At 70.1% G+C, this 111,039-nt stretch carries 121 protein-coding genes and 5 pseudogenes (2 of these 126 cut by a window edge); 75 read left to right on the top strand and 51 right to left on the bottom strand.

All coding sequences use genetic code 11. The annotated features are described in order from the left end of the window. The 3 genes in view from FU260_RS07975 to FU260_RS07985 are tightly spaced (at most 18 nt apart) and all read right to left on the bottom strand, a layout consistent with a single transcriptional unit that may run on beyond the window. Positions 1–156, bottom strand: the 5' end (the start) of a protein-coding gene (locus tag FU260_RS07975) for a transglutaminase TgpA family protein (protein WP_147916577.1). The gene continues 1,998 nt to the left of window position 1, outside the view; the window shows 156 of its 2,154 coding nt (coding positions 1–156); its start codon is at positions 154–156; its stop codon lies off the left edge, out of view. Continuing rightward, positions 153–1,265, bottom strand: coding sequence for a DUF58 domain-containing protein (locus FU260_RS07980; RefSeq protein WP_147916578.1), 1,113 nt, complete (start codon positions 1,263–1,265; stop codon positions 153–155). Before FU260_RS07980 ends, FU260_RS07975 begins: the two co-directional genes overlap by 4 nt. 18 nt (positions 1,266–1,283) lie before the next feature. After that, on the bottom strand, positions 1,284–2,207 hold the full coding sequence (locus tag FU260_RS07985; protein WP_235912242.1) for an AAA family ATPase: 924 nt from the start codon (positions 2,205–2,207) through the stop codon (positions 1,284–1,286). Positions 2,208–2,640: 433 nt separating this feature from the next. Between FU260_RS07985 and mraZ the strand changes: the two genes are divergently transcribed. The 28 genes from mraZ (at position 2,641) to FU260_RS08125 (ending at position 29,979) form a co-directional block, all read left to right on the top strand. Beyond that, entirely contained in the window at positions 2,641–3,069 is a 429-nt protein-coding gene (gene mraZ / locus FU260_RS07990) for a division/cell wall cluster transcriptional repressor MraZ (RefSeq protein ID WP_147916580.1), read from the top strand. A 206-nt stretch (positions 3,070–3,275) separates the two neighbouring features. Further along, on the top strand, positions 3,276–4,244 hold the full coding sequence (gene rsmH, locus FU260_RS07995) for a 16S rRNA (cytosine(1402)-N(4))-methyltransferase RsmH (protein WP_147919380.1): 969 nt from the start codon (positions 3,276–3,278) through the stop codon (positions 4,242–4,244). Further along, positions 4,241–4,636 carry a cell division protein FtsL gene (gene ftsL / locus FU260_RS08000; protein WP_147916581.1) on the top strand — a complete coding sequence of 132 codons (396 nt, stop codon included), beginning with the start codon at positions 4,241–4,243 and terminating at the stop codon, positions 4,634–4,636. Before rsmH ends, ftsL begins: the two co-directional genes overlap by 4 nt. A 17-nt stretch (positions 4,637–4,653) precedes the next feature. Next, the gene (locus tag FU260_RS08005) at positions 4,654–6,423 is read left to right on the top strand and encodes a peptidoglycan D,D-transpeptidase FtsI family protein (RefSeq protein WP_147916582.1); all 1,770 of its coding nucleotides are present in this window, start codon (positions 4,654–4,656) and stop codon (positions 6,421–6,423) included. 28 nt (positions 6,424–6,451) lie between these two features. Further along, the gene (locus FU260_RS08010) at positions 6,452–7,984 is read left to right on the top strand and encodes a UDP-N-acetylmuramoyl-L-alanyl-D-glutamate--2,6-diaminopimelate ligase (RefSeq protein WP_147916583.1); all 1,533 of its coding nucleotides are present in this window, start codon (positions 6,452–6,454) and stop codon (positions 7,982–7,984) included. Then, entirely contained in the window at positions 7,981–9,390 is a 1,410-nt protein-coding gene (locus FU260_RS08015; protein WP_147916584.1) for a UDP-N-acetylmuramoyl-tripeptide--D-alanyl-D-alanine ligase, read from the top strand. Before FU260_RS08010 ends, FU260_RS08015 begins: the two co-directional genes overlap by 4 nt. Then, on the top strand, positions 9,387–10,481 hold the full coding sequence (mraY, locus tag FU260_RS08020) for a phospho-N-acetylmuramoyl-pentapeptide-transferase (RefSeq protein WP_147916585.1): 1,095 nt from the start codon (positions 9,387–9,389) through the stop codon (positions 10,479–10,481). The genes FU260_RS08015 and mraY overlap by 4 nt, the downstream gene beginning before the upstream one ends. A gap of 91 nt (positions 10,482–10,572) precedes the next feature. After that, the gene (gene murD, locus FU260_RS08025) at positions 10,573–12,027 is read left to right on the top strand and encodes a UDP-N-acetylmuramoyl-L-alanine--D-glutamate ligase (RefSeq protein ID WP_147916586.1); all 1,455 of its coding nucleotides are present in this window, start codon (positions 10,573–10,575) and stop codon (positions 12,025–12,027) included. Beyond that, on the top strand, positions 12,024–13,337 hold the full coding sequence (locus tag FU260_RS08030; protein ID WP_147916587.1) for an FtsW/RodA/SpoVE family cell cycle protein: 1,314 nt from the start codon (positions 12,024–12,026) through the stop codon (positions 13,335–13,337). The genes murD and FU260_RS08030 overlap by 4 nt, the downstream gene beginning before the upstream one ends. Continuing rightward, positions 13,330–14,451 (top strand): undecaprenyldiphospho-muramoylpentapeptide beta-N-acetylglucosaminyltransferase, encoded by a 1,122-nt coding sequence (gene murG, locus FU260_RS08035; protein ID WP_235912243.1) that lies wholly within the window; start codon positions 13,330–13,332, stop codon positions 14,449–14,451. Before FU260_RS08030 ends, murG begins: the two co-directional genes overlap by 8 nt. Then, a complete protein-coding gene (gene murC / locus FU260_RS08040) occupies positions 14,448–15,833 on the top strand; it encodes a UDP-N-acetylmuramate--L-alanine ligase (RefSeq protein WP_147916588.1) in 1,386 nt (461 codons plus the stop codon). The genes murG and murC overlap by 4 nt, the downstream gene beginning before the upstream one ends. Continuing rightward, positions 15,830–16,960 (top strand): cell division protein FtsQ/DivIB, encoded by a 1,131-nt coding sequence (locus FU260_RS08045; RefSeq protein WP_147916589.1) that lies wholly within the window; start codon positions 15,830–15,832, stop codon positions 16,958–16,960. Before murC ends, FU260_RS08045 begins: the two co-directional genes overlap by 4 nt. A gap of 185 nt (positions 16,961–17,145) precedes the next feature. After that, a complete protein-coding gene (gene ftsZ / locus FU260_RS08050; protein ID WP_147916590.1) occupies positions 17,146–18,405 on the top strand; it encodes a cell division protein FtsZ in 1,260 nt (419 codons plus the stop codon). Then, complete coding sequence (locus FU260_RS08055) at positions 18,406–19,116, top strand: purine nucleoside phosphorylase YfiH/LACC1 family protein (RefSeq protein WP_147916591.1); 711 nt, start codon at positions 18,406–18,408, stop codon at positions 19,114–19,116. Positions 19,117–19,255: 139 nt separating this feature from the next. Beyond that, entirely contained in the window at positions 19,256–19,738 is a 483-nt protein-coding gene (locus tag FU260_RS08060; RefSeq protein ID WP_147916592.1) for a cell division protein SepF, read from the top strand. A gap of 2 nt (positions 19,739–19,740) precedes the next feature. Beyond that, the gene (locus FU260_RS08065; RefSeq protein WP_147916593.1) at positions 19,741–20,034 is read left to right on the top strand and encodes a YggT family protein; all 294 of its coding nucleotides are present in this window, start codon (positions 19,741–19,743) and stop codon (positions 20,032–20,034) included. 106 nt (positions 20,035–20,140) lie between these two features. Then, positions 20,141–20,914: a DivIVA domain-containing protein gene (locus FU260_RS08070; protein ID WP_147916594.1), complete on the top strand. Its 774-nt coding sequence runs from the start codon at positions 20,141–20,143 to the stop codon at positions 20,912–20,914. Between the two features lie 79 nt (positions 20,915–20,993). Further along, positions 20,994–21,665, top strand: coding sequence for a signal peptidase II (gene lspA / locus FU260_RS08075; RefSeq protein WP_147916595.1), 672 nt, complete (start codon positions 20,994–20,996; stop codon positions 21,663–21,665). Beyond that, a complete protein-coding gene (locus tag FU260_RS08080; protein WP_147916596.1) occupies positions 21,658–22,593 on the top strand; it encodes an RluA family pseudouridine synthase in 936 nt (311 codons plus the stop codon). Before lspA ends, FU260_RS08080 begins: the two co-directional genes overlap by 8 nt. Next, the gene (locus FU260_RS08085; protein WP_235912244.1) at positions 22,593–23,054 is read left to right on the top strand and encodes a GNAT family N-acetyltransferase; all 462 of its coding nucleotides are present in this window, start codon (positions 22,593–22,595) and stop codon (positions 23,052–23,054) included. The genes FU260_RS08080 and FU260_RS08085 overlap by 1 nt, the downstream gene beginning before the upstream one ends. A 145-nt stretch (positions 23,055–23,199) precedes the next feature. Beyond that, positions 23,200–24,228: a quinone oxidoreductase family protein gene (locus FU260_RS08090; protein WP_147916597.1), complete on the top strand. Its 1,029-nt coding sequence runs from the start codon at positions 23,200–23,202 to the stop codon at positions 24,226–24,228. Continuing rightward, a complete protein-coding gene (locus FU260_RS08095; protein WP_147916598.1) occupies positions 24,225–24,665 on the top strand; it encodes a PaaI family thioesterase in 441 nt (146 codons plus the stop codon). Before FU260_RS08090 ends, FU260_RS08095 begins: the two co-directional genes overlap by 4 nt. A 2-nt stretch (positions 24,666–24,667) precedes the next feature. Next, entirely contained in the window at positions 24,668–26,149 is a 1,482-nt protein-coding gene (locus tag FU260_RS08100) for a class I adenylate-forming enzyme family protein (protein ID WP_168211697.1), read from the top strand. 32 nt (positions 26,150–26,181) lie between these two features. Further along, the gene (locus tag FU260_RS08105; protein WP_168211698.1) at positions 26,182–26,940 is read left to right on the top strand and encodes an ABC transporter permease; all 759 of its coding nucleotides are present in this window, start codon (positions 26,182–26,184) and stop codon (positions 26,938–26,940) included. Continuing rightward, positions 26,937–27,689: an ABC transporter permease gene (locus tag FU260_RS08110; RefSeq protein WP_147916601.1), complete on the top strand. Its 753-nt coding sequence runs from the start codon at positions 26,937–26,939 to the stop codon at positions 27,687–27,689. Before FU260_RS08105 ends, FU260_RS08110 begins: the two co-directional genes overlap by 4 nt. Beyond that, positions 27,686–28,489, top strand: a complete 804-nt coding sequence (locus tag FU260_RS08115; protein ID WP_147916602.1) for an ABC transporter ATP-binding protein — start codon at positions 27,686–27,688, stop codon at positions 28,487–28,489. The genes FU260_RS08110 and FU260_RS08115 overlap by 4 nt, the downstream gene beginning before the upstream one ends. A gap of 28 nt (positions 28,490–28,517) precedes the next feature. Beyond that, positions 28,518–29,480, top strand: a complete 963-nt coding sequence (locus FU260_RS08120) for an ABC transporter substrate-binding protein (RefSeq protein WP_168211699.1) — start codon at positions 28,518–28,520, stop codon at positions 29,478–29,480. 31 nt (positions 29,481–29,511) lie between these two features. Next, on the top strand, positions 29,512–29,979 hold the full coding sequence (locus tag FU260_RS08125) for a YqaA family protein (protein WP_168211700.1): 468 nt from the start codon (positions 29,512–29,514) through the stop codon (positions 29,977–29,979). A 134-nt stretch (positions 29,980–30,113) separates the two neighbouring features. On the opposite strand, the gene FU260_RS08130 is transcribed toward FU260_RS08125, so the two are convergent. After that, entirely contained in the window at positions 30,114–31,379 is a 1,266-nt protein-coding gene (locus FU260_RS08130) for an aminotransferase class I/II-fold pyridoxal phosphate-dependent enzyme (RefSeq protein ID WP_147916605.1), read from the bottom strand. Positions 31,380–31,459: 80 nt separating this feature from the next. On the opposite strand from FU260_RS08130, the gene dnaE reads away from it, so the two are divergent. Together dnaE and FU260_RS08140 are read left to right on the top strand one after the other, a co-directional pair. After that, a complete protein-coding gene (gene dnaE / locus FU260_RS08135; protein WP_147916606.1) occupies positions 31,460–35,005 on the top strand; it encodes a DNA polymerase III subunit alpha in 3,546 nt (1,181 codons plus the stop codon). 19 nt (positions 35,006–35,024) lie between these two features. After that, positions 35,025–35,387 carry a VOC family protein gene (locus FU260_RS08140; protein ID WP_147916607.1) on the top strand — a complete coding sequence of 121 codons (363 nt, stop codon included), beginning with the start codon at positions 35,025–35,027 and terminating at the stop codon, positions 35,385–35,387. Between the two features lie 45 nt (positions 35,388–35,432). Here the strand turns inward: FU260_RS08140 and FU260_RS08145 are convergent, their stop codons facing one another. After that, complete coding sequence (locus FU260_RS08145) at positions 35,433–35,672, bottom strand: RNA-binding S4 domain-containing protein (RefSeq protein WP_147916608.1); 240 nt, start codon at positions 35,670–35,672, stop codon at positions 35,433–35,435. A 55-nt stretch (positions 35,673–35,727) separates the two neighbouring features. Here FU260_RS08145 and hisD point away from each other — a divergent pair. Both hisD and FU260_RS08155 read left to right on the top strand, forming a co-directional pair. Then, positions 35,728–37,044 (top strand): annotated as a pseudogene (hisD, locus tag FU260_RS08150) (histidinol dehydrogenase). Positions 37,045–37,158: 114 nt separating this feature from the next. After that, entirely contained in the window at positions 37,159–37,419 is a 261-nt protein-coding gene (locus FU260_RS08155; protein ID WP_147916609.1) for a PspC domain-containing protein, read from the top strand. 76 nt (positions 37,420–37,495) lie between these two features. Here FU260_RS08155 and FU260_RS08160 read toward each other — a convergent pair whose 3' ends face one another. Next, positions 37,496–37,861, bottom strand: a complete 366-nt coding sequence (locus FU260_RS08160; RefSeq protein ID WP_147916610.1) for a DUF952 domain-containing protein — start codon at positions 37,859–37,861, stop codon at positions 37,496–37,498. 50 nt (positions 37,862–37,911) lie between these two features. On the opposite strand from FU260_RS08160, the gene FU260_RS08165 reads away from it, so the two are divergent. The 10 genes from FU260_RS08165 (at position 37,912) to FU260_RS08210 (ending at position 45,057) form a co-directional block, all read left to right on the top strand. Next, positions 37,912–39,036, top strand: a complete 1,125-nt coding sequence (locus tag FU260_RS08165) for a histidinol-phosphate transaminase (protein ID WP_147916611.1) — start codon at positions 37,912–37,914, stop codon at positions 39,034–39,036. Then, positions 39,033–39,659 (top strand): imidazoleglycerol-phosphate dehydratase HisB, encoded by a 627-nt coding sequence (gene hisB, locus FU260_RS08170; protein ID WP_147916612.1) that lies wholly within the window; start codon positions 39,033–39,035, stop codon positions 39,657–39,659. Before FU260_RS08165 ends, hisB begins: the two co-directional genes overlap by 4 nt. Beyond that, complete coding sequence (locus tag FU260_RS08175; RefSeq protein ID WP_147916613.1) at positions 39,656–40,378, top strand: hypothetical protein; 723 nt, start codon at positions 39,656–39,658, stop codon at positions 40,376–40,378. Before hisB ends, FU260_RS08175 begins: the two co-directional genes overlap by 4 nt. Beyond that, positions 40,375–40,989 carry an imidazole glycerol phosphate synthase subunit HisH gene (hisH, locus tag FU260_RS08180; RefSeq protein WP_147916614.1) on the top strand — a complete coding sequence of 205 codons (615 nt, stop codon included), beginning with the start codon at positions 40,375–40,377 and terminating at the stop codon, positions 40,987–40,989. The genes FU260_RS08175 and hisH overlap by 4 nt, the downstream gene beginning before the upstream one ends. Positions 40,990–41,023: 34 nt before the next feature. Next, positions 41,024–41,752, top strand: coding sequence for a bifunctional 1-(5-phosphoribosyl)-5-((5-phosphoribosylamino)methylideneamino)imidazole-4-carboxamide isomerase/phosphoribosylanthranilate isomerase PriA (priA, locus tag FU260_RS08185; RefSeq protein ID WP_147916615.1), 729 nt, complete (start codon positions 41,024–41,026; stop codon positions 41,750–41,752). Further along, positions 41,749–42,525, top strand: coding sequence for an SseB family protein (locus FU260_RS08190; RefSeq protein ID WP_147916616.1), 777 nt, complete (start codon positions 41,749–41,751; stop codon positions 42,523–42,525). Before priA ends, FU260_RS08190 begins: the two co-directional genes overlap by 4 nt. 319 nt (positions 42,526–42,844) lie before the next feature. Further along, positions 42,845–43,324, top strand: coding sequence for a translation initiation factor IF-3 (gene infC / locus FU260_RS08195; protein WP_235912245.1), 480 nt, complete (start codon positions 42,845–42,847; stop codon positions 43,322–43,324). A 63-nt stretch (positions 43,325–43,387) separates the two neighbouring features. Further along, positions 43,388–43,582: a 50S ribosomal protein L35 gene (rpmI, locus tag FU260_RS08200; protein ID WP_147916618.1), complete on the top strand. Its 195-nt coding sequence runs from the start codon at positions 43,388–43,390 to the stop codon at positions 43,580–43,582. A gap of 29 nt (positions 43,583–43,611) precedes the next feature. Next, a complete protein-coding gene (rplT, locus tag FU260_RS08205; RefSeq protein ID WP_147916619.1) occupies positions 43,612–44,001 on the top strand; it encodes a 50S ribosomal protein L20 in 390 nt (129 codons plus the stop codon). A gap of 264 nt (positions 44,002–44,265) precedes the next feature. Beyond that, the gene (locus FU260_RS08210; protein WP_147916620.1) at positions 44,266–45,057 is read left to right on the top strand and encodes a TrmH family RNA methyltransferase; all 792 of its coding nucleotides are present in this window, start codon (positions 44,266–44,268) and stop codon (positions 45,055–45,057) included. Positions 45,058–45,075: 18 nt separating this feature from the next. On the opposite strand, the gene FU260_RS08215 is transcribed toward FU260_RS08210, so the two are convergent. Further along, complete coding sequence (locus FU260_RS08215; RefSeq protein ID WP_147916621.1) at positions 45,076–45,396, bottom strand: hypothetical protein; 321 nt, start codon at positions 45,394–45,396, stop codon at positions 45,076–45,078. Between the two features lie 54 nt (positions 45,397–45,450). Between FU260_RS08215 and FU260_RS08220 the strand changes: the two genes are divergently transcribed. Beyond that, entirely contained in the window at positions 45,451–46,077 is a 627-nt protein-coding gene (locus tag FU260_RS08220; RefSeq protein WP_147916622.1) for a TetR family transcriptional regulator, read from the top strand. 8 nt (positions 46,078–46,085) lie between these two features. On the opposite strand, the gene FU260_RS08225 is transcribed toward FU260_RS08220, so the two are convergent. From FU260_RS08225 to FU260_RS08240, 4 genes are all read right to left on the bottom strand, one after another. Then, positions 46,086–46,469 (bottom strand): DUF6176 family protein, encoded by a 384-nt coding sequence (locus FU260_RS08225; protein WP_235912246.1) that lies wholly within the window; start codon positions 46,467–46,469, stop codon positions 46,086–46,088. Between the two features lie 101 nt (positions 46,470–46,570). Next, positions 46,571–47,389 (bottom strand): hypothetical protein, encoded by an 819-nt coding sequence (locus tag FU260_RS08230; protein WP_147916623.1) that lies wholly within the window; start codon positions 47,387–47,389, stop codon positions 46,571–46,573. Between the two features lie 18 nt (positions 47,390–47,407). Beyond that, the gene (locus FU260_RS08235; RefSeq protein WP_235912247.1) at positions 47,408–47,860 is read right to left on the bottom strand and encodes an anthrone oxygenase family protein; all 453 of its coding nucleotides are present in this window, start codon (positions 47,858–47,860) and stop codon (positions 47,408–47,410) included. Beyond that, entirely contained in the window at positions 47,857–48,339 is a 483-nt protein-coding gene (locus FU260_RS08240; protein WP_168211701.1) for a nitroreductase/quinone reductase family protein, read from the bottom strand. Before FU260_RS08240 ends, FU260_RS08235 begins: the two co-directional genes overlap by 4 nt. Positions 48,340–48,359: 20 nt before the next feature. On the opposite strand from FU260_RS08240, the gene FU260_RS08245 reads away from it, so the two are divergent. Both FU260_RS08245 and thpR read left to right on the top strand, forming a co-directional pair. Beyond that, positions 48,360–48,926 (top strand): TetR/AcrR family transcriptional regulator, encoded by a 567-nt coding sequence (locus FU260_RS08245; RefSeq protein WP_147916625.1) that lies wholly within the window; start codon positions 48,360–48,362, stop codon positions 48,924–48,926. Between the two features lie 10 nt (positions 48,927–48,936). Then, on the top strand, positions 48,937–49,485 hold the full coding sequence (gene thpR / locus FU260_RS08250; RefSeq protein WP_147916626.1) for an RNA 2',3'-cyclic phosphodiesterase: 549 nt from the start codon (positions 48,937–48,939) through the stop codon (positions 49,483–49,485). 3 nt (positions 49,486–49,488) lie between these two features. On the opposite strand, the gene FU260_RS08255 is transcribed toward thpR, so the two are convergent. Beyond that, complete coding sequence (locus tag FU260_RS08255; protein WP_147916627.1) at positions 49,489–50,076, bottom strand: hypothetical protein; 588 nt, start codon at positions 50,074–50,076, stop codon at positions 49,489–49,491. Positions 50,077–50,129: 53 nt separating this feature from the next. On the opposite strand from FU260_RS08255, the gene FU260_RS08260 reads away from it, so the two are divergent. From FU260_RS08260 to FU260_RS08275, 4 genes are read left to right on the top strand one after another with little or no spacing between them, the layout of a single operon-like run. After that, on the top strand, positions 50,130–51,191 hold the full coding sequence (locus FU260_RS08260; protein WP_147916628.1) for an ATP-dependent DNA ligase: 1,062 nt from the start codon (positions 50,130–50,132) through the stop codon (positions 51,189–51,191). Next, entirely contained in the window at positions 51,188–51,415 is a 228-nt protein-coding gene (locus FU260_RS08265; RefSeq protein ID WP_147916629.1) for a hypothetical protein, read from the top strand. Before FU260_RS08260 ends, FU260_RS08265 begins: the two co-directional genes overlap by 4 nt. Positions 51,416–51,457: 42 nt before the next feature. Then, entirely contained in the window at positions 51,458–51,724 is a 267-nt protein-coding gene (locus tag FU260_RS08270) for a type II toxin-antitoxin system VapB family antitoxin (RefSeq protein ID WP_147916630.1), read from the top strand. Further along, positions 51,721–52,113, top strand: coding sequence for a type II toxin-antitoxin system VapC family toxin (locus FU260_RS08275; protein ID WP_147916631.1), 393 nt, complete (start codon positions 51,721–51,723; stop codon positions 52,111–52,113). The genes FU260_RS08270 and FU260_RS08275 overlap by 4 nt, the downstream gene beginning before the upstream one ends. Positions 52,114–52,125: 12 nt before the next feature. Here the strand turns inward: FU260_RS08275 and ligD are convergent, their stop codons facing one another. The 3 genes from ligD to FU260_RS08290 all read right to left on the bottom strand — a co-directional run bounded on the left by ligD (position 52,126) and on the right by FU260_RS08290 (position 55,151). After that, entirely contained in the window at positions 52,126–53,172 is a 1,047-nt protein-coding gene (gene ligD, locus FU260_RS08280) for a non-homologous end-joining DNA ligase (RefSeq protein WP_147916632.1), read from the bottom strand. Between the two features lie 107 nt (positions 53,173–53,279). After that, positions 53,280–54,371, bottom strand: a complete 1,092-nt coding sequence (locus FU260_RS08285; protein ID WP_147916633.1) for an aminotransferase-like domain-containing protein — start codon at positions 54,369–54,371, stop codon at positions 53,280–53,282. 96 nt (positions 54,372–54,467) lie between these two features. Further along, positions 54,468–55,151, bottom strand: coding sequence for a DedA family protein (locus tag FU260_RS08290; protein WP_147916634.1), 684 nt, complete (start codon positions 55,149–55,151; stop codon positions 54,468–54,470). Positions 55,152–55,428: 277 nt separating this feature from the next. Here FU260_RS08290 and pheS point away from each other — a divergent pair, with 277 nt between their 5' ends. Both pheS and pheT read left to right on the top strand, forming a co-directional pair. Continuing rightward, complete coding sequence (pheS, locus tag FU260_RS08295) at positions 55,429–56,505, top strand: phenylalanine--tRNA ligase subunit alpha (RefSeq protein ID WP_147916635.1); 1,077 nt, start codon at positions 55,429–55,431, stop codon at positions 56,503–56,505. Continuing rightward, a complete protein-coding gene (pheT, locus tag FU260_RS08300) occupies positions 56,505–59,078 on the top strand; it encodes a phenylalanine--tRNA ligase subunit beta (RefSeq protein WP_147916636.1) in 2,574 nt (857 codons plus the stop codon). Before pheS ends, pheT begins: the two co-directional genes overlap by 1 nt. A 109-nt stretch (positions 59,079–59,187) precedes the next feature. Here the strand turns inward: pheT and FU260_RS08305 are convergent, their stop codons facing one another. The 4 genes from FU260_RS08305 to FU260_RS08315 form a co-directional block, all read right to left on the bottom strand. Continuing rightward, entirely contained in the window at positions 59,188–60,786 is a 1,599-nt protein-coding gene (locus tag FU260_RS08305; protein WP_147916637.1) for a PH domain-containing protein, read from the bottom strand. Further along, on the bottom strand, positions 60,783–61,331 hold the full coding sequence (locus FU260_RS08310; protein ID WP_147916638.1) for a PH domain-containing protein: 549 nt from the start codon (positions 61,329–61,331) through the stop codon (positions 60,783–60,785). The genes FU260_RS08305 and FU260_RS08310 overlap by 4 nt, the downstream gene beginning before the upstream one ends. Positions 61,332–61,560: 229 nt before the next feature. After that, positions 61,561–61,704, bottom strand: coding sequence for a hypothetical protein (locus FU260_RS23540; RefSeq protein ID WP_168211702.1), 144 nt, complete (start codon positions 61,702–61,704; stop codon positions 61,561–61,563). Next, positions 61,704–62,690: a quinone oxidoreductase family protein gene (locus FU260_RS08315; protein WP_147916639.1), complete on the bottom strand. Its 987-nt coding sequence runs from the start codon at positions 62,688–62,690 to the stop codon at positions 61,704–61,706. The genes FU260_RS23540 and FU260_RS08315 overlap by 1 nt, the downstream gene beginning before the upstream one ends. Before the next feature lie 105 nt (positions 62,691–62,795). Here FU260_RS08315 and FU260_RS08320 point away from each other — a divergent pair, with 105 nt between their 5' ends. The 4 genes from FU260_RS08320 to FU260_RS08335 all read left to right on the top strand — a co-directional run bounded on the left by FU260_RS08320 (position 62,796) and on the right by FU260_RS08335 (position 65,159). Beyond that, entirely contained in the window at positions 62,796–63,185 is a 390-nt protein-coding gene (locus FU260_RS08320; protein WP_147916640.1) for a YccF domain-containing protein, read from the top strand. A 77-nt stretch (positions 63,186–63,262) separates the two neighbouring features. Continuing rightward, positions 63,263–63,919 carry a YceI family protein gene (locus tag FU260_RS08325; protein ID WP_147916641.1) on the top strand — a complete coding sequence of 219 codons (657 nt, stop codon included), beginning with the start codon at positions 63,263–63,265 and terminating at the stop codon, positions 63,917–63,919. Continuing rightward, positions 63,916–64,437 carry a sigma-70 family RNA polymerase sigma factor gene (locus FU260_RS08330; protein WP_147916642.1) on the top strand — a complete coding sequence of 174 codons (522 nt, stop codon included), beginning with the start codon at positions 63,916–63,918 and terminating at the stop codon, positions 64,435–64,437. Before FU260_RS08325 ends, FU260_RS08330 begins: the two co-directional genes overlap by 4 nt. Continuing rightward, positions 64,434–65,159 carry an anti-sigma factor family protein gene (locus FU260_RS08335; protein WP_147916643.1) on the top strand — a complete coding sequence of 242 codons (726 nt, stop codon included), beginning with the start codon at positions 64,434–64,436 and terminating at the stop codon, positions 65,157–65,159. The genes FU260_RS08330 and FU260_RS08335 overlap by 4 nt, the downstream gene beginning before the upstream one ends. 24 nt (positions 65,160–65,183) lie before the next feature. On the opposite strand, the gene FU260_RS08340 is transcribed toward FU260_RS08335, so the two are convergent. Beyond that, positions 65,184–66,224: a LacI family DNA-binding transcriptional regulator gene (locus tag FU260_RS08340; RefSeq protein WP_210418223.1), complete on the bottom strand. Its 1,041-nt coding sequence runs from the start codon at positions 66,222–66,224 to the stop codon at positions 65,184–65,186. 394 nt (positions 66,225–66,618) lie between these two features. Here FU260_RS08340 and FU260_RS08345 point away from each other — a divergent pair, with 394 nt between their 5' ends. The 5 genes from FU260_RS08345 (at position 66,619) to FU260_RS08365 (ending at position 73,583) form a co-directional block, all read left to right on the top strand. Continuing rightward, positions 66,619–69,282, top strand: a complete 2,664-nt coding sequence (locus FU260_RS08345; protein ID WP_210418224.1) for an alpha/beta hydrolase — start codon at positions 66,619–66,621, stop codon at positions 69,280–69,282. Between the two features lie 82 nt (positions 69,283–69,364). Then, positions 69,365–70,474 (top strand): COG1470 family protein, encoded by a 1,110-nt coding sequence (locus FU260_RS08350; RefSeq protein ID WP_147916645.1) that lies wholly within the window; start codon positions 69,365–69,367, stop codon positions 70,472–70,474. Further along, positions 70,471–71,367 (top strand): carbohydrate ABC transporter permease, encoded by an 897-nt coding sequence (locus FU260_RS08355; protein WP_210418225.1) that lies wholly within the window; start codon positions 70,471–70,473, stop codon positions 71,365–71,367. Before FU260_RS08350 ends, FU260_RS08355 begins: the two co-directional genes overlap by 4 nt. After that, positions 71,364–72,227, top strand: a complete 864-nt coding sequence (locus FU260_RS08360) for a carbohydrate ABC transporter permease (RefSeq protein WP_147916646.1) — start codon at positions 71,364–71,366, stop codon at positions 72,225–72,227. Before FU260_RS08355 ends, FU260_RS08360 begins: the two co-directional genes overlap by 4 nt. Positions 72,228–72,257: 30 nt before the next feature. Beyond that, positions 72,258–73,583, top strand: a complete 1,326-nt coding sequence (locus FU260_RS08365) for an ABC transporter substrate-binding protein (protein WP_147916647.1) — start codon at positions 72,258–72,260, stop codon at positions 73,581–73,583. 93 nt (positions 73,584–73,676) lie between these two features. Here FU260_RS08365 and ybaK read toward each other — a convergent pair whose 3' ends face one another. From ybaK to FU260_RS08380, 3 genes are all read right to left on the bottom strand, one after another. Next, a complete protein-coding gene (ybaK, locus tag FU260_RS08370; protein WP_147919387.1) occupies positions 73,677–74,198 on the bottom strand; it encodes a Cys-tRNA(Pro) deacylase in 522 nt (173 codons plus the stop codon). Next, positions 74,198–75,295 (bottom strand): DUF2510 domain-containing protein, encoded by a 1,098-nt coding sequence (locus tag FU260_RS08375; protein WP_168211703.1) that lies wholly within the window; start codon positions 75,293–75,295, stop codon positions 74,198–74,200. Before FU260_RS08375 ends, ybaK begins: the two co-directional genes overlap by 1 nt. 236 nt (positions 75,296–75,531) lie before the next feature. Further along, complete coding sequence (locus tag FU260_RS08380) at positions 75,532–78,084, bottom strand: DEAD/DEAH box helicase (protein ID WP_147916649.1); 2,553 nt, start codon at positions 78,082–78,084, stop codon at positions 75,532–75,534. Between the two features lie 110 nt (positions 78,085–78,194). Between FU260_RS08380 and FU260_RS08385 the strand changes: the two genes are divergently transcribed. Then, positions 78,195–78,968, top strand: a complete 774-nt coding sequence (locus FU260_RS08385) for a glutamine amidotransferase (RefSeq protein WP_235912248.1) — start codon at positions 78,195–78,197, stop codon at positions 78,966–78,968. A 16-nt stretch (positions 78,969–78,984) separates the two neighbouring features. Here the strand turns inward: FU260_RS08385 and FU260_RS08390 are convergent, their stop codons facing one another. From FU260_RS08390 to FU260_RS08405, 4 genes are all read right to left on the bottom strand, one after another. After that, positions 78,985–79,446, bottom strand: a complete 462-nt coding sequence (locus FU260_RS08390; protein ID WP_147916650.1) for a GNAT family N-acetyltransferase — start codon at positions 79,444–79,446, stop codon at positions 78,985–78,987. Position 79,447: 1 nt separating this feature from the next. Further along, the gene (locus tag FU260_RS08395) at positions 79,448–80,266 is read right to left on the bottom strand and encodes a serine hydrolase domain-containing protein (RefSeq protein WP_147916651.1); all 819 of its coding nucleotides are present in this window, start codon (positions 80,264–80,266) and stop codon (positions 79,448–79,450) included. 84 nt (positions 80,267–80,350) lie between these two features. Continuing rightward, a complete protein-coding gene (locus FU260_RS08400) occupies positions 80,351–81,646 on the bottom strand; it encodes a glutamyl-tRNA reductase (RefSeq protein WP_268957782.1) in 1,296 nt (431 codons plus the stop codon). A gap of 102 nt (positions 81,647–81,748) precedes the next feature. Further along, a complete protein-coding gene (locus FU260_RS08405; RefSeq protein ID WP_147916653.1) occupies positions 81,749–82,648 on the bottom strand; it encodes a helix-turn-helix domain-containing protein in 900 nt (299 codons plus the stop codon). An 81-nt stretch (positions 82,649–82,729) separates the two neighbouring features. Between FU260_RS08405 and FU260_RS08410 the strand changes: the two genes are divergently transcribed. Together FU260_RS08410 and FU260_RS08415 are read left to right on the top strand one after the other, a co-directional pair. Continuing rightward, positions 82,730–83,152: a DUF6157 family protein gene (locus tag FU260_RS08410; RefSeq protein ID WP_147916654.1), complete on the top strand. Its 423-nt coding sequence runs from the start codon at positions 82,730–82,732 to the stop codon at positions 83,150–83,152. Next, positions 83,152–83,559, top strand: coding sequence for a DUF1761 domain-containing protein (locus tag FU260_RS08415; RefSeq protein WP_147916655.1), 408 nt, complete (start codon positions 83,152–83,154; stop codon positions 83,557–83,559). The genes FU260_RS08410 and FU260_RS08415 overlap by 1 nt, the downstream gene beginning before the upstream one ends. A gap of 73 nt (positions 83,560–83,632) precedes the next feature. Here FU260_RS08415 and FU260_RS08420 read toward each other — a convergent pair whose 3' ends face one another. Genes FU260_RS08420 through FU260_RS24365 form a run of 3 tightly spaced genes read right to left on the bottom strand, consistent with a single transcriptional unit; the run spans position 83,633 to position 84,864 of the window. Continuing rightward, positions 83,633–84,343, bottom strand: a complete 711-nt coding sequence (locus tag FU260_RS08420) for an alpha/beta fold hydrolase (RefSeq protein WP_168211704.1) — start codon at positions 84,341–84,343, stop codon at positions 83,633–83,635. A 21-nt stretch (positions 84,344–84,364) separates the two neighbouring features. Then, positions 84,365–84,733 carry a DUF5615 family PIN-like protein gene (locus FU260_RS08425; RefSeq protein ID WP_147916657.1) on the bottom strand — a complete coding sequence of 123 codons (369 nt, stop codon included), beginning with the start codon at positions 84,731–84,733 and terminating at the stop codon, positions 84,365–84,367. A gap of 2 nt (positions 84,734–84,735) precedes the next feature. Next, entirely contained in the window at positions 84,736–84,864 is a 129-nt protein-coding gene (locus FU260_RS24365; RefSeq protein ID WP_268957783.1) for a hypothetical protein, read from the bottom strand. Positions 84,865–84,950: 86 nt separating this feature from the next. Here FU260_RS24365 and hemE point away from each other — a divergent pair, with 86 nt between their 5' ends. The 3 genes from hemE (at position 84,951) to FU260_RS08445 (ending at position 87,972) form a co-directional block, all read left to right on the top strand. Continuing rightward, positions 84,951–86,021, top strand: coding sequence for a uroporphyrinogen decarboxylase (gene hemE, locus FU260_RS08430; protein WP_147916658.1), 1,071 nt, complete (start codon positions 84,951–84,953; stop codon positions 86,019–86,021). 10 nt (positions 86,022–86,031) lie between these two features. Continuing rightward, on the top strand, positions 86,032–87,375 hold the full coding sequence (locus tag FU260_RS08435; RefSeq protein ID WP_168211705.1) for a protoporphyrinogen/coproporphyrinogen oxidase: 1,344 nt from the start codon (positions 86,032–86,034) through the stop codon (positions 87,373–87,375). Positions 87,376–87,594: 219 nt separating this feature from the next. Beyond that, a complete protein-coding gene (locus FU260_RS08445) occupies positions 87,595–87,972 on the top strand; it encodes a PIN domain-containing protein (protein WP_147916660.1) in 378 nt (125 codons plus the stop codon). On the opposite strand, the gene FU260_RS08450 is transcribed toward FU260_RS08445, so the two are convergent. Then, on the bottom strand, positions 87,917–88,768 hold the full coding sequence (locus FU260_RS08450) for a hypothetical protein (RefSeq protein ID WP_147916661.1): 852 nt from the start codon (positions 88,766–88,768) through the stop codon (positions 87,917–87,919). The genes FU260_RS08445 and FU260_RS08450 overlap by 56 nt on opposite strands. 108 nt (positions 88,769–88,876) lie before the next feature. Here FU260_RS08450 and hemQ point away from each other — a divergent pair, with 108 nt between their 5' ends. From hemQ to FU260_RS08485, 7 genes are all read left to right on the top strand, one after another. Continuing rightward, positions 88,877–89,587, top strand: a complete 711-nt coding sequence (hemQ, locus tag FU260_RS08455; RefSeq protein WP_235912250.1) for a hydrogen peroxide-dependent heme synthase — start codon at positions 88,877–88,879, stop codon at positions 89,585–89,587. 68 nt (positions 89,588–89,655) lie between these two features. Continuing rightward, positions 89,656–90,819, top strand: a complete 1,164-nt coding sequence (locus FU260_RS08460; protein WP_187368379.1) for a ferrochelatase — start codon at positions 89,656–89,658, stop codon at positions 90,817–90,819. Beyond that, complete coding sequence (hemC, locus tag FU260_RS08465; RefSeq protein ID WP_147916664.1) at positions 90,816–91,808, top strand: hydroxymethylbilane synthase; 993 nt, start codon at positions 90,816–90,818, stop codon at positions 91,806–91,808. The genes FU260_RS08460 and hemC overlap by 4 nt, the downstream gene beginning before the upstream one ends. Continuing rightward, the gene (locus FU260_RS08470; protein ID WP_147916665.1) at positions 91,805–92,545 is read left to right on the top strand and encodes a uroporphyrinogen-III synthase; all 741 of its coding nucleotides are present in this window, start codon (positions 91,805–91,807) and stop codon (positions 92,543–92,545) included. The genes hemC and FU260_RS08470 overlap by 4 nt, the downstream gene beginning before the upstream one ends. Positions 92,546–92,548: 3 nt before the next feature. Beyond that, positions 92,549–93,526 carry a porphobilinogen synthase gene (hemB, locus tag FU260_RS08475; RefSeq protein ID WP_147916666.1) on the top strand — a complete coding sequence of 326 codons (978 nt, stop codon included), beginning with the start codon at positions 92,549–92,551 and terminating at the stop codon, positions 93,524–93,526. Beyond that, on the top strand, positions 93,527–94,837 hold the full coding sequence (gene hemL / locus FU260_RS08480) for a glutamate-1-semialdehyde 2,1-aminomutase (RefSeq protein ID WP_147916667.1): 1,311 nt from the start codon (positions 93,527–93,529) through the stop codon (positions 94,835–94,837). A gap of 12 nt (positions 94,838–94,849) precedes the next feature. Then, positions 94,850–95,683 (top strand): aldo/keto reductase, encoded by an 834-nt coding sequence (locus FU260_RS08485; protein WP_147916668.1) that lies wholly within the window; start codon positions 94,850–94,852, stop codon positions 95,681–95,683. A gap of 223 nt (positions 95,684–95,906) precedes the next feature. Here the strand turns inward: FU260_RS08485 and FU260_RS08490 are convergent, their stop codons facing one another. The 5 genes and pseudogenes from FU260_RS08490 to FU260_RS24585 all read right to left on the bottom strand — a co-directional run. Continuing rightward, positions 95,907–96,248, bottom strand: coding sequence for an ArsR/SmtB family transcription factor (locus FU260_RS08490; RefSeq protein ID WP_147916669.1), 342 nt, complete (start codon positions 96,246–96,248; stop codon positions 95,907–95,909). Next, a complete protein-coding gene (locus tag FU260_RS24100; protein ID WP_235912251.1) occupies positions 96,245–97,264 on the bottom strand; it encodes an SRPBCC domain-containing protein in 1,020 nt (339 codons plus the stop codon). The genes FU260_RS08490 and FU260_RS24100 overlap by 4 nt, the downstream gene beginning before the upstream one ends. A 108-nt stretch (positions 97,265–97,372) precedes the next feature. After that, positions 97,373–97,675, bottom strand: coding sequence for a hypothetical protein (locus FU260_RS23800; RefSeq protein ID WP_210418361.1), 303 nt, complete (start codon positions 97,673–97,675; stop codon positions 97,373–97,375). Positions 97,676–97,684: 9 nt separating this feature from the next. After that, positions 97,685–97,807: pseudogene (locus FU260_RS24580) on the bottom strand (hypothetical protein); the annotation flags it as partial. A gap of 548 nt (positions 97,808–98,355) precedes the next feature. Continuing rightward, positions 98,356–99,228, bottom strand: a pseudogene (locus tag FU260_RS24585) (DUF222 domain-containing protein); the annotation flags it as partial. A 112-nt stretch (positions 99,229–99,340) separates the two neighbouring features. On the opposite strand from FU260_RS24585, the gene FU260_RS08510 reads away from it, so the two are divergent. After that, the gene (locus tag FU260_RS08510) at positions 99,341–99,784 is read left to right on the top strand and encodes a hypothetical protein (RefSeq protein ID WP_147916672.1); all 444 of its coding nucleotides are present in this window, start codon (positions 99,341–99,343) and stop codon (positions 99,782–99,784) included. A gap of 37 nt (positions 99,785–99,821) precedes the next feature. On the opposite strand, the gene FU260_RS08515 is transcribed toward FU260_RS08510, so the two are convergent. From FU260_RS08515 to FU260_RS24590, 5 genes and pseudogenes are all read right to left on the bottom strand, one after another. Beyond that, positions 99,822–101,408: an ATP-dependent DNA ligase gene (locus FU260_RS08515; protein WP_147919390.1), complete on the bottom strand. Its 1,587-nt coding sequence runs from the start codon at positions 101,406–101,408 to the stop codon at positions 99,822–99,824. Between the two features lie 21 nt (positions 101,409–101,429). Continuing rightward, a complete protein-coding gene (locus tag FU260_RS08520; protein ID WP_210418226.1) occupies positions 101,430–101,942 on the bottom strand; it encodes an NUDIX hydrolase in 513 nt (170 codons plus the stop codon). Between the two features lie 9 nt (positions 101,943–101,951). Continuing rightward, positions 101,952–102,125 (bottom strand): annotated as a pseudogene (locus FU260_RS08525) (ABC transporter ATP-binding protein); the annotation flags it as partial. 196 nt (positions 102,126–102,321) lie between these two features. Beyond that, a complete protein-coding gene (locus FU260_RS24105) occupies positions 102,322–102,495 on the bottom strand; it encodes a hypothetical protein (protein ID WP_235912507.1) in 174 nt (57 codons plus the stop codon). Between the two features lie 20 nt (positions 102,496–102,515). After that, positions 102,516–102,956 (bottom strand): annotated as a pseudogene (locus FU260_RS24590) (transporter substrate-binding protein); the annotation flags it as partial. 79 nt (positions 102,957–103,035) lie between these two features. On the opposite strand from FU260_RS24590, the gene FU260_RS08535 reads away from it, so the two are divergent. Beyond that, positions 103,036–103,416, top strand: coding sequence for a MarR family winged helix-turn-helix transcriptional regulator (locus FU260_RS08535; RefSeq protein ID WP_168211707.1), 381 nt, complete (start codon positions 103,036–103,038; stop codon positions 103,414–103,416). Here FU260_RS08535 and FU260_RS08540 read toward each other — a convergent pair. The 10 genes in view from FU260_RS08540 to urtC are tightly spaced (at most 44 nt apart) and all read right to left on the bottom strand, a layout consistent with a single transcriptional unit that may run on beyond the window. After that, positions 103,360–104,364 carry a HoxN/HupN/NixA family nickel/cobalt transporter gene (locus tag FU260_RS08540; RefSeq protein ID WP_147916675.1) on the bottom strand — a complete coding sequence of 335 codons (1,005 nt, stop codon included), beginning with the start codon at positions 104,362–104,364 and terminating at the stop codon, positions 103,360–103,362. The genes FU260_RS08535 and FU260_RS08540 overlap by 57 nt on opposite strands. A 44-nt stretch (positions 104,365–104,408) precedes the next feature. After that, positions 104,409–105,221, bottom strand: a complete 813-nt coding sequence (locus FU260_RS08545; protein WP_147916676.1) for an urease accessory protein UreD — start codon at positions 105,219–105,221, stop codon at positions 104,409–104,411. Beyond that, entirely contained in the window at positions 105,199–105,930 is a 732-nt protein-coding gene (gene ureG, locus FU260_RS08550; RefSeq protein WP_210418227.1) for an urease accessory protein UreG, read from the bottom strand. The genes FU260_RS08545 and ureG overlap by 23 nt, the downstream gene beginning before the upstream one ends. Then, the gene (locus FU260_RS08555; protein ID WP_235912508.1) at positions 105,923–106,645 is read right to left on the bottom strand and encodes an urease accessory protein UreF; all 723 of its coding nucleotides are present in this window, start codon (positions 106,643–106,645) and stop codon (positions 105,923–105,925) included. Before FU260_RS08555 ends, ureG begins: the two co-directional genes overlap by 8 nt. Beyond that, positions 106,645–108,348: an urease subunit alpha gene (locus tag FU260_RS08560; protein WP_147916677.1), complete on the bottom strand. Its 1,704-nt coding sequence runs from the start codon at positions 108,346–108,348 to the stop codon at positions 106,645–106,647. The genes FU260_RS08555 and FU260_RS08560 overlap by 1 nt, the downstream gene beginning before the upstream one ends. After that, complete coding sequence (ureB, locus tag FU260_RS08565; protein WP_147916678.1) at positions 108,348–108,677, bottom strand: urease subunit beta; 330 nt, start codon at positions 108,675–108,677, stop codon at positions 108,348–108,350. Before ureB ends, FU260_RS08560 begins: the two co-directional genes overlap by 1 nt. Before the next feature lie 8 nt (positions 108,678–108,685). Continuing rightward, positions 108,686–108,988 carry an urease subunit gamma gene (locus tag FU260_RS08570; protein ID WP_147916679.1) on the bottom strand — a complete coding sequence of 101 codons (303 nt, stop codon included), beginning with the start codon at positions 108,986–108,988 and terminating at the stop codon, positions 108,686–108,688. Between the two features lie 28 nt (positions 108,989–109,016). Continuing rightward, complete coding sequence (locus tag FU260_RS08575) at positions 109,017–109,712, bottom strand: ATP-binding cassette domain-containing protein (protein WP_147916680.1); 696 nt, start codon at positions 109,710–109,712, stop codon at positions 109,017–109,019. After that, the gene (urtD, locus tag FU260_RS08580; RefSeq protein ID WP_328593036.1) at positions 109,712–110,533 is read right to left on the bottom strand and encodes an urea ABC transporter ATP-binding protein UrtD; all 822 of its coding nucleotides are present in this window, start codon (positions 110,531–110,533) and stop codon (positions 109,712–109,714) included. Before urtD ends, FU260_RS08575 begins: the two co-directional genes overlap by 1 nt. After that, positions 110,530–111,039, bottom strand: the 3' end of a protein-coding gene (gene urtC / locus FU260_RS08585; protein WP_147916681.1) for an urea ABC transporter permease subunit UrtC. It continues 606 nt past the right edge of the window; 510 of the gene's 1,116 nt are visible here — the last part of the coding sequence; its start codon lies off the right edge, out of view; it ends in the stop codon at positions 110,530–110,532. The genes urtD and urtC overlap by 4 nt, the downstream gene beginning before the upstream one ends.

Here is a 111,039-nt window from a genome sequence, read left to right on the forward strand (position 1 = left end):
CCAGCGGCGTAGCAGGGAGAGCACGGTGAAGATCACCACTACCGTGGTGGCCACCGGAGCGAGCCAGAGCGAGGGGGCGACCAACCGGTCCAGGGCGAACGTGCTCGCCAGTGCGGTGATCGCGGTGGCGAGGCTGAGCAGGACGGCGCGGATCACTGGTGGCTCCAGGCTTCGAGCGTGCGGCTCCACATCGCTGAGATCTCTTCGCCGGAGTCGCAGCCATGCACCAGCCAACCCGCCGCGGCGAGCTCCGGGCCGGCCTCGCGGTCGGCATCCACCAGCAAGGCCAAGCACTGCCGGGCGGTGGTGAGGGCGCCGAGCTCGCGGAGCAGACCAGGTGACGGTTCTCGGAGCACCGCCACCAGTGCGCCGTGCCCGGTCGCCTCGGGAAGGGGCGGCCACCCGGTGCCGACCCGGGCGAAGGCGTCCAGGGTGGTCGGGACCTCGGTGACCGGTACCGCCTCCCGGGCAGGCGCCAACGCCAGCTGGATCTCCTGTCCGTCGGCCAGCAGTGCCACGGCCAGCGAGGCGCAGGCGCTCACTGTCCACTCGGTCGCTGCCGCGGGGGAGGATTCCGTGGGCCCGAGGTCGAGCAGTAGCCCGAGGCTGGTATCGGCCATCGGGTCGTCCTGGCGGACCAGCAACTCACCGTGTCGTGCCGAGGAACGCCAGTGGATCCGGCGCAGGTCGTCCCCACGCCGATAGTCACGCAGGGTCAGGTCGTCCATGCTGCGTTCCGGCTGACCTGACTCGCTCGGTCGCGGGTGGCGTTGCGGCCAGAGCTGGACCAGATCAGCGACGTCGGTGGTGGCCGGCCAGACCAGCACCTCCGTGCTGCTTCCGGCCACGTGCCGCCAACGCATCAGCTGGAGCGGGTCGGTGCGCAGCACGACAGCGGGCCCCAGCTGGAGCAGGCCGCGGCGCAGTGGACGCACCCGATAGCCGCTGCTGTTCCCACTGCCCCGTTCCACCTCACCGCGCAGCCGTTCGCGCAGGGTGGTCCACGCCGGAAGGCGCGCCGGGACGGACCGGAGCTGCACGTCTGCCCACTGCCCGGTCACCGGGCGGCGGGGCTGGACGCTGCGGCGCAGGTCTACCCGGGGCCAGCCGACGCGGTGCAGCGCCACCCAGAGCAGAGCAACGACCGGTGCGGCGAGGGTGAGGGCAGCCAACGAGCCGAGCGTCGCCGAGTGCATCGAGGTCGCGAGGAACGCGAGGACCGCTCCGGCGAGCAGCAGGCCGAGACCACGAGCCGTGGGACGCATCGCTTGGCACCTACCTGCTCAGGAATCCACCGGAACCCGAGCGAGGATGTCGGCCACGACGTCTTCGGCCACCGTGCCCTCCACCCGAGCCGTGCGCGCCAGTGTGAGCCGGTGGGCCAGCACCGCCACACCGAGCGATTGCACGTCGTCGGGGAGCACGTAGTCACGGGCTTGCAGGTAGGCGAGCGCTTTGGCGAGCGCTACCAGGTGCAGGCCTGCGCGCGGGGATGCGCCGAGCTGGACACTCTCGTGCTCGCGGGTGGCGCGCAGGACGGTCATCAGATAGCGCAGTACCGAGTCCGAGACGTGCACCGCACGCACAGCTGCCCCAGCGGCCTTGACGTCTTCCGGGCTCATCACCGCCTCGATTCCGCTGAGCGGATCCCCGAATCCGCCGGTGGCGAGGATGGCGAACTCCTCGGCGTCGGGTGGGTAACCGAGACTCACCCGCGCCATGAACCGGTCCTGCTGGGCCTCCGGCAACCGGTACGTGCCGTCCATCTCCACGGGGTTCTGCGTGGCGATCACCATGAACGGTTCCGGCAGCCGGTGGGTGGTGCCGTCCACGGTGACCTGCCGCTCGGCCATGCACTCCAACAAGGCCGACTGTGTCTTCGGGGACGCGCGGTTGATCTCGTCCCCGATCACCACAGTGGCGAACAGCGGGCCGGGATGAAACTCGAAGGTGCCGGTCTCCTGCCGGTAGATGGTGACCCCGGTCAGGTCGCTGGGCAGCAGGTCCGGGGTGAACTGGATCCGGCCGAGCGTGCCGGACACCGATCTGGCCAGGGCCTTGGCCACTGTGGTCTTCCCGACGCCGGGGACGTCGTGCAGCAGCAGGTGGCCGTGGGCCAGGAAGGTGGCCAGGATCGTGCGGACGGTCTCTGGTCGACCGGGGAGCACCTGAGTGAGGTTCCCCTCGAGCCGTCGGATCGCCGCCACCGGATCCACATCTTTGCTCGCTGTCGGGGCTTGTCCGGTCGCGGCTGTCTCGCCGTCCCCGGGCCCCGGACCCGCCGCGCCCGCCGCATCGTCCCCGGGCCCCGGACCCGTCGCGCCCGTCGCGCCCGTCGCGCCGGCCCCGGCCACCGGCACTGGGGCCGACCGTACGGGCGGCACCGACGGGAGGGGGTGCTCGGGTGGAGTGGGCGGGGCGGGTTGGGCGGGCATGAAGACGAGCCTAATCGTGGTGGGGGATCCGGCACGGCGAAAGGGGCGAGGCAACGCTGCTGAATAAGTCCTCCACTTCCCACCACCCGCTCTGACCTGCAGGTTCTCGCGGTCAGAGGACGGAAACATGCCCTGTTGGCGTTGCATGTGGGGGAATGTGGAGTAAAGTGGGGTCATCCGGAGCGCGTAGGAAGGGGGTGGAACCTTGTTCCTCGGTACGTATGAACCTCGATTGGACGACAAGGGCCGCCTGATCCTGCCCGCAAAATTCCGCGACCAGATGGCCGGCGGAATCGTCATCACCCCAGGTCAGGACCGCTGTCTGTACGGGTATCCGATGGCCACCTTCGAGGAAATCGTGGCCGAGATACAGACGGCGTCGACCACGTCCAAGCGGAACCGAGACTTCATCCGCGTGTTCCTCTCCGGTGCCAACGACGAGATCCCGGACAAGCAGGGCCGGGTCACCCTCACCTCGAAACTGCGCCGATACGCAGGCCTGGAGCGCGAGCTCGCCGTCGTCGGTGCCGGCGGCAGGGTCGAGATCTGGGACCTCGAGGCCTGGAACACCTACCTCGCCGCCAACGAACAGTCTTTCGCCGATATCAGCGAGGAGGTGGTCCCCGGCTTCTGAGCCTCCGCCCGACCTGGTCTCTCACCGCAGTCTCTGACGCACTTCCCCGGCGCCAGAGCAGGCGGGGAGAGTCCAGGCCGGGTGGCGGAACCAGATCCCAGCCGGGCTGCTCCACTTCGCTCCACCACAGCGCTCCTCCACTTCGCTCCACCGCAACGCTCCACCCAGCACCACCAGCGACCCGATCCAGGAAGGCCATGACCCAGATGACCACCCCCGCCAGGCACCTCCCCGTGCTGGCGCAGCGGTGCCTGGATCTTCTCGCCCCGGCGATCGGATCGGCGGGCGCGGTGCTCATCGACGCAACCCTCGGCCTCGGCGGACACGCAGAGGCCGCGCTGCGTAGGTTTCCCGAGCTGCACCTGGTGGGTATCGACCGCGACCCGCACGCGCTGGAGCTGAGCAGTCAGCGGCTGGCACCGTTCGGTGACCGGTTCACCCCCGTGCACGCCCGTTACGACGCGATCGGTGAGGTCGCCCGATCCCACGGCTCCGGCGCTCGCGTGCAGGGCATCCTGTTCGACCTGGGCGTCTCCTCGCTGCAGCTGGACGAGGCCGACCGGGGGTTCTCCTACGCTCAGGACGCTCCGTTGGACATGCGGATGGACCCGACCACCGGAGCCACCGCCGCTGAGCTGCTCGCCGAGACGGACGAGCGCGAGCTGCGCCGCATCCTGCACACCTACGGTGAGGAGCGGTTCGCCGGCCGGATCGCCGGCGCGATCGTGCGGCGTCGCGCACAGCACCCGATCACTCGCTCCGGTGAGCTGGTCGAACTGGTCCGGGAGAGCATCCCGCACGCGGCCCGCCGCACCGGCGGCAACCCGGCCAAGCGCACCTTCCAGGCGCTACGGATCGCGGTGAACGCCGAGCTCGAGGCACTCCAGAACGCTCTCCCGGCAGCGATCGGCGCCCTCGCCGTGGGCGGGCGGATCGTGGTGGAGTCCTACCAGTCGCTGGAGGACCGGTTGGTCAAGCGCGCGCTGGTGGAAGGGGCCACCTCCTCGGCGCCGCCCGGGCTCGTGCTTCCGCTGCCCGGTCATGAACCGTACCTGGAGCTGCTCACCCGCGGCGCCGAAGAAGCCGACGAGGCCGAGCGCGAGGCGAACCCCCGGTCGGCATCGGTACGCCTCCGGGCGGCGATGCGAGTCCGAGAAGGCGGGGTGAGGTCATGAGCGCAGTACCCGGGCGGTCAGCCGCACCCGCAGCAGTAAGGAGCTGGCGGCCACGCCTGCGCATCGTCCGTGCCCCGGCGGCGGGTCGCAGCCGGGTCGGATTCATCCTGCTCTGCGTCACCATCCTGGTCGGTTCACTGCTCGGGGTGCTGATGCTGAACACCGCGATGGCCACCACGGCGTATGAGATCCACGATCAGCAGGTCCACCTGGCCCGGCTCTCCGAGACCGAGCAGTCGCTGGCCCAGCAGGTGGAGCGACTGTCCTCTCCGGTGCTGCTGCAGCAGCAGGCCGAGGAGCTGGGGATGGAACCGGCCGACGGTATGCGATACATCACGTTGGCCGACAACGCGATCCTCGGTCGCGACGCACCGCTGGTCGGTGAGGACTAGAACAGGCAGGAGGGCAGATGTCGAACGCATTCACTCGGGTGGGGCAGCCGGAGAAGCGGCAGTCCGTGCTCCTGGCCGCCCTGCTGGTGGTCGTGCTGGCGTTTGCCGCGCGGCTGGTCTACGTCCAGCTGGTGGCCGGCCCGGCCCTCGCCGCGGCCGCCCAGGCCGAGCGCAGCCGTACCTACGTCGAGCACGGGCCCCGGGGGGACATCGTCGATGCGAACGGGAACGTGCTCGCCACCTCGGCGCAGACCTACCGGATCGCCGTGGACCAGCGGTTCGTGTCCGAGTACAAGGTGCGGGACGACGACGGTGAGGTGGTCGGCTACGGCGCTGCCGCGGCAGCCGAGCAGCTCGGACCGATCCTCGACCGGGACGTGAACGCACTCGGTGGGCAGCTGGTCGGTGACGACGGCTACGTCATCCTCGCCCGGAACGTGGCACCCGAGGTCTGGCGAGAGATCGCCGCACTGAACATTCCCGGCATCTCTGCCGAGGAGACCTTCGATCGGGTCTACCCGAACGGGAACACCGCCGGCCAGATCCTCGGCTGGGTGAACGCCGAGGGGGACGGCGCCGCCGGCCTGGAGTCCTCGCTGAACAACCGGCTGCTCGGTACCGATGGTGAGTTCAGTGTGGAGATCGGTGCGCAGGGTCAGGTCATCCCCACCGGTCAGCGCACCGGCAACGCCGCCATGCCCGGCTGCACGGTGCAGCTGACGATCGACACCGACCTGCAGTACTTCTCCCAGAACGTGGTGGACGAGGCCGTCGAGACCTATGGCGCAGAGTGGGGCGCCGCCGTCGTGCTGGACCGGGACGGCAACATCCTCGCCCTAGCCGACTCCGACGCCGTCGACCCGAACGACCCGGACACCTCCGGCTACACCGGTGCGCACTCGATCCAGGACGTGTACGACCCAGGATCGACCGGCAAGGTGCTCACCGTGCTGACCGCACTGGAAGAGGGCGAGATCACCCCGACCACCCCCATCGAGGACCCCTACCAGCTGACGACCGACAACGGTCAGGTCTTCCACGACCACACCGAGCACCCGGACCAGACGCTCACCACGACCGGGGTGCTGGCGCACTCCGCGAACACCGGCACGGTGAACATCGGCTCGATGGTCAGCGACCAGACCCGGTACGAGTACATGCAGAGGCTCGGCTGGGGCGAGCAGAGCGGGATCGCGATGCCGGGGGAGACGCGCGGTCTTCTGGAACCACCGGAGGAGTGGGACGGCCGGCAGCGATACACCACGATGTTCGGTCAGGGACTGAGCGTGAACCTGCTGCAGAACACGGGCGTGTTCGCGTCCATCGCCAACGGCGGTGTGCACCACTCGCCGCAGCTGGTGGCCGGCTATGACTGCAACGGCGAGCAGGTCGAGGCCGAGCGCAGCGAACCGGTCCGGGTGGCCTCCCAGGAGTCCTCGGACCAGATGATCCGGATGCTGGAGAGCGTGGTCGCCTCGGACGAGGGCACCGGTAGCCATGCCGCGATCGACGGCTACCGGGTAGCCGGCAAGACCGGGACCGCGCAGATGCCCGGACCGTCCGGCCAGCTGACCGAGGTCGCTGCCTCGTTCGTGGGGATCACCCCGGCGGACGATCCGGCGATCACCGTCGGCGTGGTGATGTACAACCCGAACAGCGGAATCTACGGCGGGACCATCGCGGCGCCGGTGTTCCAGGAGATCTCCTCGTTCGCCCTGCAGTCCCTCGGTGTGCCACCCAGTGGTGAGCCGGCCGACCCGTATCCGCTCACTCCCGATGAGTCCTGAGCCCGCTGGGGCGGTAGATTTCGACATCATGAACACCACGGGTAGTCCGGCGGTACGGACGACGGCGGAGCTTGCCTCTGCGTTCAACCTCACCACCTCCGGTGGTGCGGCTCAGATCACCGGTGTAGCCCTGGACAACCGTCGGGTGCACCCGGGTGACCTGTTCGCCGCCCTGCCCGGTGCACATCAGCATGGCGCTACCTTTGCGACCTCTGCTGTCGCGGCCGGTGCGAGGGCGGTGCTCACCGACCCCGCTGGGCGTGAGCTGCTCGGCGACGCGGCTGTCCCGGTGCTGGTCGCTGACGAGGTGCGCGCGGTGCTCGGCCGGGTGAGCGCGTGGATCTACGGCGAACCAGCCGCGCAGCTGCGCACCTTCGGCGTGACCGGAACCAACGGGAAGACCACCACCAGCTACCTGCTGGAGGAGATCATCCGCCGCGCCGGGCGCACCACCGGACTGATCGGCACCGTGGAGCTCAAGGTCGGCGAGGAGCGGGTACCGGCTCGGCTGACCACTCCGGAGGCACCGGCGATCCAGGCGCTGCTGGCCAGGATGCGGGAGTCGTCGGTCACCGACCTGGTGATGGAGGTCTCCTCGCACGCGCTGGCCCAGCATCGCGTGGACGGCATCGTCTACGACTTGGTCGGTTTCACGAACCTGACCGCTGACCACCTGGACTTCCACGGCGGGATCGAGAACTACTTCGCCGCCAAGGCCGAGCTGTTCACCCCCGAGCGCGCCCGGCGTGGTGTGGTGCTCGTCGACGACGAGTGGGGGGTCCGGATGGCGGAGCAGGCGAGTATCCCGGTGGTCACCGTCTCCACCCGCCCAGATGGACCGGATGCTGACTGGCAGGCGTCGATCACCGTCGGGCGTGCGGACCACACCTCGTTCTCCCTCACCCACCGTGACGGGCACAGCCTGTCCACGGCGATCTGGATGCCCGGCCGGTTCAACGTGGCCAACGCGGCACTGGCCCTGGCGATGGCGTTGGAGTCGGGGCTGACCGCGCACACGCTGCACACGGTGCTCGGTGACGGCCTGCGGGCGCATGTCCCGGGGCGGATGGAGCAGGTGGCGGCCACGCCGCGGTGCATCGTGGACTTCGCCCACAACGCCGAGGCCATGGAGCTGGTGCTGCGTGCGTTGCACCCCACGACGAAGGGCCGCCTGCTGGTGGTCTTCGGCGCCACCGGCGAGCGGGACAAGGCCAAGCGCGCGCAGATGGGCCGGGTGGCAGTGGCCGGGGCGGACGTCGTCGTGGTCACCGACGACGACCCGCACGACGAGGACCCGGGAACTATCCGCCGTCAGGTGATGGCCGGCGCGCTCGGCGCGGTACCGGAGGCGCAGCGCGCGGGTCGGACGGTGGACGTGTTCGAGGCGGCGCCCCGTGCCGAGGCGATCCGCCGCACGGTGCTGACCGCCGGCCCCGCGGACACGGTGCTGATCGCCGGGCGCGGGCACGAGACCCTGCAGGAGATCGCCGGGGTGGACCACCACCTGGACGACCGGGAGGAGGTTCGCGCCGCTCTCGCTGAGCGCGACGCCGACCGATGATCGCTCTGCGCCTTTCCGAGATTGCCGCGGCTGTCGGAGCCGCCCTGCCGGAGACCCCTGGGGACCAGCCGGTGGCCGGCCCGGTGGTGGTCGACTCCCGGCGCGCTGAGTCGGGCTCGTTGTTCGCCGCGATCGATGGTGAACACGTCGATGGGCACGACTACCTGGACGCAGCCGCTGCGAACGGCGCAGTGGCGGCCCTGGTGAGCCGGCCGGTACCGGATGCCCCGATCCCCACCCTGCTCGTCGACGATGTGCCGGGCGCCCTGGGCGACCTCGCCCGAGAGGTCCTGGCGCGGCTGCGCGAGCGCACGCACCTGCAGGTGGTAGCGGTCACCGGCTCCGTGGGTAAGACCACCACCAAGGACGTGCTGGCCCAGATCCTGGGTGCCTCGGCGAAGGTGATTGCCCCGGTCGGTTCGTTCAACAACGAGATCGGACTGCCACTGACGGTGCTGCGGGCCGATGAGCGTACCCGGGTGCTGGTGCTGGAGATGGGCGCCGATGCTCCGGGCAACCTCACCTACCTCACCTCGATCGCGCCACCGGACGTGGCAGTGGTGCTGATGGTCGGCCGGGCCCACCTGGGCGGTTTCGGCAGCGTGGACAACGTCGCCACGGCCAAAGCCGAGCTGGTGCAGGGTCTACGCGCCGACGGCATCGCCGTGCTGAACGCCGACGACCCCCGGGTGGCCGCGATGGCAGCCGTGGCGGCGGGTCGCGCAGTGATCGACTACGGCACCGCGGCTACTGCGCAGGTGCAGGCGACGCAGGTGCACACCGACGCTGCCGGCCGGCTGGCCTTCACCCTGGTCACGCCGGAGGGGTCGGCACCGGTGAGCACGGCGCTGGTCGGGGAGCACCACGTGAGCAACGTGCTCGCTGCGGCTACTGCGGCGCTGGCCCTGGGCAGGTCCGCCGAAGAGGTGGTCCACGCGCTGGCCGGCGCCCGAGCGCTGAGCCCCCACCGCATGCAGGTCACCGAGATCGGTGGCGTCACGGTGGTCGACGATTCCTACAACGCCAACCCGGACTCGATGCGCGCAGCACTGCACACGTTGCCGCGGATCGCGAACGGTCGACGCACGGTGGCCGTGCTCGGTGAGATGCTCGAGCTCGGCGCCACCAGTGCGGCTGAGCACGCCGAGGTGGGAGCCGAGAGCGTGCGCAGCGGAGTGCAGGTGCTGGTGACGATCGGAGCCGGTGCCGCTCCGATTGCTGAGGGTGCGCGCGCGGCGGGCGCCGTTTCGGTGCACAGCACCGCTAGCCTCGAAGAAGCCGAGCAGCTGCTCGCGACGCTGATCACGGAGGGGGACGTCGTGCTGGTGAAGTCCTCCCACGGGGCGGGCCTGATGCGCCTGGCCGAACGCCTCGCCGCGGGTGAGCTGCAGGAGGCGGGCCAGTGATCGCGATCCTCGTCTCCGGGGCTGTGGCGTTGATCGTCTCCCTGCTCGGCACCCCGTTGTTCATCCGGTTCCTCGTGCACCGCAACTATGGCCAGTTCATCCGTCAGGACGGCCCGACGGCGCACTTCACCAAACGCGGTACCCCCACCATGGGTGGGGTGGTCATTATCGTGTCCACGCTGGTGGCGTACGCGTTCGCCTCCGCAGTCACCGGCAACATGCCTAGCGCCTCCGGGCTGCTGGTGCTGTTCCTGATGGTCGGCCTGGGGGTGGTCGGGTTCCTGGACGACTTCACCAAGATCACCCGGCAGCGCTCCCTCGGGCTGAGCCCGCTGTGGAAGATCGTCGGCCAGGGCGTGGTCGGCGTGGTGTTCTCGGTACTGGTGCTGCAGTTTCCGAACGAACGGTTCCGCACGCCGGCGAGCACGCACATCTCCTTCACCCGCGACCTGTGGCTGGACCTGGCTTTCGCCGGGGCCGGCCTGGGCCTGGTGCTGTTCGTGATCTGGGCGAACTTCCTCATCACCGCCTGGTCGAACGCCGTCAACCTCACCGACGGTCTGGACGGTCTGGCCACCGGGGCGAGCATCTTCGTGTTCGGCGCCTACACCCTGGTGACCTTCTGGCAGATGAACCAGAGTTGCCAGGTGCTCTCCGTGGTGGCCTCCGAAAGCGGTGCGAGCTGTTACGAGGTGCGAGACCCGCGGGACCTGGCCATCGTGGCCGCGGCGATCGTCGGCGCCTGCTTCGGCTTCCTCTGGTGGAACGCCTCGCCGGCGAAGATCTTCATGGGTGACACCGGTTCGCTCGCCCTCGGTGGTGCGCTCGCCGGACTGACCATTCTCACCCGGACCGAGATCCTCGGGGCGATCATCGGTGGCCTGTTCGTGGTGATCATCCTCTCCGACGTGATCCAGATCGGGTTCTTCAAGGCCACCGGCAGACGGGTCTTCAAGATGGCTCCACTGCACCACCACTTCGAGCTGCTCGGCTGGGGTGAGGTGACGATCGTGATCCGGTTCTGGATCATCGCCGCGCTGTTCGCGAGCCTGGGGCTGGGTCTGTTCTACGCCGAGTGGGTCACTGGATGAGTGTGCCGAGCCCTCACGGAGGTAGGTCGAGGAACGAGATCTGCCGGAGCGAGGCACCGCATACCCCGGCCACGAACGGCACGGGTGGAGCATGACTATCGACGAGTTCCGCGACCGCCGGGTACTCGTTGCCGGGCTGGGCGCCTCGGGGCGCTCCGCAGTCGCCGTGCTCACCGAGATCGGTGCCCGCGTCATAGCTGCCGACGCCGACCCGCAGGTGGCCGACCGGGTCGAGCTTCCTACGCAGGTGCCGCTGGTCGCCGAGGCGGATCCGGACCGGCTTGCCGAGAGGGCGTTGGCCGCGGAACCGGACCTGATCGTGGCCTCGCCGGGCTGGAACCCGCGCACCCCGATGCTGGCCCGCGCCGCAGTGGAGGTGATCAGCGAGGTCGAGCTGGCGTGGCGGATCGCGCCGCCCGGTATCCGCTGGCTCACCCTGACCGGCACCAACGGCAAGACCACCACGGTCGGGATGCTCGCCTCGATGCTGACCGCACACGGCTGGAACGCCCCGGCAGTGGGAAACGTGGGCACCCCGATCGCCGAGACCGTGCTCGCCGCTCGCAGTGGTCCGGCGCCGCTCGATGCGCTCGCCGTGGAGCTCTCCAGCTTCCAGCTGCACTTCACCCACGCTCTCGCCCCAGTGGCCTCCGCCTGCCTGAACATCGACGCCGACCACCTGGACTGGCACGGCTCGATGGACGCCTATGTGGCGGACAAGGCGCGGGTCTATGCCCGCACCGGGCTGGCCTGCGTCTACAACAGCGCCGATTCGCGCACCCGGCAGATGGTCGAGCAGGCGGAGGTGGCTGAGGGCGCCCGGGCGATCGGTTTCACTCTCGGCACTCCGGCCCTCGGCGAGGTGGGCCTGGTCGAGAATGTGCTCGCGGACCGCGCATTCGTGCCCAATCGAGCCAGCCACGCCGCAGAGGTGGGCACCCTTGCCGATCTGGCTCACCTGCACCAGGGGTCCGAGCACGACGTCCCGGGCCACCTGGTGGCGAACGCCCTCGCGGCGGCTGCGCTCGCCCGGGCCGCCGGAGTGGAGCCGGCGGACGTGTCCGCTGGGCTACGCGGTTACACCGGCGGCCCGCACCGGATGCAGCCGGTCGCCGAGATCGACGGTGTGCGCTACATCGACGACTCCAAGGCGACCAATGCGCACGCCGCCGCCGCCGCCTTGGCGGCGATGCCCGAGGGCGGGACGGTGTGGATCGCCGGGGGGCTGGCCAAGGGGGCCAGGTTCGACGAACTGGTGGCGCGCTTTGCGGCCAAACTGCGCTCCGCCGTCGTGATCGGTCTCGATCCGGAGCCTATCGAGAGTGCACTTGCCCGACACGCGCCCGACATCCCGCGCCACGTGGTGCCCGCTGGCGACACTGAGGTCATGAGCACTGCCGTGACCCGTGCCGCCGCCCTCGCCCAGCCTGGCGATGTGGTGCTGCTCGCGCCGGCCTGTGCGTCGATGGACCAGTTCACCTCCTATGCGGCCCGCGGAGATGCGTTCGCCGCTGCTGTGGCACAGGTGGCCGGGGAGCGCAGATGAGCACGCTGACCACGGCGACCCGGAGTCGCCGGCCCGCACCGGCCCGCACCCGCAGCCGCCGCAGCGGCCCGACCCGGAAGAAGCGCCAGGCACCGTGGGCGCAGAGCGCCGCCTGGCAGTCTCCGGTGACCAGCTACTACCTGATCGGCGGGGTGACCATCCTGCTCCTGGTCCTCGGCCTGGTGATGGTGCTCTCCTCGTCTTCGATCTACGCGCTGAACGCGACCGAGGGTGCGAACCCGTTCGCCGACTTCGTCGGGCAGGCCAGCTACGCGCTGATCGCGATCCCGGTCGCCTTCGCGATGTCTCGGCTGCCGGTGCGTGCCTACCGGGCACTCGCCTGGGCGGCGATGATCGGCACGCTCGCACTGCAGGCGTTGGTGTTCACCCCGCTGGTGCTCGGCGAGGGCGGGAACGCGAACTGGGTGGCGCTCGGCCCGATCGTGCTGCAACCGTCGGAGTTCGCTAAGTTCGGCCTGGCGCTCTGGCTCGGTGCCGTGCTCGCCACCAAGGGCAAGCTGCTGGCGCACTGGTCGCACGTGATCTTCCCGGCCCTGGTGGTCTCCGCCGTCTTCCTCAGTACCGTGCTGTACTCCCACGACCTGGGCACCGCGCTGGTGTTCATCGCGCTGATCGCCGGCTCCCTGTGGGTCGCCGGTGTACCGGTCTCGAAGTTCGTGGTGGCCGGATGCGCAGTGGTCGCCCTGGTGGCCTACCTGGCGGTCTCCTCGGAGAACCGGACCCAGCGCATCCTGCACTTCCTCGGTATGGGTGGCGAGGCTGATCCCAACGGCACCGGCTACCAGAGCGACCACGCACTGTGGGGGCTCGGCTCCGGCGGGCTGTCCGGTGTCGGGCTGGGCGCCTCGAAGGAGAAGTGGCTCTGGCTGCCTGCTGGGGACAACGACTTCATCTTCGCGATCATCGGTGAGGAGCTCGGTCTGCTCGGCTGCCTGCTGGTGCTCGCCCTGTTCGTCGTCCTGGCGGTAGGGCTGTGTCGGGTGATCGCTCGGCACCCGGACCCGTTCGTGAAGATCACCACCGCAGCCGTCGCCTCCTGGATCGTCGGTCAGGCAGTGATCAACATCGGGGTGGCGATCGGGCTGCTCCCCGTGATCGGCCTGCCGCTGCCGCTGGTCTCCAAGGGTGGCTCCTCCCTGGTGACGACGATCGCCGCGCTGGCGATGGTGCTCGCCTTCGCGCGGGACGAGCCCGGCGCCCGGGAGGCGCTCGCCGCCCGGAAGGGGTCGATGCGCCGGTCCCTGGCCGTGATCTCCGGACGGTTGGGCTCGAGGAACGAGCGTGGCTGAGGTCTTCGTGCTCGCCGGCGGCGGCTCGGCCGGGCATGTCAACCCCATGCTCGCCACTGCCGCCGAACTACGCCGGCGCCGTCCGGACGCGGAGCTGGTGCTGCTCGGCACCGCTGAGGGGCTGGAGGCTGAGCTGGTGCCGGCGGCCGGATTCGAGCTCACCGAGATCGAGAAGGTGCCGCTGCCGCGCCGCCCCTCGATGGACGCGCTGCGCTTCCCCCGCCGGTGGCGGTCGGCCACGGCTACCGCCCGGGCGGCGATCGAGGGTGCCGCGGCCGTCGTGGGTTTTGGTGGGTACGTCGCCACCCCGGCGTACCTGGCCGGCCGGTCGGCGGGCGTACCGATCGTGGTGCACGAGCAGAATGCCCGGCCGGGGCTGGCGAACCGTCTCGGCGCCCGCTGGGCCGCCGCTGTGGGAATCACGTTCGACGGCACTCCGCTGCCGAAGGCGCGTCTGGTCGGCCTGCCGCTGCGGCCGGCGATCGCGGACCTGGTCCGGGACCGGGCCACCGATGCAGTCGCACGCTCGGTCGCCGGTGCGCAGTTCTGCGGTCTGGACCCTGAGCGCACCACTGTGCTGGTGACCGGCGGGTCGTTGGGCGCCGCCCGGCTGAATGCCACCATCCCGCTGGTGGCCACTGCGCTCGTCGAGGCCGGCGCCCAGGTGCTGCACCTGACCGGGAAGGGGAAGTCGGCCGGAGTCCTCGAGCTGCTCGGCGCTGCACCTGCGCAGGTGAGCGCGCACTATCACGTGCGCGAGTACCTCACCGAGATGGAGCAGGCGCTGGCCTGTGCCGATCTGGTGATCAGCAGAGCCGGGGCCGGGATGGTCAGCGAGCTCGCCGCCCTGGGCATCCCCGCGGTCTATGTCCCGCTGCCGATCGGGAACGGGGAGCAGCGCCTGAACGCCCGCCCGGTGGTCAGCGCCGGTGGCGGGCTGCTGGTCGAGGACAGTGAGCTGAGCAGCACCTGGCTGCGCGAGCACCTGCTGCCGCTGGCCATCGATGCGGGTCTGCGCGCCCGGATGGGCGCCGAAGCCGCCGGGGCCGGGATCACCGACGGCGCCGCTCGATTGGCCGATCTCGTGCTCGAGGCGGGCGGAGGCCCCCGATGAGGGCGCACTTCATCGCGATCGGCGGCGCCGGAATGTCCGTGATCGCCGAGCTGATGCTGGCCCAGGGCACCGAGGTGAGCGGTTCGGACCAGGCTGACTCCCCGGTGCTGCAGCGGCTCGCGGCGCTCGGTGCCACCGTGCACGTCGGCCACGACGCCGAGCACGTGCACGGCGCGGACGTCGTGGTGGTCTCCACGGCGATCCGCCCGGACAACCCGGAAGTGCTCGCGGCCCGCGAGCTGGGGATCGAGGTGATCCATCGTTCCGAGGCGCTCGCCCGCGCGGCGCGGGAACAGGATTTCGTCGCCGTGGCAGGAGCGCACGGGAAGACCACGACCTCGGCGATGCTCGCACTCGCCCTGGCCGATCTGGGCGCGGACCCGAGCTACGCGATCGGCGCACAGCTGCGCGGCCGGGGCAGCGGTGGCCACCTCGGCGAGGGCGGAACGTTCGTGGCCGAGGCGGACGAGTCGGACGGGTCCTTCCTCGCCTATCACCCCCGGGTCGCCGTGGTGACGAATATCGAGCCCGATCATCTGGACCACTACGGCACCGAGGAAGCCGTGCACCAGGCGTTCGCCGACTTCGCCGCTCGGATCGTGCCCGGCGGTCTGCTGGTGGCCTGCACCGATGATCCCGGTGCTGCTGCGCTCGCCCGCCGGGTGGCAGCCCAGGGGGTTCGGGTGCTCGGCTACGGTGCGGCACCGGTCGAGGGCCTGTCTCAGGTGCGGATCGAGGCGGTGGAGCTGGGCGCCGAGGGCTCGAGCGCGGTGCTGGTCGATGCCGGCTCCGACGAACCGCCCACGACGCTGGCCCTGGTGGTGCCCGGGGAGCACAACCTGCGTAACGCGACAGCTGCCTGGTGCGCCGGACGAGAGCTCGGAGCGCCGCCGGAGGCACTGGCGCGGGCTTTGGGCACGTTCACCGGGACCGCACGCCGGTTCGAGGACCGTGGCAGTGCGGGCGGGGTCCGGGTAGTGGACGACTACGCCCACCACCCCACCGAGGTCGCCGCCCTGCTGGCCACCGCTCGGCGGGTCGCCGGCAGCGGGCGCGTGCTGGTGCTGTTCCAGCCACACCTGTTCTCCCGGACCGAGGCGTTCGCGGAAGCCTTTGCCGGCGCCCTGACCGCCGCCGATGCCGTAGTACTGACCGCGATCTACCCGGCCCGGGAGGAGCCACGGGCGGAGGTCACCTCCGCGCTGATCGCCGACCGGCTCCCCGGAGCGCAGTATCTACCCGACCATCAGCAGGCCGCGCATGCCGTCGCCGACCTCGCCGCGCCTGGCGACCTGGTGCTCACCGTAGGCGCCGGGGACGTCACCGCGCTCGGCCCGGTGATCCTGGCGCGACTGACCACTGGCGGGCAGGAGCAGCGATGAGAGCGCCGACCCAGCCGCGGGTGCGGGCCGGCCAGAAGCGCCCGGAGCCCGGCCAGCAGACGACGACGGCTACGTCCGGTGGTGCTGCCAAGAAGACCGGCAAGTCCGGTAAGGGTGGCAAGGCTGGCAAGGCCAGCACTGCGACCAACGCCGGTACGGCGAGCAAGTCTGGCGCAGCTGGCAAGGCCAGCACTGCGACCAAGGCCGGTACGGCCACGCCGACCGCCGAGAGCCCGAAGAGGGCCACATCAGCCGCGACGACCAGCACGGGCCGTACCTCAGCCAAGCCCGCGACCACGAAGGAGACCGGTACCCGCAGCACCGTCTCGGTGGCACCGCGGGCGCGCGAGCTGACAGCCCCGGGTCGCGAGCGAGGGCGGGTCACTGCGCAGTTCGCCGAGCGGCTGGCCGAACGCCGCGCGGCGGTGCGCCGGCTGCGCTGGCGCACGATCGCCCTGGTGGCCGGCGGTGCCCTGGTCCTCGCCGTACTCGCCTACGTGGTGCTGTTCTCTGCGCTGCTCGCGCTGCGCAGCGCAGAGATCGAGGTGACCGGTACCAACCAGATCGTCTCCGAGGAGGAGGTGCTGGACATCGTCGCCGCTGCGGACGGCACCCCGTTGGCCCGGTTGGACACCGCTGGGCTGGCGGAGGAGCTGACCACGATCGTCGGGGTCCGGGACGCTCATCTGGAGCGGGCCTGGCCGCACGGACTGCAGGTGGTGATCGAGCCGCGGGTCCCGGTGGCGATCGTGCAGGACGGCGACCGGTACGCCGTCCTCGATGGCGAAGGTGTGGTGCTGAGCCGGGCGGATGAGCCGGCCGAGGACCTGCCACAGGTGGCGGTGCCGCTGGGGGAGGAGAGTACCGCTGCCTCATTGACCGCCGTGCTGGAGGTGCTGGATGCTCTGCCCGAAGACCTGCTCGCCGAAGTAGCCGCCGCCAGCGCGCCGTCGCCGAACCAGGTGAGTTTTGAGCTGCCGGACGGCGTCGAGGTGTTCTGGGGCAGCTCTGCGGAGAATCCACTCAAGGTCGAAGTGCTGCAGACCATTCGGCAGGTGGAGGCGACCGGTTATGACGTCTCGGCGCCCCGTGCGCCGATCACGATCGGAGAACCGGAGAGCGAGTAGCCCGACACGCCCAGGGGCCGACACGCCCACCGGCGGTCGACACTCGCGACACACCCGCCGAGGTCATTGCCGAACCGGAAGGTGGCACCTAGCGTCATCAGTGCCAAAGAATGACATAACTCTAAACCTCAGGTTGAGGTTGAGGGTTGAGAGAAGCAACCGAGCACCGAACGAGAGGGATCGACGTGGCGGCACCGCAGAATTACCTGGCGGTCATCAAGGTGGTCGGCATCGGCGGCGGCGGCGTGAACGCCGTCAACCGGATGATCGAGGTCGGGTTGAAGGGCGTGGAGTTCATCGCCATCAACACCGATGCTCAAGCCCTGCTGATGAGCGACGCCGACGTCAAGCTCGACGTCGGCCGGGAACTGACCCGTGGCCTGGGCGCCGGCGCCGACCCCGAGGTCGGCAAGAAGGCGGCGGAGGACCACGCCGAGGAGATCGAGGAGGTCATCCGCGGCGCAGACATGGTCTTCGTCACTGCCGGAGAGGGGGGTGGCACCGGTACCGGCGGAGCCCCGGTGGTCGCCAAGATCGCCCGGTCCCTGGGCGCGCTGACCATCGGTGTGGTCACTCGACCGTTCACCTTCGAGGGCCGGCGCCGCGGCGTCCAGGCCGACGCCGGTATCGACGCGCTGCGCGCCGAGGTGGACACCCTGATCACCATTCCGAACGACCGGTTGCTGTCCATCAGCGACCGCAACGTCTCCGTGCTGGACGCGTTCAAGTCGGCCGACCAGGTGCTGCTCTCCGGTGTCCAGGGCATCACCGACCTGATCACCACCCCCGGTCTGATCAACCTCGACTTCGCCGATGTGAAGTCGGTGATGCAAGGTGCCGGTAGTGCGCTGATGGGGATCGGGTCCGCCCGTGGTGACGACCGGGCTGTCCAGGCCTCGGAGCTGGCGATCTCCTCACCGCTGCTGGAAGCCAGTATCGACGGCGCACACGGGGTGCTGCTGTCCATCCAAGGTGGCAGCGATCTGGGTCTGTTCGAGATCCACGAGGCTGCTCGGCTCGTGCAGGAGGCCGCACACCCGGAGGCGAACATCATCTTCGGTGCGGTGATCGACGATGCCCTCGGCGACGAGGTGCGGGTCACCGTGATCGCCGCCGGGTTCGATTCCGGCTCTCCGACGAACGCCAAGCCGCAGCCTGCCATTCGGACCGCACCGCGGACCGAGGAGGCGCCGGCCGCGGCGCCCGCAGTTCCGCCGGCCCAGCCCAGCCGGCCCGCCCCACCGGCTCAGGTCGCACCGACCAGTGCCCCGAGCCCGGAGCCTGCCGTGAGCACCGAGCCGCCGCGCCAGCCGGTCCAGGCGACTCGGCCCGACCAGACGAACCAGCAGCCCGCCCAGGGAGCACCGGTCGAGGTGCCGCACGTCTTCGACGAGGAACCGCGCCGCCGGGACGATGACCTGGACGTGCCCGACTTCCTCAAGTAAGTGCTGACCGCGGACCTGGGCCCGGGAACCTGGGCCACCTTCACCACCCGTGCCGGTGGGTTGAGCGAGGATCCGTACGCCTCGCTCAACCTCGGCGCCGGGGTGGGCGATGATCCCGCGGCGGTCGCCCGTAACCGCGGTCGACTCGCCCAGGCGGCGGACGCACCGGTGGCGTTCATCCGGCAAGTGCACGGCAGCGAGGTGTTCCACTGGGACGCCCAGGCAGTACCCCCGCTGGGGGAGGAGCCGGTAGCCGACGTGGTCGTGTCCACCACACCGGGCACGGCTGTGGCCGTGCTGGTCGCGGACTGCGTGCCCGTGCTGCTCGCCGGCCCGGGTGGCGTCGCTGCGGTGCATGCCGGCCGCAAAGGTGTCCTGGCGGATGTGGTGCCGACCGCCGTCGCGGCGCTGGCCGAGGCCGAGGTGCCGGTCACGCACGCGGCGATCGGTCCGGCGATCTGCGGTCGCTGCTACGAGGTGCCCGATCAGCTCCGCAGCCAGGCCGCAGACCAGCTGCCCGAGCTGTGGTCGACGACCTCGTGGGGGACGCCGGCGCTGGACCTGGCGGCCGGGGTGCGCGCGCAGCTCGGCGACGCAGGGATCACCCAGATCGACCACCACCCGGTGTGCACGCTGGAGGACGAGCGGTTCTTCTCCTATCGTCGCTCCGGGGTCTGCGGCCGGTTCGCCGGAGTCGCCCGGCTGAGCTGACCAGGACGAACCGGCCGGCTCCGAGCAGACCGGCCGCGACACGCCGTCGCTGATGCACGCATTGCTGGCAGCGCCTGGACTAGCGTCGGAATTGACCACTTCCCCACCCGGCGTCGGCCGGACCGAACGAGGAGCAGGCATGGGAGCACTGCGCAAGACGATGCTGTACCTCGGCCTCTCCGAGGCCGACCCGGAGAACGAAGATCGTTACTCTGCGGACCGTTACACCGAGGCGTCCTACGAGCGGGACTACTCCGACTACGACGAGGTTGAGGAGACCCAGGACGTGCAGGAGGCTCAGGTGACCCCGATCAGCCAGGCGGCATCGCACAGCGCGCAGGGACTGCGCCGGATCACCACTGTGCATCCGCGCACCTACACCGATGCCAAGTCCATCGGTGAGGCGTTCCGCGGCGGTACCCCGGTGATCATGAACCTCACCGATATGACCGATGCGGAGGCCAAGCGTCTGGTGGACTTCTCTGCCGGCCTGATCTTCGGTCTGCGTGGAACGATCGAGCGGGTGACGAACAAGGTGTTCCTGCTCTCGCCGGCGACGGTCGAGGTGGCCAGCGAGCAGCACGAGCCCGAGTCGAAGACGCGCTTCTTTAACCAGAGCTGACGGTGGGCTGGCTTTTCGGCATCGCCTACCTGCTCGTCCTGCTGTTCGTCGTTGCCCTCCTGGTACGGATGGGTTTCGACTGGGTGATGTACTTCGCACGCGAGTGGAAACCGCGCGGCGTTGCACTCCTGGCTGCCGAAGCCGTCTTCACCGTCACCGACCCGCCCTTGAAGGCCCTGCGTCGGCTCATTCCACCGTTGCGGCTAGGCGGCATCGCTCTCGATGTCGCCTTCCTGATCGTGTTGGTGGTGTGCTGGGTGCTCCTGGGTATCCTGGGCCAATTCATTCCCGTGTGACGCGGCACAGGACGGAATCCGCTACCGTACCTGTGGGATTAGTTGGAAGACTCGCGTCGGTGACACACTGTTGCTGACCCGACCTAAACAGACCGAGGTGACGACCATGGCTCTGCTCACTGCAGACGACGTCCTCAACAAGAAGTTCCAGCCCACCAAGTTCCGTGAGGGGTACGACCAGGACGAGGTGGACGACTTCCTCGACGAGGTCGTCAATACCTTGCGCGTGGTGGGCAACGAGAACGAGGAGCTGAAGGCCAAGCTGCAGGCGGCCGAGCAGCGGCTCGCCGAGCAGTCCGGTGGCGCTGCACCGGCAGCGGCAGCCGTGCCGGCGGCTGCGCCGGCAGAGCCTGGTGTGGAGGAGACCACACAGTTCAGCCCGGTGCAGGCACCGTCGGCCGAGCAGCCTGATGTCGAGCCGGCCGCCGAGGTGCCCGCGGACGAGTCCGCGGCAGCAGCTGTCGAGGCCGAGCCGGCCACCGAGGTGCCGATGACCCAGTCCGGCGCCGACCTGGCTGCCGCCGCCGGCGGGGCGAACGAGCCCGAGTCCGCGACCGGGATGCTGCAGCTGGCCCAGCGCCTGCACGACGAATACGTGAACAACGGGAAGAGCGAGGCTGACCGGCTCGTCTCCGAGGCACGCGTCGAGGGTGAGCGAGTCACCCGCGAGGCCGATGAGCAGCGCAGCCGCACGCTGAACCAGCTGGAGAGCGAGCGCTCGCTGCTGGAGCGGAAGATCGATGAGCTGCGGGTGTTCGAGCGGGATTACCGCACCCGGCTGAAGAGCTACCTCGAGGGCCTGCTCAGCGACGTCGAGGGCCGGGGCAGCATCTCCTCGCAGTACGCGTCCGGTGAGCACACCGACATGCGTCGTCCCTGACCCATACTGCGCACGGACCGAGCGACGGCGGGCTCCCGCAACTGGGGGCCCGCCGTTGTCATGACTACGAGGACTTGAGATGGCAACGGGCGAGGGGCAGCGTCGGCGACCGGCGCTGATCGTGCTGCTGGCCGTGCTCGCCGCCGCGGTGCTGGTCGCCGACCAGGTGAGCAAGCAGATCATGCTGAACACCCTCACCGCAGGGGAGTACCGCCCGCTGATCGGCGACTACTTCGGCCTGAGCCTGGTGTTCAACCCCGGGGCGGCGTTCTCCCTGGGCGAAGGTTCCACCTGGTTGTTCACGATCGCGATGGCCGTGGTCACCGTGGTGATCCTCGTGGTGGCGCGTCGGCTCGGCTCGCGAGGGTGGGCGGTGGCGCTCGGCGCCCTGCTCGGTGGCACCCTCGGCAATCTCGGTGACCGGCTGTTCCGGGAGCCGGGCTTCGCCGTCGGGCACGTCGTGGACTTCCTCAACTACAACGGCTGGTTCGTCGGCAACATCGCGGATATCGCGATCGTGCTCTCCGCAGCCGGAATCGCTGTGCTCACCTTCACCGGAATCGGCGTGAACGGGCACCGGGCGACCGCTACCGAGCACGACGACGGCGCCTCCGAGGGCAAGCACGTCGCCTCCGGTGAGGACGCGGAGGAAAACGACGAGCAGCCCGCTGGGGAGCGCGAGGAGAGCGTCGACGAAACCCGTGATGGCGAGGATGCCGCCGGGGAGGAAGTGACCCGCACCGATGGCTGACCGACGTTCTCTGCCCGTCCCGGACGGGCTCGCGGGCGAGCGGGTGGACGCGGCGCTGTCCCGGATGCTCGGGATGAGCCGGACCAAGGTCGCCGAGCTGGCCGGCGCCGGCGATGTGCTGATGGACGGGCGGGTGCTCGGCAAGTCCGACCGGCTGGTAGCCGGCGCCTGGCTGGAGGTCAGCGTGCCCGACCTCAGCGCCGACGCAGCCACCCCACCGGAGCCGGTGCCAGGGATGAGGATCCAGCACGACGACGATGACGTCGTCGTCGTGGACAAGCCGGTCGGTGTAGCCGCCCACCCCAGCCCGGGGTGGACCGGGCCGACAGTGGTCGGGGCGCTGGCCGCCGCTGGCTACCGCATCTCCACCTCCGGTGCGGCCGAGCGCCAGGGTGTGGTGCACCGTCTCGACGTCGGCACCTCCGGGCTGATGGTGGTGGCGAAGAGCGAACGGGCCTATACCGTGCTGAAGCGGGCGTTCAAGGAACGGACCGTGACCAAGGTGTACCACGCCGTCGTGCAGGGGCATCCGGACCCGACCACCGGCACGATCGACGCACCGATCGGGCGCCATCCCGCTCGCGACTCCCGGTGGGCGGTCGTGGCCGACGGCAGGCCGAGTGTCACGCACTACGAGACGCTGGAGGCGATGCCCGGCGCCGTGCTGTTGCAGATCCACCTGGAGACCGGCCGCACGCATCAGATCCGGGTGCACAGTGCGGCGATCGGCCACCCTTGTGTCGGTGACCTCATCTACGGCGCCGACCCGCGGCTGGCCGAACGGCTCGGTCTGCGCCGGCAGTGGCTGCACGCGATGCGGCTCGGCTTCACCCACCCCGGGACCGGCACCTGGCTGGAGGTCACCAGCTCCTATCCCGAGGATCTGGCCGCGGCGCTGGCCTCGCTGCGCGCAGGGAGCACCCACTGATGGCCGCTGCCGTGCAGGTGCTGCGGGTCAGCGATGCGGCCGGGCTGCGCCGGGTGCACGCGCTGCGGTTCGAGGTGTTCGTCGATGAACAGGGCGTCTCCCTCGGTGACGAGCTGGACGAGAAGGATGACCTGCCCGGCACGGTGCACCTGCTCGCCGTGGCGGACGGGCAGGACCTGGGGACCGCCCGGCTGCTGGTCGACGGCCCGGGGCGGGTGCACGTGACCCGGGTGGCGGTGCGGGCCACCGCACGCGGCCTCGGCCTGGGGCGCGCGCTGATGGACGAGACCGAACGTATTGCCCTGGCAGAACACCCGGCCGGCGGTCAGGTGCGAGTGGAGCTGTCCGCGCAGGAGGGCGCGACTGGTTTCTACGCGGCGCTGGGCTACGAGATCGGCTCCGACCGGTACCTGGACGCCGGAATCTGGCACCACGACGCCGTCAAGACCCTCCACCGCTGACGCCGGTTCGGGGATCGGTGGCACCAGCCGATGACCACTAGGTGATACGAATTCTTCGGCACGGTTCTTGCGGGGGCATTCTTGGCAGAATCGTCTGGTGCACCTCTGCCCGCACCTTCCCCGATGACAAGGAGCTCACGTCCGCATGCCGAGCACGATGAGGGCGCTGGTCCTCCCAGCCCACGGAGAGCTGGACCAGGTCCAGCTGGTCGAGAACTACCCCCGCCCGGAGCTGCGACCCGGACATGTGGTGATTCGGGTGACCGCGAGCTCATGGAACTACCACGACATCTTCACGGTGACCGGGATGCCAGGAATCACCATCCCGATGCCCGTGGTGATCGGGCTCGACCTGGTCGGTGAGATCACCGAGCTCGCCGAGGACGTGACCGGCTGGTCGGCCGGCGACCGGGTGCTGGTGCACCCCCTCCACCCCGACCGCGGATTGATGGGCGAGACCTTGGACGGCGGGATGGCCGAGTACGCCCTGGTGGACGCCCGCCAGCTGGTGCGCATCCCCGCCGGCGTGACCGATGTGCAGGCGGCCGCCCTCCCGGTGGCCTACGGCACCGCCCATCGGATGGTGGTCGGCAAGGGGGCGGTCTCCGCCGGTGACACGGTGCTGATCCTCGGTGCCTCCGGCGGCGTGGGGACCGCGTCGGTGCTCCTCGCCAAGCAGCTCGGTGCGCATGTGATCGCGGCGGCCGGGTCGCAGGAGAAGTGCCGGGCGCTGGAGGAGATCGGTGCCGACGAGACGTTGAACTACCGCGAGGTGGACTTCGCGAGATGGGTGAAGGAGCACTACGGAAAGCCGTCCCGGTCCTCGACCGAGACCGGGGTGGACGTGGTGATCAACTTCACCGGTGGTGATACCTGGCACCCGACGCTGCGCAGTGTCAAGCTCGGCGGTGCGATTCTGGTCTGTGGGGCGACCGCCGGGTACGACCCGGTGGAGGACCTGCGCTACATCTGGTCCTTCGAACTGCGGGTGATCGGGTCCAACGGCTTCCAGACCGAGGACTTCGAGGCGCTGCTGGCGATGATCGATCGCGGTGAACTCGACCCGGTGGTCAGCGAAGTGGTGAGCCTGGAGGGCGCACTCGACGGGTTGCGTCAGGTCCGGGACCGGGAGGTGCTCGGCAAGATCGTCGTGACGCCGGGAGCCCGGTCATGACCGGGGCGACCGCGGCCACGGTGACCCCGGCCGCGCTGACCGAGCGGATCAACGCCGCACCGCTGCACCGCTGGCTCGGACTGGAGGTCGTCGAGGTGAGCGCGGCCGAGCTGCGGCTGCGCGCCACCTGGCGCCCGGAGTGGAGCAACGGCACCGAGGCCCAGGTGACCCACGGCGGTATCCTCGCCACGCTGCTTGACCTGGCCGCCGACTGGTGCCTGTTCGCCGCGCAGGCCGCGGTGGCTCCGACGCTGGACTTCACCACCCACTTCCTGCGTGCGGCCGTCCCCGGGGACCTGGATGTCGTCGCCCGGCCGGTGAAACTGGGCCGGGCGGTCAGTGTCGCCGAGGCCGAAGTGATCGACGCACGCGGCAAGACCGTGGCCACCGGCCGCGGGAGCTATGCCGTCTTCGCCACGAGTACCCCGGGAGAGTGAGGGTGAGCACGAACTTGGGCGACGCCGTCGCCACCGACCGCCCGGACGCGCTCGCGCTGATCGATGTCGGCGCACCGGGAGAGACTGCACAGCACTGGACCTACGCCGAGCTGGAGCACGCGATCCGCGCCCGCGCCGCCCAGCTGAGCGAGCGGCTGGCCCCGGGGGAGCGGGTCGGCCTGTTCGGGGTGAACTCGGCGGCCTGGCTGGTGGCCGAGCTGGCGATCCAGCGTGCCGGTGGCGTGGTGGTCCCGATCAGTCACAAGCTGCCTGCCGACGGCGTTGCTTACGTGGTTCAGGACGCGTCCCTGCAGGTGGTGCTCGCCGATCGTGACCTGGCCGAGCGGCGTGCCGGAGCGCTCGCCGGGGCAGACGTGATCGATCTCGCTGCCCCGGTACCGGATGCGGACTTCCAGACCGTGGCGACCGATCCGGCCGCGGACGCGATGGTGTTGTACACCTCCGGCTCGACCGGACGGCCCAAGGGGGTTCAGCTCTCCCACCGCAGTCACCTGTGGGTGATTGAGATGCTCGCCGCACCGGTACCACCGGATTCGAAGCGGGTGCTCATCTCCGCGCCGCTCTATCACATGAATGCTCTCAGCACCGCGCAGCGCACCTTCTTCGCCGGCGGCACGCTGGTGGTGCTGCCAGTCTTCGAGCCGGCAGCGTTCTGGCACGCCGTGACCGAGCACCGGGTGAGTGAGGTCTCCGGAGTGCCGCCGATGTTCGCGATCGCCGCCGCCCATCCGCTCGCCGGTCAGGTCGACTCTTCCTCGGTGAAGGCGTTGTACATGGGCTCCGCCCCGGCCGCGCCAGAGCTGTTCACCCGCCTGCGCGAGCTCTTCGACGGTGTGGCGATCTCGTTCGGCTACGGCACCACCGAATCCGGTCCGGTGGTGTTCGGCCCCCACCGGGACGGGCTGCCCGTCCCGGACGGGTCCGTGGGCGCCGCGCACCCGGCCGTCGAGCTGCGGCTGGTGGACGCCGATGGCACCGTCCGGGCCGACCGGGGCGTGCTCGAGGTGCGTGTCCCGGCGTTGCTCACCGGCTACCTCGGCTTGAGCGAGGACCAGCTGCCGGTGACCGCCGACGGGTTCCACCACACCAAGGACGTCTTCACCGTGGACGCCGACGGCTTCTACACCTTCGACGGACGTGAGGACGACATGTTCGTCTCCGGCGGTGAGAACGTCTACCCGCGGGCGGTGGAGCGAGTGCTGGAACAGCACCCCTCGGTGGCCGAGGCCGTCGTGGTGGCGGTACCGGACGAGGTCAAGGGCACCAAACCGGTCGCCTTCGTCACGCTCGTGCGCGCCGACGTCGACGAGGACGGGCTGCGCCGGCACGTGCTCGCCCACCTCGAGCCGTACGCACACCCGCGGCGGGTATGGATCCTCACCCAGCTGCCGCTGGGCACCACGAACAAGCCCGACCGGGACGCTCTCGCTGCTCGCGCCGCGACCGAACTGGGACTGCGGTGACGGTCCGGACCGAGCCACGTCACGTCCGCCCGGTGCCACGTTGGGTGCTGCCGACGGCGAGTACCGCCGCCCTGGTCCTGCTCGTCCAGCTGGCGGTGACCGTGGGCGTGCTGCCGCGCAGCTACGTGCCCGCACCGAGCGTGATCGCCGGTGAGCTCGCCGGTCTGGTCACCGAGATGCGCACCTGGGGCCTGGTCGGCAACACGATCGTGGCCTGGGCCGCCTCGCTCGGGGTGGCCATCGTTCTGGGCACCCTGGGCGGAGTGCTGTTCGGCAGTGTGCGGGTCGTGCAGGCGGTACTGATGCCGGTGATCGAGTTTCTCCGACCGATCCCGTCGATCGCGATGATCCCGCTGGTGGTGCTCACCATCGGTGGCGGCCGTGAGGGTGAGGTGTTCCTGGCCGGGTACGCGGCATTTTGGCAGATGCTGGTGGCCGCGGTGTATGCCACCGGCAGCGTGGACCCGGTGGCCCGGGACACTGCCCGTGCCTACGGGTTCACGCTGGGGCAGCGGCTCGCCTGGGTGACGTTGCCGTCGATGCTGCCCGGGCTGCTCACCGGGGTACGGATCGCCTCGGCGACCGCGCTGATCATCACCATCACCTCCGAGATCCTGATCGGCGCCCCCGGCCTGGGCCAGGGGTTGAACCTGGCCCGCAGCGGCGGTGACCTGCCCCGGATGTACGCCTACGTCGTCGCCATCGGGCTCGTCGGCCTGGTGCTGAACGGAGGACTGTCCGCACTCAGCCGGCGGCTGCTGCACTGGCACCCCTCCGGGAGGTCGCGATGAGCGCCTGGACCCGGGGCCTGCTGGCCGTTGTCGGCGTCGTGGTGGCGCTCGGAGCATGGTGGCTGCTCACCGCCGACTCCACCGACCCGTACGTCCCGCCGATGGTGGAGGTGCTCCGGCACGCCTGGGAGTACTGGGCCGGCGGTGAGGGCCGTCCCCACCTGCTCTCCAGCATGGCCAACCTCGGGGTCGGCCTGGCCGTGGCGATCCTCGCCGGGCTGGTGCTCGGCCTGGTGATCGGACAGCAACGCTGGCTGGACCGAGCACTGTCCCCGACCGGGGAGTTCGTCCGGGCCATCCCGGCTACCGCCCTGGTGCCGCTGGCGATGGTGCTGTTCGGTCTGGGCACCACGATGAAGGTGGTGATCATCGCGCTCGGCTGCTTCTTCCCGGTGCTGCTGAACGTGATCGACGGCTGCCGCGGGATCTCCCCGACCCTGCACGACACGGCCCGCTCGTTCGGCATCCGCGGCCCGATCCGCCAGTTCTCCGTGGTGCTGCCGGCGGTCTACCCGCGGGCCGCTGCCGGGATCCGCACCGCCATCCCGCTCGCCCTGATCCTGGTGGTGACCAGCGAGATGACCGGCTCCGCCGTCGGCGTCGGCTTCGTGCTCACCACTGCACAGAGCTCCTTCGACCTGACCGCCGTATGGTCGGCGATCGTGCTGCTCGGTGTGCTCGGGGTGCTGCTCAACCTGCTGTTCGACCTGGTCGAGCGGCTGATCGACCGGAGGTACTACCAGCGATGACCACCGCCACCCCTTTGATCGAGGTCGACGGCCTGCACAAGGTGTACGGCCACGGCGACCGCGCCTTCGAGGCGCTCGCGGACATCACCGCGAGCATCGGCGACGGCGAGTTCTTCACCGTGGTCGGGCCCTCCGGGGCCGGGAAGACCACCCTGCTGCGCTGCCTGGCTGGTCTGCTCGAACCCAGCACCGGCAGTGTGTCCTTCCGGGGCAAGCCGATCGACGGCGTCCCGCGCGAGTTCGCCCTCGTGCTGCAGGACTACTCCCGCTCGTTGCTGCCCTGGTTCTCGGTGGAGAAGAACGTGGCGCTCCCGCTCCGCGCGCACAAAGTGCCGAAAGCAGAGATCGCTGACCGGGTGCAGCGCGCGCTGCGCGAGGTCGGGCTGAGCGATGCGGCACGCAAGTCCCCGTCTGAGCTCTCCGGGGGTATGCAGCAGCGGGTCGCGATCGCCCGGGCGATCGCTTACCGGCCCGAGGTGCTCATCATGGACGAGCCGTTCGCGTCGGTGGACGCCCAGACCCGTGCCGACCTCGAGGACCTCGTCCTGTCCCTGCGCACCGAGCTCGGGATGACCGTGGTGTTCGTCACCCACGATGTGGATGAGGCCGTCTACCTCAGCGACCGGGTGGCTGTGGTGTCCCGGTCGCCGAGCCGGATCACGCACGTGTTCGACATCGACCTGCCCGCCGAACGCGACCAGATCGCCACCAAGCAGCTTCCCCGGTTCGCCACGCTCCGTGCGGAGGTGTTCGCCGAGATCCGCGAGCACGTGCGCGGCGCCACCGCCGGCACGTCCTGACCGTTACCCCTCGCCGAAGGAACAGATGATGAAAGCACGCACTCTGATCGCGCCGCTGGCTGTGGCCGCGCTCGCCCTGACCGCCTGTGGCGGCGAGGACAACACTAACGAGGAGGGCCAGTACGAGCTCACCGTCATGCAGATCACCACGATGGACTCGGCGCCGCTGTACCTCGGCGTCGAGGAGGGGATCTTCGCCGAGCACGGGCTGGACGTGACGATCGAGATCGCCGAGGCGGGCTCGGCGATCGTGCCCTCGGTGGTGAACCAGGAGAGCCCGATCGGGTACGCGAACGCGGTCAGCGATCTACAAGCCATCGACCAGGGCCTGGATCTGCGGTTCGTCGCCAACTGCTGCGGGGTGGGCGCCGACCCCGAGGCGGACACCTCCGCACTGTTCGTGCTCCCGGACGGGCCGATCACCGAGGTGGGCGACCTGGCCGGGGCGAATATCGCCGTCAACTCGGTGAACAACCTCGGTGACCTCACCATCGACACCGCGCTGGCGAACGAAGGTGTGGACACCTCCGGGGTGACGTACACGCCGATGAACTACTCCGATATGTCCGCCGCACTGGAGCGTGGCGACGTGGACGCCATCTGGTCCGTGGAGCCGTTCCGGTCGATCTCCGAGGAGACGGGATTCGTGAACGTGATCGACAACTTCGTCGCCTCCTTCCCGGACACCACGATCGGCTACTACATCACCAGTGGCCCCTTCGCCGAGGAGAACCCGGAGATCGTGGCCTCGTTCCAGGAGGCAATGAGCGAGGCGAACGAGTTCGCCACCGAGAACCCGGACCGGGTCCGGGAGACCGTGGTCAGAGAGCTGGAGCTCGACCCCGAGCTGGTGGAGGGAGCCAACTTCGGTGTCTTCGCCCCGGGCCTGGACACCGAGAGCCTGCGCACGATCGGTGCGGCGGCCCTCGAGGCCGGGATGATCTCCGCTGAGCCGGACTATGACGCCGTGGTGGTCCAGCCCCAGGACTGAACGACTCCGGCCGGCCGATACGCTCGTGCCCATGTGGGAGCTCGCGGCCGCGTTCGGCTACTGTGCGCTCTCCGCTGTGGTGATGGTGCTGCCCGCCGAGCTCTACCTGCTCGGTGCGGCGGCCCTGACCGAGACCGGTGGCATCTGGCTGGCGCTGGCCGGGGCCGTCGGGCAGGTAGCCGGCAAGATGCTCTCCTACCTGGTCGGCCGTGGCGTGCTGAGCACCAAGCGGCTGCGCTCGCGCGCCAAGGGCCGGTGGGTGGACCGGATGACCCGGGTGGAGCAGTGGTGCACGGCACACGAGTGGGGTCCGGCGGCGGTCACCTTCGTCAGCGCTTTCGCCGGCCTGCCGCCATACGCCCTGGTGGCCGTGCTCGCCGGGTCGCTGCGGATGCCGTGGTGGCTGTTCGCCGGAGTGTCCCTGGTGGGCCGGTTCCTGCGATTCTGGGCCGTGGTGTCCATCCCGCACCTGCTGCCCGGCTCCCTGTTCGGGATCTGAGCGCTCGGTCCGGTGGCGCACCCTGGTGCTGACCCCGACAGACCCTGACAGACGCCGACAGACCCTGACAGACGCCGACAGGCCCCGGCATACCTCGGCAGACCCTGACAGACGCCGGCAGAGCCTGGAGCGGATCACCGGGACAGCGCCGTGAGCCGGGCCACCGCCTCGGTGATCACCGGTTCGGACTTCACGAATGTCAGCCGCAGCCAGTTGGTCAGACCAGCGTCGGCCGTCGATCCTGGTGTGGTGAACGCGGTGGCTGGTACTGCCACCACGCCGGCGAGCTCGGGCAGGGCCCGGCACAGGTCGGCTCCGGTGCTGATGCCGGTGCGGGCCAGCGGCCCGGTGAGCAGGGAGTGCGCGTTCGCCATCACGAAGTACGCTCCCCGCGGGGTTGCGGTGGCTAGACCGGCGGTGTGCAACCCGTCGAGGAGCAGGTCCCGGCGGGCGGCGAGCGAGGCGGCCTGCCGGGTCAGCCAGGTCGCGTCCGGACCGGCGGTGGTCTCCAGGTCAAGGCCGACCGCGATCGCCGGCTGGAAGGGGGCCCCGGTGGTGTAGGTGAGGAACTGCTTCACCGTGCGCACCGCCGTCACCAGCTCGGCCGGACCGCTGACCCAGCCGATCTTCCATCCGGTGAGCGCGAACGACTTCCCGGCCGAGGAGATGGTCAGGGTGCGCTCACCCATGCCCGGCAACGTGGCGATCGGCACGTGCGTGGCGCCGTCGTAGGTGAGGTGCTCATACACCTCGTCGGTGACCACGACGGCGCCGCGTTCTTTGGCCACGGCAGCGATCGCGGCCAGCTCGGTCTGCTCGAGCACCGCCCCGGTGGGGTTGTGCGGAGAGTTCAGCAGGATCAGCCGGGTCCGGGCGGTGACCGCGGTGCGCAGCGCCTCGATGTCCAGAGCGAAGCCCGCCGGCGTGGGATGCAGCGGCGCGGTGGTGTGCGTGGCACCGGCCAGGGCGATGATCGCGGCGTAGGAGTCGTAGAACGGCTCCAGGGTGAGGACCTCGTCCCCTGGCCCGGCCAGGGCGAGCACCGCGGCGGCGATCGCTTCGGTGGCCCCGGTGGTCACCAGCACCTCGCTCGCGGGATCGACGTGCAGGCCGTAGTGCCGCTGCTGATGGTCGGCGATCGCGCGGAGCAGGTCCGGGTGGCCCGGTCCGGGCGGGTACTGGTTCGCCCCGGCGGCGATCGCCTCCTGGGCTGCGGCGGTGATGCTCGCCGGACCGTCGGTATCCGGGAACCCCTGACCCAGGTTGACCGCGCCGGTGCGCTGGGCCAGCGCCGTCATCTCGGCGAAGATCGTCGGTCGCACCTGGGCGGCCTGCAGCAGTCCGGCGGCGCGGGCCGCCCGCTGCCACGGGCCTCGGGGCAGGGCGGGTGAGGGGGTCATCTCGGGCTCCTCGATCGGGTGGGGCGATGCTATCGGCCAGGCGGGTTGGGGGTGTCGGTGGGCCCGCTTAGACTCGGTCCATGGCCGCCGACTTCGTCCACCTGCACGTGCACACCGAGTACTCCATGCTGGACGGCGCGGCCCGGTTGGACGACCTGTTCGCCGAGGCGCAGCGACTCGGCCAGACATCCCTCGCGATCACCGACCACGGGTACCTGTTCGGTGCCTACGACTTCTGGTCCAAGGCTCGCAAGTACGGCATCAAACCGATCATCGGGGTGGAGGCCTACCTCACCCCGGGCACCAGCCGGTTCGACAAGACCCGGGTGCGCTGGGGCGAGGAGGGCCAGGCCTCCGACGATGTCTCCGCCCGCGGCGCCTACACGCACATGACCCTGTTGTCGAAGAACAACACCGGGATGCACAACCTGTTCCGGATGGGCTCGCTCGCCTCGTTGGAGGGGCAGCTGGGCAAGTGGCCGCGGATGGACACCGAGTTGCTCTCCACCTACGCCGAGGGGCTGATCGCCACCACCGGCTGCCCGTCCGGGGAGGTGCAGACTCGGCTGCGGTTGGGCCAGTGGGACGAGGCGGTCCGTGCTGCCGGCGAGATGCAGGACATCTTCGGCAAGGAGAACTACTACATCGAGCTGATGAGCCACGGTCTGGAGATCGAGCGGCGGGTGCGCAGTGGCCTGCTCGAGCTGTCGCGGCAGATCGGCGCTCCGCTGCTGGCCACCAACGATCTGCACTACACCAAGCACGAGGATGCACATGCGCACGAGGCGCTGCTCTGCGTGCAGTCCTCGTCCACGCTCGAGGAACCGACCTACGACCAGGGCGGCAAGCGCTTCGCACTCTCCGGTGACGGGTACTACCTGAAGTCCGCCGAGGAGATGCGCGAGCTGTTCGCCGAGCTGCCCGAGGCCTGCGACAACACTCTGCGGGTCGCCGAGCAGTGCGAGGTCAGCTTTACCGAGGAAGTGGGCCGGTACATGCCGCACTTCCCGGTGCCGGAGGGTGAGGACGAGGTCTCCACGTTCGAACGCGCGGTGGAGACGGGGCTGAACCAGCGGTACCCGGCCGGCATACCGGAGGAGGTGCGTCAGCAGGCCGAGTACGAGCTCGAGGTGATCACCGGTAAGGGGTACGCCGGCTACTACCTGGTGGTCGCGGACTTCATCAACTGGGCCAAGGACCACGGCATCCGGGTCGGGCCGGGGCGTGGCTCCGGTGCCGGCTCGATGGCCGCGTACGCGATGAGCATCACCGAGCTCGACCCGCTCGAGCACGGGCTGATCTTCGAGCGGTTCCTCAACCCGGAGCGGATGTCGATGCCGGACTTCGACATCGACTTCGACGAGCGTCGGCGCGGTGAGGTGATCAAGTACGTCAGCGACAAGTACGGCGAGGACAAGGTGTCCTACATCGTCACCTATGGCTCGATCAAGGCCAAGCAGGCGCTGAAAGACGCCTCCCGGGTGCTCGGTTACCCGTTCGCGATGGGGGAGAAGCTCACCAAGGCGATGCCGCCGGCGGTGATGGGTAAGGACATCACCCTGCCCGGGATGTTCGACCCCGACGATGCCCGCTACGCCGAGGCCGACGAGTTCCGCCAGCTGGTTGCCAGTGACCCGGAAGCGAACCGGGTGCTGGAGACTGCGCGTGGGCTGGAGGGGCTGAAGCGGCAGTGGGGGGTGCACGCGGCCGGGGTGATCATCGCCAACGAGCCGCTGCTGGACATCATCCCGATCATGCGCCGCGAGCAGGACGGCGCAGTGATCACCCAGGTGGACTTCCCGGCCGGGGAGGATCTCGGCCTGGTGAAGATGGACTTCCTCGGGCTGCGTAACCTCACCATTCTTGACGATGCGCTGGAGAACATCGTCATCAACGGCAAGGACCAGGTCCGGGTGGAGGATCTCACCCTGGACGACCCGGAGACGTATGCCCTGCTCGGCCGGGGCGACACGCTCGGCCTGTTCCAGCTCGACGGTGGCGGGATGCGGACGCTGCTGCGGCTGATGCGCCCGGACAACTTCGAGGACATCTCCGCCGTCGGTGCGCTCTACCGGCCCGGCCCGATGGGCGCCAACTCGCACACCAACTACGCGATGCGCAAGAACGGCCAGCAGCCGATCACTCCGATCCATCCCGAGCTGGCCGAACCGCTCGAGTCGATCCTCGGCACCACCTACGGCCTGATCGTCTATCAGGAGCAGGTGATGGAGATCGCGCAGAAGCTGGCCGGCTACAGCCTGGGCCAGGCCGACCTGCTCCGCCGCGCGATGGGCAAGAAGAAGAAGGAGGTGCTCGACGCCGAGTACTCCAACTTCGAAGCCGGGATGAAGGCGAACGGCTACTCCGCGAACGCTGTAAAGACGCTGTGGGAGATCCTCCTGCCGTTCTCCGACTACGCCTTCAACAAGGCACACTCGGCCGCCTACGGGCTGGTCTCCTACTGGACCGCCTACCTCAAGGCCCACTATGGCTGCGAGTACATGGCCGCCCTGCTCACCTCCACCCGGGATGACAAGGACAAGTCCGCGCTGTACCTGAACGAGTGCCGCCGGATGCGGATCACGGTGCTCCCACCGGATGTGAACGCGTCGGCGGCCACGTTCACCCCGGTGGGCGATGACATCCGGTTCGGCCTCGCGTCGGTGCGCAACGTGGGACACAACGTGGTCGCTGCGATCGCCCAGGCCCGGGAGGAGAAGGGCGATTTCACCTCGTTCACCGACTTCCTGGACAAGGTGCCCGCAGTGGTCTGCAATAAGCGCACCATCGAGTCGCTGATCAAAGCCGGTGCCTTCGACTCGTTGGGGCACACCCGCCGGGCGCTGCTGATGGTGCACGAGCAGGCGGTGGACGCGGTGATCGGCGTCAAGCGCAAGGAGGCGGAAGGTCAGTTCGACCTGTTCGCCGGGCTCGCTGGGGACGACTCCGACGGCGGCGGGTTCACCGTGGAGATCCCGGATCTGCCGGAGTGGGACAAGAAGCAGAAGCTGGCGTTCGAGCGGGAGATGCTCGGCCTGTACGTCTCCGACCACCCGTTGTCCGGGATCGAGCACGTGCTCACCCAGGCCGCCGACGTCTCGATCGCCACGCTGATCGCCGACGAGTCCCGCCCGGACGGGTCCACGGTGACCATCGCCGGGCTGATCACCTCACTGCAGCGGAAGATGTCCAAGAAGGGCAACCCGTGGGCCGCCGTGACCATTGAGGACATGGAGGGCTCGGTCGAGGTGATGTTCTTCGGCGAGACCTACCTCGCTTACAGCACAGCCCTCGCGCACGACCAGGTGGTGGTGCTCAAGGGCCGGGCGCGCTGGCGGGACGAGTCGCTCACCCTGCAGGCGATGGAGATGAGCCTGCCGGACGTGAGCGTGGGCGAGGAAGCACCGGTGGCGGTGCGGATCGCCGAGGCGCGATGCAGCGAACCGGTGCTGACCCGGCTGCGGGACGTGCTGAGCACGCACCCCGGGATCACCGAGGTACACCTGCATCTGACCGCACCGGGCCGGTCCACAGTGATGCGGCTGGAGGACGGTCTGCGGGTGGAACGCACTTCCTCGCTCTACGGGGACCTGAAAGCACTGCTGGGCCCGAACTGCCTGGTGTGAACCAATGGAGGAGTGGACGATGATCACCGGAATCGGCACCGCGATGCTGTATGTGTCCGACCAGGAGGAGTCGCTGCGGTTCTACCGGGACCTGCTCGGGTTCACCGTGGTGACCGATCAGGAGATGGGCCCAGGAATGCGCTGGGTGGAGGTGGCACCCCCGCAGGGGAGTGCCACGATCGCGCTGCACGATGCCGCAGCCGAGGGTAAGGCCCCGGGCGAGGGGGCGTACCTGACGTTCGCCTGCGATGACGTGGCGGCCACAGTGGCCGAGCTCCGCCGCCGCGGCGCGGTGGTCTCCGATCCCGACGAACAGCCGTGGGGGACGTTCGCGACGGTCCAGGGGCCGGACGGGCACCAGGTGCAGTTCCACCGCAAGTGACCGCGCGGGTACGCCGCCAGACTCACAGCTCTGGCCAGCGCCTGATCAGTCGCTGGTCACCCGCAGCCGGCGCTCGCCGTGCGGCAGGTCGATCTCGAGCAGGTCACCGGGGGTGAGCTGACGGCCGCGCCGGGTCTCGGTCTCGCCATTGACCTGGACGGCGTCATCACTGAGCAGGATCCGGGCGGACGCACCGTCTTCGCAGATCCCGGTGAGTTTGAGCAGCTGGCCCAGCCGGATCATCTCGCCGGTGATCGGAACGTCCTCAGTCTCAGCAGTAGCCATCCGGCTATTGTCCCAGTGCCGGCGGCCTCCCGCCCCGGCCTAGACTGGCGCTGTGATGCGCACTCTCGATTTCCGCGGACGTGATCTGACCGGTGCGGCACTGCGGGCCGAGCTCCCGCGTGCCGAGGTCGACATCGACGTCGCCAGCCATCGGGTGGAGCCGATCCTCGCCGATGTACGTGAGCGCGGCGGGCAGGCCCTGGCCGACTATGCGGAGAAGTTCGACGGCGTACGACCGCCGAGTCTGCGGGTGCCTGCTGAGGCGCTCCGCACGGCCGTCGAAGCGCTCGACGACGACGTGCGCGCCGCGCTCGCGGAGGCGATCCGCCGGGCCAGGCTGGGGCACGAAGCCCAGCTGCCGACCGAACGCAGCACCACTCTCGGTGCCGGTGCGTGGGTGCACCAGCGGTGGGTTCCGGTGCAGCGGGTGGGGTTGTACGTACCGGGCGGGCTGGCTGCGCTGCCCAGTTCGGTGGTGATGAACGTGGTGGCCGCCCAGGTGGCCGGGGTACCCGAGCTCGCCGTGGCCAGCCCGCCGCAGCGGGACACCGGCGGCCTGCCCGATGTGACCATCCTGGCGGCCTGCGCGATGCTCGGCATCGAGGAGGTCTACGCCGCCGGCGGTGCGCAGGCGATCGGCATGTTCGCCTACGGCGTGGCTGGGCCGGACGAGTCCGCCTCGTGCCGGCCGGTGGATGTGGTCACCGGGCCGGGCAACATCTACGTCGCCGCCGCCAAGCGGGCGGTGCGCGGCCTGGTCGGCATCGACTCCGAGGCGGGTACCACAGAGATCGCCGTGCTCGCTGACGGGGGCGCCCATCCGGCCTGGGTGGCCGCTGACCTGATCTCCCAGGCGGAGCACGACCCCGCGGCTGCGTCGGTGCTGGTCACCGACTCGGAGACGCTGGCCGCGGCAGTGGCCGAGGAGATCACCACCCAGGCGACTGCGGCGAAGCACGCGGACCGGATCCGCAGTGCGCTGACCGGTCCGCAGTCCTACGTGGTGCTCGTCGACGACCTGGACCCAGGGGATCGCCGTCGTGGATGCCTACGCCGCCGAGCATCTGGAGATCCAGACCGCCGCCGCGGCTGAGGTCGCCGCCCCCGAGTCCGCAACGCCGGTGCTATCTTCGTCGGCCCGTACTCGCCGGTGTCCCTGGGCGACTACATCGCCGGCTCGAACCATGTGCTGCCCACCGGTGGGACAGCCAGGTTCGCCAGCGGGCTCGGCGTGCATGCCTATCTGAAATCGGTGCAGGTGATCGACTATGACGCCACCGGCCTCGCCGAGGTGACCGATTCGCTGGTGGCGCTCGCCGACACCGAGGACCTGCCCGCGCACGGACAGGCGGCGCGGCTGCGCCAGCAGTAGCAGCCGCCCGAGGGTGGATCCGCTGCGGGAGAGGGTGGATCCGCCGCAGGATCAGGGGTCTGCTCAGGGACCTCCCCGATGCGCACCGGGCCGCGTGCCCGTAGCGTTGCCTGCATGAGGTCCTTCTTCGACTCCCTCCGCCGCCTGAACTTCCGCCGTGGCCCCGCCCGTATCGTCGGCGGCATCTGCGGGGGACTGGCCGCGTCCGCGAACGCCAGCGTCACCCTGGTACGGGTCCTGGTGCTCGTCTCTTTCCTGCTGCCTTTCATCGGAGTGGGCGCCTACCTGGTGGTCTGGCTCCTCACCCCGTGGCAGGACGGCTCGATCCCGCTGGAGCGGTTCCTGGACCGGTCCAACCGGCCGCCGCAGGCCTGACCGACGCCGGCGAACGCGCCCTTCTGGACCACTGGCGCGCTCCTGTCGGCCACGAACGCCGGGCGTTCGCAGCGATTCACCCCGCGCCAGGGATCCGCGCGTCGTGGATGTGACCCTGCTCGTCCACCTGCACCGGTGTCGCCGAGGCGACAGCCGCCGTCGGGATCGGCCCGTAGACATGCGGGAACCCGTGCGCGCTGCCCGGCACCGCCTCCACCCGGAGGGGCGCGCCGCCGAGTAGCTCCGGGTCGATCTCCAGCAGCACCAGGGCCGGCGTCCCGGAGTAGAGAGCCGCGGCCACCCCCGCCAGCTGGGACCGGAACGAGCAGTGCACGAACCCTTCCTCGGCCAGGCTGCGGCCCTTCGTGGACCCGGTGTAGCGACCGGTGCGCACGGCCGCGGCCCAGAGGTCCGGGTCGGCCAGGTGGAAGAGTGTGTCCATCACCGCCCAGGGTAGAACGCCGGTGCGGCCATCCGCTCTAGACTTGGTGCGTGCCTGAACGCTGTGCCCCCTCTTTGCCGCTGCGCGCTGATCTCGTCGGTGAGCAGCCCTACGGTGCACCCCAGCTGGACGTACCGCACCTGCTGAACGTGAACGAGAACCCGTACCCGCCCCCAGCCGAGGTAGTCGCGGACATCGCTGCCGCCGTCACCGAGGCGGCCGGCACGCTGAACCGGTACCCGGACCGTGAGTTCCGTGACCTGCGCGCGGACCTGGCCGCCTACCTGACCGCAGAGTCGGCGGCTACCGGGCTGACCACCGACCACCTCTGGGCTGCGAACGGCTCGAACGAGGTGATGCTGCACCTGCTGCTCGCCTTCGGCGGCCCCGGGCGCACGGTGATGTCCTTCGCCCCCACCTACTCGATGTACCCCGAGTACGCCCGCGACTCCCTCACCACCTGGAAGGCCGGCACCCGGCGCGCGGACTTCAGCGTGGACGTGGCCGAGGCGATCGAGCAGATCCGTACCGAGCGGCCGTCGGTGGTACTGCTCGCCAGCCCGAACAACCCCACCGGCACTGCGCTGGACTCCGCCGATGTGCGCGCCCTCGCGGAGGCCACCGCTGATTCCGGGCCCGACGGCGGAGCAACAGTTCTCGTCATCGACGAGGCCTATGCGGAGTTCCGGCGGGAGGGGCGCCCGTCCGCAGTCACGCTGCTGGGCGAGTTCGCGCACCTGGCGGTGGCGCGCACCATGTCCAAGGCGTTCGCCCTGGCGGGCGCCCGGCTGGGGTACCTGGCCGCTGCGCCGGAGCTGGTGGACTGGCTGCGGGTGGTCCGCCTGCCCTATCACCTCTCCGCAGTCACCCAGGCCGTGGCCCGGGCCGCGCTGCGGCACACCGGCGTGCTGCAGGCTCAGGTGGCCGAGCTGCGCGTCCGGCGGGACGAGACGGTGACCTGGTTGCGCGAGCGTGGCCTGGAGGTGGCCGACTCCGATGCCAACTTCATCCTGTTCGGCCGCTACCCCGACCGGCACGAGGTGTGGCAGGGTCTGCTCGACCGGGGCGTGCTGATCAGGGAGACTGGACCCCAGGGTTACCTGCGGGTCTCCATCGGGACCCGTGAGGACATGGCCGCATTCCGCGGCGCACTCGAGGAGGTGACTGGCCGGTGAGCCAGCCGACGTCAGAACAGCCAGCCGCCCGCAGGGCACGGGTGGAACGCAGCACGTCCGAATCCACTGTGACGGTGGAGCTGAACCTGGACGGTACCGGAACGGTGGACGTGGCCACCACAGTGCCGTTCTACGACCACATGCTCACCGCCCTGGGCAAGCACTCGCTGATCGACCTGACGGTGCGGGCCAGCGGCGATACCGAGATCGATGTGCACCACACCGTGGAGGACACGGCGATCTGCATCGGCCAGGCACTGCGCGAGGCGCTCGGTGACAAGGCCGGGATCGCCCGCTTCGGTGACGCCCTGGTGCCGTTGGACGAGACCCTGGCCCGCGCTGTGGTGGACATCTCCGGCCGGCCCTACCTGGTGCACGAGGGGGAGCCTGCCGGGCAGGAGTACCACCTGATCGGCGGACACTTCACCGGTGCGCTGACCCGGCACGTGTTCGAGTCGATCGCCTTCCACGCCGGGATCTGCCTGCACGTGCACCTGCTCTCCGGCCGGGACCCCCACCACATCGCCGAAGCGCAGTTCAAGGCACTGGCCAGAGCGCTGCGCGCCGCGGTGGCTCGTGACCCTCGGGTGAGCGGAGTGCCCTCCACCAAGGGTGCACTGTGACCAGCGGTCAAGGACGCGGCGCGGGCGGCGCCGAGACTCCCGAGGAGTTCGACGAGGCGGCCTTCGAGGCCGCGTTCGCGGCCGAGTTCGGCCAGGCGGTGGAACCGGAGCGCACGGTGCGCGCGGAGAACGGCGACGACGGCGAGACCAGCCGTGGACAGGCGGACCACCCGTCCCCCTCGCCCGGTGAGCCGCCTGCTGCCCCGGAGGCTGCGCCGTCGCCGGAGAAACGGCGAGTGCTGGCCGTGGTGCTCACTCCGATCGCCTCGGCCCCGGTGCTGGCCGCCCTGTGTGCGATGGCCGAGGTGGACGCCGATATCGTGCCCAGCAAGCGTGGTGCACTGGCGGCGAAAGTGATCACCACCAGTGGCGAGCTGGACCCCAGCGAGCTGCTCACCGGCGCTCCCGCCGAGGCAACGGACCTGGCCACCGTGCTGTCCAAGACTGCGAAAGTGGGCGTCGTGCTGCTCACCGCCCGGCTCGGCGAAGGCGAGGACGGGATCACCGGAACGATCTCCGGCCGGGAGTACCAGGGCGGTGAACCGGGTGAGGAGGTCTCACCCGGACTGATCCTGGCGCACGCCGACGACGTGGTGGAGCAGATCCTGCTCGGCACCCTGGACCCGGCGCAGGCCCCGGGTCGGCTGGTGCCGAAGGAGATGAGCCGCTGGCAGGCGGCCCGGCTGATGGCCAAGCAGGTGCGTAGGCGGCGGCCGTGACCGGTCCGGAGGTCGTCGTCCTGGACTACGGGTCCGGGAACGTGCGCTCCGCTGTCCGCGCCCTGGAACGCGTCGGGGCACAGGTGCAGCTGACCGCAGACCCCGAAGCCGTGGCCGCTGCGGACGGGCTGTTCGTCCCGGGTGTGGGGGCGTTCGCCTCGGTGATGGCTGGGCTGAGCGGCGTCGGCGGGCCGCGGATGATCGAGCGCCGGCTGGCCGGCGGGCGCCCGGTCCTCGGCGTCTGCGTCGGCCTGCAGGTGATGTTCAGCACCGGGGTAGAACATGGCACGCCGGCCGCCGGTCTGGACCAGTGGCCCGGAGTGGTGGACCGGCTGCGCGCCGACGTGGTGCCGCACATGGGCTGGTCCACGGTGGCCCCGCCGGCCGGTAGTGCCTTGTTCGCCGGGGTCGAGGACCAGCGGTTCTACTTCGTGCACTCCTATGCCGCGCACACTGCTCCCGACTACGCCCAGGTGACCTGGAGCAGCCACGGCGAGAGCACCTTCGTGGCCGCAGTGGAGAACGGTCCGTTGTGCGCCACCCAGTTCCACCCGGAGAAGTCCGGTGACGCGGGCGCGGAGCTGCTGCGGAACTGGCTGCACACGCTCTGATACCCGCATTCGACAGACCCCTGAGAGGACAGACGTGACCAATCTGCAACTGCTTCCTGCCGTGGACGTGGCCGACGGCCAGGCCGTCCAGCTCGTCCAAGGCGTCGCCGGATCGGAACGGCACTACGGCGACCCGAAGGACGCGGCGCTGCGGTGGCAGAGCGATGGTGCCGAATGGGTGCACCTGGTGGACCTGGACGCCGCCTTCGGGCGCGGATCGAATGCCGAGCTGCTCGCGGAGGTGGTGGGCGTGCTGGATGTGCAGGTGGAGCTCTCCGGCGGGATCCGGGACGACGCCTCGCTGGAGCGGGCACTGGCCACCGGCTGCCGTCGGGTGAATCTCGGTACCGCCGCTCTGGAGAACCCGGAGTGGACCTCCCGGGCCATCGCTGAGCACGGTGACCGGATCGCCGTCGGACTGGACGTGCGCGGGACGAAGCTGGCCGCCCGCGGCTGGACGCGGGAGGGCGGCGACCTCTGGGAGGCACTGGAGCGGCTGGACGCCGACGGCTGCGCCCGGTACGTGGTCACCGACGTGCAGAAGGACGGGATGATGCGCGGCCCGAACACCGACCTGCTGCAGCAGGTGTGCGCACGCACCACGGCGCCGGTGATCGCCTCCGGTGGCATCTCTACTCTGGACGACCTGGAGGCACTGCGGGCGATCGTGGCCGAGGGCGTCGAAGGCGCGATCATCGGCAGCGCGCTGTATGCCGGCGCGTTCACGCTGCCCGAGGCGCTGGCGGTCGCCGGCCGGCGATGAGTCCGGCCCCCGAGCAGCTCCCGGACGGGCGGCCGCTGCCGCGCGGTGAAGGCAGGTCACTACCGCCGACCCCGATGTTCGCTGGTGACGACGGGTCCACGGATCCTCTTCTGGCGCGGGCGCTTGCGGCTGGTGACGGCATCGAACGGCTGCAGGCCGTGGTGGCTGCCCTGGCCACCGCCCGGGTGCTGGTGCCCGTGGTCTCCTACGTGGAGGAGCGCGCGGAGCCCGCCGAGCATGAGATCCATGGCACCACGGTGGAGCTGGCGGGGGAGAAGAGCGCTTCGGCGGCGATGGTGACGCTGGCCACCCCGGACGGGCGCGCCGCGATCCCGGTGTTCTCCGGGATGGACGCCCTGCGGGCCTGGCGCGCCGATGCCCGCCCGATCCCGGCCGAGGGAGTGCGCGCGGCGCTGGCCGCCGTTTCCGACGCCGACGGTCTGCTGGTACTCGATCCCGGCGGGCCGGTGACCGTGCCGGTACCGCGCCCGGCGGTGTGGGCGTTGGCGCAGCAGCGGTCCTGGGTACCAGCGGCCCAGGACCCAGCCGTGGCCGAGGCGATCGGACGCACCCTTGCCGCCGTGCCCGGTGTGTCCGGCAGCACCGTGCAGCCGGGTGCGGACGCGGAGCTGCGGATCGTGCTGCACCTGCCACCGGGGCTGACCCGGGAACAGGTGCAGCAGATCGTGCAGCACGCGGGGGAGGCGCTCGCGGCCGAGGAGATGGTTGCGGAGCGGGTGGACTCGCTACAGTTCCAGGTCCGTTCGGCGTGAGCGAGGTCGCATCCTGGCGCTGGGGGCGGCGGTCGGGTCCATGCTAGAGTTGATGCAGACCAGTCGTCCCTGCTGTCAGGGACGATGTGCAAGTGGAGACTCTCCCACCCATGCTCGACCGGAGGCGGACCATGCCACCGACAGAGCCCGGGTCATAGGTCGGGGAACTGACGTTCCTCGAGGTGCCGCCTGCGGCACCGTACCGTGAGCCTCCGCACGCACCGCATGCGGAGGCTTTCTCTATGCGGCCGGTACCCCAGTCAGGTTTGAAGGTGAGGAGCACCACATCAGCGAGACCCGTATCAACGAGCGGATTCGCGTGCCAGAGGTCCGTCTTGTCGGCCCGAACGGTGAGCAGGTAGGCATCGTCCGAGTCGAGGACGCACTGCGTCTGGCCCAGGAGGCAGATCTCGACCTGGTCGAGGTGGCCCCCGAGGCGAAGCCGCCCGTGGCCAAGCTCATGGACTACGGAAAGTTCAAGTACGAGTCCGATATGAAGGCTCGTGACGCGCGGCGCAAGCAGGCGCACACGACCCTCAAGGAGATCCGGTTCCGGCTCAAGATCGACCCGCACGACTACGGCACCAAGAAGGGGCACGTCGAGCGGTTCCTCAAGGGCGGGGACAAGGTGAAGGTGATGATCATGTTCCGCGGCCGGGAGCAGTCCCGACCGGAGATGGGCATGCGCCTGCTGGAGCGCCTCGCCGATGACGTGGCCGAGCTGGGGCACGTGGAGAGCGTGCCGCGCCAGGACGGTCGGAACATGACCATGGTGCTCGGACCGAACAAGAAGAAGTAAGCCACTCGCAAGCAACACCGCCGCCGGCCGATTGTGGCCGGGCAACGACGAGGACAGAGACGAATGCCGAAGAACAAGACGAATTCCGGTGCCAAGAAGCGCTTCCGGGTCACCGGGACCGGGAAGGTCATGCGCCAGCGCGCACGCCACGTCCACAAGTTCCAGGAGCGTAGCGCCCGCCAGGCCGCTCGCCTCGCGAACGACGTGACGGTAGCCCCCGCCGACCAGAAGAAGATCAAGAAGCTGCTCGGCAAGTAACGCCGGCCCCCGAACGCAAGGAGTAAGACGTGGCACGCGTCAAGCGGGCGGTCAACGCCCATAAGAAGCGCCGGACGACCCTCGAGCGCGCCAGCGGTTACCGCGGCCAGCGCTCCCGGCTGTACCGCAAGGCCAAGGAGCAGGTGACGCACTCGTTCACCTATTCCTACCGCGACCGCCGGGCCCGCAAGGGTGATTTCCGCCGGCTGTGGATCCAGCGGATCAACGCTGCGGCCCGCGCCCAGGGGATGACCTACAACCGATTCGTCCAGGGCCTGCGCGCCGCGGACATCGAGGTCGACCGCCGGATGCTCGCCGAGCTCGCCGTGAACGACCAGGCCGCGTTCAACGCCCTGATCGAGTTGGCGAAGAAGGCTCTGCCGGAGGACGTGAACGCCCCGAAGGACCCGGCTGCCTGATCAGCAGTTGCTGATCGCCAAGCCCGCGACGGCGCCCCACCTGTTTCGTAGGTGGGGCGCCGTTGCGCTTCCGCCAACAGCACCCTGGTGACGACTGAGGCCGTTTTGTGCGTTGGAGGTCGGCGAGGACAACCTCCAACACCGGAAACGACCTCGGTGCGGGCGTGGCTGGTGCGGGCGTGGCTGGTGCGGGCGAGGCGCGTGCGGGTGATCGTGCATGCTGGCGAAGAGGGGAGAATGGCCGGCGTGAGTGGTGAAATGACGATGGCGAACCCGCGCGCAGACCGGGTGCGGGCGGTGGCAGCGCTCGCGCGCGCCTCGGTGCGGACCCGGCGCGGTCAGTTCCGGGTGGAGGGCCCACAAGCGGTGCGCGAGGCGGTGCGCTTCGCGCCGGAGCTGGTGCGCGACGTGTACCTGAGCGTCGCCGCCGCACAGCGCTACCCGGAGATCACCGACGACGCCAGCACGGCGGGCGTGCATACCCACCTGTGCTCTCCGGACGTGCTCACCGCGATGAGCCCGGACGCTCAGGGCGTGCTCGCGGTTGCCCGACCCGATGAAGCCGCGGCCGCCGACCTGTTCTCCAGCGGCCGGCCGCCACAGCTGCTCGCCGCGCTGGCCCAGGTCCGCGACCCGGGCAATGCCGGCACCGTGATCCGCGCGGCCGACGCCGCCGGCGCCGACGGAGTCCTCCTCTCGGCCGGCAGCGTCGACCGCCACAACCCGAAGGTGGTGCGCTCCACCGCTGGTTCGCTGTTCCACCTGCCGGTGATCCCCGGCGTGGACCTGGCCGAGGCCACCGCGGCAGCGCGGAGCGCCGGGATGCAGGTGCTCGCCGCCGATGGTGCCGGCCAGACCGGCCTCGACGATGCTGATCTCGCCCGGCCGACGCTGTGGGTGTTCGGGAACGAGGCGCACGGCCTGGGTGCGGCCGAACGGGAGCTGGCGGACGCCGTCGTGCGTATCCCGATCCACGGCCACGCCGAGTCTCTCAACCTGGCGATGGCGGCCACCGTGTGCCTGTACTCCTCAGCGCGGGCGCTGCAGGCCTCGTGACCTCTGCGGTGCGGTGACCTACCCGGTGCGCTGCTGCCGGTGACGAGAGGCGGCCGGGGAGAGCTCGTAGGCCATCCCGAACGCCGCCATCGCGAACGTGCCGACCGCCACACTGCGGGCCCGGTCCTCGGCTTCGGCCTGGTCCGCCGATCGCCAGCTGCCCGGCGCCAGTGCTGCCGCGCCGGCGATCAGGTTGATCCCGGCCCAGGCCAGGTTCGCCGCCGGTGACGAGTCCGCCCCACCGAAGGGAGTCATGCACCGTTTGCCGGCCAGGCCGAGGATCGTGTGCGGCAGGGCATTGACGAGCAGCACTCCGGCCAGAACGTCCAGTGTGCGCATAAGATCTCCACCTCCTGAGTGGACGCTGTACATTTAAGGTCGGAAGGAGCATATATGGACGATGTTCATTTGACAACGGGGGTGCGACGCGGCGCTCCGCCCCGGGGGCAGCGACTGACGCGCGCAGCCGTGATCGAGCGTGCCACCGCCCTGATCGCCACGGACGGTCTGGCCCACTTCAGCCTCCGCCGGCTCGCTCAGTCCCTGGGCGTGCGGCCGAATGCGCTGTACAACCATGTGCGCAGCCGAGACGACCTGCTCGATGGGGTGACCGAACAGTTCGTCGGCGGACTTCGCCTGCCGACCGGCGTGCCGGACTGGCCGGACTGGATCCGCACGGCAGCAATCGACCTGAGACGCCAGCTGGGGCAACGCACCGGACTGACCGCACTCGCCCTGGACCGTGCCGGGGGGACGACGGCAGGGCCACAGCTGCTCGGGGAGTTCATCGAGAGGCTGGTTGCGGCCGGCGTGGACCGGGCGGTGGCTCATCTGGCCTGGCACGTCATGCTCACCGTGGTGGTCGGTTCGCTGGAGCCGGAACGGTCAGCTGCCCCGGCCGGTGAGGCGACGTTCGAGGCCGTGCTGGACCTGGCGCTCACCGGGATCGTCCGGGCTGCAGCTGAGCCACCGTCGGCGCAGGCGAGGGCCCTGCTGGCGGCGCACGCACCGCTTCGTTGACCGAGGGCTCAGGTTCCGGTCCGTCCGAATGTGGCCAGCGCATCCAGGATGTGCGGCGGGGCGAGCAGGAACATCGGGGTGAGTTCCTCCCAGCCGCGCTCCTTCACTTCTCGGGCCCACGCTTCGTGCGCAGCGTCCACCGGGTTCGACGTGTCCAGCCCGGAGCCGCCGTCGCCGACCAGGGTGAGGTGATACATCCACACCGAGCCATCTGCCTCGGTATGCGAGAAGGTCGCCTCGAACGCGGCGCGTTCGGCCGGTAGCGCCTCCTGGCACTCCGCGTAGCGCTCGTGCAGCATCTGCATCCACTCGCCGAGCTGCTCCTCCCGGCCGGGCAGGACGCGGGCGCGGGAGAGCTCTAGCCGCATCCCCTCGGGCACGGAGGTAGGCATCGGGCCACCCGCGCCGAAGCCCGGACGGAACGGAGTGTGTGGCTCGGGATGCGGTGCGGCGTGTGGCTCGGGATCCATAGGTGTCAGCGTGCCAGGACCGCTCAGCCCACGGCCAGAGTTTTCGCATCGGCGATCACCCGGTCCATCACCTCAGCGGTGGCCTGGCGCCAGTGCTCCCGCTGTGGCTGCGCCGGCACCGTGCCGGCAGCCAAGAGTGCGCGGGCGGTCGCCAGGATTCCGCTGTGGTCACCGAAGAGCTGCTGACCATAGGCGCCGGCCTCGTCCTTGGACAGCACGTGCCCGGTGGCGATCGTGGCGTGCAGCCGCAGCGGGCCGAGCACGTTCCACTCCACCGCCTGCGGGCGCAGCGGCGAGCGCCCGGCGCGGATCCGGTCCAGCTGGGCCTGCCAGTACCGGGTGAGGTTGTCAGCGTTCCAGGCGGCCAGCGTGGTCGGTTCGGGGTCGAGCTCCCAGGCACGCGCCGCCGGCCCGCGCAGAGTGATCCCGCGCTCTGCCAGTACCCGCCACATCACCGGGTTCACGTCGAACGCGGCACGGGAGAAGAACTCGTGCCCGTTGTGCGAGGCGACCGGCTCGATCGCGCTCACCGGCCGGGACATCTGGTCCGCGGCGACGAACGCCACGTTGCAGGTGGCGTGCAGCCCCCGGGCGCGCACGGCACCGGTCAGCACCCGGGGAGCCTGGCTCAGGTGCAGGGCGCGTAGCCGGCGCAGCAGTGGCGCTCCGGCGAGCGGGCCCGGGCCGAGGACGGCGATCAGGTCGATATCGCTGCGACCGGCGCGGTAGGCGCCCAGGGCGGTGGACCCGACCAGGTAGCAGCCGTCCAACTGCCCGGGGACGAGCCGGTCTGCGGTGCGGAGGTAGGCAGCGGTGGCGGTCCGGACCTCACGCGGCAGCATCGGTTCACCTTATCCGCGTCATCGGCCGGCGGCGGCCACGCAGACGAGGATGAACGCCAGCAGGAACGCCCAGGACCGGACCCCCTGGAAGACCTCCCACCTGGTCCGCATCGCCAGCCACGCCGCGGCGGACATCTCCCCGGTCTGGACACGGGCGGTCCGGGCGTTGATGCCGACGTTCACGGCGATCGTGGTGGCCAGGCCGAGGGACCAGAGCCCGACCGCGCCCCAGGACAGTGCGCCTACCCCGGACACGCTCGCCCAGCCGATGAGCACTGCCAGGGACAGTGGCATCGCCACCGGCATGAACCGGCCGAACGTGCGCACCAGACCTTTCTCCACCGCGACGTGGTGCTCCGTAGGCAGACGGCGGATCACCGGGTGCACGAACGCATAGGAGCCGAACTCGGCGCATGCGGTGAATCCGGGTAGCACCAGCGCCGCGACCATGAGCAGGTCTGCGGCGCTCATGCCAGCACCTGCACGGTGAACACGTGGCGGTCCTCGACCACGGCGCGGGTCAGCTCGGTGGTGGCGACTGTGCCGTCCGGCTGTGCCCGCAGCCCGGCTGCCTGTCGGTACCCGGGCACCTCTGCCACGAGGTAGCCGAGCTGAGTAGCCGCCTCGCCGGCCGCGCTGATCCGGTGCGCGATGCCCTGACGCAGCCGCCCCCGCAACAGCAGTCCGACCGCCGGCTGCGTGGCCAGATTGCGCCACCAGGGCGAGTCGGTGCTGAACACGATGCCGTCGGAGGTCTGCCGATAGGCCACCGGAGTGCGGTACCGGCGGCCGGTGCTGCGCCCGGTGAACGTCAGCAGCAGATACCTCCCGCTCATCACCTGGTGCAGCAGGGGAGTGCGCAGCACCAGAGTAGGTACTGCGTTCATCAGCGTGCTCGGCCGCATCATGCGCTCCCATCGAGTAAAGTAGGCGGTGTCAACATCAGTCACTCTAGGATGGGAAGTAGGCAGTGTCAACATCGGCGTATCACCATGGCGACCTCCGGAATACCCTGCTCGATGCCGCCGAGCGGATCATCGACGCCGACGTCACCCGCACGTTCAGCCTCCGCGAGCTGGCTCGGGAAGCCGGCGTCAGCCATGCCGCGCCGTACAAGCACTTCGCCTCCCAGGCCGAGCTGGTTGCCGAGCTGGCGCGGCGCTGGATGGCCGACTTCGTCACTGTCCAGGAAGCAGCAGTCGCAGGTGCGGATGCTCGGGCAGACCTGCTCGCCGCCGGCCAGGCCTACGTCGGCTGGGCGGCCGACCATCCCTCCCGGTTCACGATCATCTTCGATCCGGCACTGAACACTGGCACCGGCGCCGGAGACCTGGCCGCCGACGCCACCCGGCATGAAGCCCTGCTGCGAGGACTCGTCGCAGCCGCCATCGAGGTTGCGGCGCTCACCGGCCCGCCCGAGGTAGCCGCGCGCCGGCTGTGGGCGCTGGTGCATGGGCTGGCCACGCTGGTGATCCTCGGGCATGTCGCCCGCGCGGATGTCCTCGAGGTGCTGCAGAGTGCCCTGATGCCTGCTTAGGCTGGGCGTGATGAGGCTGTTCGCCGCGATCCGGCCGCCGGAGGCGGCGCTAGACCACCTGGAGAGTGCACTCGCCCCGCTGCATGCCGGGGCCGGGGACCGGCTGCGCTGGCTCCCGCGGGAGCAGCTGCACCTCACCGTCGCCTTCTATGGGGACGTGCCCGACGGCGCAGCACCCGATCTGCAGACCGCGCTGGCTTCCGCAGTGGCTGGCTCGGGCGAGTTGCGGTTGGCGCTGCGCGGGGCCGGGACGTTCTCCTCTCGGAACCTGTGGGTCGGTCTGGCCGGCCAGGTGCAGGATCTGCGGGAGCTGATGGCGGTGTGCGCCCAGGCCCCGCTGACAGCCGGCGGCGAAGCGCGCCCACCCCGCCCGCATCTGACCGTTGCGCGGGCTGGCCGCCGGGCCCGCGAGCTGGACGTGCGCCCGCTGGCGCGGGCGCTCGCGGTGTACTCCGGACCGGAGTGGACTGCCGACCAGGTCCGGCTCGTCTCCTCCCGTCTGGGTGAAGGACCAGGGGGCAGTGTGGCGCACGAGGTGATCGGCGCCGTCGACCTCTAGTGGTCAGCCGAACAAGGCCTCCGCCGCACGGCCGTAGGCAAGTGTCGCCTGCAGGATCGAGAGGGCCCCGGCAACCAGCTCGGGCTCGTCCACGTGGCGTTCGTGCAGCGGCGCCTGCTCGGGCAGTCCCGCGATCACCGTGCGCAGGGCGCGGTTCTCCTGCTTGCGCATGCGGTAGTCGTGCTCGATCGTGACGAGCACCGCCCGGAGCTCCGCGCGGCCGTCCTCGTCGGCGTCCGCGAGGACCGTGGTCGCGAGGTCCAGCCAGCTCGAGTCGCGTTCATCGAGTTCCTCGACTAGATCTGAGATCTCGTTGAACAGCTCCATGTGGGCGATCCACGCCAGCGGGTGCGACTGCTCGCGTTCATCGAATGGCAGCCGGGCGGCAGTGCGCAGGTACCGGCGGGCCCGGTCGGCGTCACCGGTCTCGAGTGCAGCCAGCGCCTTGTTCACCAGGTTCTGGGCTCCCTCGTGCCCGGCGGTGCTGAAAGGTTCCAGCGCGCGGCCCGAGAGGAGTTGCACAGCTCCGAGACCGCGATCGCTCTCTGCGGCGATGATCCGTTCGGCCAGTCGGTCCGCGTCGGTCTCCATCTCTGACAGCGTACGGCCCGGATGCGCTCTGCCGCACCCCTAGGATTTGCGATATGGACCTGCCCCTGGACCTGCCCATCCAGCCCATGCTCGCCAAGGCGGCGAAGACGATCCCGGCGGCCGACGCCGTCGACGGTGGTTACGCCTACGAACCGAAGTGGGACGGCTTCCGCGGCATCATCCTGCGCGACGGGGACGAGATCGAGATCGCCTCCCGCGGCGCCAAACCGCTCACCCGGTACTTCCCGGAGCTGGTCGCTGCGATCGCTGAGCACCTACCCACCCGGTGTGCGATCGACGGCGAGATCGTGGTGCGCAGCGGAGAACCCGGTGCGCAGCGGTTGGACTGGGAGGCGCTCTCCCAGCGGATCCACCCCGCCGAGTCCCGGATCACCCGGCTCGCCGCCGAGACTCCGGCCGAGTTCGTCGCCTTCGACCTGCTCGCCCTGGGGGAGAGGGACTACCTGGAGGAGCCGTTGCACGCCCGCCGGGCTGGGCTGGAGGAGGTGTTCGCGAGCGTCGATCCGAGCGCCCCGATCCACCTCACTCGGATCACCGATGATCCGCAGCAGGCCGAGCAGTGGTTCGAGACCTTCGAGGGTGCCGGGCTGGACGGGGTGGTGGCCAAGCCCCGGGACGGGCTCTACCAGCCGGGTAAACGGGCGATGATCAAGGTCAAGCATGCCCGCACGGCGGAGGCGGTGCTGGTCGGCTACCGGGTGCACAAGTCAGGGCAGGGGGTGGGCTCGCTGCTGCTCGGGATGTACACCGATGACGGTGACCTGGTGAATGTCGGCGGGATCGCCGCATTCACCAACGCTCGGCGGCTGGAGCTGGTGGAGGAGCTGGAGCCGCTGGTTCGCCGGGATGCCGACGGCACCATCGAGGCCGCGGCCACCGACCGGTCCCGGTTCTCCGCCAGCAAGGATGTCAGCTTCGTGCCGCTGCGCCCGGAACGGGTGGTGGAGGTGGCCTTCGACCAGCTGGAGGGGATGCGGTTCCGGCACGCGGTGACGTTCCTGCGCTGGCGCCCGGACCGTGAACCGCGCTCGTGCACCCTGGACCAGGTGGATCGCGCTGTGGCCTACGACCTCGCCGAGGTGCTCACCCGGTGACCGGCTGGGCCGATCTGCTCGCCGAAGCGCGGCAGATCCGGATCATCACGGCCCGCCGGTCCGGTCTGGGCAGCCATGAGGTCCCGGTGTGGTTCGCTCTGGCGGGCCAGGATCTGGCCGTGCTTGCCCGTTCTGCCGAGGGGGACTGGGTGCGCAATGCGCGCGCCGAGTGGAACCCGCAGGCGACGGTGGTGCGGATCGTGAGGATCCCGAAGAGCTTGTAGCGGACTGGTAGACGCTTGGTGGTACCAGGGTAGACTTGATCGATGGGCCTCAACATTAAGAACGAGCGCACTCACGCACTGGTCAGAGAGTTGGCGGATCTCACCGGCGCCAGCCAGACCAGCGCAGTGGAGGATGCCGTGCGTCGACGGATTGAGCAGGTGCGGTCCGTCGACGGTGTGCACGACGGCACTGTCGCCGAGGTCCTGCGTATTGCTACGGACTTTCAACACCTCCTCACTGACGAGCAGCGTCTGGCATTGGCTGATGCCGACAGTGACCTCTACGACGACGCGGGGCTGCCGCGGTGATCGTCGATACGTCGGCGCTCATCGCCGTGCTCCTCGGTGAGGATGACGCGCCGGTGTTCGCTCGGTTGTTGGCGGCGCGTCCGGTGCGGATCTCGGCTGCGACGCTGGTGGAGGCGCGCATCGTGATCGAGAGCCGTGTCGGTCCGGCGGCACGACGACGACTGGAGGATCTGCTTCATACCATCCAGGCAGAGGTGGTGCCGGTGGACGAGGAGCAGGCGTTCGTGGCGAGTGAGGCATACCGCGACTACGGCCGAGGCAGCGGCCACGCCGCGGGCCTGAATTTCGGTGACTGCTTCAGTTACGCCTTGGCGACGACCAGGCGCGAGGAACTTCTGTACAAGGGTGAGGACCTCGGTCACACCGATATCAGGCGAGCGGCCCGGTAACCGGGCGAGGCGTCAGCCCTCGATCCGCTCGCCGGCGTCGTCCCAGTGCTCGGCGACCTTCTTGGACGGCTGCACCCGCGGCGGCTCGCCCGGCATCTTCGGGTACTCCGGCGGGAACGGCATCTCGCCCAGGCCCCTTTCGAGGTCTGCCTCCCACATCGCCAGCGCCGGTTCCAGATTCCCGACGGCATCGTCGATCCCGGCCCAGGCGTCGCCGTCGGATTCGAGCAGACCGGGCACTGTGCGCACGGTGAAGTCGCCGGTGGCGATCTCGCCCAGGTCCGCCCAGCGCACCGGCATCGAGACCGGCGCCCCGTCCAGCGGCCGGGGGCTGTAGGCGGAGGCGATGGTGCGGTCCCGGTTCGCCTGGTTGAAGTCCACGAAGATCTTCACTCCGCGCTCCTCCTTCCACCAGGCCGTGGTGACCAGATCCGGCAGCCGCCGCTCGAGCTCGCGGGCGATCGCGATCACCCCGTGGCGCACATCCAGGAACTCGTAGTCCGTGGCGATCCGGGCGTAGACGTGCAACCCGCGGCTGCCGCTGGTCTTCACCCAGGGGGTCAGCTTCAGCTCGCGAAGCAGCTCGGCCAGCGCCCCGGCGGCCTCGATGATGTCGGCGAAGGACCGTCCGGGCTGGGGATCGAGGTCGATGCGCAGCTCATCCGGGTTGTCCGTGTTCGCCGTGCGCACCGGCCACGGGTGGAACGTGACGGTGTTCATCTGCACCGCCCACACGGCAGTGGCCGGTTCGTCGATCACCAGTTGCGGGTGCTGGCGCCCGCTGGGGTAGGTGCACATCACCGTGCGGGACCACTCGGGAGTGCCGCGCGGCGGGTTCTTGGAGAAGAACTCCTCTCCGCTGACGCCTTGCGGGAACCGCTGCAGCGTGACCGGTCGATCGCCGAGTGCGCGCAGCTGCGCCGACCCGACAGCGGCGGTGTAGCCCGCCAGGTCCCATTTGGTGATGCCGGGCCAGATCTCCCGGTCCGGGGAGGAGATGCGTACCTGCCGGTCACCGTCCGGACCGGGAACGTCCAGCATCTTCGCAGAGGAGGCCATGACCGCCAGCCTATGCGGCGCCGGGTCCCCGCGGGAAGAGCGGGCCGTGCCGTCCGCAGCAGAGTCGGCGAACCTCCCGGGACACTGCTTGAGTGCGGGGAGCGAGGCTAGAGCGAGCGGTAGGCCTCCGCGAGCCGGCGCACGCCCTCGTCGATCTGGTCCACGGTGACGCCGGAGTAGGCGAGCCGGATGGCGTTCTTCGCGTCGTCGAGCAGGAAGTCGCTGCCCTTGACGATCTGCACGCCCCGCTCGGCCGCAGCGGCGAACAGCGCATCGCCATCCACGCCCTCGGGGAAGGTGACCCAGAGGAAGTAGCCCCCCTCGGGCGCCACGAACTGCGCGTCCGGGATGTGCTCACGCAGCGCGGCGCAGAGCCGCTGGGACCGCTCTTCCAGCGCCGTCTTCACCGTGGCGATCGAGGCGTCGAACGACCCACCGCGGACGAACTCGTTCACGATCGACTGGGCCACCATGTTCGGCGAGATGTAGGTGCCGGTGGCGAGCTTGGCGATCTTCGCGATGATCTCCGCCGGGCCCACCAGGTAGCCGACCCTGATGCCCGGGCACACCGTCTTGGAGAACGAGGAGGCGTAGACCACCTCACCCTCGGTGGACAGCTCGAGCATCGTCGGCTGCCGCTCACCGGAGAACCGCAGCTCCACGTACGGGTCGTCTTCGAAGATGGTGAAGTCATACTCCCGGGCCAGCGCCACCAGTGCGCGCCGCTTCTCACCGGAGAGGGAGTAGCCGGCCGGGTTCTGGAAGTTCGGGATCAGGTGGGCGAGGGAGATCTTGGTGCCGGCGGCGAGCTGCTCGGCCAGCGACTGGACGTCCACACCGTCCTCGGCGAGCTCGAATGCCTGCAGGTCGGCATTCCGCCCCTTGAGCGAACCCAGCGTGCGGTCATAGCTCGGCCGCTCCACCACCACGGTGTCCCCGGACTGGACCAGGGTGTCGAACAGGAAGGCGTCCGCCTGCATCGAACCGTTGGTGACCAGCACCTGGTCCTCGGCCACCCCGTGCCGCTCGGCGATCCAGGCACGCAGCGGCTTGTAGCCCACGGACGTGCCGTAGGCGAAGCTGCCGGCGGGGTCGTTGGTGAAGGCGCGGTCGGCGGCGGCCTTGAGTCCCTCGACATCGATGATGTCCAGCGAGGGTGCTCCGCGGGCGAACGAGATGGGTGCTGGTTCTTCTGCCATGTGCTCCACAGTAGCGGCCGACGGCGGTCGGTCGGCCGGCCCGGACGGCTCACCCTGGCCCGGTCTCACCAGGCGAGAGGCCCCTGTGCCCGTGGCTCAGTCCTCGGCCGGGGACTCCTCGTCCCGAGCCTTGAGCCGCTTACGCACCCGGACCAGGATGAACCAGGCGATCGCGACGGCGATCAGGACGAGGACGATCGTGGAGAGCACACCGCTCCACTGCTCCAGCACCGGGTCGATCGCCGGACCGAAGGCAAACCCCAGCCCGATCCAGATCGCGTTCCAGAGCAGCGAACCGAGCGTGGTGTACAGGGTGAAGACGCCCAGTCCCATCCGCTCCACCCCGGCCGGGATGGAGATGAACGAGCGCACCAGCGGCACGCACCGGCCGAAGAACACCGCGGCGCCACCCCAGCGGGTAAAGAAGGCCTCCGCCTTGTCGAAGTCCGCGGTTTCCAGCAGCGGCACCTTCTCGAAGATCCACCGGGTGCGGGTGCGGCCCAGCGCCGCCCCGAGGCCGTACCAGACCCAGGCGCCCACCAGACTGCCGAGCGTGGCCGCGATGATCGCCCACCACACGTTCATCCGCCCGTCCCAGGCGAGGAACCCCGCACCGGGCAGGACCGCTTCGGAAGGGATCGGCGGGAAGAAGGTCTCGATCAGCATCGCCAGGCCGACCCCCACCTCGCCGATGGTGGTCATCAAGGACAGCACCCAGCCGATGAATCCTTCGTACTCGGCGGCGGGTGCGACGGCTTCGCGCGCGATGGCAGGCAGCATGGGTGTCCTGTCGGTCTTCTCGTGGATAGGCAGCTCTCAGATTCTCACGTGCACTCCTGCCCGGGGCTCCACCCACGCGGTGATTCTGGGTAGATCTGGAGGAGGATCGCTGACGGCGCGCTGTGCCACACTGGGTGGATGCACGCGATGCGATTTACCTGGCCCGCCTGAGGGCCGATGTGCGTGTGCGGCGAGCCTGTGCTTGCCGACGATTCGTCAGCGCCCCGGGCGGGCACTCTAGACTCCCACTGGTTCACCGTTCGCCCGGAAGGTTCGCATGTCCAGCCACGATCACCCCGACCACCCTGACGTTCCCGCTCCCACCGATGCTGACGCCGTCGGCACTGTTCTGGACGCCGCACTGCAGGCGGTGGCCGCAGCGAGCACTCTCGACGAGCTCAAGGCAGCTCGGATCGCCCACACCGGCGACCGAAGCCCGCTCGCCCTGGCCAACCGGGCCATCGGCGGGCTCGATCCCAGCGAGAAGGCCACCGCCGGCAAGCTGGTGGGGACCTCTCGTGGCCGGCTGAACCAGGCGTTCGCCGCCCGGCAGCGCGAGCTCGAGGCCGAGCGGGATGCCCAGGTGCTGGAGACCGAGGCGGTGGACGTGACCATCCCGGCCGACCGCCGTCGCCCCGGTGCCCGGCACCCGATGGACACGTTGATGGACGAGGTCTCGGACTTCTTCACCGGAATGGGCTGGGAGATCGCCGAGGGTCCGGAGCTCGAGCACGAGTGGTTCAACTTCGACGCGTTGAACTTCGGCCCGGACCACCCGGCGCGGCAGATGCAGGACACCTTCTTCGTCGAACCGGGAGGCGACGCCGGCTCCGCGGAGCATCTGGTGCTGCGCACGCACACCTCGCCGGTGCAGGCGCGCACGCTGCTCGAGCGCGATCTGCCCGTCTACATCGCCTGCCCGGGAAAAGTGTTCCGCACCGACGAGCTGGATGCCACGCACACCCCGGTGTTCCACCAGGTCGAGGGGCTGGCCGTGGACAAGCATCTGACCATGGCGCACCTGCGCGGGGTGCTGGACCACTTCGCCCGGGCGATGTTCGGGCCCGAGGCGAAGACCCGGCTGCGGCCCTCGTTCTTCCCGTTCACCGAGCCGAGCGCCGAGATGGACCTGTGGTTCCCCGCCAAGAAGGGCGGACCGGGGTGGATCGAGTGGGGTGGCTGCGGCATGGTCAACCCGAACGTGCTGCGCGCCTGTGGGATCGACCCGGAGGTGTACTCCGGTTTCGCGTTCGGGATGGGCATCGAGCGCGCGCTGATGCTCCGGCACGGGATCGAGGACATGCACGACATCATCGAGGGCGATATCCGCTTCTCCATGGAAGGGGTGCGCTGATGCCTCTGGTACCGCTGACTTGGCTGCGTGAACACGTCGACGTTCCCGTCCAGACCACGGTCGAGGCGCTGGCCGCCGATCTGGTGCGGGTGGGGCTGGAGGAGGAGACCATCCACTCCGCCGGCGTCACCGGACCGGTCGTGGTGGGCCGGGTGCTCGAAGTCGTGCCCGAGCCGCAGAAGAACGGCAAGACGATCAACTGGTGCCAGGTGGATGTGGGCGCCGAGCACGGGGCCGAGAGCGGCGCTCCGCGCGGGATCGTCTGCGGTGCGGACAACTTCTCCGTGGGCGACTCCGTGGTGGTCGCACTGCCTGGTGCAGTGCTGCCCGGCGACTTCGAGATCGCCTCCCGGAAGACATACGGGCATATCTCCGACGGGATGATCAGCTCCGCCCGCGAGCTCGGCCTCGGCGACGACCACGAGGGCATCATCGTGCTCACCGACCCACCCGCGCCGGGTACCGATGCGATCGAGCTGCTCGGTCTGGGCGAGTCGGTGCTGGAGATCAACGTCACGCCGGACCGCGGGTACTGCTTCTCGATGCGGGGGATCGCTCGGGAGTACGCCCACTCCACCGGTGCGGCGTTCACCGATCCGGCGCTGACGATCACAGTGCCGGAGTCGGCGGTGGACGCCTTCGCGGTCACCGTGCACGATGAGCGGCCGATCCATGGCGTGGGGGGATGCGACCGGTTCGTCGCCCGGATCGTGCGCGGGATCGACCCGCAGGCGCAGACCCCGAGCTGGATGGCCACGCGGCTGCGTCAGGCCGGGATGCGACCGATCTCGCTCGTGGTGGACATCACCAACTACGTGATGCTCGACCTCGGCCAGCCGATCCACGCCTACGACCTGGACAGCCTGGCCACGCCCATCGTGGTGCGCCGGGCCCGGGCGGGCGAGCAGTTCACCACGCTGGACGACGCGCACCGCACCCTGGACGCCGAAGACCTGCTGATCACCGACTCCGCCGGTGGCGCCGGCGAGCGGGTGCTCGGACTGGCCGGAGTGATGGGCGGTGCGGAGACCGAGGTGAGCGCCTCGACCACCGCCGTGCTGGTGGAAGCCGCACACTTCGACCCGATCACCGTGGCCCGCACCGCTCGCCGGCACAAGCTGCCCAGCGAAGCGGCCAAGCGGTTCGAGCGGGGCGTGGACCCGCAGCTGGCGCCGGTAGCGGCGCAGCGCGTGGTGGACCTGTTGGTGACGCTCGCCGGTGGCGTAGCCGACGACGGCGCCACCGACCTGGACCGGACCACCGCGCCGGCAGCGATCGAGCTGGACACAGAGCTGCCGGGCCGTCTGGTGGGGGTGGACTACTCCGCGGACGAGGTGGCCGAGACGCTGCGCTCCCTCGGTGCCGGGGTGGCGCAGGTCAGCGTTCCCGAGGCAGAGACCGGCCGCCGCGCACTGCGCCGGCCGCATCTGCTGATCACCCCGCCGAGCTGGCGGCCCGACCTTCGCGGGCCTGCCGATCTGGTGGAGGAGGTGGTGCGGCTGCGCGGATATGACCAGGTTCCCTCGGTGCTGCCCACCGCCCCGCCCGGCGGCCGGGGACTGTCCGAGGTCCAGCGGCGCCGGCGCGCTGTGGCGCAGCTGCTCGCCGATGGTGGCCTCGTCCAGGTGCTCACCTACCCGTTCATCGCTGCCGAGCGGCACGACCAGCTCGATCTGGCTGCCGATGACCCGCGCCGCCGGGCGGTGCGGTTGGCGAACCCGCTCTCGGACGCTCAGCCGTACCTGCGCACGTCGTTGCTGCACACGCTGGTGGACGCGGCCGTGCGCAACGTCGGACGCGGGCTGACCGATCTGGCGATCTACGAGATCGGGCTGGTCACCCGGCCCGACGGCGAAGTCCGCCCCTCTCCGCTGCCCGGACCCGGCCAGCGCCCGGGGGAGGAGGACCTGGCCGCCATCCGGGCAACGGTCCCGGACCAGCCGCTCCGAGTAGCGGGGGTACTCACCGGCAACGCAGTCCTGCCCGGCGTGCACGCCCAGGCCCGTCGCGCCGACCATGCCGATGCGATCGAGGCCGTGCACCGGATGGTGGCCTCGCTCGGCGTCACGCCGCAGGTCCAGGCGGATACGGGTCACGCCCCGTGGCACCCGGGCCGCTGCGCCCGGTTCACTGCGGCGGACGGCACTCTGCTCGGCCACGCCGGCGAGCTGGCACCGAAAGTCACGCAGGCGCTCGGCCTTCCGGCGCGGACGGTCGCGTTCGAGGTGGATCTGGACGCCCTGTTCACCGCAGCGCCCAGCGGGCCCACACCGATGCCGAAGATCTCCACCTTCCCGGCGGCCAAGGAGGACATCGCCCTGGTGGTGCCTGCCGACGTGCCGGCCGCGGAGCTGCAGGCCACGGTGCAGGAAGCGGGCGGTGAGCTGGCCGAGGAGGTGCGGCTCTTCGACGCCTACCAGGGCGAGGCGCTCGGCGAGGGCCGGAAGTCGTTGGCGTTCTCGTTGCGGTTGCGCGCCCCGGACCGCACGCTCACGGCGGCCGACTCCACTGCGGTGCGCGAGGCCGTGGTGGCACTGGCCGCCGAGCGCTTCGGCGCTGAACTGCGCAGCTGAGCGGTCCGGAGCCGGCCCGTGGGGCCGGTGCCCGGCGAGGGTGGCACCCGATGTCGAGAACCGGGGAGTGATCGACATCGAGGCCACCTTCGCCTCGCGCCGGTGGTGTTCAGGCGCGGACCGGTTCCTCGGTGATTCGAGCTGCCAGTGCGGTGGCGTCGGCCAGGGCCAGGTCCACGCCGGTGTACGCCTGATCTCCGGCGGCGGTGGTCACGGTGAGGGAGGCCAGCTTCAGGACCCGCTGGATGGGGTTCTGACTGATCTGGGCGCCGTTGATCCCCCGCACCTGGATCACATCGGTGCGGCGGAGGAAGAAGCCGCGGCGCAGATAGAGGTAGTCCTCCTCCAGCCGGTGACCGAGCGCCCGGTAGTAGCCGAGGCCGGCCACCACCCCTATCGGCACCAGGACGGCCGGTGCAGCAGCGATCCACCCGCTCCACCAGCCGAGGCCGGCGCCTAGACCGAGGAGGCCAGCGAGTACCCCGATGGCCAGGAGGTACCGCACGACCGCACGACGGCGGGCTACCGGTGGGTGGACCAGCAGCGCACCGGTGGCCGGCGTGACGTCGTCGTCCAGGACGGTGCGGCCGAGCAGCAGGTTCGCGACTCGGACGGCCACATCCCGGGTGGTGGTGGGGAGCATCGTCGAGCTCTCGGTCATCATCTGTTGCAGGCTCACGCCCGTCATGACGGGGGTGAGCCGCGCCCCGCCGAGCCGACGGGTGACGAACGGCTGACTGACGCTGACGCCACGGAGCCGGTCGTGATCGGCGGTGAACGAGCGGGTGGTGAGCAGCCCCCGGGTGGCCAGGAACCGCCCGCCGGGCTCACGGATCAACCGATAGCCCCACCACGCCTCGGTGAAAGCGATCGCACCGGCCGCGAGCCCGAGAATGACGATGAGTACTGCCGATGCCACGGCCCACGCCGTCCACGGCACGCTATCGACGAAGCCGCCCAACCGGTCGCCGACCCAGTCCTCCCCGCCCACCAGGGAGACCAGGCCGTAGACCGTCCCGACGAACGAGAGCGGACCGACGATGAACGTGAGGCCGACCATCTGGTAGACGATCCACCGCCATCGCAGGGTCTGGACCACGTCGCCGGAGTTCTCCGCCAGCCGCGGGTCGACACTGGAGGTGACATCCGGGCCGGTGTGCCGGAGCAGCGCGGCGCGCAGCCGCAGGGCCACCGTCCGCGGTAAGCCGTCGAGCGCAACCGTTCCCTCGCTGGAGAATGAGTGACCGCCGGTGCCCACCCGCAGCACAGCCAGCCGGAAGAGCCGGTTGCTCAGCGGTGCGGTGATGTCCACGGTACGGATGCGGTGCAGCGGCACCCGGTTCTTCCTGCGGACCAGGAGGCCGGTGGTGTGCTGCAGTTCCTCGTCGGTGAGCCGGTAGCGCACCTTGACGTAGTTCAGCGCCTGGTTCAACGGGGTCAGCACAGCGAGCACAGCCAGTGCGATCACCGTGTACCGGGCGATGTCGTTCTCGGTATTGAAGAACCACCACCCCGCGGCAGCCGGTACCAGGCGGACGAGCATACGCAGCAGCGAGGCGGGGATGATCCGCGGGTCGAGGCGTTGCCAGGGAATAGCGGTGCTGGATGGGGCCGGTACATCCTCCTCATCGATCGGCGCGATCGGCGCGGGGTGCTCTTCCTCGATCGGTTCGGTGCGCTCTCCATCCTGAGTCGGCGGCAGCCTCACGTCGCGTCTCCGCGGGTCTCGGCGACGGCGTCGGTGAGCTGAGCCACCAGATCGTCAGCTACCTGCGCATCCAGACCCTGGATCACCACAGCACCCTGTGCAGAGCCTGTGGTCACCGAGACTGCCGCCAACGCGAGGATGCGGTGCAGCAGGTTGCGCTTCGCCTCCACGGTCTGCACCCGGGACAGGGGTGCGATCCGCCATTGCCGGCCCAGCCATCCGGTGCGGGAGTACACCGCCGTGGCGGTCACCTCCCACCGGTGGGTGCGATAGCGCAGCCAGGGTGCAAGGAGGAGGCCGGGAAGGAGCAGCACGGTCAGCGCGGCCGCCGCCCACAGCAGCCACGACCGGCCCCCTTCCCAGAGCAGGGCCGGAAGCAGCGTCGCGACGAGTGCGAACACCAGGACTAGCACGCGGGTGAGCAGCCAGTAGGTCCGGGCTTTCGGTGCGACCTGGTGGCGTGGTGGGCGCGGGGCGCCGTCGCCGGTGTGCGGCTCGGGTGGTGCAGTACTTGTGGGCGACGGCGGCGGGCCGGGCTCGGGCACGGAAGGTCTCCTTGGCTAGGACTTCTTCAGCGTACGGAGCGCCGGAGGCGGCGGGTATCCCTCCTGCGGTCGAGATTGCTGCACGGCCCTCCGCCGCACGGGGGAGTTACGCTCCGGCGGCGTGCGTCGGCGGCGCGCCTCTGCCGTGCGTCGGCCGTGCGTCGGCCGTGCCTCGGCCGCGCCTTCGGGTGCGCCCGAGGGGCGTCGATCGGGGACACCGTGCTTTTGCTCAGCTGCTGCGCAGCCGGGCCGCCACCCGTTCGGCCAACGGCCCGGTCTCCTCAGACTCCCCGGCCGAGCCGAACGCCGCCTGGGCGAGCCCCGCGATCAGCTCCTCGTCCGGGCGTGGGTACTCGGTGCGCCACTGCGCCATCAGGGGATCAGCAGCACCTTGCCGGTGGTTTCCCGGCCCTCCAGAGCCCGGTGCGCCTCGGCGGCCTCGGCCAGCGGGTAGCGGGCACCGATCCGGACATCCAGGGCGCCGGTACGGGCGGCGGCGAACACACTGCCGGCCCGGTAGCGCAGCTCCTCCGGGTCGGCGATGTAGTGCATCAGCGTGGGCCGGGTGACGAACAACGATCCGGCGCGGTTGAGTCGCTGCAGGTCGAACGGCGGCACCTGACCGCTAGCGCCGCCGAAGAGCACCAGCATGCCCCGGGTGCGCACGCTCGCCAGGGAAGCGTCGAACGTGTCCTTTCCTACGCCGTCGTACGCGACGTCCACCCCGACCCCGCCGGTGAGCTCACGCACGCGCGCGGGCAGCTCGGCGGTCAGGTCGTCCAGCTCGGTGTAGCGGATCACCTCGGCGGCACCGGCCCCGCGGGAGAGCTCCTCCTTCTCCTCGGTGGACACGGTGCTGATCACCCGCGCTCCCGCGGCTACCGCGAGCTGGGTGAGCAGCAGGCCGACCCCGCCGGCTCCGGCGGTGAGCAGCACGGTCTGTCCTGGTTCCAGGGCGACCACGCCGTCGGTGAGCATCTGCGCGGTCATCCCTTGCAGCGCCAACGCTGCGGCAGCGGCCGAATCCAGGTCGTCGGGTACCGGTAGCGCCGCCGCTGCGTCGACGAGCACCTCCTGGGCGTAGCTGCCGGTGAGACTGGTGGCCCAGGCCACCCGGTCACCGACGGCCACTGCGGGCACCCCCTCGCCCACGGCGCTGACCACACCGGCACCCTCACTGCCGGGCACCAGCGGAAAGTCCATCGGGTACACGCCGCTGCGGTGGTAGGTGTCGATGAAGTTGACCCCGATCGCCTCGGTGCGGACCACCACCTGGCCCGGGCCCGGCTCCGGCGCGGGGCGCTCGAGAAGCTGCAGAACCTCTGGGTCGCCCGCCTGCCGGGCCTCGATCGCATCCATGGCCCCCAACCTACGCTGCCGGCTTCACCCCGTGTCCAGCCAGCCAGTCCAGCCGGGTGGGGGCGCTCGGCGAGGAGGACGGCGAGTGGTTCGTAGACTGGTCCGGTGCGCACCTTGCTGAACATCATCTGGCTGGTCTTCGCCGGCTTCTGGCTCGCGGTGGCCTACGCGCTCGCGGGCCTGATCTGCTGCGTGCTGATCATCACCATCCCCTGGGGTATCGCCTCCTTCCGGATCGCTGCCTACATTCTCTGGCCATTCGGCCGGGAGATCAGCCGCCGCCGAGACGCTGGGCTCGGCTCCGCGGTGGGGAACGTGATCTGGTTCGTGTTCGCCGGCTGGTGGCTCGCAATCGGGCACGTGATCACCGCTGTGCCCCTGTTCATCACGATCATCGGCATCCCGATGGGCTGGGCGAATCTCAAGCTGATTCCGGTCACGCTCACCCCGCTCGGCCGGGAGATCATCGAGACCCACCGGCCCTTCGCCTCCTGAGAACTTTCCTCTCCCGGTGAACCAGAGCGCCCGCTATCTCGTCTACCAGGTACAGGACACCGACGAGGGAGGACGTCATGGGGAAGCGGGCCAAAGTAGCGATGGGGTTGGGTATCTCCCTGGTGGTGATCGTCGTCGGGGTACTGGTCGGCACCCGCGTCTACGGAAACTGGGTGAACAGCAGGGCCGAGGCCGTCCCCACGCTGTCCAGCACCGCGGAGCCCGGTGAGCTGGACGGCGACTGGAGCGTGGCCGAGGACAGCTTTGCCGGATACCGGGTGAACGAGGTGCTGAACGGGCAGGATGTCACGGTCACCGGACGCACACCGGACGTGTCCGGCCAGATCGGCATCGCCGATGCCACGCTCACCTCGGCCACGGTCGAGGTGGAGCTGGCCACCGTGGCCACCGACGAGTCGGCACGAGACGACTACTTCCGTTCGCAGGCACTGCAGACGGATGAGTTCCCGACCGCCACCTTCGAGCTCATCGAACCGGTCGAGGTAGCCGCCGACGGCGGTGACCTGCCACTGGTCGGCGCTCTCACCATCCACGGGGTCACCCAGGAGGTGACCGTGACCGCGCAGGCCGCGAGAGCAGGGGAGGACCTGCAGGTGGTCGGTTCGGCGCCGATCACCTTCGCCGACTTCGACGTACAAGCCCCCGACTTGGGCTTCGTCGTGGTCGAGGACACCGGGTCGATCGAGTTCAGCCTGGAGCTGACGGCCGGATGAGCACCAGACGGCCACCTGCGGCGGACCCGGACGCGTTGCTGACTGCTGTGCACTCGACCTATGGGGCCGAGCTGCACCGGTACGTGGCGGCGATGGCGGGGGAGTCGCGGGCGGCCGACGTGGTGCAGGAGACGCTGCTGCGCGCCTGGCGCCATCCCGACGTCCTGATGCGCGGCGATGGTGCGGTCCGGGCCTGGTTGTACACGGTCGCCCGGAACCTCGTGGTGGACGAGTCGCGCAGTGCCCGGCGCCGCCGCGAAGTCAGCACCGACCAGGTGCCGGAGGCGGGGGTGGCGGACGGCACCCAGGAGGTGCTGGACGCCTGGCTGGTGGCGGATGCGCTGGTGCAGCTGTCTGCGGAGCACCGGAGAGTCGTGGTCGGCGCGTACTACCGGGGGAGATCGGTGGCAGAGCTCGCGCGGGAGCTGGACCTCCCGCCGGGAACGGTCAAGTCCCGGCTGCACTACGGGCTGCGGGCGATGCGGCTGGCGTTGCAGGAGAGAGGAGTGTCGTCATGACCGGTGCCGAGGACAAGTACACCGACTGGGACGCTGCTTACGTGCTGGGTGCGCTGAGCGCACAGGAGCGGCGCGAGTTCGAGCGGCACCTGGCTGGCTGCGGGCGGTGTCGGAAGGCGGTCACCGAGCTGGCGGGTATGCCCGCCGTTCTCTCCGAGCTGAGCTCGGAGCAGGCCGTGGCACTGGCCGCCCAGGATGGCGACGGCGCAGCGCCCGGTGGTGCGGACGTCGTCCCGATCGCCGCCCTCGCCTCGGCAGCCGGCCGCCGGCGGCGCCGGCGGCGTATCTGGCAGGGTGCTGCCGCCCTCGCGCTGGTGGCGGCCGGGGGGATGGCCGGCTCCGCGCTGAGCGGCCTCGGCGGGGAGTCCGAACCGGCCGAGGTCACGGCCATCACGTTGGATCCGGTCGGCGGCAGCAGGGTCACCGCGGATCTGACGCTCACGCCGTCCACGTGGGGTACCCGGATGGAGTGGTCCTGTTCCTATCCCAGCAGTGGCGGCTCTGGCGGCCAGGCGCCCCCGCAGACCAGCGTGTACGAACTGGTGCTGGTCGGTGCGGACGGGAGCCGGACCGTGGTGGCCACCTGGACCGGTGACGGCGACGATCACGCCAGTGGACTGCTGGCCTCGTCGGCGGTCCCGATGGAGGACATCACCCGGATCGAGCTCGGCGTCGAAGATGCAGACCTCGTGCTCGCCGCGGCGGAGGTGACCGACGCCTGAGGAGCCCCGCTGCAGCCCGGACCGCTACTGGTCCGCGTCGGCGGGCCCACCGGTGGACTCTCGCGCCACGATGTGAAAGTCCGCCTTGTACAGCCGTGGTGATCGACGCGTACCGGGACCTCGCTCGATACGTTCGACGAGCATCTGGACGGCGGTGTCCGCGATGGTCTTGCGCCCCGCCTCGACGCTGGACAGGGACGGCAGCGTGAACCGGCAGTTGTCGATGTTGTCGAAGCCGATCACCGCGACGTCGTCCGGGACCCGGTAGCCCGCCTCGCCGAGCGCACGCAGGGCACCGACGGCCAAGGTGTCGTTCAGAGCGAAGATGGCGTCGAAGCTCACCCCGGATCCGATCAGTGCCCGGGTGGCCTCCGCACCGTTCTGCGGGTGCCAGGGGGCGACGGCGCGCTCCAACTGCACATCGTGCCCCAGTCCGGCCAGGGCGAGTGCTTCCCGGTAGCCACGGACCCGCAGGTCCGACGGGCGGATCTGATCTTCGCGATGGTCGGGGTGTACACCGATCACGGCGATGCGCCGTCGGCCGCGGTCGATCAGGTGTCGGACCGCTGCCCGAGCCGCACTGACGTTGTGCATCGTGACATGGTCGGTGGGGCCGCCGAAGATCCGCTCGCCGAGCAGCACCAACGGGTAGTCGACGTAGTCCAGCAGCTCCAGATCCTCGGTTCCCAGTCGTTCTGGGCTGAACAGCAGTCCGTCGGTCTGCCGGAGACCGTTCGTCAGGACATCGGTCTCGTGCTGGCGACTGCCGCTGTGCTGGTCGACGATCACCCCCAGGCCCCGGCTCTCGGCGGCGGCGATCACGTCGTCGGCCAGCTCGGCGAAGTAGTTCTGCCGGAGCTCAGGCACGGCGAGCCCGATCACCCCGGTGCGGCCGGATCGAAGTCCGCGAGCGGAGAAGTTTGGCCGGTAGCCGAGCTCGTCGATCGCCTTCTGCACCCGGGCGCGAGTCTCCGGATGGACGTGCGGGTGGTTGTTGACCACGTTGGACACCGTCTTGCTCGAGACCCGCGCCAGGGAGGCCACATCGCGCATGGTGACGCTCACGTCATCTTCTCCACTCTCCGGTCAGCCGAGCCGCCCATACCTGGTGCGCGCCGTCGTTCTGCTGCGCCGGGGGAGCCGAAGACCGTGAGGTGGACACCGCTTCGGAGCCTCTCTCCACCTTCGGCCGATCGGCGGGCGCTCCGACCGACGCTTGACAAGTTTGACGCACCGCGCAACTATTAACTCCCATCGTTACTACGTAGTAAATCTGCAGGTCACGATCATACAACGCAGTAGCGAGGCGATCCGCCGCATGGCTGAGTGGGTGGCCGATCATGCTCGGACGCGCGAGCGGCCGAGCGCGAACCTCATTGAGGAGGAGAGCTAGATGGCACATGTTTCACCGAGCCGACGATCCGCGTCCACGCTGAGGCGGAGCGTCGTAGCAGGGGCGGTGGGCGCACTGGTAGCAGCCAGCGGCGCGGTCGCCCTCTCGACATCCGCGAGCGCCGATGATCCTGACTGGGTCACCGTCGACGAGGAAGGATTCGCCACGTTCACCATTCCGGTGGACGAGGTCGAGGATGCCGTCGGAACCGAGATCAGCCAGATCGTGGCCGAAGGCAACTTCGGTCCGTCGGCGAACTGGGCAGAGTTCGGCCTGAGTCTGGATGGGGACGAGGCGTCCGGGATCCTCGGGCCTCTGGATCCCGGTCTGTACTACTACCAGATCACCGCCGATGATCACCTGTCGATGAAGGACCCGACCAACCCGACCTCCGTGGGCTCCGAGCCCGAGTGGAGCACGTTCTACGTGCCGGGTGAGGGTGCGGAGCTCCTGGGTGAGGCGGCACCGGCAGATCAGGGGGCGGTCGAGGAGTTCACCTACCAGAGCTCAGTAGCGGGCGAGGAGCGTGCTGCGATGGCCTGGACCCCGCCGGACTACGATGCCGAGCGCAGCGATCCCTACCCGGTGCTGTACCTGCAGCATGGTGGCGGGCAGAGCTATGGCGACTGGGTTGAGGTCGGCCGAGCGGCCCAGATCTTCGACAATCTCTACGCCGCCGGGCAGATCCAGCCGATGGTGGTGATCATGGGCAACGGCAACGTCTCGAACTTCGCTGACGAGCTGTTCCGCAACATCATCCGGACCGCGGAGCGGGAGTTCAACATCAGCGATGATCCGGCGCAGCGGTCGCTTGCCGGGCTGTCGATGGGTGGTGGCCAGTCGTTCGACGTGCTCGCCAGCGACCCGGGTGAGTTCTCGAGCATCGGAGTGTTCGGCTCCGGCAGCTTCCTCGGTGCCGTCGATCGACTGCTTGCCTCGAATCAGTCGATCGAGGAGATCAACACTCTCACCGACTTCGTGCGGATTTACGTCGGCAACCCGACCGACCACGCGTACAACAGCACCCACGAGGCGCTCGCCAAGCTGGACGACGCGGGCCTCGCCTATCAGTTTGACGGTGCGAATCCTGACGCCGGCCACAACTGGGACGCCTGGCAGGAGAACCTGATCGACTTCAGCCAGCGGCTCTTCCAGGAGGGTCCGTCGGAGGGAATGAGCCCCGGACACACGGAGATCGACGAACCGTTCGAGACCCCGGAGTCGGGCACGACGCCGACCCCGTGGGTCAGCGAGGACGGCTTCGTGACGTTCGAGACCACCACCGAGTTCGCCGACGCGGAGCACGTGACGGTCTGGGCGAACTGGGGGCCGAGCCACCTGTGGACCCGCGTCGAGCTGAGCCAGGTGGGCGACCGGTGGCAGGGGACGGTCGGTCCCCTCGATCCGGGCTGGTACCACTATCGACTGATCGTGGACATGGAGGCACAGAAGGACACCGGGAACCCGACGAGCGTGACGACGGAGCCAACCTGGAGCCAGTTCTTCGTCCCGGGTGACTCTGCCCGGATGGTTTCTCCGGTACCGGAAGGTGAGGGTGGTGTGGTCCAGGAGATGACCTACTCCAGCGATGTTGCGGGTGAGGAACGCACCTCGCTGGTGTGGACCCCGCCTGGCTATGACGCGAACCGCTCCGAGCCGTATCCGGTGTTCTACCTCCAGCACGGGGGCGGACAGTCCTACACCGACTGGACCGAGATGGGACAGGCCACGAACATCCTCGACAACCATTTCCTCGATGGGAACCTCGAGCCGATGGTCGTCGTGATGAGTAACGGCAACGTCGATGACTTCACCACTGAGCTGTTGGAGAACATCGCTCCGGCCGCCGAGTCTCAGTTCCACGTCAGCGATGACCCGGCGCAGCGCGCCTTGGCGGGTCTGTCGATGGGCGGCGGACAGACGATGAGTGTCCTGACCGGGGAGCCGGGCGAGTTCGCCTACATCGGCACCTTCTCGGCCGGCTACTCAGGTGACGCCGCCGAGCTTGACGTGGCTGCCATCAACGAGGGCACCACGTTGCTTCGCCTGTACAACGGCAACATCTCCGACTTCACCTACGGTGGCGTCGTCCAGGCGATGGAAACTTTCGACGAGGCCGGGGTGAAGTATGAGTTCGACGGTTGGTTCGAGGGACCGCACGGGTGGGACACGTGGCAGCACGCTCTCACCGACTTCGCTCCTCGGCTGTTCGATTCCGCTACAGCGGACGACTCCGACGGGATCGAGATCGAGGCCACGGTGCCGGAGGCTGCTGACGGCTACCTGTCGTTGACGATCGCTGACCACGGTGGCAGTGTCACCCTCGGCGAGGCCAGCAACGCGGGCGACCGCCTGGTCATGGCGGGGGAGCTGCCCGCAGTGACCGTGACGGACTCTCGCACGGACGAGCAGGCTGGCGGCACGGGCTGGGCAGTATCGGGCCAGTCGTCCGAGCTCGCCGGCGGGCGTGCGGCGATCGGCGCCGATCATCTCGGCTGGTCTCCCACGCTCTCGAGCGAGCGTGACGGAGTAGTCGCCGGTGAAGCAGTCGACACCGTCCTGGGTGGCGGAGCCGGTCTGGCCGCGCCGCAACGGTTGGTCGAAGCCGCCAACGAGGGACGAGTCGGATCGATCTCCGCTACCGCGGGGCTCGCCCTCGAGGTTCCGGTCGACACCGAGCCTGGCACCTACACCGGCGCGGTGACGGTGTCGCTCTTCCCGGTCGACTGACGGACCGACGATCGGTGGTGCGGCTGGCTCCAGCCGCACCACCGGTCATCTGCCTCGACGAAAGGACATCCGGAGGTCGTCGATGAGAACGTTCACAACCTACGGTGCGGCCCTCGTGCTGGCCGGACTCACCCTCGGCACTTCGCTGGCGGCCTCGGCCGCCAGTGCCAGCACGGGCGAGGAGAACGATGGACCACGCACTACCTGGACCGTGGAGCCTGCTGCCGGCGACGGCGCCGACGACCGGGTGTCGCTCCGCCACGACGTCGACCCGGGAAGCTCGGCGACGGACGCGGTCGAGGTGCGCAACTTCGGACCGAGCGCGGCTACCTTCCGGATCTACGCCAGTGACGGCGTCGTGGGGGAGAGCGGTGCCTTCGACATTCTTCCGCCCGGGCAGGAGTCGACCGACGCCGGAACCTGGGTGACCTTCGACGACGTCCCAGCGGCGAGCCTTGACTCCGCAGGGGCGATGACGCTGCAGCTGGAACCCGACTCTTCCACCGTCATTCCGGTGTCAATCGCAGTACCGGAGGACGCCGTCCCCGGTGACCACCCGGCCGGCATCGTGGCCGAGCTGGTCCCCGCTGATGAGCACCGCGTGCAGCTGACCTCGCGGGTAGGGGTCCGACTGCACCTACGGGTCAGCGGAGACCTTGCGGCTCAGGTGGAGGCCGCCGGCGTCGCCGTCGACTGGAGTCCCGGCTGGAACCCGTTCGCCAGCGGGGACCTGCGGGTGAGCTACCTGCTGCGGAACACCGGAAACGTCCGGCTCGGTACGAGTGCGGTGCTGGAGGTGGCCGGCCCGTTCGGCCTGCTGCCGGTGCGCACGGAAGACACCCGCCGGGAGATCTTGCCCGGTGAGGAGGTGCAGGTCGTGGCCGATGTCCCCCTCTGGGCCCTGTTCTGGACCCGGGGAGGGATCACCGTGACCCCCGCAGCGGTGGGAGAAGATGCACCCGAGGCTGCGGTCACGCCGAGCAGCACCGAGATCGAGAGCGTGACCATCCCATGGCCGCAGCTCGTGGCCCTGCTGCTCATCGCCGCAGCGCTGTACCTGCGCCGCCGGCGCCGTCAGCATGCCGACCGCGCAGTCCAGGCACGTATCGATTCGGCGGTCGCCGAGGCGACCGCAGCAGCTGATCCCGATCGCGCCCCAGCGCAGCGCGCCGAGGAGGCCGCAGGTACGTGAAGAAGATCCTGTACTCCCAACGATGGGCGCCGTACTTTTTCATCGCGCCGTTCGTGATCACCCTGCTCGGGTTCTGGATGGTGCCGCTCGGACGGTCGGTGGTCATGAGCACCCAGGAGGTCCTCTACGGGGACGCCACCTTCATCGGCTTGGACAACTACGTCCGCTTGATGGGGGACCGGACCTTCTGGAAGGCCATGTTCAACAGTGCGCGGTACATGGTGCTCACGCTGGCCCTGCTCATCCCGATTCCGATGTTCTTAGCGGCGGTCATCAACTCGAAGATCGGTAGCCCGCGGATCAAAGGTTTCGCCAAAGCCTCGCTGTTCGTACCGGCGCTGACCTCGGTGGTCGTTGCCGGCATCATTTTTCGGTTGATGTTCGCCGAGACCGACTCGGGCCTGATGAACCAGATCGTTGGCTTCTTCGGGTTCGGTCCCGTCCGGTGGCTCCGCCAGGACATCCCGGGCCTGATCGCGCTCCTGGCGCTGGCGCTGTGGCGCTACACCGGGGTGAACATCATGTACTTCATCGCTGGGATGCAGTCCATTCCCACGGAGTACTACGAAGCGGCGTCGATCGATGGCGCGGGCCGGGTCCAGCAGTTCTTCCGGATCACTGTCCCGAACCTCAAACCGACGATCGTGTACGTCCTCACGATCAGCGTCTACGGCGGGCTGGCGATGTTCCTGGAGAGCTTCATGCTCTATGCCGGGAACAACTCACCGAACAACCAGGGCCTCACGGTGGTCGGTTATCTCTACCGCCAAGGGGTCCAGGAGAACGATCTCGGGTTTGCCTCGGCCGTGGGCGTGATCCTCCTGGTAGTGATCATGGCGATCAACCTCACCCACCTCACGTTGAGCGGCACGTTCAAGAAGGATCGACGATGAGCGCGCGTGGTGTCCGGAGCAAGCACGTGCTGCCCCGGCGGCTGTTCGTGGGCGTACAGGCGACTTTCCTCATCCTGCTCACCCTGATCGTCCTCGTTCCCCTGGTGGCGATCTTCGTGGGTACCTTCCAGGACGGGAACGACGTCATCCGGAACGGGATCTCGTTCGACGTCGATCTGAGCACGCTCTCCCTGGACAACTACGTCATGCTGTTCACCGATTCGGGACTGTACTTCCGGTGGTTCCTGAACACCTTCGTCCTGACGGTCGCGCAGGTCGCCGGAACTCTGCTGGTGAGCTCGTTCGTCGCGTACGGGTTCGCGATGTATGACTTCAGGGGAAAGAACGCGGGATTCATCGCAGTCATCCTGCTGATGACCGTGCCCTTCGAGATGATGATGCTCCCGATGTACGTCATGGTGAACGACATCGGTCTGGCTGACACCTACATCGTGATCGTCCTGCCGTTCCTGGCGGCAGCGGTGACCATCTTCTTCTTCCGGCAGTACTTCCTGGGCATACCGAAGGAGCTCCTGGAGGCCGGGCGGGTCGATGGTGTCACCGAGTTCGGCATCTTCTTCAAGCTGGTGCTACCGATCGCCAAACCAGCGCTGGCGGCGATGGCGATCCTCAACGGGATGATCGTGTGGAACAACTTCCTCTGGCCTCTTCTCGTCCTGCGGTCAGCGGAGAAGTTCACCCTCCCGATCGGGCTGAATACCCTCCTGACGCCCTATGGGAACAATTACGAGCTGTTGATCATCGGGGCGTTCTTCTCCCTGATTCCCATCTTGGTGCTCTTTTTGCTGTTCCAACGATTCTTCGTCGCCGGCATGACCGCCGGGGCGCTCAAAGGTTAATGACGACCTCAATAGAAACGGAGAAGGATGATGACTCGATCACGACGAGCGGCGGCTCTAGCCGCAGTAGGGCTCACCGGTGCGCTTCTGGCGGCGTGCAGCGGAGGTGGGGACACCGGCGGCCCGAACGAGGACGGCAGCGTCACCATCGACATGTGGGTGTTCGCAGAGCTGCACGCGACCTACTACGACCAGATGGCTGAGGCGTGGAACGAGGAGAACCCGGACCGACCGATCGACCTCCAGGTCACCGTCTACCCGTACGACGACATGCACAACAAGCTGCAGCTGGCGGTGAACTCCGGCGAGGGGCTTCCCGATGTCGTGGACATCGAGGTGAACAAGTTCTCGAACTTCGTCCAGGGTGACAACCCGCCGTTGGTCGACCTGACGGCGGCGGCCGAACCGTACATCGATGATGTGGTTCAGGCGCGGCTGGACCTGTACAGCCGGAACGGCTCGATCTACGGCTTCCCCACCCACGTGGGTGCCTTCGTGTCCTTCTACAACACGGCGCTGCTCGAGGAAGCCGGTATCGACTACACCACGATCGAGACCTGGCAGGACTTCGAGGACGCGGGAGTGGAATACCACGAGGCGACGGGTGCGGACTTCGGCGTGGCCAGTACGGGGGTGAACTTCCTCGAGCCGCTGATCGTCACCCAGCTCGGCGGAAACATGTTCGCCGACGATGGGACGGTCGCGGTGAACGGGCCCGAGACCGTCGAGGCGCTCGAGCTGCTGCAGGGAATGGAGGAGGCCGGCGCCATCTCGACGATCCCGGGCGGCAGCCCCGACGACGAGCAGGCTTTCGGCGCGATCAACGACGGCTCCCACGCGGCCGTGGTCTATCCCGCCTGGTACACCTCACGTTTCGTCGATTACATGCCGGACCTGGCCGGTGACGTGGCGATCGCCCCAGCACCGGTGATCGACGGCGGCGAGGTGGCGACGATCGGTGGTGGCGGCACCGGAACCTCGGTCCCGGCGGCATCCCCGGACAGTGAGTTCGCCGCCGAGTGGCTCGCGTTCGCGAAGCTGTCCCCGGAGGCGAACGTGGCGGTGTGGGAGGTCCTCGGCTTCGACCCGGTGAACATGGAGGTCTGGCAGAACGAGGAAGTCACGCACGCCGAGGACAACAAGTTCAACGAGTACTTCCAGACGAACCTCTTCGACGTGCTGAATGAGTACCAGGGCGAGATCGGGCACTTCGAGGGGTTCACGAACCCGGACTGGCCCTCGATCGACAATCAGTTCACCACGGTGACGCTGAACGAGATCTTCGAGAGCGGCGTCCCGGCCCAGGATGCCCTGGACCAGGCGCAGAACGACCTGCAGAACGAGCTCGGCCAGTAGCGGTGAGTCGGCCCCGGGGCGGTGTGCATGCCCCCGCCCCGGGGCCCATCACACCTGCATACCGGCAGCGGCAGACCCGGCTACCGCTGCCAGCTACCGGCCTGCTGGGTGGATCGCGGCGATCGGCGCGAACCGGGCGTCCGTGATCGAGACCAGGTCTGCCGGTGCCAGGGACACATCGAATCCGCGGCGACCACCCGAGACGTAGACGGCGTGCAGGGTCTCGGCGCTCTCGTCGATCAGCGTGGGCAGCGGCGTGCGCTGACCCACGGGGGAGATCCCACCGGTCACGTACCCGCTGGAGCGCTGCGCGTCCGCGGGCGATGCCAGCGCGGCCTTCTTCTGCCCGAGCGCCCGGGCGACCGCCTTCAGGTCCAGCGACTCCGCCACCGGTACCAGTGCCACGGTCAGGCCGCCGTGACGGGTCAGCCCGGACACGCGTACCATCAGGGTCTTGAACACCGCTGCCGGGTCCACGCCGAGCGCGGCGGCGGCCTCCAGCCCGAAGCTGAGGTCGCTACCGGGATCGTGGCTGTACTGGTGTACGCCAAAACCGATACCCGCCGCGGTCAGCGCGAGCGTCGCCGGGGTCGCGGGGGCTTTGGCCGCGGCCATCAGGCCGGGCCGGTGACCGAGATCGTCACCGAGGTGGCGTCGCCAGCCCACTCGGTGACGATCAGCACCAGCGGGCCGCTCGGCATCGGTGCCACCAGCTGGGGGTCGTAGTCGTCACCGGAGTAGTCCCGGTCGTCGTTCATCCGTTCCCGGCCTTCGGAGTCCAGCGTGGCCAGCATCGGGTCCTCGCTCCCGTCGTCGCGGACGTCCACGGTGTACTCGCCCTCGTCAGCCACCTGCACCAGGCCGATCCAGGCTCCGTCTGCGGGCACGTTCGCCGTTGCGGAGCTACCGATACGCACCTCGTCGGTGATCGGTGCGGAGGTAGCGGTGAAGGACGTGGTCGCGCCGTTGACGTCCTCGAGCACCACGGTGTAGTCGCCGGCCTCCAGAGTGGGTACGCCGAACGGGTCCAGGGACGTGCCGTCGAGCATGTCGACCAGATCGCGGCCACGGTCGTCGCTGCTGTAGACCTCGTCACCGGCGTCGTCCTGCACGGTGAGCGTGAGGTCGACGGCGCCACCATCTCCGCGGACGTCGATCGCGAGCGTGGTCTGCTCGGTGAGACTCAGGTCGCCTTCGTACCGACCGCCGGCCTCGATCGTCTCGCTGGTCTCGCCGTCAGCGGCGAACGTGCCGGTCACCACCGCACCCGAGCCGGGGGAGGCCGTCGGCGGGTTGGACATGTCGGGGTCGTCGGGGTCGTTGCGACCGGAAACCAGCCACCAGCCCAGGCCGGCGACCACTAGCACGGCGAGCACCACCAGCGAGGCGACCGCAGCGGTGCCACCGGGGGTGCCGCGCACCCCAGCGCCGAACACCTTCGTGCCGTCGTCGTCGCGGGGCTGGGCCGCCGGCCCCCAGGGCTGGTTCGCCAGCCATCCGTCGCCGGCGGTGCCGGGGGCGACCATCACATCCGGACGGTGGTTCAGCTCGGCCAGGTACGGGTAGTCCTCCCGGGCGGTGCCGGCGCCGTGTTCCTGCTCGTCGCTGGGCACGATGGGGGCGTAGTACTCGGTCCAGGAGTCCCCGTCCCAGAACCGTTCCTGGTTCTCCCCGGTGGGATCCGGGTACCAGCCCGCCTCTCGCTCGCTCACCCGACCATCGTAGGCGGGGGTCGGCGACGGCGTCGCGCACCGGGTAGGGGAGGAGTCACCATGGCCTGCGGTCCGTGGGGTCGAGCAGATGCCCGCCCAGCCGGTTCGGCAGTGCCGACGCCGAGGCGATACCCGGGAGCACGACCCTGTGCAGCGGGTAACGAGTGAATCGATTCAGGCAGGCAGGGTGGGTGGGGATGGGGCGAGGGTGGTCAGGGTCAGGGTCAGGGTCAGGGTCAGGCGGGGCCGACATGCAGGTCGGTGAGCACCACCCGGCCGGTCTCGTCGGTGGCCGCCAGGTCCACCGTCGCCGTCAGCCGCCAGTCCCGGTCGCCCTCGGGATCGTCGAAGATCTGGGTCACCGCCCAGCCGCGGGGGTCGATCTGCACCAGGGCGCTCGAGCGGGCATCCGGGCCGATGCCCACGTCCTCGTACTCGGCGAAGTACTCGGCCATCGCCTCCTCCCAGCGCTGCGCCGTCCACCCGGCGTCGCCGTCCAGCTCGCCGAGCCGGGCATAGTCCTCCCGCGCGGCCAGTTCCACCCGGTGGAACAGCGCGGTGCGCACCAGGCGGCGGAGCAACCGCGGGTTCGCGCTCGGTGGCGCATCCGGACCCGGCCCGAACCGCGCCTCCTCCTCATCCTCACCAGCGGCCTCGGGCGCCTCCAGACCCAACCGGCCGGACTGGTCCGGGTGACCTCCGCCGTCGCCGGCCTGCAATGCCTCCCACTCGGCGAGCAACGAGGAGTCGATCTGCCGCACCAGCGTGCCGAGCCACTCGATCAGCTCGGTGAGCTCCTCGGTGCGCATCCGCTCGGGCACCACCTGCCGCAGCGCCTTGTAGGCATCGGTGAGGTAGCGCAGCAGCACCCCCTCGCTGCGGGCCAGGCCGTACTTGGCGATCAGCTCGGAGAACGTCATCGCGGTCTCGGCCATCTCCCGCACCACGGACTTGGGTTTCAGCTCGTAATCGTCCACCCACGGGTTGGTGAGTCGGAACTCGGCCAGCGCCGCGGTGAGCAGCTCGGCCAGCGGCTTGGGGTGGGTGATCTCGTCGAGCGCGTTCATCCGGTCGATGTACTCCCACCCCTCGGCCTTCATCGCACCGATCGCCTCACCCTTGGCCGCCTTCTCCTGAGCGATCAGCAGCGGGCGGGGATTCTCCAGGGTCGACTCGATCACCGAGACCACGTCCAGCGCGAAGTCGGCGTCGTCGGGGTCGAGGAGCTCCAGCGCGGCCAGCGCGAACGGGGACAGCGGGGTGTTCAGCGCGAACTCGTCCGGCACCTCACCCACCAGCCGCACGGTCCGGCGTCCGTTCGCGTCTTCGACCCGTTCCACCAGACCGGCCTGGCGCAGCGTCCGGTAGATGCCCACCGCCCGGCGCAGGTGCGGATTCCGCTCGGCGGGCGCGTCATGGTTGTCGATGAGCAGGCGGGTGATCGCCGGCAGCGGGTCACCGGGGCGGGAGAGCACCCCGAGCACCATCGCGTGCGAGACCTGGAACTGGCTGGTCAGCTGCTCCGGCTCAGCGTCCCGGAGACGCTCGTAGGTCTTATCGGTCCAGTTCACCGCACCACTGGGTGCCTTCTTCCGGACGATCTTGCGCTTCTTCCGCTCGTCGTCGCCGGCCTTGGCGAGCGCCTTCGCGTTCTCGATGACGTGCTCGGGGGCCTGGACGATCACCTCGCCGGTGGTGTCGTACCCGGCACGGCCGGCCCGCCCGGACACCTGGTGGAACTCCCTCGCGGACAGGTGCCTGGACTTGATCCCGTCGAACTTGGTCAGCCCCGTCAGCAGCACCGTGCGGATCGGCACGTTGATGCCCACGCCGAGGGTGTCCGTGCCGCAGATCACCGGGAGCAGGCCCGCCTGCGCGAGGCGTTCCACCAGCCGCCGGTAGCGGGGCAGCATCCCCGCATGGTGCACGCCGATACCGTGCCGCAGCAGCCGGGACAGCGCGGCGCCGAACCCGCGCGCGAACTGGAACCCGCGCAGGGCTTCGGCGATCTGGTCCCGATGCGCCCGGGAGGCTACCGGGATCGAGGTGAGTGACTGTGCCTGCTCCACGGCAGCCGCCTGGGTGAAGTGCACGATGTACACCGGCGTGCGGTGGGTGCCGAGCAGCTCGCGCACCACCTCCTGCAGCGGCTCGGTGGAGTAGCTGTAGGTCAGCGGCACCGGGCGCTCGGTGTTGCTGATCACGGCGACCTCCCGCCCGGTGCGGCGGGTCAGGTCTGCCGCGATTGCGGAGACATCCCCGAGGGTGGCGCTCATCAGCACGAACTGGACCTCCGGCAGCTCCAGCAGTGGCACCTGCCACGCCCAGCCGCGCTGTGGGTCGGCGTAGAAGTGGAACTCGTCCATCACCACCTGGTCCACCTCGGTGTCCGCACCGGCGCGCAGGGCCTGGTTGGCGAGGATCTCCGCAGTGCAGCAGATGATCGGGGCCTCGGTATTGATGGCCGAGTCGCCGGTGAGCATGCCGACCTGATCGGCGCCGAAGATGTCGACAAGGTCGAAGAACTTCTCGCTGACCAGAGCCTTCAGCGGGGCGGTGTAGTAGCTGCGCTGCCCGCGAGCCAGGGCCACGTAGTGCGCGGCGACTGCGATCAGGGACTTGCCCGACCCGGTGGGGGTGGAGGCGATCACCTGCGCCCCGGTGACGATCTCGAACAGCGCCTCCTCCTGGTGCGGATACAGGTCCAGGCCGCGGCCGGCAGCCCAGTCGGTGAAGGCTTCGACGAGGGCGTCGTCGTCAGTGGGGTCTGCGGGGAGGGTAAGAGTCATCGCTTGCCATTGTCCCCCGAGCCGGCAGACTTCGGGCGCCCGGGACTCGCGCGGTGAGCGTTCCGGGCGCCGATTGGGACTCCTGGGCCGCTGTGCGGTTCACTGGAGCGGTGACTGCTCCGTTGTGCTTCCTCGCCTCCCGTGCCGAGCCGGTGGCGGCAGATGCCGAGTACACCAGCGTGCTGGGATTCGCTGGCCTGCGGCCGGAGCAGCTGGTGCGGATACGCCTGGACCAGGGGGAGGAGCCCGGGCCGCTGACGCAGTACGCCGGGGTGATCCTCGGTGGTAGTCCGTTCACCGTCTCCACCCCGGAGTCGGATAAGTCCACGGTCCAGACCGGCGTCGAGGCCAGGCTGATGGACGTTCTCGACGAGGTGGTGGCCCACCGGATCCCGTTCCTCGGGCTCTGCTACGGCATCGGTGTGGTGGGCCGCTGGGCTGGCGGCCTGGTGGACGGCCGCTACGCCGAGGACACGGCTGCGGTGACCATTCGGCTCACCGACGAGGGCCTCGCCGACCCGCTGCTCGCGGGTATGCCGGACTCCTTCGAGGCCTATGTCGGCCACAAGGAGGCCTGTACCCGGCTGCCGCCCGGCGCGGTGGTGCTCGCCGGCTCCTCCGCCTGCCCGGTGCAGATGTACCGGTTCGCTCCCGGCGCCTACGTCACCCAGTTTCACCCGGAGATGGACGCCGAGGCGGTACGGCTGCGGATCGAGGTGTATGCGCATGCGGGCTACTTCCCGCCGGATGAGGTCGAGGAGGTGATCGCCCGCACTGCGCGTGCCGACGTCACCTCGGCGCACCGGGTGCTGGCTTCCTTCGCCGCGCTGGCGCTCGACCGACCGGAGCAGCGGGCAGCAGGGGAGTCGGCAGTCGCCAGTTGATGCGGCCGGGCTCGCCTCAGCCTGGGAGCCGTTTCTCCAGGTACTGTGCCGTCTCGGTGATCGAGTGCTTGCTGCCGTCAGCGGCGACGTAGGTGTAGGAGAAGGTCTCGGTTCGACCAGTAGGCCGGTAGCCGAGGCGTTCGTAGAGCCGGCGGGCGCCGGGGTTGTCCGCGCTGACGCCGATCCAGATCCGCCCGAACGGGGCTGCCTCCGCCTCGGCAGCTACCACGATCGCGGTGCCGACCCCGTGGCTGCGGCGGTCCGGGGCCACCTGCAGGTTCTTCAGCTCCGGGATCGGCGCCCACTCCAGCTCACCCGAGCCCACCGGTTCCGCACCGTCCCAGGCCACCAGGTAGACGCACTCGCCAGCGGACTGGCGGGCGAACGTGCTGCTGGCGTAGTTCTTCTCCTCCGGTTCCCCGGCAGCGATCACCGCGACCTCGGCGGCCACACAGCGGCGCACGCTGAGGGTGGCCACCTCACTGACGCCGAGCGTGCGCCGCGAGGATCTCGCTGTTCAGCTGCGGCCAGAGCTGGCCGTGGATGCGATCCCGGAAGGACTTCTCGCCAAGGAACGCAGCGGTCAGTCGGGCATTCGGGTCCACCCAGAGGAAGCTCCCTGACTGGCCGAAATGACCGAACGTTGCCGGGTCGGCCTCAGGGGCGGTCCAGTGCGGGGACTTATCGCTGCGGATCTCATACCCCAACCCCCAGTCGTTGTGGGTCTGCTTGCCGAAACCAGGCAGTACCCCGGTCAGGCCCGGGAAGGCCACAGTGCGGGCCTGTTCGCCGAGCTCGGCGGAGATCAGCGTCGGCGTGAGCAGCTCCAGGCCGAGGCCGAGCACGTCCAGCGTGGAGCCGGTGGCGGAGTAGGCGGGGCTGCCGGTCATCGTGGTGGTGGTCAGTTCCAACGGCTCCAGCACGACGGCGTTCGTCCAGTCCGCGAAGGACGTCCCCACTCGCTGGGCTACGTGCTCACCGAGGGTGTCGAAACCGATGTTGGAGTACACCCGCCGGCGCTCCGGCGCCTGCGCCGGGGCACCGTCCTCGAACGGTAGCCCGGAGGTGTGCGCGAGCAGATGCCGCACGGTGGAGCCCTCCGGCCCGGCCGGCTCGTCCAGGCTGACCAGGTGACGGTCGACGGCGATCAGGGTGGCCAGCGCCGCCAGCGGTTTGGTCACCGATTTCCACGGCCGCACCGCTTCCACATCGCCGTCCAGGCTGAGCACCTGCAGGTCCGAGGACACCGCCAGGGAGACTGGGAAGTCGAACGAGTCCAGAGTGGGGTAGGTGCTCACAGGCTCAGCCTGCCAGAGATCACCCGGCCGGTCGCGCTACCGGGGTTGCCGGCACCGGCGGCGGGTGGGCCGAGGGGGCTGGGGTCAGCCGGAACCGGTGCCCCGGTCTGTGGTGGAACGCTGCGGCTCCTCCGGTTCCCGGACCGGGTCGAGGCCATAGAGAGTGCCGAGCGCGGACTTGACCTCGGTCAGCCGTCCCTCGGCGGCCAGCCGCCGGGCTCGAGTGGTCGGTTCATGCACCAGCACACCAGCGAAGTGCCGCAGCGCCCGCTCGGTCTCCTCGGTCAGCTTGCCACGGCCGGCGAGCCGGTTCAGCTCTGCGGCAAGCACCTGGTCCACGTGGCCCCGGTAGGCGGCGATCGCCGGGCCTGCGCTCTGTTCGGCGCTGCGCACCTCGAAGCTGGCTGCCGCGTCGCGGACCATGTCCATCGCCCGGGCGCTGGCATCCAGCTCCTGCACGGGGGCGTGCAGGCTGATCGTCTCCAAGTCGAGCAGCTCCACCCCGGGCAGGTCCGCTACCGCCTTGTCCACGTTCGAGGGCAGCCCCAGGTCGATCACCAGCAGTGGGCTGTCGGTGTGCGCGCGGGCGCGGCTGATGTCGGCGACGTCGAGGGTCTGCACCCGAGTGGAGGTGATCACCAGGTCCGCCTGGGCGAGGGCTGCGCCCCGAGCGGATGCACTCACCGCATGGACGCCGTCGCGCTGGGCGAAGACCTGCTCCCGGCCGGAGGGGGAGGCCACGCCGATCTCGGTCGCGCCGCGCTCGCGTAACGCCGCCCAGGTGGTGCCGGCGTAGGCGCCGGTGCCGATCAGCAGCACATTCGCCCGGTCCCAGGCGGGCACCCGGGACTCGGCCAGGTCCAGCGCGAGCCGGACCATCGACCGGCCGGCAGCGTTGATTCGGGTGACGTTCTTGACGTCCCGGGAGGTGGTGGCGGCCATCTGGAACGCCCGCTCCAGCGACGGTGTGGTGGTGCCGGCATCGCGTGCTTCGGTCAGCGCTCGGCGGACCTGCCCGGCGATCTCGTCCTCACCCACCACCACCGAGTCCAGCCCGCTGGCGACGGCGAACAGGTGCGCGGCCACCCGGCTGCCGGTCATCGTGCGGGCAGCATGGTGCAGCCGGTCAGCAGAGACTCCGGCCCGCTCAGCCAGGTGGGCGAGCAGCGCCGTCAACGCCGGAGGCTCGCCACCGGTGACCGGAACATCGTCCACGTCCAGGTAGCTCTCATACCGGTTGCAGGTGGCCACCACCACGGACCCGCGCACGTTGCTCAGCCCGGCGGTCGGGTCAGCGGCCGCCGCCGCGGACAGGCGCTCGAGCAGCGCGAAGTCCGCAGTTCGATGACTCACGCTCACACAGACCAGCACGCCGACCATCGTAGGACGGCGATCGGCCGGTCGATCAGACGGTGTGTCACCTCCGGGGGCGGATCTCACCGGCACCGGGCGGTCGACTGGTCATCGGCACGTCACCACGACTCATCGCTGAGTGCGCGGTGGCGTGACGGCGGGGGCGTCCCTGGATGAGGCTGCCAGGCTCCCGACGGCATGACGGTACGCGTCAGGCGTGAGTCCCGTGGTGGTGCGGAAGTCGCGGGTGAGGTGGGACTGATCGCTGTATCCGAGCTCGGTGGCGATGGCCGCCAGGTCATCGATGGGTCGGGTCGCTAAGGCGAGCGCGACTTCCTGGAGGCGGATGCGACGGCTGATCCATTTGGGGCCGTGCCCTAGCGACTCGGTCAGGGCCCGTTGGATCGTCCGTTCGCTGCACGCGAAGCGCTCAGCCAGAGCGGGACCAGTTCTGCGGCGGACTCGTTCGCGCAGCTCATCCACCACCTCGCCCGCGAGAAGGCCCGTGGCGGTCGGTGGCCGTTCGGCGAGACGCTCTCGAATCGCTCTGCCCGCCACGCGGGCCCGCTCGATCGGGTCGGTCTCGGTACCGACGGCAACCATCAGCGTGTGCAGGCGTTCGTCCAGCTCGGCTGTCAGTGGCACTGTGGCGTCGGCGACCCGTTCGGGGGTGAGGTCGCTGAGCACGGCCAGACCCGCCGGTCGCAGCCGGATGGCGAATACCCGACCGGTACCGCTGATGGTGCGCCGCCAGGCACGGGCATGCACACCGGTGACGACGAGCGGGGCCGGTGCGTCCCCTTCCTCGATGGTGACCGTCACCGCAGGCAGATCGATGATCGGCTGATCCAGGGATTCACCGTCGTCCAACGCCCAGGACACGTGCCAGTAGTGATCCACCACGGCAGAGACCGCAGCCTCGGGCGCGATCCAGCCCGCTGCGTACCGGGCCAGCCGATCCGGGAAGAGCACACCGGATCGCTCCGTGACGGCGATCGGATTCTCCCGCACCTCAGTGGGCTGGGTCATGGCTGCCATTCTCTCCGATCGGTTCCCGGTCTGTCGCTTTTCTCCTATCGACACGCGGCCATCGCGGTGAGACTAGAAGTCATGGGAAGCACGAACTACATCGGAGCGTTCATCCAGGTCGCCGAGGACTGTCCGGTCGGGACGGCCGAGCAGCCGCCGGCCGGCGGCAAGGCCCCGACGGTCGCCGCACTGCAACACGAGTTCATCTCCACGCATCCGTACGAGTTCACCAGCGACGACGTGCTGTTTCAGGTCTACGCCCTCCGCCAGTCGGTGTCCGCCGAAGCGCGACCAGCGGCCCGCGAGGCGTTCTTCGGCAAGGATCAGGCGTGCCTGCGGTCCTCGCCGCTCGGTAAACGCTACGGCTGGGGCATCCATCACGATGCGCAGGGCCGTGTCGCTCTCGTGCCGCTGGGGTCCGATGAGTACCGCAGACTCAGTTCAGATCCTGCGGTGAAGCAGCTCAAGGCGATGCGCTCGAAGCGCGCCCCGTCACGCACCTGATGCTCGCCGCCTTCGCCTACCTGAACTGGCTCTCCCTCGCTCTGGCGGCCCTCGCCTACTACCTGCTCGGCGCGGCATGGTTCACGCCACTGTTCGGCACAACCTGGGATCGCGCCATCGGTCACGTCCGCTCCCGCGGGAGTCGGTTCAGCCTGGGTTACTACCTGGTGCCGTTGATCAGCGCCGCACTCGTATCCGTTGCCCTCGGTGTGGTGATCGCTGCCGTTGCCCCTGACGGTCTGGGTGAAGCGATACTGATCGGTCTGGTCATCGGGATCGCAGTCGCTGCGGTTTCCGTGAACAACGCTCTGACCCCGCACACTCCCCACCCGTACCTGTTCGGTGCGGTGACCGGCGGCTACCACCTCGTCGGCATCGTTATCGCCTCGGCGATCATCGGCGCCTGACGACCGGTCTCGGCGGAGTGCGGCTGCCCACCCAGGGTCTCAGGAACGGAGCAGCGGGCCGATCCGGGCGCCGCTACTGTTCCTGGCCTACGGCGTTTCTAGCGCTGCCGAGCAACGCCTCGACGAGCTCGACCGGGTGGCTGACCATCCCCATATGCCCGCCCGGTGAGGTCCGGACCGGCAGCCCGAGCCGGTCCCGGGCCACCCGGGCCAGAAACTCGGGCGGGAACAGCAGGTCCTCGGCCAGCGCGATGACCTCGGTCGGCACCGCCGGCCAGGCCGCCCGGGGCCAGGGCTGCACGAACGGTGCCTCGGCCTGGTCCCGGTCCCAGTCGGACGCGTGGCGGCGCTGGGCGTGGGTGCAGCTGTTGTAGAACAGCTCGTCGGGGTCCACCGGCAGGGACAGACCGGCAGCGCGGGCGGCGGCCTCGTGGGCGGCTGCCTGGCCGGTGGCCTCCCACCACTGGCTTCCGGACTCGCCCGGGGTGGGGATCATCGGCGCCACCAGGATGATCCGCTCCAGCGGCACCAGATCGGCAACCAGGCCGGCGGTGAATGCCCCGAACGAGTGCGCCACCAGCAGCACCGGCCGGTCGCCGTGATCCCGCACAGCAGCCGCGGCCACCTCCGCGTAGTCCGTCAACCGCGCCGACGGATCGGTGCACGGCAGGTCGACGGCGGTACTAGCCAGGCTAAGCGCGGCAAGCTCCGTACGGAGCGGCTCCCAGTAGGCCGGATCGCTGCCGGCTCCCGGGATCAGCACGACGTGCGGAGCGAGGGTCACCAACAAAGCGTATCGGCGGCGTCAGAGGTTGGACAGCCACCAGACGAACGGTGCATGCCTCGCGGCCGGGGGCGGGTCGCCCACTAGTGCGAGGAGCGCATCGCCCAGGCGCACGAGCCCGGGTCGAGTTCGCGGGAAGCGACGGTAGTGGCAGAAGATCACGCCTGCGTGCGCTGGCACGGCGGACATCGCGATCGAGAACGTCGTCACGTCCTCGGTGACGACCGCGCGGTCCTCCTCGGCCGCCACTCGCAGCACGGACGTGTCATCGATTCCGCGCAGGTCGTCGCGCAGCACGACCGCCGCGCAGTCGACGCCGGTCTCGCCGAGTCGTTCCGCCAGCCAGCCCGGGTAGCGCTTGTCGAGCGGAAGCCGCAGGCCCTGCCCCATCCTCACGCCTGTCGCAGGGCTTGCCGGCGTTCCCAGGTCGCGAGGGCCGCGTCCTGGGCAGCCTGATGACGCTCGATGATCTGATCGATCTCGTGGCGGTGGTCGGCCCAGTACGCCAGGGCGGCCTCCACCATGACGGTCGCCAGTCCGAGCGCCTGTTGCGGGAGCGGACACCCTGTCAGATCCGCAGCATCGCGCCGATGACACAATCGTCAGCGTGTCCTCTCCCCACCAGCACCCCCTGTCCGGTCCGACCGCCGACGCCCCGCTGATCCGCGCCTACCGGGGCGAGCGCCCAGACCGCCTGCCGGTCTGGTTCATGCGCCAGGCCGGCCGGTCCCTGCCGGAGTACCGGGCGCTGCGCACCGGCACCCGGATGCTGGATGCCTGCCTGGACCCGGAGCTGGTCACCGAGATCACCTTGCAGCCGGTTCGCCGGCACGGGGTCGACGCGGCGATCTTCTTCTCCGACATCGTGGTGCCGCTCCGGCTCGCCGGCGTCGGAGTGGACATCGTGCCCGGGCGGGGGCCGGTGCTCGAGCATCCGGTGCGCACCGCCGACGACGTCGCGAAGCTCCGGGAGAGGACCCTCACCCCGGAGGCGCTCAGCCCGATCACCGCCGCGGTGCGGCAGCTGACCACCGAGCTCGGATCCACCCCACTGATCGGCTTCGCCGGAGCCCCGTTCACGCTGGCCGCCTACCTGGTGGAGGGCGGCCCGTCCAAGGACCACCTGGCCGCACGCACGATGATGCACGCCCAGCCGCAGGTGTGGGCCGAGCTGATGGACTGGCTCGCCGAGATCACCGGCACGTTCCTGCACGCGCAGGTCAGCGCCGGGGCGTCGGCAGCCCAGCTGTTCGACTCCTGGGCCGGCACTCTCTCCCTGGCCGACTACGCCCAGTACGTGGCGCCGTACTCCACAGCCGCGCTGGCACCGGTCCGGGCGCTCGAGGTGGCCGACCGGCCGGTGCCGACAGTGCACTTCGGTGTCGGCACTGCCCACCTGCTCCCCGCGATGCATGCCGTGGGCGTGGACGTGGTCGGCGTGGACTGGCGCACCCCGCTGGACCAGGCGGCCCAGGCCCTGCCCGGTGTGGTGCTGCAGGGCAACCTCGACCCGGCGATGCTGGCCGCCGACTGGCCGGCGCTGCGCGCGCATGCCGAGACGGTGCTGGCTGCCGGTGCGGCCGCGCCCGCGCATGTGGTCAACCTTGGGCACGGCGTGCCCCCGGACACCGACCCGGAGATGCTCACCCGCCTCACAGCCTGGTTGCACGAGCAGTGAGTTGCAGTCGATGACCGTGGACCTGGCCGTGATCGGCGGCGGGATGGCCGGACTGGTCACCGCCCGCACGGCCGCCAGGGCCGGAGCGAGGGTGGTCCTGCTGGAGGCCGCGAGCACCGTCGGTGGACTGGTCGGGGAGCACCGGGTCGCGGGGCTCGACCTGGACTCGGGTGCGGAGAGCTTCGCCACCCGCGGCGGCCAGGTCGCGGCGCTGGCCGCGGATCTCGGCCTGCCCGTGGTCACGCCCCGCTCCGCGCCCGCCCGCGTACTGCACTCGGGCCGGCTACACCCGCTGCCGGCCACCGGGGTGCTCGGCATCCCCACCGAGCTGGACGCCCCTGGTCTGGTCGAGGTGCTCGGCCTCGAGGGCCTCACCCGGGCCCGGGAGGACTCGCGGCTTCCGGTACAGCCGGCGACGGCGGAACTCACCCTGGCCGAGCTGGTCGCCACCCGGATGGGGCCGGCAGTCCTGGACGCCCTGGTCCGCCCGATCGTGCGCGGTGTGCACTCGGCGGAGCCCGAGCAGATCGCCGCGGACGTGCTGTTGCCCGGTATCGCCGATCGGATGGTCGCGGCCGGCTCCCTGACTGCAGCGCTACGCCAGGTGCGGGCCGCTGCCCCGGCGGGCTCCGCCGTCGCCGGTATCGACGGGGGAGTGCACCGGCTTCCTGCCGCGCTCGCCGCGGATGCGGCTGCCCGCGGGGCGGAGGTACGCACCGAGGCACCGGTGCGGTCGCTGCGGCGCGAGGACGGCGGGTGGCGCCTGGCCGGGGACGGCTGGTCGCTGACCGCAGAGCAGGTGGTGCTCGCCTGCCCGCCGCAGAGGTGGGGCTTCCTGGATGGCGACGAGCTTGCGCCACTGGCCGCAGCGGGCCGGGCTTGGCCGGCGCCGCAGTCGGCGGATCTGCTCACCCTGGTGCTGCGCGCCGATGCGCTACCGGAGCATGAGCGCGCCGGCACGCTGGTCGCCGAACCCGGGCAGGGCGCCAAAGCGCTCACCTACGCCAGCGCGAAGTGGGACTGGGTCGCCCAGGCGGCCGGGTCGGACCGGGTAGTGCTGCGGCTGTCCTATGCCGGCGGCATCCTGGGCACGGCGGACCTGGCTGAGGTCGGCCTGCGGGACGCCGCCCGGCTCACCGGGACCGGCCCGCCGTGGCCGGCCGAGGCGCTGGACGGCATCGCCCACGTCCGGCTGCACCCGCCCGCCCCTGCGTGGGCGACGTCGTCGGTCCGGGGGCCGATGCAGCAGGAGGCGGACGCGCTGGACGGTCTGCAGCTGACCGGCGCCTGGTGGTGCGGCACCGGCCTGGCGGCGGTCGCCGCGCACGCAGCCGACCTCGCTCACCGACAGTGATCGCCGGGCGCTCGATGCAGAGGCGGCGCGTACCGGCCGGTCGATCTCGGCGCTGATCCGCTATGCGGTCGAGCAGGTCTACGGCTCGGGCCGAGACACTGAGGAGGACGTGCAGGCGATCGACGCCGCCGTCGGCGCCTGGGCCGACCGAGCCGTCGACGGCGCCGGCTACGTCGAGGGGCTCCGGTCCGGTCGGCGGCTGACCGCAGGCACCGGTCGATGACGATACTGGTGGACACCTCGGTGCTCATCGACGTGCTCCGCGGTGACCAGGCAGCGGCTGCTGTGCTTCGGGACAGCCGGAGCGAGGGTGAGCTGCATGCCAGCGAGGTGACCCGACTCGAAGTGCTTGCCGGTATGCGCGCCGGTGAAGAAACGGCCACCCGGGGTCTGCTCGAGGTCTGCACCTGGCATCCACTCGACGAGGAGATCGCTGAACGTGCCGGTGAGCTCGGCCGCCGCTGGCTGCCCGGGAACCGGGGCATCGATGCGGCGGACCTGGCCATCGCTGCCACCGTGTTCTGGCTCGATGCGCGGCTGCTTACCCGGAACGTCGAGCACTTCCCGATGTTCGCCGGGTTGACGGCGCCGTACTGACCGCGGCAGGCCGGACGCAGGTCCATACGCTCCGCTCCACGATCGTGAATCCCAGCGCATCGAGGTTGCGCACGCTCGCTGTCCCCGGGGCGGCTGTGGCCGCGGCCACCGGGCGACCCAGCGCCTCGACCAGTCGCAGCCGGTGGGCGAGCAGCGCCGTCTGTGCGCCTGCGCCTCGCGCTGCCGGGAGGGTGGCGGCTCCACCCAGCACCGCTGCGGTGGTGTGCACGGACATCGCCGCCGCGGCGAGCGGTTGATCGTGGCGAGAGGCGATGAAGCCGCGAACGACCGGCAGGGCGTGCTCTGCCCGGATCAGCGCTGCCACCTCGCTGGACGCCGTATAGCCGGCCTCGAGGAGATCCAGAAAGTCCGCGGTTTCGCCGGTGGACACCTCGCGGATCTGCCAGCTGTCATCCGGCCGTGGCGCTGGCTGGACGCCGGTCCCCGGGCGCAGGTAGGCCAGCGGCCGCACCGGTGCCGGTGCATACCCCTCGGCCAGGAGCCGGTCGATGAGCGCCGGCGAGGGGAACGTGGTGACGATCGCCGGGAGGTGTGGGTTCGCAAATCGGTCCAGGACGGCGGGCAGAGCCTCGACTGACTGATCGGTGACGCCTTCGATGGTGTTGAGGAACTCGTAGCGGGCGGCGGTGGCCATGCTGGCCCGCAGCCCGCTCAGGCTGAACGTGGCGAACCGGCCCGGCAGGCCCTGCTCCGCCGCCGCGCGGAGAGCAGCCTCCTTACGAGCGAACAGCGCCAGCTCCGCAGCGGCGACGGCATCATCGAAGGGATCGGGCACATCTGGAGCGTAGTGGTGCAGTGCTGCCCGCCGGGATTCTGTCGCTGTGTCGGCAGGTGCTGACAGGGCGTCGCAATCCGCACGATCATGCGCGATTATGGTGGCCAGGTGACCACTGAGATCCCGGCCGCGAACCAGTCCAGCGGCGAGACGCAACCCCATGGCTACACCCTCTGGGCGGTGCTGCGCCGCGACCCGGACAGCCCCGCCGGCACCGGCCCGGACTCGGTCGCCGAGCTGGAGGCCGTGCTCACCGCAGTGCAGGCCGGCGGCGAGGTGACCGTGCGCGGGTTGTACGACGTCTCTGGCTTCAAGGCGGACGCCGACCTGATGATCTGGCTGCACGGCCCGCGCGCCGAAGCCCTGCAGGCGGCCCTGCGCGAGCTGCGCCGCACGGTGATGCTGCGCACGTTGCTGCCCACCTGGAACACGATGGGCATGCACCGAGCCGCCGAGTTCAATGCCCGGCACGTGCCCGCCTTCCTGCGTGGGGTCGAGCCTGCCGCGTGGCTGACCGTCTACCCGTTCGTCCGTACGCACCAGTGGTACCTGCTCGCCGAGGAGGAGCGCCGCACGTTGCTCGCCGACCACGGCCGTCGCGGCGCGAAGTTCACCGGTGTGCTGACCAACACCGTGGCTGCGTTCGCCCTCGGTGACTACGAGTGGATCCTACCGCTGGAGGCGGACAACCTCGATGACCTGGTGGACCTGATGCGCGACCTGCGCTACACCGAGGCCCGCAGGCACGTGCACCTGGAGACCCCGTTCTACACCGGCCGGCGGATCACCCCCGCCGAGCTCGCCGAGGTACTGGCGTGACTGCGAGCAGCCCCCACCGAGGTACGGCCGGAGTCCGGCGCGGGCGCAAACCCGCCCCTGCTGCCACCATCGCCACCGCACCCGGCGCCCTCGTGCCGGCCGCCACCTGTGCTGCGGCGCAGGGGCCGGTGCACGTGAGCGAGCCGACCGGCTACGACGCGATCCTGCTCGCCGGCTTCGGCGGACCGGAGGGCCAGGACGACGTCATTCCGTTCCTGCGCAACGTCACCGCTGGCCGGGGCATCCCCGACGAACGGCTCGAGGACGTCGCCCACCACTACCGACACTTCGGTGGGGTGAGTCCGATCAATGCGCAGAACCGCACGCTGCGGGCAGCACTGGTCGCCGAGCTGGAGCGGCGTGAGCTGGACCTGCCGGTGTACTGGGGCAACCGCAACTGGGATCCCTATCTGAACGACGCACTCCGCGAGGCTCACGCCAACGGGCACACCAAGCTGCTGGCCATCGCCACCAGTGCGTACTCCTCCTACTCCTCCTGCCGGCAGTATCGTGAGGACCTTGCCGACGCCCTCGAGGACTCCGGCCTGACCGAGGCGCTGCAGGTGGACAAGGTGCGCCAGTTCTTCGACCACCCCGGGTTCGTCACCCCGTTCGTGGAGGGGGTGCGCGCTGGCCTGGCCGAGCTTCGCTCGCGTGGCGTGAGCAACGTCGAGGTGCTGTTCGCCACCCACTCCATCCCGAGCGTGGATGCGCAGCGGTCCGGTCCGGCCGAGCTGAGCCTGGGCGACGGCGGAGCGTACGCGGCCGAGCACGCTGCCGTGGCCGAGGTGGTCATGTCCGAGGTGGGGGCTACCGACACCCCCTGGCAGCTCGTCTACCAGTCCCGCTCCGGTCCACCGAGCCAGCCGTGGCTGGAACCGGATATCAACGACGCGATCGCCGCACTGCCCGCTGCCGGCCGAGATGCGGTGCTGATCGTTCCTCTCGGGTTCCTCTCCGACCACATGGAAGTGCTCTGGGACCTGGACACCGAGGCCCTGGAGACCGCGGAGGAGCACCACCTGGAGGCAGTCCGCGTCCCCACGCCCGGATCACATCCGGCGTTCGTGGCCGGACTCGTGGACCTGGTGGTCGAGCGGCTGGAGGGCGCCCGAGCCGCTGACCGGCCCGCCCTGACCTCCCTCGGGCCCTGGCCGGACATCTGCCGCCCCGGCTGCTGCGAGAACGTCCGCCGCGGGTTCCGGCCCGCGGTCGCCGGGCTGGCGCCGTGACCACGCTCGGACCGGCAGCGGCGGCCGGCGCTTCGTCCGGTGCCGTGCGTGTGGGCACCCGCGCCTCGCACCTGGCGCAGACCCAGACGGCCACTGTCGTCGATGCGCTGACCGCCGCTGGTCTGCAGGTGCAGACCGTGGCGATGACCAGCGACGGCGACCGCACCCGCGCCTCGCTGGCCAGCCTGGGCGGCACCGGCGTGTTCGCCGCGAACCTGCGCCGGGCGCTGCTCGCCGACGAGTGCGATGCCGTGGTGCACTCGCTCAAGGATCTGCCCACCACACCGCACCCGGGCCTGCGGATCGCCGCCACCCCGGCGCGCGAGGACGCCCGCGATGTGCTCTGCGCCCGAGACGGTCTGACCGTGGCCACGCTCCCGGAAGGGGCCAGGGTGGGCACCGGGTCACCGCGGCGCGGCGCCCAGCTGCGCACCCGGCGGCCCGACCTGCAGGTGGTCGACATCCGCGGCAACGTCCAGACCCGACTCGGCTACGTCACTGCCGGTGAGCTGGACGCTGTGGTGCTGGCCGCCGCCGGACTGCGCCGGGTGGAACTCACCGACGCGATCACCGAGTACCTGCCGCTGGCCGACTGGCCCGCCGCACCGGGGCAGGGGGTGCTCGCCGTGGAGGTCCGTGACGGTGAGGACCGCGACGATCTACTCGCGGCCCTGGCTGCGATCCACGACGAGGCCTCCTGGGCTGCGGCCACTGCGGAGCGTGCCGTGCTCGCCCGGCTGGAGGCCGGCTGCGCCGCCCCGGTAGCAGCGCATGCGTGGCTCACTGGTGCGGCGAACACTGATTCTCCCGACGACGGGAGCCTGCCGGGCACGCTGCGGCTGCACGCCGCGGCTTATCACCCCACCGAGGTGCAGACCCTCCGCGCGGACGGTACAGCGGGCCTTGAGGACGCTACGGCGCTCGGACGCCGGCTGGCCGAGGAACTCCTCGCCGCCGGCGCCGGAGACTGGATCAGCCCGACCCGATGACCACCTCGACCCCGGCCGACGGCCCTGTGGTGCTCGTACCCCGCGGCGGCGCGTGGGGTGAGCGGGTGGCGGACCTGCTCCACAGCTGGGGCGCCCAGCCGTGGATCCTGCCGATGATCCACACCGAGCCTGTCGGCAGCCCGGAGCTGACGGCCGGGCAAGCAGAGCTGGCGGCAGGGCGCTACGACTGGGTGGCGATCACCTCCGCCGCAGCCGTGCCGGCACTTCCGGCCACAGTGGACGCCCGTATCGCCGCCGTGGGGCCGGCCACGGCGACGGCGCTACGCGAGGCGGGCTACGCCGTCGAGAAGGTGCCGCCCGGCCCGGACTACTCCGCCGAGGCGATGCTGGCGCACTGGCACCCCACCGGGCGGGTCCTGCTGCTGCACTCCGACCTGGCCGGGCCCACTCTCGCTGACGGTCTGCGCGAGGCGGGAGCTCAGGTGCAGGCGGTTGTGGCCTACCGGACGGTGGCCACGGAGCTGACCGCCGCCGAGGCTGGCGACCTGCGCACCGGCCGCGCAGCAGCTGCTCTGGCCACCAGCGGGTCCGTCGCGCGGGCATTGGCAGCGGCACAGGTGGCTCCGGCGACCCGGATTGCCTGCCTCGGCCCCCGCACCGCTACTGTGGCCCGCCAGTGCGGGCTCGAGGTCGCCCTCATTGCCCCGCAGCAGCAGCTCGAAGCGCTCGTCGAGGGCCTCCGGCAGCTGTACACCCCAGACTCCGTAGAGGACTGAGCCATGCACATCCGCCCCCGCCGGCTCCGGCAGAACGCGCCGATCCGCCGGCTGACTGCGCAGACTCGACTGCACCCGGCCCAGCTGGTGCTGCCGATGTTCGTCACCGAAGCCGACGAGCCCCGGGAGATCAGCTCCATGCCCGGTGTACAGCAGCACTCTGTGGACTCGCTGCGCCGGGCCGCCGCCGAGGCCGCCGACGCCGGGATCGGGGGGGTGATGCTGTTCGGTGTGCCGAACGTGCGCGACGGGCGAGGGTCCGGTGCCGACGACCCCGGCGGCATCCTGAACCGCGCCACGGCCGCGCTCGCCGCCGAGGTGGGGGAGCGCCTGGTGGTGCAGACCGATCTGTGCCTGGACGAGTTCACCGACCACGGCCACTGCGGAGTGCTGGACGAGACCGGCCGGGTGGACAACGACGCCACGCTGGAGCGGTATGTGTCCATGGCGCTGGCGCAGGCCGACGCCGGCTCCGGGCTGCTCGGCCTGTCCGGAATGATGGACGGCCAGGTCGCCGCGGTGCGCGCCGGACTGGACGCAGCAGGGCACACCGACGTTCCCCTGCTCGGCTACGCCGCCAAGTACGCCTCCGCGTTCTACGGGCCGTTCCGGGAGGCGGTGGACTCCGCACTGGTGGGCGATCGGCGTACCTACCAGCTTGATCCTGCCAACCGCCGGGAGGGGCTGCGGGAGGCGCTGCTGGACGTCGACGAGGGGGCCGACGTGGTGATGGTGAAACCGGCATCGGGCTATCTGGACGTGCTCGCCGACGTTGCCGCCGCCAGCGAGGTGCCGGTCTGGGCCTATCAGGTCTCCGGCGAGTACGCGATGATCGAGGCCGCCGCCCAGCAGGGCTGGATCGAGCGGGACCGGGCGATCGCGGAGAGCGTGCTGAGCATCGTGCGTGCCGGTGCCGAGGCCGTGCTGACCTACTGGGCCGTGGAGCTGGCCGAGACGCTGAACCGAGGAGAGGAGCTCTAGATGAGCATGATCGACCGCGCCCGGGCTGTGATCCCTGGCGGTGTGAGCTCACCGGTACGAGCGTTCGCTGGAGTGGGCGGGGACCCGCTGTTCCTCACCTCGGCCGCCGGTGCGTACGTGCGCGATACCGACGGGCGGGAGTATGTGGACCTGGTCGGCTCCTGGGGTCCGGCGATCCTCGGGCACGCGCACCCGGCCGTGGTGCAGGCCGTGCAGGAGGCCGCCGGGCGGGCGCTGTCCTTCGGCGCGCCGACGCTGGCCGAGGTGGAGCTCGCCGAGGCGATCCGGGGCCGGGTGGCGCCGGCGGAGAGGGTCCGGCTGGTCTCCACCGGGACCGAGGCGACGATGACCGCGATCCGGCTGGCCCGCGGCTTCACCGGTCGGGACAAGGTGATCAAGTTCGCCGGGCACTACCACGGGCACTCCGACGGACTGCTCGCCGACGCCGGGTCCGGGGTGGCGACACTGTCGATTCCGGGGTCCGCCGGGGTGCCGGAGGCGTTCGCGGCGCAGACCATCGTGCTGCCCTACAACGACACCGATGCCGTGCGGGCCGCGTTCGAGGCACACCCGGGGCAGATTGCCGCGGTGATCACCGAGGCCGCCGCCGCGAACATGGGGGTGGTGGCTCCGGATCCGGGTTTCAACGCGTTCCTGGCCGAGGCTTCCCGGGAGAACGGCGCACTGCTGATCGCCGACGAGGTGCTCACCGGGTTCCGGGTGCACCAGGCCGGCTGGTGGGGACTGGAGGGCGGCTGGACGCCGGACCTGCTCACCTTCGGCAAGGTGATCGGCGGGGGACTACCGGTCGCAGCAGTCGCCGGCCGCGCCGAGGTGATGCACGCCCTGGCCCCGACCGGGCCGGTGTACCAGGCCGGAACCCTCTCCGGGAACCCCGTGGCCGTGGCGGCCGGGCTGGCCACCCTGACCCACGCGGACGAGGCCGTGTATGCGCGGATGGACTCCGTGGCCGAGGTGATCGCCGCCGGTGTGGCCCAGGCACTGTCCGCTGAGGGCGTTGCCGTGGCGACCCAGCGCGCCGGGAACCTGTTCTCGTTCGCGTTCGGCACGCCGGAAGCGAGTGGCTGGACCGGGCCAGGGCCGCGGGACTATGACCAGGTGCGGGCGGCGCAGTCCTGGCGCTACCCGCCGTTCTTCCACGCGATGCTCGAGGCCGGGGTGAACCTGCCACCGTCACCGTTCGAGGCGTGGTTCGTCTCCGCCGCGCACGACGATGAGGCGGTCGAGGCGATCCTGGACGCGCTCCCGGCCGCAGCGCGGGCCGCCGCCACCGCCAACCCGCCCGCCTGAGAGACTGGGCCCATGACCATTTCTCCTGTTCCCACGCTGACCCTGCGTAACGACGTCACCATCCCTGCTCTGGGCATGGGCACCTGGCCGATGGATGACACCGAGGTGGCTGGCGCCGTCGAGACCGCGATCGGAATCGGCTACCGGCTGCTGGACACGGCAGAGAACTACCGCAACGAAGAGGGGGTGGGTGAAGGGCTGCGCCGCTCCGGGATCGACCGCGGCGAGGTGTTCCTCACCACCAAGTTCAACGAGCGCTGGCACTCCTACGACGGTGCCCGGGCTGCCTTCGAGAACAGTGCGACCAAGCTCGGTGTGGACTACATCGACCTGCTGATGATCCACTGGCCGCGCCCGGCCGTGGGCGGTTTCGTGGCTGCCATGCGTGGGCTGGCCGCCCTGCGCGAGGACGGTCTGATCCGCGCGGTCGGTGCCTCGAACTTCGCCCCGGCGCACCTGCGGGCGGCGATCGACGCCGGTGTGGTGCCGGAGGTGAACCAGATTCGGCGCGACCCGTACAACCCGCGCCGCAGTGAGCTCGCGTTCCATGCCGACCATGGCATCGTCACCGAGTCGTACTCACCGATCGGCCGGGCGGGTGAGCTGCTGGCAGATCCGGTGATCACCGAGATCGCCCGCGCTCACGGGCGTACCGCCGCCCAGGTAGTGCTGCGCTGGCACACCCAGACTGGTGCGCTGCCGATACCGAAGTCTGCGGATGCGGGCCGGTTGGCGGAGAACTTCGCGATCTTCGACTTCGAGCTGACCGGGGAAGATCTGGACCGGATCGCCGGTCTGGACGCGGGGGACCCGCATGTGCCGGACGTGGAGGTCGCCGGGCACTGAGGTTCGGACGGGCACTGAGGTTCGGACGGCACAGAGGTTCGGACGGCACAGAGGTTCGGCTGGGCACTGAGGTTCGGCTGGGCACTGAGGTTCGGACGGCACAGAGGTTCGGACGGCACTGAGGTTCGGCTGGGCACTGAGCCGGGGCCGGGCGCCGAGCCGTGAGCGGGCCCCTGAACCGCGGGCCGGCGCGGGCCACTCGTGCTGCGCCGGCCACGGTTGCTCATTCCCGGGGCAGGTTCTCCGCCACGTCCTTGAGCCGGGCCAGACGGGCGTCCCAGCCCCGGCCGATCGTTTCCAGCTGTTCGGCCAGCTCAGTGAGGCGGGACCCGAGCGCGCGGTAGCGCACCTCTCGTCCGGCGCGCTCGCGGTCGGCCAACCCCACCTGCGCCAGCAGCTCCAGATGCTTGGCGATCGCCTGTCGGCTCACCGGGAGCTCGCGGGCAAGCTCACTGGCCGACGCTGCTCGCGCACCGAGGAGAGCGAGGATCTGCCAGCGGGTCTCATCGCCCAGCACGGCGCACAGCTCCACGACAGATCCGTCGACGGCGGGACTCGTGGTCATCGGATCACCTCGCCGGCCGAGCCGGTCAGGTCGGCCGAGCCGGTCAGGTCGGCTGTGCCGGTCGGGCTGCTCGCGCCGCGCGAGGCGGCCACGCCACTTTCGCGATCCGAGCTGGTCACGTAGGCGGCGAAGGAGTCCAGCACGCTGTTCCAGCCACTCACGTTCTCCTCCATCGCTTCGCGGCGGGCGGCCGCTGCCCGGCGAGTGAAACCGGACTCGACGACCGTGACCAGGGTGGCTGCGCCGTCGTCGGCGAGGATGAACCGCACCGAGGTCAGAGTGTCGTTCTCCTCCAGGCCCCAGCTGAGGGCGAACACCGCGGGTGGGTCGAGCTGGTCGATGCGCACCGCGAACGAGTCGCCCTCCCAGAAGAAGCGTCCCACCGAACCCGGCGTCCAGCCGTCCGGGAACTCGGTGGGGTGACCCCACCAGGTGGTGAGGTGCTCCGGCGTGGTCAGGGCCGTCCACACAGTCGCGCGGGAGGCATCGATTCGTACGCTGCGGTGGATGGTTCCGGCGTCCAGGTCTGCGGTCGCGGGCTCGCCCAGACGAGTGAGGGAGGCGGCGTAGGCCACCAGCTCGTCCAGTTCCTCGGTCCAGCCGGAGGCGTTGTCCTCCATCGCCGCTCGGCGCCCGACTGCTGTGCCGAGCGTGTCGAACCCGGACTCGACCACCCGGAGGACGGTCTGGCCGGCGTCTTCGGTGAGGGTGAAGGACGCCGTGGTGGAGTTGTCCTCTCGGATCGGTTCTCCCGGTGCGCCCCAGATGAACGTGAACTCCGCAGTGGGGGAGAAGGTGATGACCCGTACCGGGAACACTCCGTGGCCTTGCCAGCCGAAACTGCCCTCGGCTCCGGCGTGCACACCGTCCGGGAAGGTCGCGCTCTGTCCGAACCAGCCGGCGATGTGCTCCGCCGTGGTGAGCGCGGCCCAGACGACCTCGCGCGGGGCGTCGATCCGGATCTCCCGTTCGACGGTGAAGGACTCGTCGTAGATGGTGGCGGGTGGATTCGACATTTCAGCTCCCTCATGCAATTGATTGATTGCAACTGAGAGTAGAGCGTTCAGCACCGATGCGCAACTGGCTAGTTGCAAGTTGTGCTGCTCTGTTCGATTCCTCGCCGTTCAGAAGGGTGGTGGTCCGTAGTCGGGTGGGTCGGTGCTGGTGCTGGTGCTGGGTGGGTCGTTGTCGTTGCCGCTCCTGTTGTCGTTGCCGTTGCTGTTGTCGTTGTCGTTGGTGGGGGTGCTGTAGCGGGGTTGGTGGGTGGGGTGGGTCAGGGAGGTGGTGGTGCCGTCGGGTTCTCGGCGGTAGCGGTGTCCGGTCGGGGTGGTCCATTCGAAGGTGCCGGGTTCGGTTTGGGTGAGGTGGAAGTCGCCGTGGGTCTTGACGGTGTGGTCGCGTGGGCACAGGGGGCCGAGGTTGCTCACTGCGGTGGTTCCGCCGTGGTCTGGGTTGTCGTGGTTCCACTCCTGGGTGTGGTCGAGTTGGCACTCACTGGCGCGGTGGGAGCAGCCGGGGCGTGCGCAGGTGCGGTCCCGGGCCAGGATGTGCTCGACCATCGCTTGGGTGGGCCGGTAGCGGGTGTGTCCGACGTCCAGGACCGCGCCGGTGAGTGGGTCGGTGACGATGCGGATCCAGTCCCCACCGGCGGCCAGTGCCCGGGCCGCGAGTGGGCTGATCGGGCCGTAGCCCTCCAGATCGGCACCTGACCGGGGTGCAGGTGCTGCCCGGGCAACGGCGGCGGCCAGGCACCGTCATCCTCAACCGGCGGTGCACCGCTCTGATCGCGACTGGCACCGCCACCACCCGCAGTGCCACCACCCGTAGTGCCACCACCCGTAGTGCCACCACTCGCGGTCCAGCCATCCGGGGTGGCGCCTCGTTCCGCGGTTTTGTGCTGGGGGCAGGAGCTGGTCCAGGGGGATGGTGACTGCGATGGTGGGCCGGTGCCCGTGCTGACTACCCAGGGGCAGGCCCGCGCCAGTCCCACCGAGGCAGCCGGTGGCCAGCCCGTGGTGGGCGATCCCGGCGAGGGCATCGAAGCGCAACTGGTCCACGCAGCGCCCGTCCCCGGCCGCTTTGGCTGCCCGGGCCGCGCCTGCAGCGCCACATCCAGAGCGAGCACATCCGCCGCCGGGCCCTCCAGGCGCATCGAGGCGATCCCGTCCGGGAGCGCCCGCGGGCGCGACACCCGCCGCTGGCTCGCCCGGTACCGGGCCCGCTCGGCGGCCTCGTCAGCATCAACGGCGATCAGGGCCTTGGCCACATCGGAACGCAACTGAGCCACCGTGCGCTCCGGAGCCCGGCCCAGCACCCGGGACTCGACCGTCGCGGCGACCTCGGCACTGACGTGCTCGAGCCCATCGACGATCACCCGCGCGCGGGCAGCGTCGATCACCCCCCGGGCCAGCGCATCACCGGTGGCAAAGAGTGCCTCCTCCAGGGCTTTACCGCGACGAACCAAGTCCATCCCGGCGCGCACGGTGGTCCGCAGCCGCACGGCAAGCTCGTCGCCGGCGACGTCCCGTTGGGTGGCTTCGCGCTGCTCCAGGGCGGCAGGCCGCATCGCCTGACGACGGGACAGGTGAGCAGCAGCGCGGAGCTTGATGGCGTGAGCGGCCGCCTCGAGGCGGTCTGCGGCAGCAGCCGCCTCCACCAGGGCAGCATCGTCGGCAGCGTCCAGGTCCAGCCGGGTGAGGACAGTGAACAGCTGCGGATCGACACCGTGTCGAGCCAGACGGTCGTCGATCGGCATCGCGTAGGTGCCTTCGATCAGCTCGGCCAGCGCCCGTTCAGCCGCAGTCTCGGCCAGGCCACCCAGATCGATCAGCGGCACAGCGACCAGGGGTGTGCACACGTCGACCACCGGCCCTGCCGGAGAGCGCAGTTCGGTCACCGCGGGGGAGCCGTGGTCCTCCCGAGGTCTGCTGCCCTCGAACCTTTGTGCCATGACCACCACGCTAGCGGCGACCACTGACATGTGGCGTCGGCTGCGCCATACCAACGAAAACTCAACCTCCGCCGTCGGCTCGAGCCGAATCGATCGCGTGCCATGTGCGTGCGAGATCGGCCGACGGGGGAGAGGATGGGGTATGGCGTCGACGTCATCGCATCCACATCTCCCGGGCGCCTCCTCCGGCGGACGGCAAGCTGCGTTGCGCTGGATCCGAGCAGTCCCGGCGATCGCCCTCCTGCTCTCCCTGGCCGCCTCAGTCGCGCTGTTGCTCCTGCCGTTCTACGGCAACCGAGGGGAGCCCACCGGTACCGCAACGCTGATCGAGGTCAATGGCTCCGGGGTGGTGATCCTCCTCGCGGTGCCGGTGCTGCTCACCGCGACGATCGCACTGGCCAAGGATCGTCCGTGGATCTCGATGCTGTGCACGCTCGCGCTGGCGGGGTTCACCGTGCTGACGGTCGCCTCGATCGGGATGTTCTATCTGCCCGCACTCGTGGTCGCGTCCGTGGGCGTGATCGGCCGTTCGGTCGTTTCCGGTTCGCGATCCCGGGTCGGCCGTGGCCCACACCGGCGCGTCTAGTCGAGATCCTGGGGATCCGCGCAAGTCGGTGACGCCGCTAGGCTTCGCGGTCCGGCGGGGTTCCGCCCCGCGCCAGGTACAGCGCCCGCACGTCCTCGATCGTGTCCGCCTCTGCGGCGGTCTTGTCCTGCCGGTAGCGCAGCACGCGGGCGAACCGCAGCGCCAGTCCGCCGGGATAGCGCGAGGAGCGCTGCACGCCGTCGAACGCGATCTCCACCACCTGCTCCGGGCGTACCCGCACGAGCCACTCCTGGCGCTGCGTGGCAAGCTCGGTGAACCGCTCGGTCTGCCAGGCGAGCATCTCGTCGGTCATTCCCTTGAACGTCTTGCCGAGCAGCACGAAACCACCGTTCGGATCCCGGGCGCCGAGGTGGATGTTCGAGAGCCAACCACGCCGCCGTCCGCTGCCGGGCTCCACTGCCAGCACCACCAGGTCGAGCGTGTGCACCGGTTTGACCTTCACCCAGGCGGCACCGCGCCGGCCGGCCGCATACGGTGCCGTGGCCGACTTGATCACCACGCCTTCGTGCCCGGCCTGCAACGCCTCGGTGAGGAACTGCTGCGCGGCGTCGGCATCGTCGGTGAGGAGCCGGCCCACCCGGTGAGCGGCGGGCACCAGCTCCTCGAGATGCGCCCAGCGCTCCGCCGCGGGCGCGTCCAGCAGGTCCGTGTCGTCGCGCAGCAGCAGATCGAAGAAGTAGGGGGTGATCGCCAGCCGCTCACCGGAAGAGTTCGTCGGTTGCCTAGGAGCACCACCCGGCAACTCGGTTGCGGTACGAGCCGCGGTCTCCTGGAACGACAGTGCCCGACCGTCCGGGGCCAGTGCCAGCGCCTCGCCGTCGAGCACCAGACGCTCCGCCGGCAGTGCGCGCACCACCTGCACCACTTCCGGCAGCCGGTCGGTGATGTCCTCCAGCGACCGGGTCACCAGCAGCACGTCCTCGCCATCCTTGTGCGCCTGGATCCGGATGCCGTCCAGCTTGTGGTCCACTGCTGCCACCTCGCCGACGGCGTTCCTCGCCTTGATCCAGGCTGTCGCCAGGTCCGGGGCCGAGGAGGCCAGCATCGGCGAGACCGGCCGGCCCAGCTCCAGCCGGAAGCCCGCCAAGGCGTCGGCGCCGCCTTCCCGGGCGGCAGCGGCCACCAGCGCGGTCGACCCGGCGAGCATCGCCGCTCGCCGCACCAGCGCTACCGGCACCTCGGTGGCGACTGCCACCGCCTCCTGGACCAGCGCCTCCGACGCTCCCTGGCGCACCTCGCCGGTGATCGCACCGCGGAGCCAGGCCTGCTCCGGTGCAGTGGCCCGTCCGAACAGCTCCGTGATCGCCGCTGCCCGAGCGGCCTGCGAGCCGGGGCCGGCCAGACCGGCGATCCGTTCGAAGGTGGCGTCCACCTCGGCGACGGTCAGCGAGGGCTCCTCGGCCGCCTCGGGCAGGCGCTGCAGTGACCGCCAGCCCAGCCCGGTGCGCCGCTGCGCCAGTGCGCCGGCCAGATAGGTCGCCACGGTGGCGGTCTCCGCCGGTTCGCACTGGCGCAGGGGCTCGGCCAGGGCAGCGATCTTCGCGGTACGGGAGCGGGTGCCGGCCACGTGCGCCGATGTGGCCACCACCCCGGCCAGCTCCATCGCCATCGCCTCCCTGCTCTCTCAGCCCACCTGCAGACCCGGCGGGACAGACCGAGAGTGCGGCCACTCCGCCTGTTCCCGCAACGCCGGCAGCACGTGCCGGGCGAGCAGTGGGGCCAAGTCCGGCGGAGCTGCTCCCAACGGCTGCCAGCGCAGCTCGTCGATCTCGCGGGCCACTTGCGGGGCACTCGGCAGGGCGGCGGTGTAGACCGTCGCCGCCACTCGGGTGGCCGCCTCGTTGGCCGCGACTTCGTCGAAGGTGCCGAGCAGGTGCAGGTTCTCGGTGGTCAGCACCACGCCGATCTCCTCTGCCACCTCCCGCACCGCCGCCACCTCGGCAGTCTCCCCGGGATCGAGCTTGCCACCGGGCAGCATGAACCGGCTCGTGTCGCGCTTGCGCACGGTGAGCAGTTCAGCGTCGCCATAACCACGTCCGCCGGCGACACCCTCACCTTCGCCGGTTCGCACGAAACAGACGCCGGCAATGGTCAGCACAGTCCTCACCGGTACAGCGGCAGCAGGTTCGTTCGGCACCCCGCCACGTTAGCGGCTACGACCGTCATGCAGCTCGAGCATCTGGTCGGCGCGTCCGATCAGCAGCGGGTCGTGGGTGGAGACGACGGCTGCGATCCCGCGGGCGTGGGTCAGCTCGGCGAGCAGATCCATGATCGTCGCCGCAGTGGCCGAGTCCAGCTGCCCGGTGGGCTCGTCCGCGACGGGCAGCGGATCGTGCGCTGGTCCCGGTCCGTCTGGCCGGACGGTATGCCGTGGTGTTCGCCATGTTCCTGCTGGCGGTGACACCGCTGCCGGCCTCGTGGCGGGAGGCCACCGGCGCAGCGCTGCCGTGGTGCGGCGCCTTCGGCGCCTTGGGGCTCGCGTCGGTGGCAGTCTGGGCATGGTTCCGCTAGCGCCCTCAGAGCCCTTCGACCCCGTTTTGGCCGACCATCAGCATCAGCACACCACCGGCGTGGGAGGATACGATCGCGTCGAGCACGCTCCCGAGCTCGGCTGGGGCTGCGCCGTCGGCGGGAAGGAACCGCGCCCCGGCGAACTGCGCATCCAGCTCGGTGATCTGCTGCGAGAGCACCCGAAACGTTCCCCGGGCCAGGCGTAGTCAGCTCCGACGACGAACCACCGCCGTACCCCGCGGTCCGCGCGGAGACGGCGAATCGCCGGGACGAGCTGCGCAGACGGGATCTCTCCCGTCACGTATAGGCCTGAGCGGGTCTCCGCCCCTTCGTACGCTGCGGGATAGACGTAGAGGCACCCGCCGCTGGATGACGGGGACGACGTCGTTGCGCACCGCCGCGGTGTGCCATCCGGTGAGCGCATCGAGTCGCCCCGCTTCGAGGGCTCCTCCGAGATGCTGACGTAGGACGGACAGCGGCAGGCTCGCGTCGAAGAGTTCCGCCCGTGCCGCCGGCCGAGGCTACCGCCGGTGGCGCTGATCTCGGCGATGGCGAGCTCAGTGACAGACTGGCAGGCGGGTCCGTAGATCCCTCCGGGCCCCTGGAAGTGCAGCAGAGCACCGATCACGAAGTCCGACATCTCTCCCCATCGGTGGTGGGGACCGGCTCGGCCGGCCTGCGGTGGCGACGATCGTATTTGTAGACTGGGGATAGCCACAGTGAGGGGTCACCATGCGGACGGCTGGCCGAGCGCCCACCACCGACGCCGAGTCGGCGATGGCGGCCGCCGTGCTGCGCGTGGAGCCGCCGCGCTCTTGCGCAGCGAGGGCTTCACCTTGGACGAGTGGCTCGTCCTGGGCAGCCTTGAGGACGGCGATGACCTGACGATGAGCGAGTTGCGGGCGATCACTGTGATCGACAAGGCCACCCTCGGTCGCCGGGTCGATGTGCTGGTCACCCAGGCGCTGGTCTACCGCGAGGTCGACGGCTTCGACCGCCGGGTGATCCGGGTGCACGTGTCGACGCGTGGTCGCGACGTCCCCTCACGCCTGACGGTGCTGCTGGCACAGCACGAGCATCCCGCCGCCCCACGCGACTAGCAGGACGACGGTCAGCACGATCCCGTACGGGTCGAGGTTTGCCGATGCTCCGGGAATGCTGGCCAGCGCCGGCGCGCGCTCGGCGAGCACCTGGACGAGGGTGATCACGGCGATCCCAAGGGCGGCCAATGCTGAGACTGCGGTGACGAGCACGTCGTAGCGGACCCCCAGCCTGCCGCCGCGGGTCGGTGCAGGATGCCACCGGTACACTCGCCGCGCCACCGCTCCCTGGGCGGAGTCCAGCGTGGACATGCCTGCCGCGAACAGGAAGGCAAGCGGAACGGCGGCGAACCATGACTCGTGATCCAGTGAGGCTGTTGCCGAGATCGCGAGCAGGCCGATCGAGGTCGCCGTGTCGAAGCCGAGCCCGAACAGCAATCCGACGCCGTACATCCGGCCCGGTCGGTCCGTGGCCCACTCGAACCGCCGCAGCAACCAGGTCACCGGTCCACCTGTGCCCTGGTGTCTCACGGAAGACGCCGGGCCTGCCCCGCGCAGCGCGCGACGTAGCAGCACCGCATTGAGCGCCGCGATCGCCAGCAGGAATGTGCTAGCGATCAGCGGCCCCCAGACGCCGGTGACCTCGCGCAGCACCGAGGAGTCGTCGTCGAGCATCGGACCGAGGCTGCGCACGCCGAGTGCGAGGAGCAGCGCCGCGACGACGACCACGGTCGAGTGACCGAGCGAGAACCACAGCCCCACCCCGCGGGAGTCTCCACCGGTGCGCACCAACCGTCTGGTGGTGTTGTCGATCGTGGCGATGTGGTCGGGATCGAAGGCGTGCCGCAGGCCGAGCCCGTAGGCAGCCAGCCCGAGTCCGGCGAGAACCGCGAGGGAACCGCCGTGAGCGGCCAGCGTGAGGGCCAGCCCACCGATTCCGAGCACATGGAGCGCCACCACGATCGGGACTGTGCGCGCGGTGCGGGTGGATGGGGTCGTGAGAGACATCGCGTTCCTTCTGCTCAGGTGTCGTGTCGATGCTGACGGGTCCGTCAGGACGTCAGCGCCCGTTCCATCGGGCTGAGGTGGGCTGCCGGGCCGAGCCACCGCAGCAGGAGGCCACCGTGCGCGGGCCGCAGAGCCGTGAGGTTGGTTGTGGTATCGCTGGTCTCGGCACCGGCCGCGAGATCCCGGAGCGCCGCACGTGCAGGGCAATCAACCCCGCCATCACGCAGATCGTCGGGCCCGATGTCGTCGGGGTCGGGTACCTCGTCGAGCACCAGGGCAGTGTCGAGCACGCGCGCCGATCCCAGGACCCCAGGCACCGGCTCGTGCCCGGATGCCCAGACCTCCTCCACCAGGACCGGGCCGCGCGCGTCGTGGACGTCGCTGCGCAGCAGCGCGCGCCCTCCCCGCTCGCCCTCCCGGCCCCACGCGATCGTCTCGCGCAGTGCCAGCTGTGCGCCGGCCCCGGTACGTACCGTCGTCGTCCGCGTGACGTCGGCTCCCTCGGCGACCACGAACGGCAACCCGAACCAGGACAGCCGGGAACCGTGCCCGAGGGTCACCACGACGTCCCACCAGCTGGGGACGCCGCCGGCGTCGTACGCGACAGTTCCGCCGACGTCGGTGATCGTCAGGGCATGTCCGTCCGCCACGCTCACCCGCACCACCACGTGATCGCCCCCGAGGAGGACGGCCCCGGTGGCCACCAGCGCCACCTCGGCCGCCACCCGGTCGCGCCGCACGGTCCGCACAGCGAGCAGCCCGTCGCTGGTGCTGACCCGGACCGGGGCTCCGGGGGAGGCGGGAGCTTCGACCCTGACGGACGTCGTCAGCGGCTCAGTGCGCGTGGCCGTGCCCATGCTCGTGCTCGTGGGAGTGCTCTTCGCCGTCGGCGTGGAAGTGCGGGGCCATCGGCCCCGGATCCTGGGCGACGTGCACGCCGTCCCGGTAGTGCCCGAGCACCCCGAGCACCCAGGCGCGCAGTGCCGCCACGGATGTCTCGTCCGTGCGCGAGAGCGCGATCACGGCGCGCCCGTCCCGAGCGATCGTGGCGTCATGCACCATCTGGTCCACGTCGACGCCGACGTAGGGGGCCAGATCGGTCTTGTTGACCACGAGCAGATCGGCGCGCCCGATCCCTGGGCCGCCCTTGCGGGCCACGTCGCCGCCGCCGGCCACGTCCAGCACGAAGATCTGCGCGTCCACCAGCGCGGGGGAGAAGGTCGCGGTGAGGTTGTCCCCGCCGGACTCGATCACCACGAGGTCCAGGGGGGCGAAGTCGTCGGCGAGGTCTTCGGCAGCGAGCAGGTTGGCGGTGACGTCGTCCCGGATGGCGGTGTGGGGGCAGGCGCCCGTCTCCACCGCGCGGATCCGTTCGGGTTCGAGGACGCCGGCCGACCGGAGGAATCGGGCGTCCTCGTCGGTGTAGATGTCGTTGGTGATCACGCCGATCTCCAGCTCGTCGGCCAGGGCTCGGCAGATCGTCGCGATCAGGGAGGACTTGCCGACACCGACGGGGCCGGCGACGCCAAGACGCAACGGACGGGACACTTCAGGCAGATCAGGCACGGAACAACCTCTGGGTCAGGAGGGCGTGGGCCTCGGCCCAGCCCTCGTTCTGCGGGGCACCGGAGGACGGGATGTCCTCCGGGGTGAGGCACGCGGCGACGCGGGGCACGTGCGGCTCCGCGGCGGCGCATGCATCGAGAACCCACTGCGCGGGAGCGAGCGGGTCCAACGGTTCGAGCTTGAGCAGGGCGGCCGCGGCGGTCTGCGCATCGTCGTAGACAGTGAGCCGGACCACGTCCTCGCTCCGCAGACTGGCTGCCGCTGCGATCGACCCCAGCACCACAGCCCGGGGAAGGGGACCTGTCCACCCCTCCAGCGCCTGCACCGGCGGGCGGTGCGGCCACAGGGAGCGAGCCACCCGCCTGTAGCCGCGTCCCAGCAGCTGTGCGGCCTCGCGCAGCGCGGCCGAGGGGGTGCGGGCCGCCCAGGCGTCGACGATGGCGGCCAGGTGTGTCTGCGCACCGGTCCCCGTGGGCGGGAGGCTGAGCAGGTGCGCCGTCACCACCGCCGTCCCGGCCTCCACGAGACTGACCGTGCGCGCACGCCCCCGGAGCCAGACCGGGACGTCCGCCGGCGACATCCCCGCCAGCAGGGCCGGTTCCAGACCTGCCGAGTGGGCGTGACCGCCCCCGGGCAGGCGGGCGTCAGCGAGCAGCATCGCCACCGAGAACGGATGCGGCGCGAGGGTCTGGGCCGCCTGGGTCAGCATGCTCATCAGAACATCGAGTACAGCTGTGACAGGGGCAGTGCGGCGGCCGGTGCCGGTTCCACCAGGTCACCGTCGATCCGGATCTCGAAGGTGTCGGGCCTGATGTCGATCCGGGGGAGAGCATCGTTGTTGCGCATGTGCGACTTGCCGATCTCGCGGGTGGCGGAGATGGGTGCGAGGCGGCGGCGCAGGCCCAGCCGATCGGCGAGCCCGTCCGCGATCGCTGCGGGGGAGACGAACGCCACCGAGGTGTCGGCTGCGATGGCATCCCCGAATGCGGGGCGCTGCAGCACCGGTTGCGGGGTCGGGATCGAGGCGTTCGGATCGCCGAGGGCGGCCCACGCGATCGCACCGCCCTTGATCACCAGGTCGGGCCGGCTGCCGAAGAAGCGCGGGTCCCACAGCACCAGGTCGGCGAGCTTGCCCGGCTCGATCGATCCGATCTGCGCGTCCACTCCGTGCGCGATGGCCGGGTTGATCGTGTACTTGGCGACGTAGCGCCGGGCGCGCTCGTTGTCGGCGGGCTCAGCGCTGCTGAGCGGACCGCGGCGGTGCTTCATCACATGCGCCACCTGCCAGGTGCGAGTGATGACCTCCCCGATTCGCCCCATCGCCTGCGCGTCGGAGGAGGTGATGGAGATGGCGCCCAGGTCGTGCAGGATGTCCTCGGCGGCGATGGTGCTCGCCCGGATGCGTGACTCCGCGAACGCCAGATCCTCGGGGACCGAGGGGTTGAGGTGGTGGCAGACCATCAGCATGTCCAGATGCTCGGCCACCGTGTTCACGGTGTGCGGCAGCGTCGGGTTCGTCGACCCGGGGATCACGTGCTCAAGCGAGGCGATGGTGAGGATGTCGGGCGCATGCCCACCTCCGGCGCCCTCCACGTGATAGGCGTGGATGCTCCGGCCGCCGATGGCATCGATCGTCGACTGGACGAACCCGGCTTCGTTCAGGGAGTCCGAGTGAAGCGCCACCTGCAGCCCCCACTCGTGCGCCGCCCGGAGAGAGGCGTCGATCGCGGCGGGGGTCGAGCCCCAGTCCTCGTGCACCTTCAGCCCGCCCGCGCCGGCGAGTGCCTGCTCGGCGAGGGCCGCACTGCTGACCGTGTTGCCCTTGCCGAGCAGCAGCACGTTCAGCGGGAGCGGGTCGAGGGCGCGCAGCAACTGCCGCAGGTGCCAGGCGCCGGGAGTGACAGTGGTGGCCTTCGACCCCTCGGACGGGCCCGTGCCGCCACCGGCCACGGTCGTCAGGCCGGTGGCGAGTGCCTCGTGCAGGGCACAGGGGGACAGCAGGTGCACATGCGGGTCGAACCCGCCCGCGGTGAGAATGCGTCCCTCGCCGGAGATGACGTCGGTGCAGGGCCCGATGATGAGGTCGGGGTGAACACCGTCGGCGATGTCCGGGTTCCCGGCCCGGCCGATCGCGACGATCCGCCCGTCCCGCAGGCCGACATCGGCGCGGACGACGCCCCACCAGTCGAGCACGACGGCGCCCGTCACCACCGTGTCGAGGGCGCCCTCGGCGCGGGTCCGGGTCGACTGCGCCATCGACTCCCGGATGCTTTTACCGCCGCCGAAGACGGCTTCATCACCGCCGATGCAGTGGTCCTCGGTGATCTCGACCCACAGGTCGGTGTCACCCAGGCGCACCTGGTCACCGGTGCTGGGGCCGTACAGCGCCGCGTAGCGCTCGCGGTCGATGTGCACCATCAGCCCTCCTGCTTGTTCCGCTGGATGCCGGGCACCCGGCGCGAGCCACGTAGGGCGACCAGTGCGACCTCTCGGCTCACCCCCGGCTCGAATCGCTGCGAGGTGCCCGCCGGGACGTCCAACCGGAAGCCGTGTGCGGCTGTCCGGTCGAACCGGAGCGTGGCGTTGGCGTCCGGGAGGTGGAGGTGCGAGCCCACCTGCACGGGGCGGTCGCCGCTGTTGGTGACCACCAGGAGAAGGCGTTCGTCCGGAGTGCGGTCGGCGTTGAGCTCGATCGTCCCGGGAGCGACGCGGACCGCGCCCGGGCCGGAGGTGCCGTGACTGGACATGGGGTCTCCTAGGGGATCGGGTGGTGCAGGGTGACGAGCTTGCGCCCGTCCGGGAAGGTGGCCTCGACCTGGACGTCGGTGAGCATCTCTGCCACGCCGTCCATCACGTCCTCTCGCGTCAGCACCTGCCGGCCCTCGGACATGAGGGCGGCCACATCTGCGCCGTCGCGGGCCCGTTCGAGCACCCAGGTCGAGAGCAGCGCGACCGTCTCCGGGTGATTGAGTCGGACTCCACGCGCCAGCCGGTCGCGCGCGACCATCCCGGCCACGGCGAGCAGCAGCTTCTCGGAGTCTGCCGGGGTCAGGCGCACAGTGCCCCCTTGCGGGCCGATGATGTGGTCACAGCGCCATCGCCCCCCGAGCGCCGTCGATCGCCCCGGCACCACCGGGAGCGCGGTGGGTGAGGTGGCCGGAGGCCATCACCAGATACTCCTCAGCGTGCTCGACTGCGTAGCCGATGTGCTGCTCGACGAGCAGCACGGAGAGGTCGCCGGTCTCGCGCAGCGCGGTGATGGCGGCGTAGATCTCGCGGACCACGTTCGGCTGGATGCCCTCGGTGGGTTCGTCCAGCAGGAGCAGTCGGGGCCCGGTGACCAGGGCGCGGGCGATGGCCAGCTGCTGGCGCTGACCGCCCGAGAGCAGGCCCGCCTGCCGGGACAGCAGCGGGCCGAGCGCTGGGAAGAGATCCAGCGCCTCGTTCGTGCGGCGCCGGCCTGCCGCACCGTAGGCGTCGGCAACCACCTGCAGGTTCTCGCGCGAGGTGAGCTGCCCGAAGGACTGCTGCCCCTGCGGGACGTAGGCGATGCCGTGGCGGATGCGGCGGTGGGTGGGCCAGGTGGTCACGTCCGTGCCGGCGAGCCGCACTGTCCCGCCTCGCACCGGCAACAGTCCGAGCACAGCCCGCAGCAGTGTGGTCTTCCCGGCCCCGTTGTGACCCAGCACCGAGGTGAGGCCGCCGTGGGTGACGGTGAGGTTGACGTCGTGGACGACGTCGGCACGTCCGTATCCGGTGCTCACACCGGCCAGCTCCAGCATCACGACCTCCCTTCCGCTGCCGGGTCGCCGAGGTAGACCTCGACGACCGCCGGGTCCTGCTGGACCTCGGCGACCGTGCCCTCGGCGAGCACCTGGCCCTGATGCATGACCGTCACCGAGTCCGCGAACGAGCGCAGGAACTCCATGTCGTGCTCGACCACCACGACCACCCGCTGGGAACCGATGCGGCGCAGCAGCTCGCCCGTCTCCTCCCGCTCGGCGTGGGTCATCCCGGCAACGGGTTCGTCCAGCAGCACCAGGTGGGCATCCTGCACCAGCAGCATCCCGATCTCGAGCCACTGCTTCTGGCCGTGCGCCAGCACGCCCGCCGCGGTGTGGCGGTGCCGGGCCAGGCCGATCAGCTCCAACGCCTGCTCGACGGCCTCCGGGGTCTCCCTACGGCGGCGCAGCAGCGTCATCGGTGTGCGACGGGCACCGGCGGCGATATCGAGGTTCTGCAGCACGGTGAGCTCCTCGAAGACGCTCGCGGTCTGGAAGGTGCGCCCCACACCCTGCCGAGCGATCCGGTGCGTACTGCGGCCGAGCAGCTCGGTTCCGCCGAACCGGGCGGATCCGGTGGCGGCGACCAGGCCGGTGGCGGCATCGATGAGCGTGGTCTTCCCGGCCCCGTTTGGTCCGATGAGGAAGCGGAGGTCGCCCTGCGTCACGGTCAGGTCGACGTCACGGACGGCCACGAAACCACCGAAGGTGACCCGCAGGTCGCGGATCTCGAGGTAGTCGTGGCGGAACCTGTTGGTGTCGGTCCCCAGGAGTGCTTCGGCGCTCGCGAGGTCGATCTGCTCGCCGGCGGCGTCGGTCACGAGGTTCTCCCTTCCGGTCGTGCGTCGGGTTCTGGCTCGGTGGCGGGTGCGGGGGCGCCGTCGTCGCCCGAGGAGGCGGCTGCGCGTCGCCGCCGGACGATCGAGGCCAGGCCGTCCGGGAGGAAGGCGATGACGCCGAGGAACAGGGCGCCCTGGAAGTACGTCCACGCGGACGGGAACTGCTCGGCCACCGAGGTCTCCGCCCAGCTCACTGCGATCGACCCCAGCACCGGGCCGAGGAGGGTGGCGCGGCCACCGATCGCGACACCGATGAGGAAGCCGATCGAGGGGACCACGCCGACGTCGGTCGGGGAGATGATGCCCACGATCGGCACTAACAGCGCGCCCCCGACGGCGGCCATCACTGCCGCGAGGATGTAGACGACGGTCTTCACCGCGGCCGGGTCGTAGCCGAGGAAGCGCACCCGGTCCTCCGCATCCCGGACCGCGACCAGCAGCTCGCCGAAACGCGAGACCATCAGCTGGCGAGCGATCACCACCATCAC

This window comes from Ruania zhangjianzhongii (assembly GCF_008000995.1).
GTDB classification, from domain to species: Bacteria; Actinomycetota; Actinomycetes; order Actinomycetales; family Beutenbergiaceae; genus Ruania; species Ruania zhangjianzhongii.

Bases quoted from the DNA above. Each gene is read 5' to 3' on its own strand.
- FU260_RS08330 (WP_147916642.1), top strand. From the start codon at position 63,916: ATGAGCACCAGACGGCCACCTGCGGCGGACCCGGACGCGTTGCTGACT.
- FU260_RS08045 (WP_147916589.1), top strand. From the start codon at position 15,830: ATGAGAGCGCCGACCCAGCCGCGGGTGCGGGCCGGCCAGAAGCGCCCG.
- FU260_RS08110 (WP_147916601.1), top strand. From the start codon at position 26,937: ATGAGCGCCTGGACCCGGGGCCTGCTGGCCGTTGTCGGCGTCGTGGTG.
- FU260_RS08085 (WP_235912244.1), top strand. From the start codon at position 22,593: ATGGCCGCTGCCGTGCAGGTGCTGCGGGTCAGCGATGCGGCCGGGCTG.
- murD (WP_147916586.1), top strand. From the start codon at position 10,573: ATGACTATCGACGAGTTCCGCGACCGCCGGGTACTCGTTGCCGGGCTG.
- FU260_RS08415 (WP_147916655.1), top strand. From the start codon at position 83,152: ATGCTCGCCGCCTTCGCCTACCTGAACTGGCTCTCCCTCGCTCTGGCG.
- FU260_RS08490 (WP_147916669.1), bottom strand. From the start codon at position 96,248: ATGACCACGAGTCCCGCCGTCGACGGATCTGTCGTGGAGCTGTGCGCC.
- FU260_RS08380 (WP_147916649.1), bottom strand. From the start codon at position 78,084: ATGACTCTTACCCTCCCCGCAGACCCCACTGACGACGACGCCCTCGTC.
- FU260_RS08220 (WP_147916622.1), top strand. From the start codon at position 45,451: ATGGACGATGTTCATTTGACAACGGGGGTGCGACGCGGCGCTCCGCCC.
- FU260_RS08285 (WP_147916633.1), bottom strand. From the start codon at position 54,371: ATGGCAGAAGAACCAGCACCCATCTCGTTCGCCCGCGGAGCACCCTCG.
- FU260_RS08425 (WP_147916657.1), bottom strand. From the start codon at position 84,733: ATGGGGCAGGGCCTGCGGCTTCCGCTCGACAAGCGCTACCCGGGCTGG.
- FU260_RS08215 (WP_147916621.1), bottom strand. From the start codon at position 45,396: ATGCGCACACTGGACGTTCTGGCCGGAGTGCTGCTCGTCAATGCCCTG.
- FU260_RS08260 (WP_147916628.1), top strand. From the start codon at position 50,130: ATGGACCTGCCCCTGGACCTGCCCATCCAGCCCATGCTCGCCAAGGCG.
- FU260_RS08115 (WP_147916602.1), top strand. From the start codon at position 27,686: ATGACCACCGCCACCCCTTTGATCGAGGTCGACGGCCTGCACAAGGTG.
- FU260_RS08125 (WP_168211700.1), top strand. From the start codon at position 29,512: ATGTGGGAGCTCGCGGCCGCGTTCGGCTACTGTGCGCTCTCCGCTGTG.
- FU260_RS08080 (WP_147916596.1), top strand. From the start codon at position 21,658: ATGGCTGACCGACGTTCTCTGCCCGTCCCGGACGGGCTCGCGGGCGAG.
- FU260_RS23540 (WP_168211702.1), bottom strand. From the start codon at position 61,704: ATGGCGCAGTGGCGCACCGAGTACCCACGCCCGGACGAGGAGCTGATC.
- FU260_RS08230 (WP_147916623.1), bottom strand. From the start codon at position 47,389: ATGCTGCCGCGTGAGGTCCGGACCGCCACCGCTGCCTACCTCCGCACC.
- FU260_RS08540 (WP_147916675.1), bottom strand. From the start codon at position 104,364: ATGTCTCTCACGACCCCATCCACCCGCACCGCGCGCACAGTCCCGATC.
- FU260_RS08470 (WP_147916665.1), top strand. From the start codon at position 91,805: ATGACCACCTCGACCCCGGCCGACGGCCCTGTGGTGCTCGTACCCCGC.
- FU260_RS08270 (WP_147916630.1), top strand. From the start codon at position 51,458: ATGGGCCTCAACATTAAGAACGAGCGCACTCACGCACTGGTCAGAGAG.
- ligD (WP_147916632.1), bottom strand. From the start codon at position 53,172: ATGGCCTCCTCTGCGAAGATGCTGGACGTTCCCGGTCCGGACGGTGAC.
- FU260_RS08325 (WP_147916641.1), top strand. From the start codon at position 63,263: ATGGGGAAGCGGGCCAAAGTAGCGATGGGGTTGGGTATCTCCCTGGTG.
- FU260_RS08140 (WP_147916607.1), top strand. From the start codon at position 35,025: ATGATCACCGGAATCGGCACCGCGATGCTGTATGTGTCCGACCAGGAG.
- FU260_RS08160 (WP_147916610.1), bottom strand. From the start codon at position 37,861: ATGGACACACTCTTCCACCTGGCCGACCCGGACCTCTGGGCCGCGGCC.
- rpmI (WP_147916618.1), top strand. From the start codon at position 43,388: ATGCCGAAGAACAAGACGAATTCCGGTGCCAAGAAGCGCTTCCGGGTC.
- ybaK (WP_147919387.1), bottom strand. From the start codon at position 74,198: ATGGCCGCGGCCAAAGCCCCCGCGACCCCGGCGACGCTCGCGCTGACC.
- FU260_RS08290 (WP_147916634.1), bottom strand. From the start codon at position 55,151: ATGCTGCCTGCCATCGCGCGCGAAGCCGTCGCACCCGCCGCCGAGTAC.
- lspA (WP_147916595.1), top strand. From the start codon at position 20,994: ATGGCAACGGGCGAGGGGCAGCGTCGGCGACCGGCGCTGATCGTGCTG.
- FU260_RS08005 (WP_147916582.1), top strand. From the start codon at position 4,654: ATGTCGAACGCATTCACTCGGGTGGGGCAGCCGGAGAAGCGGCAGTCC.
- FU260_RS08485 (WP_147916668.1), top strand. From the start codon at position 94,850: ATGACCATTTCTCCTGTTCCCACGCTGACCCTGCGTAACGACGTCACC.
- FU260_RS08070 (WP_147916594.1), top strand. From the start codon at position 20,141: ATGGCTCTGCTCACTGCAGACGACGTCCTCAACAAGAAGTTCCAGCCC.
- FU260_RS08210 (WP_147916620.1), top strand. From the start codon at position 44,266: ATGGCGAACCCGCGCGCAGACCGGGTGCGGGCGGTGGCAGCGCTCGCG.
- FU260_RS08015 (WP_147916584.1), top strand. From the start codon at position 7,981: ATGATCGCTCTGCGCCTTTCCGAGATTGCCGCGGCTGTCGGAGCCGCC.
- FU260_RS08120 (WP_168211699.1), top strand. From the start codon at position 28,518: ATGAAAGCACGCACTCTGATCGCGCCGCTGGCTGTGGCCGCGCTCGCC.
- FU260_RS08515 (WP_147919390.1), bottom strand. From the start codon at position 101,408: ATGGAGCTGGCCGGGGTGGTGGCCACATCGGCGCACGTGGCCGGCACC.
- FU260_RS08360 (WP_147916646.1), top strand. From the start codon at position 71,364: ATGAGCGCGCGTGGTGTCCGGAGCAAGCACGTGCTGCCCCGGCGGCTG.
- FU260_RS08410 (WP_147916654.1), top strand. From the start codon at position 82,730: ATGGGAAGCACGAACTACATCGGAGCGTTCATCCAGGTCGCCGAGGAC.
- hemL (WP_147916667.1), top strand. From the start codon at position 93,527: ATGAGCATGATCGACCGCGCCCGGGCTGTGATCCCTGGCGGTGTGAGC.
- FU260_RS08560 (WP_147916677.1), bottom strand. From the start codon at position 108,348: ATGGTGCACATCGACCGCGAGCGCTACGCGGCGCTGTACGGCCCCAGC.
- FU260_RS08555 (WP_235912508.1), bottom strand. From the start codon at position 106,645: ATGAGCATGCTGACCCAGGCGGCCCAGACCCTCGCGCCGCATCCGTTC.
- FU260_RS08235 (WP_235912247.1), bottom strand. From the start codon at position 47,860: ATGAGCGCCGCAGACCTGCTCATGGTCGCGGCGCTGGTGCTACCCGGA.
- FU260_RS08575 (WP_147916680.1), bottom strand. From the start codon at position 109,712: ATGCTGGAGCTGGCCGGTGTGAGCACCGGATACGGACGTGCCGACGTC.
- murC (WP_147916588.1), top strand. From the start codon at position 14,448: ATGAGGGCGCACTTCATCGCGATCGGCGGCGCCGGAATGTCCGTGATC.
- FU260_RS08145 (WP_147916608.1), bottom strand. From the start codon at position 35,672: ATGGCTACTGCTGAGACTGAGGACGTTCCGATCACCGGCGAGATGATC.
- FU260_RS08545 (WP_147916676.1), bottom strand. From the start codon at position 105,221: ATGGGCACGGCCACGCGCACTGAGCCGCTGACGACGTCCGTCAGGGTC.
- FU260_RS08030 (WP_147916587.1), top strand. From the start codon at position 12,024: ATGAGCACGCTGACCACGGCGACCCGGAGTCGCCGGCCCGCACCGGCC.
- thpR (WP_147916626.1), top strand. From the start codon at position 48,937: ATGAGGCTGTTCGCCGCGATCCGGCCGCCGGAGGCGGCGCTAGACCAC.
- FU260_RS08060 (WP_147916592.1), top strand. From the start codon at position 19,256: ATGGGAGCACTGCGCAAGACGATGCTGTACCTCGGCCTCTCCGAGGCC.
- FU260_RS08445 (WP_147916660.1), top strand. From the start codon at position 87,595: ATGACGATACTGGTGGACACCTCGGTGCTCATCGACGTGCTCCGCGGT.
- FU260_RS08155 (WP_147916609.1), top strand. From the start codon at position 37,159: ATGAGGTCCTTCTTCGACTCCCTCCGCCGCCTGAACTTCCGCCGTGGC.
- hemB (WP_147916666.1), top strand. From the start codon at position 92,549: ATGCACATCCGCCCCCGCCGGCTCCGGCAGAACGCGCCGATCCGCCGG.
- pheT (WP_147916636.1), top strand. From the start codon at position 56,505: ATGCCTCTGGTACCGCTGACTTGGCTGCGTGAACACGTCGACGTTCCC.
- dnaE (WP_147916606.1), top strand. From the start codon at position 31,460: ATGGCCGCCGACTTCGTCCACCTGCACGTGCACACCGAGTACTCCATG.
- FU260_RS08400 (WP_268957782.1), bottom strand. From the start codon at position 81,646: ATGGTCGGCGTGCTGGTCTGTGTGAGCGTGAGTCATCGAACTGCGGAC.
- ftsL (WP_147916581.1), top strand. From the start codon at position 4,241: ATGAGCGCAGTACCCGGGCGGTCAGCCGCACCCGCAGCAGTAAGGAGC.
- FU260_RS08190 (WP_147916616.1), top strand. From the start codon at position 41,749: ATGAGTCCGGCCCCCGAGCAGCTCCCGGACGGGCGGCCGCTGCCGCGC.
- ureB (WP_147916678.1), bottom strand. From the start codon at position 108,677: ATGTCCAGTCACGGCACCTCCGGCCCGGGCGCGGTCCGCGTCGCTCCC.
- FU260_RS08255 (WP_147916627.1), bottom strand. From the start codon at position 50,076: ATGGAGACCGACGCGGACCGACTGGCCGAACGGATCATCGCCGCAGAG.
- FU260_RS08095 (WP_147916598.1), top strand. From the start codon at position 24,225: ATGACCGGGGCGACCGCGGCCACGGTGACCCCGGCCGCGCTGACCGAG.
- FU260_RS08365 (WP_147916647.1), top strand. From the start codon at position 72,258: ATGACTCGATCACGACGAGCGGCGGCTCTAGCCGCAGTAGGGCTCACC.
- rsmH (WP_147919380.1), top strand. From the start codon at position 3,276: ATGACCACCCCCGCCAGGCACCTCCCCGTGCTGGCGCAGCGGTGCCTG.
- FU260_RS07980 (WP_147916578.1), bottom strand. From the start codon at position 1,265: ATGCGTCCCACGGCTCGTGGTCTCGGCCTGCTGCTCGCCGGAGCGGTC.
- FU260_RS08510 (WP_147916672.1), top strand. From the start codon at position 99,341: ATGGCGTCGACGTCATCGCATCCACATCTCCCGGGCGCCTCCTCCGGC.
- FU260_RS08090 (WP_147916597.1), top strand. From the start codon at position 23,200: ATGCCGAGCACGATGAGGGCGCTGGTCCTCCCAGCCCACGGAGAGCTG.
- pheS (WP_147916635.1), top strand. From the start codon at position 55,429: ATGTCCAGCCACGATCACCCCGACCACCCTGACGTTCCCGCTCCCACC.
- FU260_RS08130 (WP_147916605.1), bottom strand. From the start codon at position 31,379: ATGACCCCCTCACCCGCCCTGCCCCGAGGCCCGTGGCAGCGGGCGGCC.
- FU260_RS08350 (WP_147916645.1), top strand. From the start codon at position 69,365: ATGAGAACGTTCACAACCTACGGTGCGGCCCTCGTGCTGGCCGGACTC.
- FU260_RS08010 (WP_147916583.1), top strand. From the start codon at position 6,452: ATGAACACCACGGGTAGTCCGGCGGTACGGACGACGGCGGAGCTTGCC.
- FU260_RS08405 (WP_147916653.1), bottom strand. From the start codon at position 82,648: ATGACCCAGCCCACTGAGGTGCGGGAGAATCCGATCGCCGTCACGGAG.
- FU260_RS08335 (WP_147916643.1), top strand. From the start codon at position 64,434: ATGACCGGTGCCGAGGACAAGTACACCGACTGGGACGCTGCTTACGTG.
- FU260_RS24100 (WP_235912251.1), bottom strand. From the start codon at position 97,264: ATGTCGAATCCACCCGCCACCATCTACGACGAGTCCTTCACCGTCGAA.
- FU260_RS08315 (WP_147916639.1), bottom strand. From the start codon at position 62,690: ATGGATGCGATCGAGGCCCGGCAGGCGGGCGACCCAGAGGTTCTGCAG.
- FU260_RS08225 (WP_235912246.1), bottom strand. From the start codon at position 46,469: ATGCCTACCTCCGTGCCCGAGGGGATGCGGCTAGAGCTCTCCCGCGCC.
- FU260_RS08435 (WP_168211705.1), top strand. From the start codon at position 86,032: ATGACCGTGGACCTGGCCGTGATCGGCGGCGGGATGGCCGGACTGGTC.